Below are 101,057 nucleotides of genomic sequence, written 5' to 3'. Positions count from 1 at the left end.
TCGTAGAAATGGAAGTACGTGAACTACTATCTTCTTACGACTTTCCTGGTGACGACACCCCAATTATCAAAGGCTCAGCTCTAGAAGCCCTAAACGGCGGTGACGGCAAATACGGCGAACCAGCAGTTCTAGAACTACTAGACACGCTAGACAGCTATATCCCAGAACCAGAACGTGCCATTGACAAAGCATTNCTAATGCCAATTGAAGACGTATTCTCAATCTCAGGACGTGGTACTGTCGTAACAGGTCGTGTAGAATCAGGCATCATCAAAGTAGGTGAAGAAATTGAAATCGTTGGTATCAAACCAACCATCAAAACCACCTGTACCGGTGTAGAAATGTTCCGCAAAATGCTAGACGAAGGTCGTGCAGGTGAGAACTGTGGTGTATTACTACGTGGTACAAAACGTGAAGAAGTACAACGTGGACAAGTATTGGCAAAACCAGGCTCAATCAAACCACACACCAAATTTGACGCAGAAGTATACGTACTAAGCAAAGAAGAAGGCGGACGTCACACCCCATTCCTAAATGGCTACCGTCCACAATTCTACTTCCGTACCACTGACGTAACAGGTGCAATCACCCTACCAGAAGGTACCGAAATGGTAATGCCTGGTGATAACGTTGAAATGGCAGTAGAATTAATCCACCCAATCGCAATGGACCAAGGGTTACGCTTTGCAATCCGTGAAGGTGGTCGTACTGTCGGTGCTGGTGTTGTTGCTAAAGTAACCGAATAAAAATAACTGGGTAATCGTAAGGTTATCGGTGATTTGGTAATACCAAACCAAAAAAGAGTCGCTTAGGTGGCTCTTTTTTTATAGGATGAGTTTGAAGTATCTTTAAGTTTTGGGAATACTTTTGAAAAACTCTAAGGATTTAAAGTTTTTTTAATGGTTACCGAATCAAGATATTTTTCTAAGCTACATTTTTCAGGGTGCATCTCTTTACAGGCATAACCTTTTTCTAGTCTTGCTTTAATGATTTCATGGTATTTATTGCACTCTTAACTTGTGCCTAAAGGATGCTCAATTTTTTGACATAATTCTAATAATTTGGCTTTGGCTGGATGCACTTCAAAGGTTAATGCCATTCTATAGGGTTGATAAGCACTACCACCACCACTGGATGTATGCAAATATAGCACAATACCCATATTTTTTCATCATCATGGTAAGTTGGTGCGTGGCTAATCGCGATGATATCGTCTGTTTCATCTCAATCGTGGCGTAACGATTGGGAAACACTTCCATGATACTGGTACTGCTCCAATTCGCATCATGCGGTAATTCAATCTCAGTATAATAAGTCTGACCGTCCACCGCATCTGGCAATCTTATCTCTTCATAAATCACAGGTTTTTCTTTGTCAAGAATAAAATCGTAACCTGTTAAGATTGACAACCAAACGACAATAATCCCCGTTTATCCAATAATTTTTGACACGCTTAAATCCTTTATTTATTCATTACTTATTATCATTTGGGATTAAATCCAGCAACAACCGTTCATAAACTTTACCACGCCAAATAAAATGCACTTTTGCCTGCTCAAATGGTTTATCATCAAACCAAAAAAACACGCCTTCCATCATTTTTGGCCAATCATTCCAATCAATTTCTTTTACCCCCATCATCACCGCCAAAAATGCCGCCAGCAAGGTATCATGACTGACCGCAAGCAACAAATGTCCATGCTCAGGTTGATGATGATAAAATAAATCCAGCAAATCCAAACCGCCTTGTTCGGGGGATTTTGTGCCGACAAGTTCTTTTGCCAAAAAGCGATTGATAAAATTTAACGCACCGATTTCTTTAAAAATTTCGCCCACCGCTTCAGGTTCAACCACCAAACTCCCCGGCTCAACCAATAATGACTGATGCGACACATTTCGGCTAATCCCTGCTCCTTCTTGCATCAAAATCGCCGTATCAATACAGCGTTGAATGGGACTGCTAATGCTATCCACATCCATGGAATAATCCAAATGTGTGGCAAGCCAACGCCCCCAAGCCGTGGCCAATATCCGTCCACTCGGTGTCAGTGGCAAGGCATAACTGGCAAAGCCATTTTTATCGGAACGCTCACGCAACGAATGCCGTGTGAATAAAATCAAACGGGCATTTTTGGGTAATAATTTTACCGACTCAATCATGCTTGGTGGTAAGTGAGCAGGTGCAGGGGCGACTTTGATACGCATGGCTTAATTTCCTAATTTTTTTGGAAATTATCGGTTGAGTGCTTGAGCGTTGCCAAAATCTGTTGCAATTTTGCGGTCGGATTGGGGGCGTTGGTAATAGAACGCCCAATCACCAAATAATCCGAACCGTTGGCAATCGCTTGTGCTGGTGTGCAAATGCGAGTTTGGTCATTGTTATCATCATCGGCTAGACGAATACCTGGGGTTACCAACAAAAAATCTTGACCACAATGCTGTTTTAAGAATTGGGCTTCTTGAGCCGAACACACCACGCCATCTAGCCCTGATGCTTGGGTTAAATTTGCCAAACGTTTCACTTGATTTTCTACACTGTCTGATACGCCAATATCTTGCAAATCTTGCTCTGACATTGATGTTAGCACGGTTACCGCAATCACCAAAGTTTGATAATTCTGCTCAACCAAACGCTTTTTCACCATTTGCATGGCAGTTTTGCCACAGCTTGCATGAACGTTGGTCATCCAAACACCCATATCAGCAGCCGCTAAAACCGCTTGGGCGGTGGTGTTCGGGATATCGTGAAATTTTAAATCCAAAAAAATCTCAAAATCACGGGCGTGCAACTGGGTGATAATTGTTGAACCATATTTGGTAAACAGCTCTTTGCCAATTTTGACACGGCATAACGTGGGGTCAAGACTATCTGCCAACGCCAACGCCCCATGCTCATTCATATTATCGAACGCCACGATAATCGGTGAAGTTACCATATTTTTTCCTTCTATTTATTGCGAAAAAATGTTAATAATTTTTAACAATTAGGGCTGTTTTAAACTATCAATCGGTAGCCCTGTATCTTGATGTTGGTTTAAATGTTGCTCAAGATTACTTTGGGTTTGCAATAATTTTTCCTGAGTTTGGCTAAGTTCTTTGTTAAGTCGTTGATTTTCCAGCCTAATTTGTACCACTTTAAACAAAATAATGGACAGTAATACACCGCCAATTACACCAAGCAAAATACAAATAATTAACAACAAACCCAAATTCATCTGTGGCACTTGGCTAAAAATCAAGTTCACTTCGGTTTGGGCACTATTTACTAGCACCAACATTAACGAGTAAGCAAACACAATAAACAATAAAATCGCAATCAAATAACGCATGGATTGTCCTTTTTAAAAATAACTTAAAATGAGAAATGTTACTGCTATTATACGATTTTTCCAAAAAAAAGGGCGATTTTTTTATCGCCTCTTTTATATTTGCTTACAAAAAAATAACTTAAGTATTATCTTTGTTCACCGCTTCACGCAATGCTTTACCAGGTTTAAAATGCGGAATAGCGGTAGATTCTACAGATACTTTTTCGCCTGTTTTTGGGTTGCGTGCGGTTCTTGGGTTGCGGTGGTGCAAATTAAAACTGCCAAAACCACGTACTTCTACACGTCCATCTTTGGCGAGCGTATCTGTCATTAAATTAAGCAGTTGCTTTGTCGCTTCTTCAATCGTGGTTTCAGATAATTGACGGCATTCAGTTGATAATTTATCAATCAAGTCTGATTTATTAATCACTTTTTCCATAGAACCTCTTTATTCACACACCATTTTTACCAAGTCAATGATGAATGCTGTTATCGTTATTTGGTGTTGCCAAACATGATGATTGGTATTTTCGTAAAATATACGGTAACCAAACTTTACATTTTATTACGTTATATGCACATTATAACAAAAGCCAAACCGATTTACTCTATTTTTTTGATTAAATTACCAAAAAAGCGATAAAAAACAAGCCTTAAGCCAAAAATTTTATCAGGTTTTAGCAGTTTAATCCAACAAAAAAGCGACCAAATCGCTAATTGCTTTTTGGTCGCCTTTTTTAACCGAATAAATCAGTTAACAGAACAAATCACTCATTATTGGTTGTTTTGTTGTTCTTTAATTAAATCACCAATAGTTTTTGGTTGTGCATCTGTGTTGTTTGCACTTAATGCTTTAATCGCATCACGTTGTTCTGCTTCGTCTTTGGCTTTAATTGACAAGTTAATTGAACGTGATTTACGATCAACGCCTGTAATTTTTGCTTCAACTTCATCACCCACACTCAACACGGTAGAAGCATCTTCTACTTTGTCTTGTTGAATTTCTGATGCACGCAAGTAGCCTTCAACTTCTTCAGCTAGTTGTACTTTTGCACCTTTGGCATCAACTTCAATCACTTTACCTTTAACGATTGTACCACGCTCGTTGCTTGACGCGTACTCATTGAATGGGTCGCTGTTAAGTTGTTTGATGCCTAGGCTGATACGGTTGTTTTCAGCATCTACAGACAATACTTGAGCTTCTACGCTGTCGCCTTTATTGTAGTTACGGATTGCTTCTTCACCATTTTCAGTCCATGATAGATCTGATAGGTGAACTAAACCGTCGATACCACCTTCTAAGCCAATAAAGATACCAAAATCAGTGATTGACTTGATAGTACCTGTTACTTTGTCGTTTTTGGCGTATTTTTTGTCAAACTCTTCCCATGGGTTTGGCATGGTTTGTTTGATACCTAGACTAATACGACGGCGTTCTTCGTCAATATCAAGGATTTGAACCATGATTTCATCGCCAACTTGTACCACTTTTGATGGGTGGATGTTTTTGTTGGTGTGGTCCATTTCTGAAACGTGAACAAGACCTTCGATACCGTCAGCAATTTCAGCAAAACAACCGTAATCTGTCAAGTTCGTTACACGAGCTTTTACATTCGTGCCTTTTGGATAGTTGTTTAACACGTCTTGCCATGGGTCAGTACCTAGTTGTTTCAAGCCTAGGCTAACACGGTTACGCTCACGGTCAAATTTCAATACTTTTACTTTTAATTCTTGACCGACTTCCACCACTTCTGATGGGTGTTTGATACGACGCCATGCCATATCCGTGATGTGCAATAGACCATCAATACCGCCTAGGTCGACGAAAGCACCGTAATCAGTTAGGTTTTTCACCACACCAACCACTTCTTGACCTTCTTCTAGGTTAGATAGCAATTCTTCACGTTCTGCTGAATTTTCTGCCATCATCACTTCACGGCGACTTACCACCACGTTGTTACGTTTTTGGTCAAGTTTGATGATTTTGAACTCAAGCTCTTTGCCTTCAAGGTGAGCCGTATCACGCACTGGACGAGTATCTACCAGTGAACCTGGCAAGAATGCACGCACTGAACCGATGTCAACGGTGAAACCACCTTTAACTTTACCAGAGATAAGACCTGTAACAATCTCATTATTCTCATGGATTTTTTCTAGGACGCTCCAAGTTTCTACACGTTTTGCTTTTTCACGAGATAGCAACGTTTGACCCATGCCATTGTCAACTGAATCAACAACCACTTGTACTTCATCACCAATCGCGACTTCAAGCTCACCCGCTTCGTTCAAGAACTCTGCACGGTCAATCACACCTTCAGATTTTAGACCGGTATCTACAATAATACGGTCAGTGTCAATCGCAACCACGGTACCAGTGATTACCGCGCCACGTTCTACTTGAAACGATTTTTGGCTTGCTTCAAACAGTTCAGCAAATGATTCCATCATAAAAATTACCTTTATATAGCCGTAGCCTGTCCAGCACAGTACGGTTCAAATGATGACTTTTTACTAACAAATCGCTGGTTTTACAGTTAATAAAAAATCAAAAAAAACGGATAAATCTTGTAAAATGATTTTGTCAATTCCAAAACCACAAAAAATTAATTTGTTAACCCACGCTCTGCACATAACTGCCAAACTTGGGCAAACACTTGTTCAGCATCTAACACCGAGCTGTCAATCACAATCGCATCATCGGCAGGTTTGGCAGGGGCGACTTCTCGACAACTATCTCGCTCATCACGAGCGATAATTTGTGCCAAAATCTCGGCAAAATCTGCCGATTTTCCTGCCTGTAATAACTGTTTTTGACGACGTTCTGCCCGAGCCTGTGCCGATGCCACCAAATAAATTTTTAACACCGCATCAGGAAACACCACCGTTCCCATATCTCGCCCATCAGCGACCAAGCCTTTGACACCGACTGCCATATTTTTTTGTAAATCTAACAATGCGGTTCTCACTTTGGGGAAAACCGCCACTTTTGACGCATATTCGCCGACTTCTTCGGTACGAATGGCACCGCTAATATCTTGCTGATTCACAATCACGCTGATATGTTCAGAATTGGCTTTGGCTTTGTCAAAATGAATATCAAGGCTTTTGGTTAATTCGGCTAACGTATATTCGCTTAAATTAGCGTCTAACGTAATGTCTAGCAAACCTTGCTGATGTGCCATAAATCCCACAATCCGATACAATGCCCCTGAGTCCAACATCGCATAATTAAGCTCACCTGCCAAACGAGCCGTCAGTGTGCCTTTACCTGAACCGCTAGAGCCGTCAATGGTGATAATTGGGACTGTGTTTGGAGTAGATCGATATTGATTTGGCATTAATGAATAGGTTGAGTGATTAAGTTGGATTAGTTAAATTTTGTTTATGATATTTATTTTTAACAATAAATATTTTCAAAAAATCGTGCAAATTCTTGATAAAATTGCTAAAAATCAGACTATTTTAGCATAATTTTTAGCAACTACCAAGGTTTTTGTATTTTTTAGCGAAAATTTATCAAAACTTTGGCAAAAAAAATTACAGCGTAAAGGTCGGTTTTGCCGAGTCTAATTGCCCTGCCAACAAACGTTCAATTTCGTGTTTAATGCGTAAGCCTGCTTCATCTTTACCCAGTTGTAGGGCATAACCTGCAGGGCGACTGCCTTGTGAACGGTGATGCACCCATACCACTTTACCATTTAACGGCATACGGTCGCTACTACCCGGTAGGGTAATGGTTACGAAGGTTTGAGCCCCCATTTCTTGTTCTTGGTTGCTTGGTACAAAAATCGCACCGTTTTGCATATACGGCATATAGCAAGCGTACAGTTTTTCAACGGTGTCATAATTAATCGTGGTAATACCACCACGGGTAGGCATTGCCATAGGATTTTTCCTTTTACAAAAAAGTCTTCAAAAAAAATTAGGCTATTTTAACACATTTGCAAGGCATTTATCAGCTTATCATAACATAATTTATCTTGGATATGTTGCCGTTTGTCTAGCCAAATTTGGTTAATCACGTTTTGTAAGTGCAAAATCGCCATTAAATCAGGTTTTGGTTGCAGTTTGTCAAATTGAATATCCAACTGTGATATAGGCAAATCGCTGACCGTATTGCCAATGTCAACCAACATAAGTTGGGATAAATATAAAAAATCGCTCAAACTCAAAGTTTTTTGCCAATAATCACTGGCTTGGATAACGCCACGATTTCCCGACCGCACCGCTTGCCAACTATTTAGCCAAATTTGGCGTTGCCGATACCAGTCACTGTGGAGCATATCCATTGCCACAAAGGGGGCAAATCCTGACATTTGATTGACTTGTTTTAAATCAACCAGGCTGGTTTCTGGTAGTTGTTGCTGCATAAAAGCCAATGATTGTTCAGGTTCAATTTCACTGACGTTAAAGGACTGCAAGCGAGAACGAATGGTCGGTAAAAGTTGCGAAGGCGTGTCGCTAATCAAAAACAATAGCACGTTAGGGGCAGGTTCTTCCAAGGTTTTTAACAAGGCATTACTTGCCCCAAGCGTCATGCTATCAGCTTGATGAATAACCACAATTCGCACGCCGTCGCTTGATTGTTGCACAAAGGGTTGCAGTTGGCGAATATCGTCAATTTTGATTAACGTTGGGTGTTGCTGTACAGGACTTTGGTCTTGTAACTGATTGGTTTTTTTCGGTTTTTTTTCGATTTCATCCACACTTGCCAAACTTGGAATTTGATACAGACTGGGATGCGTGTTGGCAATCAGCCATTGACAACTATCACATTTACCACAAGCAGTCTCGCTACTAGCCGATTTTTGTTGACAAAAAGCCCACGCCACGAAACGATACACAAATGCTCGCTTGCCTGACCCTGCATTGCCTGCGATTAATAAAGCGTGCGGTAATTTAACATTGTCATTAAAATGTTCGGTCAAATATTGCCAAGTGGTGCGTTGCCAAGGCAATAATTCGGCAAATAACCAATCTTTTATCACGCTTTGATTAACAGGGTCAGCTGGATGATAAGTGGTCGGATTTTCAGGATAACGGTTATTTTGTGATGTTTGTGGTGGTTTTGCCATAGGTTTAATGAAATAAATTGATGAATAAGCGATGAAAATAGTAATTAACATTTAAAATCAGCATTTAATCATAGTTTGTTGCAAAAAAATAGTAGATTTTTCATAAAAAGTAGATTACATTGCATTTTTTTAGCATAGACACACGGTAAAGCGTTTGATAAAAATTGGGCAGTATTTTACCAAACTGTTTAACATAACGTGATTTAAGGTGATTTATTTTGAGTGAAGTTGTTAAAAATTTAGAAAATAATCAATTAGATAGCGTGAATTTTTCGTTGCATGACGTATTGCGACGTGAGTTATCTCGCATTTTGCAAAGTATTGAAACAGAAAAACAAACACCTGATATTACCTTGTTTAAACGTTTGCTAGACCATCTGCGAGAAAATTCTGATGATGACGTTTCTGCAAATGAGCATATGTCTATTTTTATTCGTCTGTTGCGAGATAATCCAAATTGGGCGGATGGGCTGTGTGTGTTTTTGCTAAATTTAATCGGTAATTACCGACAAACGGTCGTTTTTACTGATATGGGTGTATTGTCAGATGCGAGTTTTTTATCGCAGTTTCATGCATTGCTTGGTCAACGGGTGTTACCACCTGTGCCTGATGATAAAGATTTGGTTTCGTTATTTCATTTGTTATTTGAAAGTGAAACCCGAGCTTGGATTGAGTTGGTGAATGAACGTTGGTGGCTGGAGTTGGTGATTTTGTTGAACCCGCCTACAGGCACAGAAACCGTTGTCAATCAACTAAAAATCAATGTTTTAAAATCTATTACTATTTTGTCACATCGGATTAGTGGCATTGGCTTGCACACAGATATGATTAAGGTATTTCCAAATGCGTTGTCCAATCAAAACACCTTTATTGAGTTAACGCATGAGGTGCGTGAGTTTGTAGAACATTATGAAGCCAATTATTTGTCACAACATCAACAAAATTTGCCGATTAAACCTGCTGATAGCAGTCAAATCTTTGTGTTAACCGACCAATCGCAAGAGATTTTGCAAAATATTCGCCGACGTATTCACAAAACAGGGATTACTATTCGTACTACCAATATTCTGGTCCGCCTTGAGCAAAATATTCAGCGTTTAGAGCTGTTGCTAACCATTTTATCTGCAGACAGAAATAGCCAAAAAAAGGCGTTGGTAGAACTCATTCATACACTGTATGAAGGCTCGTATAGTCGCAGTAGTTTTAAATATTTGTTTGGGATTAACACTGCCCTACTCTCGCGTAAAGTGACCGAAAATGCCAGTAAAGTCGGTGAGCATTATATTAGCACCGATAAAAAAGGCTATCAGAAAATGTATAAAAAAGCCGCGATTGGTGGCTTGCTTATCGGTTTTATGGCAACCTTAAAAATCTTTGCATCACATTTGGACATTGCGTTATTTGGCATTGCGTTTATTTATAGTATGATTTATGGTTTAGGCTTTGTGCTAATCCATATCGTTGGCGGGACAGTGGCGACCAAACAACCTGCGATGACGGCGGCAGCGATTGCATCCACCATTTCGGAAGCCACAGGGAGAAAAGCAGAACAAATGACCAAACTCGCCGAGTTGGTGGTGGATATTTTACGTACCCAGTTTATTGCGATTATGGGTAATGTTTCTATTGCGATGCCTGTGGCGTTAGCGATTTCGTTATTTTGGTTTTATGTGCTTGGCGAACCGTTAGTGTCCATTAAAAAGTCAGATTATTTGTTACATGAATTAAATCCATTTACATCACTTGCGGTATTTCATGCAGCAATTGCGGGTGTATATTTGTATATTTCGGGCTTAATTGCAGGTTATTATGATAATTTGGCAGTACATAGTCGGATTGGTGACCGCCTACGAGCCCACCCAAAACTCAAAACTTGGCTTAATCCTAGCCGTTTAGAAAAAGTAAGCCATTTTGTGGAAAGCAATTTGGGTGCGATTATGAGTAACTTTTTATTTGGCATATTTTTGGGTAGTACTGGTACAATTGGCATTATTTTAGGCTTACCACTTGACATTCGTCATATTGCGTTTTCGTCAGCCAACTTTGTGCATGGCATCTTTAATATGTACGCTAACACAGGCGTATTGCCCGATATTGGCATTATTTTGGTGAGTTTGCTCGGTGTGATGGTGATTGGTATGATTAACTTAATGGTAAGTTTTTCATTGGCATTAATCACTGCCTTGCGTGCCAGAAACGTAAAAATGTTTGAATGGAAATATCTATTTGGCTTAGTCGCATCGCATCTGGTCAGTCAGCCCTCCGACTTTTTTATCCCACGCAAAGAACCGATGAAATACGCACTCATCGACAATGACGGCAACATTATCTATCACGAAGACAAACCTGAAAAAGTGGAAAACAAACCCGAACTCACCCCTGCACAAAAACTGGCAAAAGTTGAAAAACTTAGCCAAGACGAAATTAACGAGAAAAAACAAGCCATTAAAGAAAAAGTGGTGGAAAAAATCCTAGATAATGTCAACCCAAGCGACACCGCCAATAAATTGCCAAAATAAATTTAAAAAAGAGCGAATTATGCCAAAAAAAACCGAAACCCAAATGAAACCCAGCGAACTTGCCAATTATTTGGACGAATTACTATCCGCCAACGAATTTCAAGACTATTGCCCCAATGGCCTACAAGTGGATGCCGACACGCCCATTTGCCACATTATCACAGGCGTTACCGCCAATCAAGCCTTGATTGAACAAGCCATTGAACAACACGCCCAAGCGGTTTTGGTACATCATGGCTATTTTTGGAAAGGCGAGCCTGCCCCACTCGTTGGCATGAAAGGCAAACGCATTCGTACCTTGTTACAACACAACATTTCGCTCATTGCGTATCATCTACCATTGGATGCTCATCCGATTTTTGGCAATAATGCTAGGCTCGCCCACACCCTTGATTTAACGCTTGATGAACCACTTTATCCGAACGAAAAACACCCCATTGGTAATATTTGCAACTTAAAAACCCCGATTAAAACCGCCGATTTTTGCGAAAAAATTGAACAAGTGTTGGGCAGAAAACCCCTACATTTAGCAGGTGGCAACCCAACGATATCACGTATCGGCATCTGCACAGGCGGGGCTCAAGATATGATAGACCAAGCGGTCAAACAAGGCTGTGATGCCTATATTTCAGGTGAAGTATCCGAACGCACCACACATACCGCACGAGAGCTTGGCATTGACTATTTTGCATGTGGACACCATGCAACCGAGCGAGGTGGCGTCAAGGCATTAGGCGACTATATCCAACAAAATTTTGGAATTAAGGTCACTTTTGTGGATATTGATAATCCTGTTTAACTAATTAATTGCATAAATTTAATTAATAGTTATTAAACATAAACTCTTGATTTTTCAAATTTTTTAAAGATTTATAGATTTTTAAACTGATAAAGTTCTGGCAAAATCAGTGATTATGTTACAAAATTTACGCAAATTTACATGACGGCTGAATAATTTTGTAATAAAATATGTCTGATTATGTATTGCCATGCTTTGCCAAGCTATCGCATGACATACGTTGATTGACGTTAAATTTTATTTTTGGGTTGATTGTCGCCATTATAATCAATAAAGGCTAAATACAACAAACAACGCACAAAAAAGTGCCATTTGCGACAACCACTAAATACCCAAAAATTGACCGTAATGCGGTTTTATATTGTATGATACGATAGTTTTTTACTTGACGTAGGAAATTATCACCGTCCTAGGTTTAAAAAGAGATAACCAGTTTTATCTCCTTTTTTAGCGTTTATTGTATGGTAACGACCTATTGATGAGAACCTTTTTGAATCGTTGTAATTATTAAGTAGTTTTTGTTAATTTTTCTATCATAAAAGTTAGCAAAATTGCCCATATTGTTACCTTGAGCAATATTTAATAGTTTCAAAAATGTGTTCATGAACCGTTTTCATTTTGGCATAGTTCAACCGTATTTAATTTAACGCTCACAACGTGTGTGTGCAACTGGAGCTACACATGCAACCAATTTTTAGCAATCAAATTGACCGACTTTCCCCCAAAAGGATACCGTCAATTTCATTAAAAAATTTAAGTTTAAAACAACATCAATTTACCTTAAAAACCAATCTAACCTTAAGCCAGATTGCCAAAACCAACCTAGCCGAGTCAAGTAAATCTAAAAAACCTTTTACAAAAATATTTAAAACCAAACATTGGCTAAAATTATTTGGTGTGTTAAGTTTTATCTTGCCACTTGGTTACTTTATGGCATCCAATGCCAGTAATCTTAGCTCATCTATCTTTACCCCTGTAGAAAGCGTGAGTATTAACAATGACTTAGCACAAGTTATTGCCAATAATACACTCACGGTTGCTACCTTAAATGACAACAGTCTGTACTTTGGCGAAGACGGTTATGAGCATGGGTTTGGCGTAGATGTGGTGCGTGGTTATGCCAATAAACTAGGCGTAACGCTAAATACCGTGGTGGTAGCAAACGAAACTGATGCGTTAAATTTGGTAAAAATGGGACAAGCAGATATCGCATTGACCACCGCTCATTTACCAGCAATATTGAGTAAAACTACTAAAGCCGATGCCCAAACAACTACAGAATTTAATCATATTAGTTTAAGCTGTGGGCAAGATTATTTGTCAGCACATGGTTTAAACCAACAAATAAGCCTACAAGTGCCGAGTACTAGCGTTGAGCTAAGCAAAAGTGCCAATGAATTCTTGTGTGATAGCGACATGATTACCACGCACCAACGTTTGGCAGAATTTTATACGCAAAACTTTTTTGATAATGATTATAGCGAACAAAAGTTTGCCAAAATTATCAAAACCAATTTACCAAGTTATAAAACTGCCTTCCAAAATAATGCGAAAAAACATGATTTGGACTGGGAATTATTGGTTGCCATGGGCTATCAAGAGTCTCAGCTTGACCCAGAAGCGACGTCACCGACAGGCGTGCGTGGCTTGATGATGTTGACCAATGATACCGCCGATGCCATGGGCGTAACCGACCGTGTCAACCCAAATCAAAGTATCCGTGGTGGGGCAAAATATTTTAACCAAATTCAACAAATGTTTAGTGATGTACCGAGTGCCGACCGCGTTTGGTTTGCTCTGGCATCGTATAACATGGGTCCGCAAGCGGTTAAAAATATCCAAGCCAAGCTCAATGCACAAGGTAAAAATGGCAATAGTTGGGCTCAAGTGTATCGCTACATGGCAGAAAACCGTGCCAGTAACCGCCGTTATGTGCAATGTATGCACTATGTCACTAATATTCGTGGCTTTTTGGAAACCTTAAAATTGGCAAATCCAAACAGTGCCAATGACAATTTTAATGATAAATTAATGGTAAAAGCGTCTTAATTTTTCATTATTAGCAAATCTAAAAAGCCAAGTGAATGACTTGGCTTTTTAGATTTGATGATTATTTTTTACAATTTTGGCAAAAGGTTTGTTCATCACCAAGCCGATATGCCATAAGTCCCCCACCCCACACACAGCCTGCATCCAAGGAACGCACCTTATCGGTGGCAACTTTTGCTTTTAACCCCGCCCAATGTCCAAACAAAATTTTACGCTCACGCTCAACTTGCCAATCAAACCACGCCCGATAGTCGTCTGGCATTTTATCATCAAGGTTAGATTTAAAATTAAATTCCAAGGTACCGTCTTGTTGACACAGTCGCATACGGGTAAAGTAATTACAAATCTGACGCATTCGCTCATAGCCTGATAGCATGGGTGACCAACTCGCTTCGTCATTGCGATACAAGTTTGGCAACAATCGGTCTAAATGCCACAGACTGCTTTGCAATTGGTTTTGCAATTCATTGGCGTACATTTTGGCTTGTTCAATCGTCCAGTTTGGTGGAATGCCTGCATGAACCAACACGGTTTTATCATCAGGCAAATGCAATAACGATTGAAAACGTAACCAGTTTAACAGCTCATCACAATCTTTGGCATCAAAAATCGCTTGGGTTTTGTCTTTTTTCTTGAGTTTTGCCACGCCACGCCACACAGCGATTAGGTTAATATCATGATTGCCAAGCACAGTATCAGCACAGCCTTGCTCTTGCAAACGCTTTACTAAGCGTAATGCTGACAGCGAGTCTTCACCACGAGCCACGATATCCCCTGCAAACCAAATTTTATCTTGTTTTTCATCAAAATCAATGCGTTCTAATAACGCCAACAAATCAGCATAACAGCCTTGAATATCACCGATAACATATTGATGACGAAAATACATATTACACCTATTATTTTTTTAAGAATTATTAATCATTATGGTTAGTAAAATTATTATCATAATCATCAGAAATTAACGGTGGCTCTTTGTAATAATCACTGCGAATATACCATTGAAACGCATGACGGGCGAACACATTTAGTACCGCCGCCACAGGCAACGCAATCAGCATCCCTGTAATACCCATTAAACTCGCCCCTGCCAAAACCGCAAAAATCACCCAAAGTGGCGACAAACCAATTTTATCACCCAGCAATAACGGTTGTAAAATATAGCCTTCTACCGCTTGTCCCACCATAAAAGCCCCAACAATCATGCCAAATTTTACCCAATCTAGCCCAAATTGGAAAAACCCTGCGATAATGGCTGCAATAAAACCCACGGTAAAACCCAAATACGGTACAAAGCTCGCAATACCTGCAGTCATTCCGATAATTAAACCGACCTTTAGCCCAATTAGTTGCAACTGCACCGCATACACAACGCCCAGTAGCACCATCACCAAAAACTGGCCCTTGACAAACGACATTAGTGCTTCATCGCTTTCTTTGGCAATTTGGGTGACTTTTTGTAAATATGGACGTGGCAAGGCATTTCGCCAGATGCTAATTCGGGTGTCCCAACCGTACAAAAAGTAAAACGCCAAAATCGGAATTAACACCACCATGCCTGCCACATTAACAAGGTTCATGCCTTGTAAAAAAAGCTTGTCAAACAAGGACTTCGCGTCGGTGGCATTATAATGTTGTTGCACATATTCTAGCAGACCTGCTGACCAATATTTTAACGCAATCGTGGGTAATTTTACCGACAAATGTTTACGCATCCAGTCACGAGCCGTGTTGTTATACCAATCAATCATAGACGGCACGGACGACCAAAATGATTGAGCTTGCTCCCAAATGAGTGGTACAAGCCACCAAAGTGCCAACAATATCCCCAAACCAATACCCAAATACACCATCAAAATCGCCAACCAACGACGAATATGCAAGATGTTTTGTAATATTGTCACCATTGGATTGAGTAAATACGCCAACACGAATGCACAAATAAACGGTACAATCACCATATTTAGCCTATAAATGACATATAATAAAATGCCCAACGCAGTTAAGACAAATAAACGGTAAAAAAATGGGTCGATATGGCGAGATTGTGTCATAATTTTTCCAAACTAAAGTTTATTTTTTTATCCAATATTTTGGTAAAAGTTTTTTTGGCACTTTTGCAAAAAAGTTGTGCTTAGTTTAGAGATTTTTTGAAAAATAGCTAGTGCCAAAATGTAAAACCAACGATTTTTTTGCAAAATTTAACAAAATCAACTGCAAACACATTCTGGCTAATGCGTTTTTGCAAAATTTTGGGTATAATGTTCACAATTTTTATTCATTTATTTTAGGAAATTTATCATGAATTCAAATCAATCTTTAAGCTACAAAGACGCAGGCGTGGACATTGACGCAGGCGAAGCACTCGTACAACGCATCAAATCGGTGGCAAAAGCAACCGCTCGCTCCGAGGTGATTGGTGGACTTGGCGGATTTGGGGCATTGTGCCGTATTCCACAAGGCTATAAATCGCCCCTGTTGGTTTCAGGCACGGACGGCGTTGGCACTAAACTAAAATTGGCATTGGATTTAAACCAACACGACACCATCGGACAAGATTTGGTGGCGATGTGCGTAAACGACCTTTTGGTGTGTGGGGCTGAGCCGTTGTTTTTCTTGGATTATTACGCCACAGGAAAATTAGATGTAGATGTTGCCGAAAGTGTGATTAAAGGCATTGGAGATGGCTGTCAGCTGTCTAATTGTGCCTTAATCGGTGGCGAAACGGCCGAAATGCCCGGTATGTATCACGCAGGCGACTATGATTTGGCAGGCTTTTGTGTGGGCGTGGTAGAAGAAGATGAAGTCATCACAGGTGAGAATGTGGGGCAAGGCGATGTATTGATTGGCATGGCAAGCTCTGGCGTGCATTCAAATGGCTATTCTTTGGTGCGAAAAGTGATTGAAGTGTCTGGCATCGATTTAAAAACAGCCGAGCTTGACCAAAAGCCCTTAAAAGAGGTGCTACTTACCCCCACCAGAATTTATGTCAAGGCAATTAACGCCCTACAAAAGCACTTAGGCAATGCCAATATCCACGCAATGGCACACATCACAGGGGGAGGCCTCACCGAAAATTTACCCCGTGTACTGCCTGATGACTTATCCGCCGAAATCAATCTAAACTCTTGGGAGTTTCCCCCAGTCTTTAAATGGCTACAACAAAAAGGTAACATTGAGCAAATGGAAATGGTGCGTACTTTTAATTGTGGCGTGGGTTTTGTGGTGGTTGTGCCTGCCGAAAAGTGCGATGAAGCCATTGAATTTTTAAATAAACAAGGCGAGACGGCTTGGCAAATTGGGCAAATTACCAAAAGAGCTGACAATGCAGTGGTTTATTTGTAAGGTTTGATTATAAATTTGATACATAAATTGGGTTTAATTTGAATTTAAGCCCAATTTTAAAAGGAGAAAGTAAATGCAATCAACTTCCTATTCTAATAAAGATTATTTAAAAGAATATGCCCCCAATATTCAATCCTTTGTCCCAAGTCCCAATGATTGAAAATTTATCAGAGCAAGAGCGTTTTTCTTTAATTAAAATGATTGCAAATATTCCTTTTTTTCAATCAGATGAACAATCAAATATTGCCCGAAAACGCTTTAATATTTTTCCCAATGCTATCGCAAAAGATAGCACTGAAATAGCCACACCATTAAGCCGTGAAGAAATCGCCAAAAAACGATTGGGATTTTTTCAAGGTCAAATGACAATGAGTGATGATTTTGATGGCTATCTTGGCGATGATTTTTGGTTTCCAGAAGATGATATTTTGTATAAGTGATTAAAATGGCAAAATATTTATTAAACACGCATGTTTTTATTTGGGCAAGTTGTTATCCCGAACGCTTACCAAAAAGCATTTTGGGTATTTTGGAAAACCCAAATAATGACTTTTGTGTCAGTATGGCAACTTTTTGGGAAATGCAAATTAAATATCAGCTTGGTAAATTGCCATAAGCATTACAGAATTGATTGCTCAAATCAAAAAATACCACCTTTATGAAATATTACCCATCAATGAATACCATATTTTAAACTTACAAAATTTAGAATATTTTCATAAAGACCCTTTTGACCGCATTATCATTAGTCAAGCAATGTGCGAAGATTTAACCTTATTAACGGTTGATGAGCATATTGTAAAATATCCGATTAAATTTATCAATAATGAAGGGATTAAAATGGCCAACGATGAAAAATACCAATATTTCTCACAAATTGCGACTGAGTATTTGGGCAAAGAAAACGAATTAACAAGCGATAAACGGGAAATTGCCTTAATCGCCTTGACAGAAATACAAATCAATAGCGGTGGGTTTTTATCATTTTTTGAACATTCTACCACAAAAATTCGCTAAGAAATTTATCAAATTTATAAAAAGATTAGTGCAATTCAATGCTCAGATATATTGCAAAAATTTCAATCCATTTTAGATGGATTTTCTAAAAATACAGAATTTCAAGACATTGATTTTGATAATCCTAGCTTTAATAAAGCAGGCTTTGATGATATCGGTGAACTTGATGAGCATTATTGGGAAGTATCAGAAGAAGTTTTTGTATTGGCTTACGATTATTATATTCAACCAACAGATGAAAAGTTATGAAAAATCTCCCACTAAAACTCGCCGTCCTTGTTTCTGGTAGCGGTAGTAATTTACAAGTGTTAATTGACAAACAATTAAACAATACCTTAAATATACAAATTGTCGGCGTCATTTCCAATAAAGAAACCGCCTACGCCCTAACCCGTGCCAAGAGTGCCAATATCAATACCTTTGTGATTGATAAAGACGACACAGGCAAAACCTATAAACGCATAGAATTTGAAAAAAGAGCGTTGGACATTTTAAAAGAATTGCAACCTAATTTGGTGGTATTGGCGGGCTTTATGAAAATTTTAACACCACTTTTTATAAATGGTGTCAATCATGAATTAAACATTCCAATGATTAATTTGCATCCGTCCATTTTGCCTGCTTATAAAGGGCTTGACACACACGCACGGGTGCTAAGAGCAGGCGAAAAATATCACGGTTGTAGTGTGCATTTGGTCACAGAAGAACTGGATGCAGGAGCGGTCATCGCCCAAGCGGTTACACAGGTCAAAGAGTGTGAAACGGCTGATGAGTTGCAAGCTCGTATTCATACCCTAGAACACAAGCTATTACCCATGATGGTAGGATGGTTTGCAGATGATATTGTGGTGGTGAATAATGGTAAACTCGTAAGTAGGCTTGGCACAAAATTGCCAATGAAGATTTGTTTTGATGAATTTTTTTGATAAAATCGCAAAAATACCGCTTGAATATCTTGCAAGTTTTTGTTAGAACGCCTATAATATGCGTTCAATTTTGAGAGTCCTCGTTTCCCAGACAATACATTCTCAACTTTTAACTTAATTTTAAGGTTTTTAAACATGAAAACTATCAGTGCTAAACCACATGAAGTTACACACGATTGGTATATCGTTGATGCTGAAGGTAAAACACTTGGTCGCTTAGCGAGTGAAATCGCATCTCGCTTACGTGGTAAGCATAAGCCATCTTACACGCCTCACGTTGATACTGGTGATTACATCGTTGTTATCAATGCTGATAAAGTTGCAGTAACTGGCAAAAAAGCCCAAGATAAAAAATACTATCGTCATACAGGCTACCCAGGTGGTATCAAAGAGACTAACTTCACAAAGTTAATCGCTCATAAACCAGAAGACGTGCTACACAAAGCTGTTAAAGGTATGTTGCCAAAAGGTCCATTGGGCTATGCGATGATTAAAAAGTTAAAATTATACGCAGGTACTGAGCATCCACATACCGCTCAACAACCTCAAGTATTAGATATCTAAGGAGTAGCACATGGAACGCAACTACGGTACAGGTCGTCGTAAAACTTCAACAGCTCGTGTGTTTTTATCAGCAGGTTCTGGTAACATCGTTGTAAACGGTAAGCCATTGGACGAATATTTTGGTCGTGAAACGTCTGTAATGGTCGTTCGTCAACCATTAGAATTGCTTGATTCTGCTAATAAATATGATATCTATGTAACTGTAAAAGGTGGCGGTATCAATGGTCAAGCAGGTGCTATCCGTCATGGTATCACCCGTGCATTGATTGAGTCTGACGAAACATTAAAACCAGCATTGAAAGAAGCAGGTTTTGTAACTCGTGATGCTCGTGAAGTTGAACGTAAAAAATTGGGTCTGCGTAAAGCCCGTAAACGTCCACAATACTCAAAACGTTAACTCTCGACTCGTTTTGTGTGGATTTTTTACAAAAATTTACAAAAAAAGCCCTTGTTTTTCACAAGGGCTTTTTTATTTTTCATTTTGTAATTTATTTTATGTAAAAAATAGCTTAAAATAAGCACAATTTGTAAAATTTAGGCAAAGCAACAGTAGCATTTAGTCGTTAAGTGTTTTAAAATAGCCATATAAACATTGTGGTTATTTAATTGATGTTTTTTTATTATTTTTGATTGATTGACATCAGTTTTTATTTAAATGGTTTTGACCTATCTTGCGATTGTTTCCAATTCCACAGCCAATTTAGTAGCCATTAGTGTCGCCATATTTTGCGTAGAATAGTGTGAGCTATGTTGCGTGATGGTGTGAAACATTAATTTGGAGGAAGTATTAATGAGCCATGCTGAAGGCGTTGATTTAAAACGCCGTAGAGTATTAATCGCATCAACTGCCGCGATGGGGGCAGTGGGTGTTGCAGCGATTGCAACGCCGTTTGTTCGTTCTTGGTATCCAAGTGCAAAAGCCGAAGCAGCAGGTGCACCTGTTACGCAGGATATTAGCCGTATTGATAACGGGCAAATGGTGGTTGTGAAGTATCGTGGTAAGCCCATCTATATTGTCAAGCGTACCAAAGAGATGATGGATGATTTAGCAAAAGTTGAGAGTAGCTTGGCTGATCCAAAGTCTGAAGCCTCTTTGCAACCTGAATATTGTAAAAATGCGACACGTTCTAAGGATAATTCTGAAGTGCTTGTCTGTGAAGGTGTGTGTACGCATTTGGGATGTGCTCCTGCATTTCGTCCTGAAGTGGGTGCTGCAGATTTGGGTGGTAGTAGTTGGTTTGGTGGTTTCTTCTGCCCATGTCATGGCTCAAAGTATGATTTAGCGGGTCGTGTATTTAGCGGTATGCCTGCTCCTCGTAATTTACCGATTCCTGAATATAGTTTGAGCGGTACGATTTTAACGGTGGGGGTAGCTTAAATGAGTATGGGAAAAAAATTAATGAATTGGGTAGATGCTCGCTTCCCTGCGACTGAAACCTATGAATACCATATGTCAAAGTACTATGCACCAAAGAATTTTAACTTTTGGTATTTCTTTGGCGTGTTGTCAATGGTGGTGCTAGTCAATCAGTTGGTCACTGGTATTTGGCTAACGATGATGTTTAATCCAAGTGCTGAAGGTGCATTTGCATCGGTTGAATACATCATGCGTGATGTAGAAGGCGGCTGGTTAATCCGTTATATGCACTCAACGGGTGCTTCTGCGTTTTTCGTGGTGGTGTATTTGCATATGTTCCGTGGTTTGCTGTATGGTTCGTATAAAAAACCACGTGAATTGGTGTGGATTATCGGTATGGGGATTTACCTGTGCTTAATGGCTGAAGGCTTCTTTGGGTATTTGCTACCTTGGGGTAATATGTCATTCTGGGGTGCTCAAGTTATTCTAAACTTACCAGCGGCTATTCCATTTATCGGTGATGCGTTGGGCGAATGGGTAAAAGGTGACTACATTATTTCTGGTATCACGTTAAACCGTTTCTTTGCCTTGCACGTTGTGGCAATTCCTTTGATTTTGGTTGGTTTGGTATTTGTGCATTTGGTGGCTTTACACCATGTTGGTTCAAATAACCCTGACGGTATTGATATCAAAAAATTAAAAGATAAAAACGGCGTGCCACTTGACGGCGTTGCATTCCACCCATACTACACTGTGCATGATTTGGTTGGTATCGTGGTATTCTTTATGGTATTCTTTGCAGTTGTGTTCTTCTTCCCAGAGGGTGGTGGATATTTCCTTGAGCCACCAAACTTTGAAGCAGCAAACCCATTGAAAACCCCTGCACACATTGCTCCTGTTTGGTACTATACACCATTCTACGCTATGCTTCGTGCGACACCTTCTATGTTTGGTTCTGCCTTACCAGGTGTTATCGTGATGGGTGCCTCAATTGCAATCTTGTTCGTATTACCTTGGTTAGACAAATCGCCTGTACGTTCAATCCGCTATAAAGGTATTTTGTCAAAAATCGCCTTGGTTGTATTTGTGATTAGCTTCTTAATCTTAGGTTATTTAGGCGTTATTCCATCAAGCGATTTGGCGACTTTGGTTGCTCGTATTTGTACGATTCTTTACTTCTTGTTCTTCTTATTGATGCCGATTTATACATCGATCGAAACTTGTAAACAGCCACCTGAACGTGTTACTGGAGGTCACTAATGAAAGCATTAAATCGCGTTTTCGCTGGATTGGGACTTGCAATCGCAATGGGTTTGACTGCCGTTCCTGCACAAGCAGCAGGTGGTCATGGCTGTGGTACGTACAAAGACGTTCAAGGCAAAGAACAAACCTTACATTGTGAATCTGCTCCTGTAGATTTAACCAACAAAGCCTCTATCCAACGGGGTGCATCCATGTTTATGAGCTACTGCGTGGGCTGTCACTCAGCCCAATACGTACGTTACTCAAAAATGTATAAAGACTTGGATATTCCAAAAGAGTTGGTAGAAAAATATCTAATGTTAACCACTGACCAAGTGGGCGACCATATCACAGCCAAAATTGACCCTGAATTACAAGGCCAATGGTTCGGTGCTGCCCCACCTGATTTGTCATTAGAAACACGTCTGCGTGGTAACGACTGGGTTTACACTTACCTATTGGCATTCTACGAAGACCCAAGCCGTCCTTGGGGTTCAAACAACATCGTCTTGCCAAATGCTGCTATGCCACATGTGTTGCATGATATGCAAATGAATACCTCCAAAGAACAATACCGCCAAAATATTGGGGATATCGTGAACTTTATGGCATGGATGGGAGAACCTGTCGCCCACCAACGTAAAATTTACGGCTTTTGGGTATTATTATTCCTAGCAGCACTGTTAATTCCAGTGTACTTACTGAACAAAGAATTTTGGAAAGATGTTAAATAATGTTTGCCAAAAACTTTGTGATAAAAATAAAAGGGTAGCGAAATGCTACCTTTTTTGTTGCCAAAAACTTATTACCCAAAAAATATCACCAAATAAGCTTAAAACAAAGCCAAACGAATATAGATGCGAGCGAGTGTCTTTTATGTTACAATAGTTTTTATGCACTCACTCAAACAAAGTCTTCCCAACAAAATTTTACTATATGCCGATGACGGTTATCTTAGTCATCAGGTACGCTTGGTGTTGCTTGAAAAACAGCTAGATTTTGATGAAATTAATTTACAACATGATGAGCGTTTTGATGAGATTGGCGAAGATTTGGCAGATTTAAATCCGTATCACACCTTACCTGTCATGGTGTATCGTGAATTGATTTTGTACCAAAACACAGTGATTTTTGAATATTTAGAAGAGCGTTATCATCAGCACCGATTATTACCAGAAAATCCTGCCGAACGTGCTAATTACCGTCAACTCTTGTGGCGGGTTAGTCATGATTGGATACAAAAAGCGGATATTTTGCTCACCCATCCTGACAGTTTAGACCAAAAATTGGCAGAAAAAACCAGACAAGAATTGACAAACTCTTTTATTACCTTATCACCCTTATTCGCCCATAAACCGTTTTTTTTATCGGATAAATTTGGGCTGTGTGATTGCGTTTTGGCGAGCGTGTTGTGTCGGTTAAACCAAATGCAAATTCAACTCCCTGTACAATTATGCCGTCCGTTGTTACAATACCAACAGCGAATTTTTAGCCGTGATGCCTTTAAAAAAAGCCAAGTTTTACCCAAAATTTAACCCATTTAACCAACCATTCACCCAAAAATGTTGAGAGATAATAATGGAAACTTTTGATTTAAACACTTTAACCCCGACTCGTCCCTATATGATTCGTGCCATGTTTGAATGGCTAGAAGATAACCAACTCACACCTTACATCATGGTAGACACCACCCAACCGCACGTGGTCGTACCAACCGAATTTATCCAAGATAATCGAATTGTATTGAGTATTGCCAGCCGTTCTACAGGCAAATTTCAATTTGACGATGAATTTATCAATTTTCACGGACGTTTTGGCGGTCAATCCAAAGAAATTTGGGTGCCGTACTATGCCGTTATCGGGATTTATGCCAAAGAACAAAATAACTTAGGAATGTTTTTTGACCCAAACGAATATGCAGGACGTATTCCAAATGTGGCTGAAGAGACCACCGAAAATTCATCAACAAAAGCTCAAGAAAAAGCCAAACGCCCACGCCGTGAAAATACGATGGGCCTAAAAGTATTAAAATAATATTCAAAAATCGTAACTTTGGGTAAAATTTTACTATCCTTTCGTAAAATAAGCTGTTAAAATGATTTAGATATGTCTGTCAAGATAGGAGAATAACAATGTTCCACCCAAATTTATTGAGCAAAAAAATCCAACAAAGCCTAATGATTGGCGGTGTGTGTTTGGCAAGTTTAATCGGTTGTAGCCAACCTGCCCAAGAAAAATCCGCTACGCAAGGCAATGACAAAGCTCCAGCCACCACAACGGCAACTGATAGCAAGTCCGTTGCGATTACCGCAATCGTGGAACACCCTGCCTTAGACGATGTGCGTGCAGGGGTATTAGAGCAATTAGCAACTGACGGCTACAAAGAAGGTGAGAATTTAAAAGTTACTTTCCAATCTGCTCAAGGCAATACCGCTACTGCAGGGCAAATCGCCAAGCAATTCGTGGCGGATAATCCTGATGTGATTGTTGCGATTGCCACACCGTCCGCTCAATCGGTAGTATCAGCGACCAATAGCATTCCTGTGGTCTTTTCAGCAGTGACTGACCCTGTAGAAGCCAAACTTATTCCAAGTTGGGAAGCCTCTAATACTAACGTGTCAGGGGCATCGGATCTTTTACCGCTTGAGCCACAAATTGAGCTGATGAAAAAAATTGTCCCAAGTGTGAAAAATGTCGGCTATGTCTATAGCCCTGGTGAAGTCAACTCAACGGTTGTATTAAAACAGTTAGAAGAAAAACTAAAACCAATGGGTATCAATGTCATACCTGCACCTGCACAGCGTTCTACTGATATTCCACAAGCGACTCGTAGTTTGCAAGGCAAAGTAGATTTAATTTATACATCACTTGATAACAATGTGGTGTCGGCGTATGAAGCCTTGTATCAAGCCGCCAAAGAAATCAAAGTGCCACTTATGGCATCGGATACAGGCTCTGTAGCACGGGGTGCGGTAGCAGCCTTGGGCGTCAACTACAAGACCTTGGGACAAGAAACAGGTAAAATTGTCACACGGGTGTTAAAAGGTGAAAAAGTTGGCAGTATTAAACCTGCTACCCAACAAAAGTTAGATTTGGTCATCAGCCCAAAACACGCCCAAGAAGTTGGTATTACGCTATCTGATGCGTTGGTAAAAGAAGCCACAACGGTTGAGCCAACACCTACAACTAGCAAATAAGTCTAAAAAAATGAAACAACAAAAACAACCTTTTTATTATTTTTCAAATCAAGCGGTGAATATTCCCGCTTGGTTTACGATAACTCCTGATTGCTTGCTAGATTGATTGGCAAGCCTTAATTTTTTTGATGTGATATTACTATGTCGTTAATTGCTTTTTTTGGTGCATTAGAAAGTGGTTTAATTTATGCACTGGTCGCCTTAGGCGTTTATATTTCTTTTCGTGTGTTGGATTTTCCTGACTTGACCGCTGATGGTAGTTTTCCATTAGGTGGTGCGGTGGCAGGGGTATCTATTATCGCAGGGTCTAATCCTTGGCTTGCTTGTATTTTTGGGATGTTAGCGGGCAGTTTAGCAGGGGTTGTCACTGCGTGGTTACACGTCAAACTCGGGATTTTGCAGTTACTTGCCAGTATTTTGGTGATGGTTGCACTTTACTCGGTCAATTTGCGTATCATGCAAGCCCCTAATTTACCACTACTCGGCGAACCGACCGTCTTTATGGGACTGATTAATGATAGCAACGGTTTTTGGATGCGTTGCGTGGTGATTGGTGGTGTGGTGATTTTGGCAAAATTGTTCTTGGATTGGTTTTTTAACACCGAAACAGGGTTAGCCATGCGAGCTACAGGGTCAAATTTAAAAATGTCGCAAGCCCAAGGGATTCATACATCACGCATGACGATTGTCGGTATGGCGATTTCCAATGCGTTGATTGCCTTAGCAGGGGCGCTATTTGTCCAAACCCAAGGTGGTGCAGATATTTCCATCGGTGTAGGTACGATTGTGATTGGCTTGGCAGCGGTGATTATTGGTGAAACGATTTTACCGTCAAAACGGACGTTATTTATCACGCTATCGGTACTGATTGGGGCGATTTTATACAAATTATTTATCCAAATTGCCCTATCTAGTGACACATTACGCAATATTGGTTTTGGCCCACAAGACTTGAATTTAGTCACCGCGTTACTGGTGATTATTGCGTTAATTCTACCAAAAATCAAAAGTAATTTGCTAAAAAAACGCCACTAACCTGCACACTAAGGAAAACATTATGATGCAAGCTGACAATCTGCGTTTGACCTTTAACGCAGGTACACCGATTGAAAACCTTGCCTTGCGTGGCATCAGCCTACGCATTGAAGAAGGCGAATTTGTAACCGTGATTGGCACAAATGGGGCAGGAAAATCCACGTTTTTGAACACCATTGCAGGCACATTACGAGTTGATAGCGGAAAAATCCTGCTCAACGGCGTGGACGTTACCAAGAAATCTGCCCATCAACGTGCTGCCCGTGTCGCTCGTGTGTTCCAAGACCCCATGGCGGGAACTTGCGAAGGCTTAACCATCGAAGAAAACATGGCATTGGCGTACAAACGTGGTGAAAGTCGCTTTTTAAAAGGAGCGTTAAACCACAAAAATCGGGAAATTTTTAAGGAAAAATTGGCAATTTTAAAACTCGGCTTAGAAAACCGTCTGACAGACCGCATGGGCTTATTATCAGGCGGACAACGCCAAGCAGTAAGCCTACTGATGGCAAGTCTGCAACCATCTAAGATTTTATTGTTGGACGAGCACACCGCCGCCCTTGATCCCAAAACTGCCAACTTTGTATTAGAATTAACCGACAAAATTGTGCAGGAGAATCATCTCACTACCATGATGGTAACCCACTCTATGCAGCAAGCCTTAGCTCACGGCTCTCGTACTGTGATGCTCCATCAAGGACAAGTGGTGCTTGACGTCTCAGGCAATGAACGCAAAGGCATGACGGTGCATGATTTGCTCAATATGTTTGAAAAAACCCGTGGTGAAGTAATTGAAGATGATAGCTTAATTTTAAGTTAAGTTTTACTTGAAAAAAGTATAAGTCGGATTAACCAGTTTTTTACGGCATAATCCGACAGTTTATCACATATTTTTAACGATTTTGCAAAGATTTTAGCAATGACCATGGTTTTAAGCGTTTAACCATTTGATAAATTAAGGTGATTAAAATCATGGCAAAAATCAAGTTAGACAACCATTTTGGCAAGCGTTGATACATACCGACTACTGTGATTTTCGCCTTGTTCATGTTTGCATCTTTATCAATGGGTGATTGCCATGTCAACAATGGTTGATTACTATGGTATTTCGCCAATAAATCCAACATTTGTTGATATTTTTGCTGATAGGCTTTGACATATAGCCATGCTTCATAACTATCTCGCAAGTCAATAACTTTGTGGCATTCATACTTTTTATCTTGGATAACAAGGGCGTAAATACTGCCTTGTTGCAAGCGTTTTTGGGCAATCACCGCATCAATATCCCCTATCAATTCGGGATTTTGCAAAATTAGCTGACAATTATCATTATGATATTCACCGATATCAGTCGTGATTTTTAACAATCGCTTGCGTTTTTCTTGTAGCTGTTTATCAATATACAATGCACTAATGAAAAAGGTCATTCGCGTTGCCACGGCTTGTTGTGGTTGCAACCTCACCAACTCTGAATTATCAAAACGATACTTCAATACTTTTTTTGGCTTGGGCCGCTCGATAAAGCCTGAATGTATGGTTGGTGATGGCTCATTCTCAATTTTAGACTCTTTTGGCAGTTTTGATACTTTTGGTAAAACGGTTTCTTTGTCCAAAAATTCATGCTGATTTTGGTAATTTAAATATAATTGTTTGGCTTGTTCGCATTGTTCTTCGGTAACTGCCCACGCAAGCTGTTTATGATATTCCAAAAGCCAAACCGTGATGATTTTACCAATATTATCGTTACGTAATGCAACAAAACATCGTTCATCTTTAGGGCTATAAAATAGTAAAGATTGGCGATTTAGTCCTGGACTTTTGCCAATATCCAATACACCACCATTGTCTAATAAATGGGTAAGTTCCACAGCAGTCATCTGTGTGCGTTGGCGTAAGCGTTTCACCGCATGTTTGGATAAGTAACTAAAATGACCTGCGGTTTTAACTTTTTTAACAAGTTGACCTTCTCGCCTTTGGTGCATGGCTTGTTGCATTCGTTTTTTATGTTTCTTTTTTGACACGATATTCCCCTTTTAGATTGTTTTAATTCTTAACAATTATCAACTTTTTTTGATAAATGCGATTATTTTTTGCCTTGCTATATTTTTATTATACCTTATATTTTGTAAAAAATTTAACAGAATTTGCCTAATTTTTTACACAGTTTTTACACATTTTTTTGGTAAAATTTGGCATAATAGACAATAACGATTTTAGTTATTTTTCACAATTTTTATTAAATTTTATTAAGGAATTTCTTATGGTTGATTTGAAATCTTTGTTTGTAAAAGCGGTTGAAGACAAGACGCTAGATGTGAATGAATATATTTTTATGCCTGAGCGTGTGGATATGATGGTGCAAGAGGGTCGGTTAAGCTCTGTGCTAAACAGTAATGGCAAGGTGGATTTTATTTATCATAAAAATGGCATCACGGAAGTGCGTTCAGGTCTGCGTAAAAGTCCGTTTACCTCATTTCGCAATGAATTGCATTATGGGGTATATGATGATGTGGTGGATGAAGTGATTGAGGCGGTGGAAAAAATTATTAATAGTCAGTCTAAATATTTTAATTTTGCAACAGAGAATGCTTAATTTTTTATTGACTTTTTATCAAGACAAGTTCACAATTAAACAGGGTCTGACCCTGTTTTTTACCTTTTAAATAAAATAAATAAAAACGCATTATTTCTTAAAAGTAACAGGGATAATCATTGTGTTGATAGCAAGTGGTCGGTTTGTTGCAAATGGTTTTAAAAGTCAACTAAAAAAATTACAAATGACCCATTATCCCAAAACCCAACTCAGCATCTATGATTTAGCAAATCAAAAACTACAAAAACAATGTTTGACACAATAATCATAAGTCAAACGCCTGACTGATCGCATCATCAAGCCGTTCCACCACGATAATGTTTAATCCTGTGAATTGTTCCAACTGGGTTTTTGGAGCATTGGCTTTTGGCACAATGGCATGAGTAAAACCGTGTTTTATCGCTTCTTTTAAACGTTCTTGACCGTTTGGGACTGGACGAATTTCGCCTGACAAACCCACTTCACCAAACACGCATAAACGATTTGGCAAGGCTTTTTCCTTGATACTGGACGCACACGCCAAAAGTACTGCCAAATCCGAACCTGTTTCTAATACCTTAACACCGCCTACGACATTGACATACACGTCTTGCCCACTTGTGTGAATGCCACCATGTCGGTGCATGACCGCAAGAAGCATGGCAAGCCTTTGATAATCAAGCCCCAAAGCCATACGTCTAGGCTGACCTTGTGCATCATCAACCAGTGCTTGCACTTCAACCAACAAAGGGCGAGTTCCTTCACGGCTGACCATTACCACCGAGCCTGCAATCGGTTTATCATAACGGCTTAAAAAAATGGCGGACGGATTGGCAACTTCTTTTAAACCTGTGTCTGTCATGGCAAAAATACCCAATTCATTCACCGCCCCAAAACGGTTTTTGACCGCACGAACCATACGAAAACGGCTATCAGACTGCCCTTCAAAATACAGTACCGTATCCACCATATGTTCCAGTACTCTTGGTCCTGCCAACGCCCCTTCTTTGGTAACGTGTCCGACTAAAAAAAGTGAAGTGCCTGTTTGTTTGGCGTAACGGGTTAGAATACTGGCGGATTCTCGGATTTGGCTTACCCCACCAGGGGCGGATTGAATGGCTTCGGTAAATAAGGTTTGAATAGAATCTATCACCGCAATGGCAGGTTGCTCTGCGGTTAATGCGTGGCAAATGGTTTCTACATTGGTTTCTGCCAAAACTTTCAGGCGGTCGGTCGGTAATCCCAAACGGTTAGCTCGCATGGCGACTTGCGATAGGCTTTCTTCACCTGTAACGTACAAGGCACTACCTGCCAAATTGTCGTTCCCTGCCATATGAATGGCTGTTTGTAGCAAAATCGTGGATTTACCAATACCAGGGTCGCCACCGATTAATACCACCGAACCTGCCACAAGCCCACCGCCCAACACTCGGTCAAACTCGCCAATGCCTGTTGGCAAGCGTGTATCTAGGGATAATTGCACGGCATTTAAGGGAATAACGGCAGATTGCTCTCCTGCGTAATTTTTGTTGCTGGATTTTTTGGGAGCGGATTTTAGGTGTGGTGGTAGGCTAATAGTAGGGGTTTCTACAAGGGTGTTCCACTCGCCACATTCGGCACATTGTCCAGACCATTTGCCAAAATTTGCACTGCATTGTTGGCAGACATAGGAAGATTTTGATTTTGCCATTGTTTTTTACTTCAAAAAATAAATCCACATTATAACAAAGATTTGCTACAATGGCGCATCTTAATCCAATTTCCAATCCTAAAATGCCACTTTTCCAAAATACCCTTGCCATTCTTAATATTGAAGATGATTGTGTTAGAATTGTGGACAATCATTTGGATAATTATTTAAAACCAATCTGTGAGTTTCCCAATCTTAATTTAAAAAATTATCCAAATAATTTGTTTGATGAATATGAGTATTTTTGGGACAAATTACACGAGGGTGATGATGAATGCTCTATCACTTATGCTGATATTTATATGGTATATTTATATCAGTATTTAAAAATAGATGTTGCCAATATTTTATACCAAAATTATTTAAAAACCTTACAAGGCGAATTGGGTCTCATCTGTTATTGGCAAAAAGCGTGGTTAAAATATGTTTTTAAAGTGAATACCGCCAAAGAATTAAGAAAATTTGATAAAAAAAATTGGATTGATACAATTTCAACCCATTTAACAGCATTTAAAACCCAATTTCCTACAAATACTCATTAAACTTAACATTTTGCATTACATCCATATAACTTTGCCAATACTCATCAAATTAATTCAAAGTCCAATTTTCTACTCTAAGCCCATCAACACGTTTAAGTTCTTTTTCATTATTGGTAACCACAATCAAACCCAAACTTCTGGCGTGTCCTGCAATCATTGTATCATACGCCCCGATTGGCGTGCCTTGCTTTTCAAGCGTGGCTTTAATATTAGCGGTATGATAACTGGCATTGTCATCAAATTCCAAAACAGTAAGACTGTCTTTAAAAATATCTAAGGCTTTAAAGGCTTTTTCTTTATACATAGATTTTTCTGCCCCAACTGCCAATTCCATTAATATTACACTACTAATACACAGTTGATTTTGAAAAAAATTAAAGCGTTCACGCACCATCAAGGGTTTATTTTTCATTGCATAAATGCAAATATTGGTATCAAGCATATAAGTCATCATTCAAAAATGCTCTCTCTTTCTTGTGGCATTGGCTGATTGCGTTCATTCATAAAATCATCAGGCACTTCTACATTATCAAAAAAATAATCCCACGCCGACCCCACAGGCGATAAAATCCGTATATTCCCCACCACCTTAACTTCCACTTGTTTCACATTTTCGGGAAAGGCAACGGCTTTTGGTAGGCGAACGGCTTGGGTTTGGTTGGTTTTAAAAATACTGGCAACTGTCATTTAACGCTCCTTTGTATATACTTGTACTAGATACAGTATAATCTAGTTAAAAAAATTGTCAATTTTTAAGATTTTACCCATTTTGCCCGAACATTATCATAAACCCAATAAAAAATAAATCCATAAACCAAAATCAACACGGTGAGAGAAATATCCAGCAAAAACGCTTGCCATAGCCCAATGCTCATCACCCACATAACCAGTGGCAAGGTAAAACAAAGTAAGCCCCCTTCAAATCCCACGATATGCACCACTCGCACCCACACAGGACGAGCGAGTTTTTCCCCTGTAAAAATTTTATCAAAGACAATATTATAAACAAATGTCCATATCATCGCGATAAGTGAAATGCCAATTAACATCAATAAAACATGGCTATTCTCACTGGTTTGCTGTTTGCCAAAGCCAAAAAACGTGAGAATTTTTACCAATCCCCACGACAACATAATGGCAAGCGTTTCAAATAAAATGGCTTGAAAAATCCGCTCTTTGATGTTCATGATTTGGTGCTATTTCACATTTCTTTAAACCACAAAATCATCACCTAAATACACTTTTCTTACCAATTCATTATTTAACACATCTTGTGCTGTGCCTTCAGCGATAATTGCACCTTCACTCACAATGTAGGCTTTTTCACAAATTGCCAATGTTTCTCGCACATTATGGTCGGTAATTAATACGCCAATGCCACGATTTTTTAAGGTGGTAATCACATCCATAATATCACCAACCGAAATCGGGTCTACCCCTGCAAAAGGCTCATCAAGCAAAATAAATTTTGGATTACTTGCCAAACAACGAGCGATTTCACAGCGTCTGCGTTCACCGCCAGACACACTCATGCCAAGCGAATGGCGAACGTGTTCCAAATGAAACTCCGCTATTAATTTTTCAAGTTCTTGTTTTTGTGCATTTTTATTTAAATCATGACGAGTTTGCAAAATCGCCAAAATATTTTGTTCAATGGTTAATTTACGAAAAATAGATGCTTCTTGTGGCAAATAACCAATGCCAACTTTTGCCCGTTCGTGCATCGCAAGCGGTGAGATATCTTGTTCGCCCAGTTGGATTTGCCCTTTATCCATATTCACCAAACCAACTACCATATAAAAACTGGTGGTTTTACCTGCTCCATTAGGCCCCAACAAACCGACAACCTGCCCTTGTTCCACCGAAAATGAGACGTCTTTGACAACCCAACGTTTGCCGTAACGTTTAGCAAGGTGCTTCATCACAAGGTGTTCATGTGGGGCATTAGCAGACATAATTTTCCTTTTTTGATTAATTGATTAGACAGTTTTTTGTTAATATTTAACGAACACCCAATCTGTTGCTGTTTTGTGGTGGGAATACCAATTCTACTCGTTTATTACCCCTTGCCGTTGCTTCCACATCGCCCACTTTTAGGCTATAACGAATGACATTACCTGAAAAACTCGCTCCATTTTGGGTTAAGTAGGCATTGCCAGTTAGGGTAACGATACCTGTTTTGACGTTGTATTCAATGCGGTTGGCTTGACCTTTGGCAAGTCCTTTTTCTTTGGTAACCACTTGTTGAATCGTGGCAGGGCTACCTGTCGCAATCGCACTTTCAATATCTCGCCCTGACGATAAATTTACCGACAAATTTTGGGCATTCATTTTTAATGTGCCTTGTGTAATGCTCACGTTACCCGAATAGGTGGTTTTACCTGTGCTTTCGCTGTAGGTGGCTTTGTCGGCAAGCAGTCGGATTGGCTCGTTGGCATCAGACGGTAAGGCAAAACTTGCCACACTAACCGATGAGATTAACGAGAATATTGCGATTTTTTGTGAAGATTTTTTTAAAAATAACATAAATAACCTTTCAGTTAAATTAGGGTTTTTCAGGCAAAAAGGTCATTGCCACTCTTTCAAATTGGTAGTCGCCTGTGGCAATATTACCAAGCATGGTTTGGGCTTCAAAGGTATTGCCATTTTGATTTACTAACACTTTTTGATGACTCACTACCGTTTTTTGTTGCAAATTTCCTGTTAATTGTTCGGTTTTAAATACCGTTGGCAAGTTATCCATATTGTTACTGGTAACTTTGACTTGTTCGGTTAATTCAGCAATTTGTTTTTTTTCATTAAAAGTCGCTTTACCTGCAGTTAATAATGTTTGTTTATTGCCTTGATACAATGTGATATTGGGATTTTCCAAAATAGCGGTTTGAACCGTTTGGTAATGGGTTACGCCTGTGGCGGTCATTTGGTAATGAATGTTGCCTGTGTTATCGGTTTGTATGGACTTGATGTTGGTCGCTTGGTAATCAATGTCGGACGGCTTTAAATTCAAATTTACAAGCGTGCTATCACCACTGCGATAAAAATAGCCTGCAATCATGATACACACCAAACCCAAAATTAACAGCATTCTTGTAGACATTTATTTACCTTTTGTAAAAAATCAACAATAATTTTTCAACATTTTTTCATAGTTGCCAGTGGCTTTTAAAATAATGTCACAAACTTCCCGTACCGCCCCATTGCCACCGCCATTGACGGTTATCATATCGGCAATTTTTTTGATTTCATCATGAGCATTGGGAACAGTCGCCGAAAATCCGACTGCTTGCAAGGCTCGGTAATCTGGCAAATCATCGCCCATATAAGCACATTCTGCTAAGGTAATATCAAGATTAGCTAACAATTCATTTAAAGCTACTAATTTATCTTCACGCCCTTGAGCAATATGCTTAATCCCCAATTCTTTGGCACGGTTCGCAACAATTTGGCTATTGCGACCTGTGATAATCGCCACGTCAATGCCAAATTGTTGTAAACGCTTAATGCCGAATCCGTCCTGCACATGAAAGGCTTTGGTTTCCACACCATTGGCATCATAAATGATTTGACCGTTGGACAAAATACCGTCCACGTCTAACACCAGCATTTTTATTTTTTCAGCTTTTTTTAACATTCGTTGCATATTTTTTACCCCACAACTGCCAATAAATCATGCAATCCAACAATCCCTGCCAGCGTTCTATCATCATTTAACACAAGCAGTTGATTAACTTTTTGTTCGTTCATGTGGCTTAATGCATCTGACGCTCGAATAGTCGCTTCAATATGTTTGGGGTTTGGGGTCATGATATCGCTAATATTGGTGGCAAGTGTGATATTTTTTGCCAATGCTCGGCGTAAGTCACCATCGGTAAATATGCCAACCACTTGATTTTGTGCATTGACAATCACGGTCATGCCCAGTCGCCCTTGCGTCATGTTTAACAAGGCGTGTTCCAGATTGGCATTTTCGCCGATAATGGGCAAATCTTTGTCGTGCATGACATCACTGACACGGGTGAGTAAACGCTTGCCCAACGCCCCTGCGGGGTGCGACAAGGCAAAATCATCGGAGGTAAAATGTTTACTATGCACCAATGCCACCGCTAACGCATCACCGAGTGCCAAGGTTGCTGTCGTGCTAGAAGTCGGTGCAAGCCCAAGCGGACAGGCTTCGTCTGATTTGCCAAGTGTCAAAGCCACCGTTGCAGATTGTGGTAAAATGCCACGTTTATCACGGCTAATGCTAATCAGCGGAATGTCAAGTTTTTCTACCACAGGTAATAAGGTACGGATTTCATCGGATTGTCCAGAATTAGAAATGGCAAGCAAAACATCACCTTTTACCAACATTCCCAAGTCGCCATGACCTGCTTCTGCTGGGTGCATAAAAAAGGACGGCGTACCCGTTGATGCAAAGGTTGCAGCGATTTTGCGTCCGATATGCCCAGACTTACCCATTCCCGTTACCACCACTCGCCCTTGACAGTTTTTTAATAGTTCACAAGCTTGGTTAAAACGGTCGTCCAATTCACCGATTAACACGCCCAAAGCGTGCTGTTCGGTAACAATGGCGTTAATGGCATAGTGGATATAGTCATTTTTTTGGGGGTTTTCTGTGTTTTGCTGGCTCATCGCAATTTACCTAAGAATTTTGCTGGTTATGATAGCGTATTTTTTAGATAAATTCAGCTATTTATTTGTCAAAAATTGTCAAAATAGCGTATTCATCCAGTCGCAAAACCCGATGATGAAACGCCGTCAAAGTCTGACGATGTCCGATACTGATAATTAGGGTTTGGGGCAAGGTTTTGATTAATAGTTGGTACAAATAGGCTTCGGTCAGCTCGTCTAAGGCTGACGTTACCTCATCAAGCAGTAACACTTGCGGTTTTGCCAACAACATTCGCACAAAAGCAATGCGTTGCAATTCGCCTGATGAAAGCCGTTGTTGCCAGTTATCCTGCTCGTGAAGTTTGTCTGATAAATAATCCAATTTGCAATATTGTAAAATTTTTTTTAATTCATTGTCATAAATTTCTTGATTATTATCTTGCAAAAATTTTGGATAACAAATTGCTTGTTTTAGCGTGCCTTGTGGTAAATAAGGACGTTGTGGCACAAACATCATTTGCTGTTTTGGCGGTAATTTTACCACGCCTGTCGCATCAAATCGCCAAAGCCCTGCCAATAGTCGCAATAAAGACGTTTTGCCACAACCACTTTTTCCCTGAATTAATAATCTATCACCTTGTACTAATTCTACATTTACATTGTCAATTAACTTACGATTATCCGCCAAAAACAACGCCACATTTTGTAAAATAATGCCTTGCTCTAGCGTGTGAAATTCAGGTTTTTTGTCGGTTTTGGATTTTTCCATACTGCTAAAAAATCCGTTTAGACGTTCTAATCTGGCTTGATAAGCGGTAAAGGCTTCATAAAAATTGCGAAAAAACGACAAGGCTCGTTGTAGGCGGTTAAAGGCCTGCACGGTTTGGTGCATATCGCCAATGGTCGCCTGCCCTGCAAAAAAGCGTGGGGCTTGGAGCATCAGCGGTAACAGTTGCACGCCTTGTGTTAAGCCATTATTAAAACTGTTTAAAGCTAAGGAACGATACACGATTTTCCAACGGTTTTGTATAATTTTGGCAAAACGTTGTTTTAGGTTGTCAAATTCGGCTTTTTCACCGTCATAAAAAGCGATACTTTCAGCATTGTCTTTGACACGAATCAGCGAATAACGATAATCACCATTAAAGCGTTCGTTGTCAAAATTAAGTTTTATCAAAGGTTTACCAATCCACATTGCCCCAAAAGTGGCAAGCACGGCAAAAATAAACACAAAAAACACCATGCCACGAGGCACTTGCACACCAAGCAATGAAATCACGCCAGACAAGCCCCAAAGCACAATGGTAAACTCAATCGCCGACACTACCGAGTTTATCATACCACGCACAAATTCAACGGTTGTGCTGATAAAATCCTGTGCATCTTGCTGAATACGCTGGTCAATGTTATCAGGTCGCTCTTGGCTCATTTGCAGGTGATAATAGTGTTTATTGGCAAACCAGCGGTTAAGCAATTCTTGGTTAAACCGTTCTAGCCAGCGGATTTTAAACACTTCTTCAAACCATTGGTCTATCACGCCATTGACAATGCGAACCACGAGTAGCAAGGCGTTAATCCCTGCAAAAAACCAAAATGCCAACAGTTGTTTTTTCTCAAGCGAACTGTATAAACCATTGTAAAAAAACGTGTTTAACACGCTAAAACGCACTTCTAACAACAATAATAACAGCAAAATCGCCAAAACTATGCAGATTTTATCAAGATTGTTTTTATCAATACAAGGCTTTACCACTTGGGAAAATTGTCGCCCAAAGCGAGTATTTTTTAGCAGAAACGCCAACATCGCACAAACGACCAAGACCCCAATAAAGCTCTGAACTAGCCATATTGGGGTTTGGTATAATTCAATTTGCCATTTTTCCATGCGGATTAAAATTTGTAGTTAAATTTTAATCGCCATGTGCGTGGGTCGCCATGTGTTACCATAGATACGTTTGGTGATGTGCCAGAGTAGTATTTTTCGTCAAATAGGTTTTGTACGGATAAATCTACGCCCCATTTTGGCGTATTATAACCCGTTTCTAGGTCAAACAAGGTGTAGCTTGGCAAGACGATTTGATTTTTACCACGTTTTGCGTGATGTTCGTCTTCATAACGGTACATGGCTCCGACATACCAGCCCATTTTTGACGGTTCAAAATAATATTGTGTACCCAGACTGTAGGCATTTTTTGCTACATGATTTAATCTATCGCCGACATTATAATTGGTTGCGATTGGCGATTGGGCGACAACTTTGGCAATCGGAATATGGCTATAACTGGCTGAGATGTTCCATTGGTCATTCAAAAATGCCTTGACTTCCATTTCATAGCCTTTGGTTTGTTGTTTGCCAACCAAATCATAATAATCGTTATCAACTTTTTCACTCACATTTTTGCGTGTGATGTCATAATAACTTAAACTACCTTGTAAGGTTTGTTCAACATTTTGCCATTTTACCCCAACTTCTCGCTGTGAGCCTGTCTCTGGGTCAAGCACTTTACCACCCACGCCTTTATCAGTATTGGGTAAAAATGACGTACTATAGCTGACATAGGGGGCAAATTTATTGTCAAATTGATACATGGCTGAAGCATTGATGCTAAAGGCTTTATCTGATTTTTTGGTTAAGCCTAAATTTTGGCTATTGCTTTTGATTTTTGACCAATCATAACGCCCACCAAGCCCAATTACCCAATTATCCACAGGACGAAAACCTGCTAAACGCATGGTATCTTTGGCATAAAGTCCTACATATTGCAAATGATTAATCGCTGTATTGTTATGCACTTTTGACGCATTGGTACATTGATTATTTGCCACACCTGTGTTCAAATCCATTGTACCATAAGTACACGTTAAGAATTGATAATCACTGCGTTCACGAAAACCATCTAATCCCACCGATACATCATGACTAATATCGCCAAACTGGAAGTTTTTTGTCAAACGGTTATCCAATGAAAAAATCGTATCTTGTTTTAATTGGTCATTCAACTGCCGACCCATTGTATTATTTTTGACAATTGGATTACCATTGGCAATCACCGCCGAGCCGTCTGCTTCTCGTTTAGTAAAGGCAAAGTTTTGGAACAATTTCCAACCATTGTCCAATTTATAATCCAACTGATAACCCAAACGCAAACTTTCATCGTTTAAATAGCGATTTGGGTCGCCAAAAAAGAAACTGCTTGGGTATTTTTTGTAAACATCATCTTGAGCGGGCATACCTTGCTGGCGGATATATTTTCGCCCTTGATAACTGGCTGACAAAGTTACATCGGATTTTTCATTGGGTTTAAACTGATACGAAGGGGCAATATAATAATTTTTAAAATATACATAGTCGGTTGGGTCGTCCGATTCTGCCACTCGCCCATTGACACGAAATGCCCCGTCCGTGCTGTTATTTTTGGCATAGTTGATATCAAATGCTCCTTGCAAAAAGCCATCACTTCCTGCCGAGATACTCACATTTTTAAAGGTAGTATTTTTGGGTTTTTTACTGGTTAAATTCACCACGCCTGACGGTAACAATGCCCCAAAATTCACCGATTCCGCCCCTTTTACCACCTCTACCGACTCAAGTCCTGACACATCAAAACTGTTTAAAAAATTTCTAGAAGTTGCACTTCGCATACCGTCAATCATCACTTGCGAGTTGGCAACCTGCCCACGAATCACAAAATCGTCCCAACCACGTCTGCCATATTGCCCTGTACTCACGCCTGCCACGCCTTTTAACGCCTCGGATACCGTAGTCGCTTGTTTTTGTTGTAATTGGCTTTGGGTGATGACCGATACCGATTTTGCCGTATCAAATAACACATCGTCAGATTTTAACAGAGCATTGGCTTTTTTGCCAACATAGTCCACTTCAGCATCGGTATTGCGAGAAGTAATGTACATCGTGTCCATTTGAACACTGGGTTCGCTGACGTTGTTGTCATCAGCAATCGCAGGTAAGTTCGCCAACATAAGGGCAGAAATACTTAAGGAAAGAAAACGTTTTTGCATGAAGAGAACTCATAAAGACAAATAGAAGAATTACCATCATCGTTTTAATCTAAAATGATAATAGTTCTTATTATAATTATTTTTTAGTGAATTTACTAGCGTTATTTTAGCAGATTTTAATAAAGTGGCAGGCAGAGTAATTATTTTAGCGTAAAGGTGATATGTAATGTTGCAAGAGCAGTATCAACTGTTTTGGTAAATTTTCAAGTCAAATCATGATAGCAAACGCATTTCCTTGTTAAGTTTTCCTTTGTTTAACCTAAAAAAGCTAGGCAAACCCTAGCTTTTCTTTTTAAAATATAATAAAAAATTAATCTTCATCATGAGCATCAAAACCTGCATTGTCATCAAAGGCTTTGTTGTCAAACTTATTATCATAGCCTTTGTCAAAAGATTTGTTATCAAACCCTTCATCAAAACCGCGGTCAGCAAAATTACTGCGGTCAAAACCTGCTCCGCCACTTAGGCTATTGCCAAAAGCACGTTGCTCGCCGTCAAAATTATTGTCAAAACCACGCTCATTGCGATTGTTAGCAAAACTTGGCGTACGGCTGGTAACCGTACCAAAACCGCCACGAGATGCACCGCCATACTGTGGCAAATCAAACCCTGCAGGACGCTCAAACCCCATACCGCCTGTTGGCATTTCGCCTGTGGTTTGTCCAAAGCCTGTGCCTGTCGGCGTGCCTGCAGTGCGTGGATTGCGAGCAGGAACAACGGTTGAAATAGCGTGTTTGTACACCATTTGGCTGACGGTATTTTTTAACAACACAACGTATTGGTCAAAGGATTCAATATGACCTTGTAATTTTATGCCATTTACCAAAAAAATTGAAACAGGAATGCGGTCTTTACGCAAAGAATTTAAAAATGGGTCTTGTAAAGTTTGACCTTTTGACATGATGAGTTCTCCCAAATTTTGTCAAGTTTTTTTAACGTTTGTTATTTTAAAAAGGTTTAGGCTATAACTGTTGGCGAAAATAAAGCAATTTATAACAATTTTTTTTTGATTTCATCTACACTAAAAAATTGTTGTAAATCATGCTGTTCGTGCAATTTTTTTGTATTTAATAATTTTCGCATCCATGTATATTGGCGTTTTGCTAACTGTCTTGTTGCATATAATGCCTCATTTTGCATGGCTTGTCTAGCGTGAATTGTGTCTTCGTCAGGTTTTTTTGCAATTTTTTGTAAAAAATCCCACGCTTGACGGTAGCCCACACACCGCATAGACGGCATATCGGCGTGTAATTGATAGTTTTTTCGCAAATCAATCACTTCTTGTAAAAAGCCCTGTTGCCACATCACTTCCAATCGCAAGGCAATTCGCTCGTGCAACCAAGCACGCTCAGGCGTTACACAATAAATTGACCATTGTTCGGCAGGATTGTCCGCCAAGGCAATGTTCGGTAACTGTTGCCACTCGCTTAATGGTTTACCCGTTTGTAACAAAACTTCTACCGCTCGTCCGATGCGTTGGGTATCGGTGGGGAAAAATTTGTTTGCCAAAATCGGGTCATGCTGTGCCAAAAATGCGTGAACTTGCTCAATTCCTTGCTCGGCAATCATGGTTTGCACGGTTTGTCGAGTTTCTGGCAAGGTCGCAGGAATATCGGCAATCCCGTCCAGAATCGCCATATAATACATCATTGTTCCACCAACTAACAGCGGAATTTTGCCTTTTTCGTGAGCCAAATCAATGCTATTTTTGACATCATTGACAAATTGGGCCACACTATAGGTTTCCTCAGGGTTAATAATATCCACCAAATCATGCGGATATTTGGTAAGTTCAGCTCGGGTCGGTTTTGCCGTACCGATGTTCATATCACGGTAGATTAAGGCACTATCTACCGAAATCAGGTGATATCGCCCTGTGTCGTACAACTCATAGGCTAAGGTGGTTTTGCCAGTGGCGGTAGGGGCGATAAGGCAGATAACTTGCATAAGAAAACCAGTTTTATTAAAAAATATTTATAATAAACGTTGAAAATTTGCCAATTTTGATGCTTTTTTATCAAGCGTAATTACGGGCAAGTGTTGATTATTTTTCAGAAGAATTAATCGGCAAAATTTGAATAAAATCCTTGTCAAGACTAACCTCTACCATTGAATTTTTATCCATATTTAAACTTTTTAACCTCGTTGGTGGAATAGTCACCGCAACCGAGTCGTCAATTTGATGTAATTTTGTCATCATAATATAAATCCCAACCTTAATTTTAGCCAACATTATAACAGATATTTGCCTGTTTTCACCAGTTGACACCCTAATTAAACAAGCATCTTTTAACAAAATAACTTGCCCCTACCCCGATAAAATTTGTTATAATAATAGGTTAGTTAAAATTTATAAGAAATAGGTAGCCTCATGACCGTCGCTGTGTTTGACCCCAAAAGCCTCCAATCCAACCCAACAAAAAACAGCCAAAACACCACCAATAGCTTGGCACAAAGCACGTATCCAAACGCCAAAAAAGTCTTTATTGAGACACAAGGCTGTCAGATGAACGTCTATGATTCTGAAAAAATGGCGGACGTGCTAGGCGACAGTCATGGCATGATTTTGACCGACAATATTGATGAGGCAGACGTACTGATTATGAACACCTGCTCTATTCGTGAAAAAGCCCAAGAAAAGGTGTTTAGTCAGCTTGGTCGCTGGCGAAAATTAAAAGAAAAAAATCCAGACCTTGTCATTGGTGTCGGTGGCTGTGTGGCATCCCAAGAAGGCGATAATATCCAAGCCCGAGCCCCATATGTCGATATGGTATTCGGTCCACAAACCCTACACCGCCTGCCTGAACTGTATGAAAAATCGCAATCTCAAAGCGATATCAAGCCCAAAAATCGCATTGGTGTCGTGGACGTGTCATTCCCAAGCATTGAAAAATTTGACTTTTTACCAGAGCCAAAAGTAGAAGGCTTTAAGGCATTTGTGTCTATCATGGAAGGCTGTTCAAAATACTGCTCGTTTTGCGTGGTACCTTATACCCGTGGCGAAGAGATTTCTCGTCCGTTAGATGACGTGCTTGCCGAAATTGACAGTTTAGCCGAAAAAGGCGTGCGTGAAATTAACTTACTTGGGCAAAACGTCAACGGCTACCGTGGCGAAAAATCAGACGGTACGATTTGCCGATTTAGCGAACTACTGCATTATGTATCACACATTGACGGCATTGACCGCATCCGCTTTACCACCAGTCATCCCTTGGAATTTACCGATGATATCATTGATGCGTATGCCAAAATTCCAAAACTTGTGAATCACTTACACTTACCTGTACAAAGTGGCTCAAATCGTATTTTAGCCGCCATGAAACGCAATCACACCATTGATATTTATATCAATCAAATCAATAAGTTGCGTGAGGTTCGTCCCGATATTCTACTATCTAGCGATTTTATTATTGGTTTTCCAAATGAAACTGATGAAGATTTTAACGATACCTTACAACTTGCCAAAGACTTAGACTTTGACCATTCATACAGCTTTATCTACTCTAAACGCCCTGGCACACCAGCATCAGAGTTGCCTGATAATGTGGATTTAGCGACCAAAAAAGAACGTCTTGCCACCTTTCAGCAGGTAATTTTAGACTCAACCTTTGCTAAAACTCGAGCGATGATTGGTACGACCATCCCTGTTCTTGTAGAAGAAAAATCCAACCGCATAAATGGACTTCACGGCACAGCAGAGAATACTCGTTCGGTTATTTTTGAGGGGAGCGATGAGCTTTTGGGTAAATTTGTCAATGTCAAAATTACCGAGTTTGTCGGTCCGCATATGGTAAAAGGTGAGTTTGTAGATATTATTGGTTAATTGATTTAATAGACTGTTTAATAAGAATTAACTTTTTACCAATAAAACCCAATTTTAAAATTGGGTTCTATTTTAACTTTTTGTTTTTAAATATTTTTAAAAAAAATTAAACACCGCAAACATAGTCAGAACGAGCGTAGCCAATACGTTTGCCATAACGTACTTTGTACCAAATAAAACCGTCTTTGCCGTCCACGCTGTCAATGATTGGCAACGTTGTACCGTATGGGATACCTGCTAATTTTTTGAATTTTTGCCCTGGACCTGCACGCAAAATCAAACTGCCACCAGAATGGGTACACGCATAACCACTTTCTGCACCTGCTGCTGGTCCTAATGCGTTGGCTTGACCTTGGAACAACATCGCACCACAAAAAATACCTGTTAACGCTAATAATTTGCTCACTTTCATTGCTAATTCCTTTCTAAAAAAAGATTAACTGTTATTAAAGTTTTGAGTAATTTTATTTAACAATAATGTATTTACCAACCTTCTATACTATATTCCAAATAATGTTACTTCATAGTTAATTTAACTTTTTTTATGCCGAGTTTCAAGCACTTTTTTAGATTTTTCTACAATTTTAATTTAGTAATTGCTTTTTAACCTGTTTCAATTTATACTATAAATTAGCAAGGTTTTATTGATAATTTGGAGTCGTTATGCCTTTAAATACAAAACAGGCAGTTGGTTTAGGTGCGGTAATTGGTGGCTTGGTGCTGTTGCCATTTGCTTTTGCAGGAAAAGGCGATGACAAACAATTACAAGAAAATGACCCAATGATTGCTCAATTACAAAAAGGACAAGGCTACATCACAAGCGGTGGCAAAACAACGCAAGCTCAACCCCAATATAGCCATGTGCAAACCATTTCTAATACACCAAATTATACTCAAAATCAAACTGTTGGGCCTGCGGGCAATACCAATTATCAAAATGGTTTAACTCAGCGTGACGTACCTGCTCAAGAATGGCAAGCCAACGCCCAACCAACTAAGTACAACAACCAAAATCAGAACTTTGCAAGTCAAGCCAACTGCCAATATTACGCACCTGCAGGGCAAGTGGGCTTTTATCATTTTAAATTCCCCGAAGCATCAAGTAGTGACTTAGTGAATGTCAATGGCTATAAAGTACACCGCATGGCAGCCGATGAATTACGCCGAATGATGACCGACGCACGCAATCAAGGTGCAAATTTGACGATTGGTTCAGCGTTCCGTTCGATAGATTATCAGCGTGGCATTGTCAATCGTAAAACGAAAGCTGGACAAAGCAATAAACAAATTTATTATGTGTCATCACACCCCGGATTTTCCGAACATCACACAGGCTTGGCGATTGATTTTACGCCAATTAATCATGGTTTTGCCAAAACTGAAGGTTATCGTTGGTTAAAAGAAAATGCTTATAAATATGGATTTGAACAAACCTTTACTCCAAGTTATTCGCAAGCCACAGGTATTTCGCAAGAGTCTTGGCATTGGAAATATACAGGCACGCCACGAGCCAAAGCAATGCTGGCTAATGGGGAATGTTATCAACAGCCAAAATCATCTTGGCAAGGTGTAAATGATTGATTTTAATTATTTTTTATTTGCTAATCATTTATTTCGCCAAAAAACGTAACAAATTCCCCACTTTATCAAAACATTCTTGATATTCTGCTTGGCAATCTGATGCAATCGTAACACCGCCACCCGCCCACAATGTCGCCTTGCCATCATAGGCTTGCAAAGTGCGGATTAACACATTCCATTGTCCACTACCGTCAAAATTCAGATAGCCGAGCGTACCACAATACGCCCCACGATTGCCACTTTCTAGCTCATGAATAATCTCAACCGCCCGTTTTTTGGGCGTGCCTGTGATTGAACCTGCAGGTAAACTGCCGAGCAACACCGTGATTGGGTGAACATCTGTTTTAATCGTAGCGGTAATTGTACTTACCATGTGGTGTACATTGCTAAAACTTTCAATCGCAAACAACGTTGGCACAGCAACCGAGCCTGTTTTGGCGTATCTGCCCAAATCATTGCGTAACAAATCCACAATCATCACATTTTCAGCAATATCTTTTTCACTTAATTTTAATTCATTTTTTAATTTTTCATCAATATCAATATCCGCATGACGTGGACGGGTGCCTTTTATCGGTTTCGTAATTAAATTTATTTCATTATTTTGTTTAACAAAAGTAAAAAACAACTCAGGTGAACAGCTTAAAATTTCCATGCCGTTTACATTCAAATAACCCGAAAATGGGGCTTGCATTGCCGATTGTAATGGCATTAAATATTCGGCTAATGTTTGGTTATTTAGCTTGGTTTGCCATTGTTGGGTCAAGTTAATCTGATAGCAGTCCCCTGCATACAAATACGCTTGCGCTTTGTCAAAAGCGTGCTGATAATCGCTATATTGCCAAGTCGTGGATAAAGTCAATGGTTGATAAGTAGTTGTTTTAATAGCAGAATTTTTGGTAAAAACCGTAGCAAGTTGTTGTTTAATAATTGCCAGTTCGCTTAATTCTGTACTATGACTAACTAGTTGCCAAATATTATTAGTCTTTTGTAAAAAATAAGGATAATGGGCAAAAAATGCACACGGTTTATTCACATCAAAGTCATGTTTTGCTAAATCAGCCAATACCGATGCTGAAAAGTCATAGCTAACAAAGCCGATTAAGCCGTTTTGATAATGATGATTATCGCTATTAGCGTAATTAATCGCTTGATTTTGTTGGCAAAAATCAACCAATAATTCATTGATTTGGGTAAAATTTAGCAATTTTTCACCCACTTTTTCATTGATTTTTAGCTGAAATAACATTGGTTGTTTACTAAAATAAATGCCAAACGTGGTTTTTGGCAAAAACGCAAGCAAATTCTGCCCATGATTATTGAGAAAAATAGGATAAAAGTCAGGAATTTTTGCCAAAATTTTAACAATATCAGCATAATGCCAATCTTGTAAAAATTCACACAGCAGTTGATTGGCGGTCTTTAGCACGATTGATTACCATTGTTCTAGCTTGATTTCGTTATCCAAATAATGTTGAATGGCAGGAAAATTAAAGCTATCATCTTCGCTGACAAAGCTGACACTCACGCCTTTGTTACCCGCACGCCCCGTCCGCCCAATACGATGCACATAGTCATCAGGGCTGTCTGGCAAGGTAAAATTTACCACGCATGCCACGTCGTCCACATGAATGCCACGCCCTGCGACATCGGTCGCCACCAAAATATCGGCATTGCCGTCCCGAAATTGTGCCAAATATTTTTCTCGTTTGGCTTGTACCACATCGCCAGATAGCGTGACAACTTTGTATTGTTGGCTTAATTTTTCGTATAAACGGCGAACTTGGTCTTTACGATTGGCAAAAATAATCAACTTTTGTCCGCTATACTGCTGAATTATTTGTTGCAACGCTTGATATTTTTTAGTTTCGGCAATCATATAGAACTTCTGTTTGATATTTTCACTGGTTTTTTGCTCAGGTTCAATCTCAACAAAAGTCGGCTGATATAACCAACGATACGCCAAATTCATCACATCTTGGTTAAATGTCGCTGAAAATAGCAACGTTTGCCGATGCGTATTTTCAGGCATCATACGGATTAAACGCTTAATATCAGGGATAAAACCCATGTCCAGCATACGGTCGGCTTCGTCCAATACCAACACTTCCACACGGTCAAGATACACATAGCCTTGATGACAAAAATCAATCAACCGTCCTGGGGTCGCAATGATAATATCCACAAATTTTTGTTGCAGTGGGCGAGATTGTTGCTCATAATCCGTACCGCCGAGCAAACAAACCGTATTTAACTTGGTAAATTGGGTTAATTGCAGACAATCTTGGTAAATTTGTTGTGCCAATTCACGGGTCGGTGCTAGGATTAACGCACGGGCTTCGCCTAGATAACGCTCACCGTCTTTGTCTTTTTTTAAAGTATTGGTTAATAGTTCATTAATTATTGTTAGTAAAAAAGTCACCGTTTTCCCTGTGCCTGTTTGGGCTTGTCCAATCGCATCTTGCCCTGCTAGAGTGTGCGGTAAAATTTGGGATTGAATGGGGGTTAACTGGGTATAGCCCAACTGAGCAATAGCTTTTAATAACGCAGGATGTAGCGGTAATTGAGAAAATGAGTGAAACACGGCAACGCCTTTTTATAGATGATGAATGTTAATCAGAATGGGTAATAAAATTTAAAATTAATACAAACACAAAAAACTAAGCCAACTCTTTAGTTAATTAGCTTAGTTTTTTTAAAGAAACTCTTGATAAAAATTATCAAATACCAAGTAGTTGTAAGCGATTAGCCAAGCTTAGTTACTTCTTCAGCTTGCAAGCCTTTAGGACCTTCGGTAACGACAAATTCTACATTTTGTCCTTCACGCAATGAGCGGTAGCCCTCGCCCTGAATAGAACGAAAATGCACAAAAATATCTTCACCTGTGCTACGCTGGATAAATCCAAAACCTTTTGAATCGTTAAACCATTTAACAATACCTTGTTCACGAACTGACATATTAAATCCTCAATTAAGAAAATAAGCCGAAACTTGGCTCGCCGAGACGATTATCTGTGAGTTTTTGTAAAAAATTTTACGCTATTTTTACAATTATTACAGATATCTGCTAAGGAATAATATAACACGGTAGATAGCCAAAAAAAAGCCTTTTTACAATTTTTCACGTTATTTTTTATACTCATTTGGCATATATTTAATCAAATTTTCAAATTAAAAATCACTACAACGACTGCCCTACCCACCAACTACATTGTGATTCTGGCAAAAAACCAAGTACCGCATTTGATAAATTCAATTCATGATAAGGTTTCTTGATTGCCAATAACAACGTCAATTCGCTCGGGTTTAGCCATTGCAACATGTCTACCCCAAGCCCTTGGCTCAACGTCAGATTTTGCGTATTTTGTTGATTGGTCATTGCTTTGATATGGCTTTCTTTTAACGTCCACAATAAGGTTTTTGCCAATTCAACTTGTTTCACGTCATTGATTTGGCTTAGCCATTGGTTTTCCCCTTGGCTAAAAAACCGCTTAGCAACACGTGATTTTATCGGTTTATTTTCAATATCTACGCCAATATTTGCCACGTCTGCCAACAGTACCGCCACTTGGCGTTGGCTATGGCTAAAACTGACAAACCATTTTTGCGAGTTTGAGATAAAATAATACGGTAATTCACGCTCATCTAATTCGTGAGCTTGTTGATCAAGCTGCTCAATGTGCCTTTGTAATTGACGTAATAATAACCGACAAGCGATTGAACCTTGTTGATTTGGTTTTGAGATAGAAACTGAAGAATTTGTCAATAACTCGTCAATCTCGCCAATCGCAAGCCACGCATTCGCAAGGGTTAATGGATAAATTTGCATTAGTTTTAGAAAATCAATTTAAAAAAACCCAATTTACCAAGCCATTAATGTTTTGGTAAATTAGGTTTTTAAAGATTATTTTTAAAATAAATTAAAAAAACTAAAAGATTAGTAGCTCAATTCCGCACGGCGATTTTGTGCGTACGCATCTTCAGTTGTACCTTGTACCGCAGGTTGGTCTTCACCAAAACTCACCGCTTCGGTACGAGATGCGTCAACACCTTGCGAAACTAAGTAGGCCTGTGTAGATTTTGCACGACGCTCGCCCAACGCCATGTTGTACTCACGGCTACCACGCTCATCGGTGTGACCTGAGATTTGTACACGGGCTGAAGGGTCAGATTTTAAGAATTGGGCTTGTTGGTTCAACACTGCTTGACCTTGTGCGTCTAGGTCACTGCTGTCAAACGCAAAATATACTGCGTTGGCGTTGCCCATGGCAGCCGCAGCGTTTATGGTGCTTGCACTGTTGTTAACGGTTGAACCGCCATTATAGTAGCCATTTGCTCCCATGACGCCCATTGGGGCAACCACGACTTCTGAGCTTTTGCGTTTGGCAGAACAGCCAGTTAAGGCTAACACACCTGCAACCATTGAAACAGTCAATACATTTTTGATATTTAACATAAAGTTTTCCTTAAAAAAACCGTGATATCATAAAATTAACTAATTATTCTATTAAAAAATATTTAACAAACTATTAAAAAATTCTATGACGTAAAAAAACCGTAAAAATAATTGCTATAGATTAAGCAATTAACGTTTTTTTGTAAATAGTTTTCACCAAATTTTTTAACAATTTTAGATAAATTTTAACAAAAATCCGATAATCGCCAATTTTTTACCCTTTATCTTGCTTCTTTTACCAATTTTTATCCCAGCTTACCAACGAAATTTATTCCAGTGTTCAGGATTTGCCCAAAATTTACTATTCAACCAATCAGGCAAGCGTTTATAATCAAATAAGTTAAACTGGTAAATATTAAAATTTTGTTTGCTTATTTGACTGATTTGACAGGGTGTTTGGCAAAAATACTGAAAGCCAAATTCGCTCGGTTGAGCAGGGTTATTTTCGGCATGAAAAACCAAACTATGTTTGGCAAATAAATCCCGACAACGTTGTAAATTTTGTTCAGAAATCCTGCTATCTTGTTGATTTAACACTAAAATCGCAATATCATATTGCCGATAAAATTTTAACTGATTAAAGGTATCACTTGGGTAAAATTGATAATTAAATTCGTCACAGTTTTGTTCAAGTATTTGAAAATATTCATGATTTTCAGCAATTAATAAAATATGCTTGGGTTTATCTCGTTCGTTAGCGTGCAACAGTTGTAAGGTTTGTTGCAAGGCTTGGCAAACTGGGTCGGGGTTAGAGGTTGGGTCTGGCATAGAAGTATCCATATTTTTCCATTTGGTAAGCTAAAAGATATTTTAGCAAACTTTTTATTATAAATCAGTAAGCAAATTTAACGCATTTTTTTGCTATACTGATTGGTTTTTTAGCGGTAAAATAGTGAGAATTTTATTTTTAGCCAATAGCCAAAAAGGAAAAATATTATGCCACAATACCGCTCAAAAACATCTACACAAGGTCGCAATATGGCAGGGGCAAGAGCCTTATGGCGTGCCACAGGCATGACGGACGATGATTTTAATAAGCCTATCATTGCCATTGCCAACTCATTTACCCAGTTTGTGCCAGGGCATGTGCATTTAAAAGACTTAGGGCAACTGGTCGCACGAGAGATTGAAAAAGCAGGCGGGGTTGCCAAAGAATTTAACACCATTGCCGTGGACGATGGCATTGCCATGGGGCATGGTGGTATGCTGTATAGCTTGCCAAGCCGTGATTTGATTGCTGATAGCGTGGAATATATGGTAAACGCCCATTGTGCGGACGCGTTGGTCTGTATTTCTAATTGCGATAAAATCACCCCCGGTATGCTCATGGCAAGTTTACGCCTTAACATCCCCACCATTTTTGTCTCAGGTGGCCCTATGGAAGCTGGTAAAGTGCTGGCAAGCGAAGTGCATGACGGACACATGACCCATGAGACAGTTACGGACGATAGTGGCAAAAATGTGCGTAAGCTTGACCTTGTGGATGCGATGATTGACGCAGCGGACGATTTGATTTCGGACGAAGATGTGGCAAGTGTAGAACGCTCGGCCTGCCCAACTTGTGGGTCGTGTTCTGGTATGTTTACCGCCAACTCGATGAACTGCTTGACCGAAGCGTTGGGGCTGTCTTTGGCAGGCAATGGCTCGCTTTTGGCAACGCACGCCAAAAGAAAAGACTTGTTTTTGACTGCTGGCAGAATGATTGTTGAGCTTGCCAAACGCCATTATGAACAGGACGACTATAGCGTTTTGCCAAGAAGTATCGCCACAAAATCGGCTTTTTGCAATGCGATGAGCCTTGACATTGCCATGGGCGGTAGCACCAATACAATTTTGCACCTTTTGGCGGCGGCACACGAGGCGGGCGTGGACTTTAAAATGGCAGACATTGACCGCTTGTCTCGTCAAGTGCCTTGCCTATCCAAAGTCGCCCCTGCCACCCAAAAATACCATATGGAAGATGTGCACCGTGCAGGCGGGGTAATGGGTATTTTGGCGGAGCTTGACCGAGCAGGGCTGCTTGACACCAGCGTGCCAACCGTACATTCGCCAACCTTAAAGGACGCACTTGCTAAGTGGGACATTATGAACCCTGAGAATGTGGACGCTCGCTCCCTGTATATCGCCGCCCCTGCTGGCGTGCGGACGACACAAGCATTTAGCCAAAACCGTGAATGGAGCAATCTTGATGTCAATCGTGAGTCTGGCTGTATTCGCAGTAAACAATTTGCGTACAGTCAAGACGGTGGGCTTGCTGTATTGTTTGGTAATATTGCCGAACGAGGCTGTGTCGTCAAAACCGCAGGCGTGGATGAGAGCATTTTGACATTTACAGGGCGAGCAAGGGTTTTTGAAAGTCAAGATAGTGCGGTGGAGGCGATTTTGGCGGACAAAATTGTCGCAGGCGACATTGTCATTATCCGCTATGAAGGTCCAAAAGGCGGACCGGGTATGCAAGAGATGCTTTACCCAACTTCTTATTTAAAATCAAAAGGCTTGGGTAAGGCGTGTGCTTTGCTCACAGACGGACGATTTAGCGGTGGTACTTCGGGGCTGTCTATCGGACACGCAAGCCCAGAAGCTGCCAAAGGCGGGGCGATTGGACTTGTGGAAGAATTTGACATCATCAAAATTGACATTCCAAACCGCTCCATTCATCTGAACGTATCGGACGATGAGCTTGCCAAACGCCGTACCGCCATGAATGAACGTGGCAAACAAGCGTGGAAACCTGTCAATCGTGAACGCTATGTCTCCCAAGCCCTACGAGCCTATGCCGCCATGGCGACAAGTGCCGATACAGGGGCGGTGAGAGATGTGAGTCAGGTGGAGAAGTGATTTTGAAAGGAATTAATAATTAAAATTGATTTCAAGTTATTGGAGATAGTATGCAACAATTTTTTAATATGGGTGAATCTATGAATGTAAATTCTAGTTCCAATACGAATCGGACAACTCTTCAGCCATCAAAAAGAGTAGATGAGTATTTAACAAAATTCTATAGTCAATTAACTAGAATTGTTGGGAGTGAAATAGGGTTTAAGCAAACAGTTTACCGAAAGATTGAAAATGCTCATATAAAAGGTGAAAAGACTGTTAAAATAAATCATATAACTCTTAGTTTTGTAGTTGAAGGTTCAATTATTAAATCAATAACTCAAGATTAGCATAAACACTTTGCAATTGACTTTAATAAAATACCATCTAATAAATTTATTTTAGATGGTATTTTTTAATTAAGTTATTTATTCTTAGATTCAAGTAAAAACCACAATTTTTAACCAACTTTTACTGATTGACTTCCTCCCCTCCCTATTGTTCCGGGATTCCTGCTCCCAGACAGTCAAGCCCGACCGCAAGAATGTTCTTACTGGCGTTGATATCTCTATCATGCCGTGTGCCACACTTTGCACAAGTCCATTCTCTTATTCCAAGTCCTGCTCTACCTTTCGGACTACTGGACATATCGCCACAGCACGAGCAAGTTTGGGTAGTGTATCGTTCATTCACGATTTCAAAACGGCAACCTGCGTTCTCGCATTTGTAGGTCAATTGTCGTTTCAGTTCAAACCAACCTGCATCGTAAACCGATTTGGCTANTTTGCCTTTTTTGCTGTTAAATGGAAGTTTGTTCAAAGTTTGAGGCACAATTAGTTGAATTTGACGGTGAATGCGACCATGTGCATTTATTAGTGGTTTATCCGCCTAAAGTGGCTATTTCTAGTCTAGTTAATAGTCTGAAAGGCGTGTCTAGTCGGCTATTGCGTAAGAAAGAATATCCGTCCATCAAAGGGCGGTTATGGGGTGATGCGTTGTGGTCGCCTAGCTATTTTGCAGGGTCTTGTGGTGGTGCTCCAATCGAGATTATCCGCCAGTATATTGAACAGCAGAATACACCACACTAAACAACGTCCATGCGTAAGCATGGTTACGGAGTTGCCTTATATCCACCGCCTGAAGTCGGTGGTTTTACAGCAACAGAGGATAAAAATATTTTTGCAGTATCATAAGATATTTTTATTTTGCACAAGATTAGGTTAAAAACTATGAATACGTCAGATGAAAATTTTGAATTATAAAAATTTTACTCATAATATGATTTAAAATGCCATAATATTAATTTTAAAAGGAAAAACCCATGAAAAAACTTGCCATTCTCCCGATGCTTGTCGCCCTGACTGCGTGTTCAACCACAGGCACGATTGACCCAACTGTCGCCACCAACACCGTCGTGAATACTATCGGCACAGCGACCAATATCGGCACCGCCGTATTCCAAACCGCTGTTAACCAAAAATGCCAAAGCGAAATCAAAAACAACCAATACTATAAAGTCGCCAGCAGCATCATGACCAACAAACAACAAAACAAAATCACCAACAGCGTGTGTGGTTGTGTGTCTGAAAAAGCCCCACAGTCTGTGACTATGACTGATCTTACCACCACAGCGATTGACAGCTCAGCCCGCACCCGAATCGTCGCCAAAACCGTAAGCAACACCCTACAAGCCTGCGTGAGCGAATTTGTAAAATAAATTAAGAATGTTAAACCAAAAAAATGGCAAAATAAAACTTGCTAAATCAATCAAGTTAGCGTAAAATACCGCACTTTATTGTATGTGATTGGTAATTTGATTATTCATTAACTACCAAATACAATCTCCTTGCTGTTGACATGGGGTCAATGGCTGTTTAATCCGTAAGGAGTCTTTATGAGACATTATGAACTGGTGTTGTTAGTACACCCAGACCAAAGCGACCAAGTGGTTAGCATGGTTGAGCGTTACATGAACCTTATCAAAGAGCAAAATGGTGCTATCCATCGCTTAGAAGATTGGGGTCGTCGTCAATTGGCTTACCCAATTAACAAAGTACACAAAGCTCACTATGTACTACTTAACATTGAAGTAGGTCAATCTACCCTTGATGAGTTAGAAGAGCTATTCCGTTATAATGATGCGATTATTCGTAGCCTTGTTATCCGCCGTGATGAAGCAATTACTGAAGAATCACCATTGGCAAAATCTGCTGAAGAAAAGCGTGCTCGCAAAGCATCACGCCGTAACGACAGCCAAGAAGACTACCAACCAGCCGATGATGAGTCATCTGAAGACGCTGACAATAACGACGAATAATTAAGGAGACTAACCATGGCACGTTTTTACCGCCGTCGTAAATTTTGCCGTTTTACCGCTGAAGGCATCACCCACATTGATTATAAAGATGTAGAGTTGCTCAAACAATATATCAGTGAAAGTGGCAAAATCGTACCAAGCCGCATTACTGGTACATCAACCAAATATCAACGCCAACTAGCGACTGCTATCAAACAAGCTCGTTACCTTGCGTTAATCCACTATACCGATAGCCAAAAATAATCTAAGGAGTGATATATGCAAGTTATCTTATTACAACGTATCGCTAACTTAGGTAAACTAGGCGATACTGTGAATGTAAAAGCAGGTTACGGTCGTAACTTCCTTGTTCCACAAGGCAAAGCCCTACCAGCAACCGAAGCAAACATTCAAAAATTTGAAGCACGCCGTGCTGAACTAGAAAAACAAGAAGCCCAAGAATTAGCAGAAGCCAACAAACGTGCAGAAGCGTTACAAGACGTGAACGTTATCATCCGTGCAAAAGCTGGTGATGAAGGTAAATTGTTCGGTTCTATCGGTACACGTGATATCGCTGATGCGTTAACCAAATCTGGGTTACCAGTTGACCGTTCAGAAGTTAAACTACCTGAAGGGGCATTGCGTAACGTTGGCGAGTACAATGTAAGTATCCAACTACACCACGATATTAAAGCCGATATTTTGGTCACGATTTTAGCAGAAGACAGTAATCCTTAATTGTTTATAGTTGATACAAAATCCTAAAAAAGAGATGACTTTGGTTGTCTCTTTTTTTTGTAGTTTTTCTATGATTTTTTATTGATGTTGGTTTATTTTCTTTGGCTTTTTTACAATGGTTGATTAAAAATATTCATTGGTTTTTTAGCAAAAAATTGGGTATAGTGGCTTGCCAAAAATGATTTAAATTTATAAAAATTTTGAGAAAAAAATGTCAGACAATAATATAACCAATTCGCCGACTGTCGTCAATCACCAACCATCAACCACCGAAAGTACTGAAAAATTACCACAAAATATTTTATCTGAGACCGCTTTACACCAACCACATAGCATTGATTTGGAAAAATCGGTTTTGGCAAGTTTGATGTCATTAGAAGAAAGTTTTGAGCGGATTTCTGATAGCATTAATGAAAAAGATTTTTATGCCCAACGGCACCAGTTGATTTTTAGTGCGATTAGACATCTTGCTGATAGCAATGAGCCATACGATGTAGTCATGGTCTCGGATTGGCTTGAGTCGCAAAAACTGCTAAAAACTGCAGGAGATACAGATTATTTGGCAGAAATTTTATCGCAAAGTCCTGCTACTTTGTTTAATTTATCCGCTTATGCTCAGCGAGTGCGGGAGTTCTCGGTATTACGCCAAGTTATTAAGGCGGGCAATCATATGTTAAACCTTGCCTATGACCCCAAAGGGCAAAGTGTTAGCGATATCTTGGATGTTGCCGAGAGTGAGATTTTTGCGATTAACGAGCAGTATACTCGCACCGCACAATCCAAAGGTCCGACTCGTATTAATGCGGTGATTACCAACGTCATGGATACGATTCAAACCCTAAAAGCTCGCCCTGATGGCTTGATTGGTTTGCAAACGCCATTTTTGGAATTAAACAACAAAACCCAAGGCTTACAGCGGGGTGACTTGATTATTGTGGCGGCCCGTCCGTCTATGGGTAAGACCACGTTTGCCATGAATTTGGCGGAAGGGATTTTGAACCATACCGATTTGCCTGTGGTGGTATTTTCGATGGAAATGCCTGCTGAGTCCATTATTATGCGTTTGTTATCATCGTGGGGTGGCATCAATCAAGGTCATCTGCGTTCTGGGCAAATGAGCGAACACGAGTGGTCGATGCTCACCACCGCGATTACCCATTTGCATAACAAAAAATTGTATGTAGATGACAGCACCGCCCTACCACCCTCTGAAGTACGTTCTCGTTGTCGGCGGATTGCCAAAGACCATGATGGCAAACTTGGCATGGTATTGGTGGATTATTTACAATTAATGAAAGTACCTAGTTTGGACGGCAACCGTGTGGGTGAAATTTCAGAAATTTCTCGCAGTCTAAAGGCATTGGCTCGTGAAATGAATTGCCCTGTGGTCGCCTTATCTCAGCTCAACCGTAGTTTGGAAAACCGTCCAAACAAACGCCCAATTATGTCGGATTTGCGTGAATCGGGTGCGATTGAACAAGATGCAGATTTAATCATGTTTATTTACCGTGATGAGGTGTATAATGAGAAGAGTGAACAAAAGGGGGTTGCCGAAATCATCATTGGTAAACAGCGTAATGGACCGATTGGTACGGTACGGCTTGGCTTTCAAGGGCAGTTTACCCGTTTTGTCAATCTGACCCCAGAAATGTACCAAGGCGAAACCTATAGCGATGCTGATGAATAATTTTAACCAAATCATTTAATCAAGTTAAACAACAAAAAACTACAATCATGCGAAATACTCACGTTACCATTGATTTATCCGCCCTAGCCCACAATTTACACATTGCCAAACAGCACGCACCCAATGCCAAACTCATGGCGATGGTAAAAGCTAACGCTTACGGGCATGGGGCGAGTGAGTGTCTACCAGCCCTACAATCGGCTGATGCGTTGGGCGTGGCGTGTTTGGCAGAAGCCAAAACCCTGCAACAAGCAGGCTGGAAAAAGCCCATTATTTTACTTGAGGGGGCATTTTCGTTGGACGAGTGGCAATATTGCCTTACCAACGGCTTACAATGTGTGGTGCATCACGCCGAGCAACTGGACTGGGCATTACAACACCCTGCCAAACAGCCGAGCAACACGCCAATTTGGTTAAAACTAAACACAGGCATGAACCGTTTGGGCTTTGGTGAAGCTGAAATTTTACCGATTGCCAAACAATTATCGGCGATTGGCTATCCGCTAATTTTGACGAGTCATTTTGCCAATGCCGATATCAAAAATCATCCGCAAAACCAACAACAAATTCATTGCTTTGAACGGATTTTATCCGAGTTAAAACAACAAGTTAGCCCAAAGGTAGAAGGTTCGTTATGTAATTCTGCAGGAATTGTCAATTTTACCGAACACCAACACGACTGGGTGCGTGCAGGTATTATGTTATATGGGGCAACGCCGATTGGCAACAAATCTGCTGAGCAGTTGAATTTACGAGCAGTTATGCGATTTGGGGCGAGTATCATGGCGGTACATGAACTTGACAAGGGTGACTGTGTGGGCTATGGCAGTCGTTGGCAAGCGACAGAGCCTTGTCAAATCGGTATCGTCAGCGTGGGCTATGCGGACGGCTATCCACGGGTGATTAACGATAATGCCTATGTGGTAGCAACGTTAAACGAAAAAACCGTACGTTTGCCAATTATTGGGCGAGTGGCAATGGATATGCTCATGGTAGCAATCCCTGCAAATACAGACGTAACCTTGCACACGTCTATACAGTTATGGGGTGATAAATTGCCAATTGATCACGTTGCTGATTGGAACGCAACCATTAGCTACGAGTTACTGTGTTTGGTGACGAAACGTCCAACGTGGCGTTATACGTTTGACTAATTGATTTAATGAACTATGAAAACTAATCCATAATTTTACAAGGTGTTATTATGTATTTTTTATTATCTCCCGCAAAAAATTTAAATGAAACCGACACGCCACCGCTTGAATTTAGTGACTATAGTCAACCTGCGTTAATGCCATTGGCATGCGAATTGATGTCAGTGCTAAAACCACTTGAGCCGACTGATTTAATGCAGTTAATGGGCATTTCTCATCATTTAGCCGAACTAAACAAACAGCGTAATGATAATTGGCAATGGGACGAAACTAGGCCATTTCAACAAAGTCAAGGAGCGAAACCTGCAATTTATTTATTTGACGGAGATGTTTATACAAGCTTGAATGCTTATCAATTAAGCCAAGCACAAATTTTATATTTAAATCAACAGCTTGGTATTTTATCAGGATTATACGGTTTACTAAAACCGTTAGATTTAATGTTACCCTACCGTCTAGAAATGGGAACAAAACTCACCAATCCACAGGGCAAAGATTTATATCAGTTTTGGGGCGACACGATTAGCGAACTGATTAATCAACGAATGGCGGAAAATGGCGATAAGGTATTGGTAAATTTGGCATCTAACGAATATTTTAAAGCGGTCAATAACACCGCTATTCACGCTGATATTGTGACACCACGCTTTGAAGATGGTAAAAATGGGGCGTACAAAGTGGTGAGTTTTTATGCCAAAAAAGCCCGTGGGTTGATGGTACGCTATGCCTGTGAAAATCAGTTGACAACCGTTGATGAATTGAAAAATTTTGATTTGGACGGTTATTATTTTGTGGAAAATCTTTCTGATGATAAGCAATTATTGTTTAGAAGAGATAACGATTAAACTTTGTCCATATTATTGATAATTTGGCTATCGGTTGGGTTACACACGCCAGCCCAACCGATAATCTTGTAGAATTTAGAGTTACACAGCTAATAGTTAACTCATGGTGTTAGCTTGCACAATCTCAATCCAATAGCCGTCTGGATCTTTAATAAAGGCGATGTTTTTCATTGAACCATCTTCTGGACGTTTTTGGAACACGACATTATTTTCATCAAACCACGCCACTGCCTTTGCCAAGTCAGGTACAGCAAAACAAATATGTCCAAATCCCCGTGGCTCGCTGTTGCCATCATGGTAAGAAAAATCTGCATTGTTTTCGGTACCATAGTTGTGGGTTAATTCCAAAATGCCACGCTGGCTAAAGGTAAATTCTGCACGTTCTGCAGTGTTTTCTGCAGGTAGATCGGCGATTTCGCTATCGGTAAGTTTTGCCAAAAAGTATAAATCAAACTCGGCATCAGGATAGGATTTTTTGTGCAATAAGGTCATACCAAGCACGTTTTGATAAAAATTTAATGATTGTTTTGGGTCTTTAACACGAAGCATGGTGTGATTAAAGGTGTAGCATTGTGTTTGGCTAGGGCTTGGTGTTGCAGTTGAATTTGTCATGTCGTTATACTACCTTATTTAAAAATTTATTAAAAAACTTATCGATTTATTTCTCAAAGGCAACAGTTACATAAAAACCTTGCCTTATTATCATTTAGTTAAAATTAATAATTACGTTGATATTCTAACCAGTTTAGCATTACAATAACACTAGCAAACTGTAAATTTTTGTTATCTTTAATGCTTATTTTAAAAACTCTACTTTCCCTGTTTGTAAATCATACACAGCACCAATAATCATCAGTTGACCTGCTTCCACCAAATCTTCTAACGCACGAGAACCGTGTTTGAGCTGACTAACCGACATTCGCACGTTGGCTTTGATGCCCCGAGCGACCAATTCATCAGCATCCACCGATTGCCCACCTGCGGTGTAGAGTTCATGCAGGTTATAGACGCTTGGGCGAATTCTATCCACGATAGATTGTAAGTTTGGCGAAAAATATTGTTCAGGATTAATTAACGTTTCCACGCAAGCGGTTACCGCTCCACAATGTGAATGCCCAAGCACCACGACGAGTTTTGTACCAAATTTTTCGGTGGCAAACTCTACTGAGCCGATTTGCGATGGTGCGACAACGTTGCCCGCCACACGGATAACAAATAGGTCACCAAGACTTTGGTCAAAGACGATTTCGGCAGGGACACGGGCGTCTGAACAGCCCAAAATAATGGCATACGGGTCATGCACATCAGTCAAGGCGTTGCTCGCTAAAAGCGTGGCATCGGGGTTTTTTAGGCTTTTTACAAAGCGGGCATTGCCATCTTTGAGCATTTGTAGGGCTTGTTCTGCGGTGTGGACGGTGGCCTGCATGGTAATTTTCCTTAAAAATAGTTACAAATCAATCGGTAGTTGTCCTTGTAAAAACATCGCCAAAATTGACGATGTTTTGTTAAATTACAATTAATTATCCTTAATCAACGCATGGTTACAAACTCTTCTGATCCTGTTGGGTGAATGGCAACGGTGTCGTCAAAATCACGCTTGGTTGCCCCCATTTTAATCGCCACCGCAAAGCCTTGAATCATCTCATCAACGCCAAAGCCCACGCCGTGTAGCCCCACCACTTTTTGCTCATCGCCCACGCAAATCAGTTTCATCAAGCACGGCTCACGGTGGCTTGTAACGGCAGAATACATTGGCGTAAAGCTAGACTGATACACTTTGACATCATCGCCATATTGGGCTTTGGCATCTTCTTCGGACAGACCCACCGTGCCAATGGGCGGATGGCTAAAAATCACAGTGGGGATTAGGTTGTAATCCAAATGCTCGTTTGGTTTGTTGTTAAACAATCGTTCGGAGAGTCTGCGACCGCTTGCCACCGCCACAGGGGTGAGTGGTACGCCATTTTCTATGATATCGCCCACCGCATAAATGCCGTCCACACTGGTGTTGGAAAATTTGTCCACCTTGATGTAGCCTTTGTCATTTACCGCCACGCCTGCCTTGTCAAGCCCAATGTTGTCGGTGGCAGGCACACGCCCAGTTGCCCAAATCAAGCAATCGGTTTGCAAGGTGTTGCCGTCTTTTAGGGCAATGTGCAATTTGCCATCTTTTTTGACGCTTGTCGGTTCGCCTGTGATGATGTCAATGCCGTCTTTTTGCATAATTTGGCTAAGTTTTTCGGTGATGTCGTTATCAAAACCTTTGAGTAGCCCCTTGCCACGCCCCACCAAAGTAACCTGACTGCCAAGGGCGTTTAGCACCCCTGCCAACTCCACGCCAATATAACCTGTTCCGACAATAACCACCGATTGGGGCAGGCTTGTCAATTCAAAAAAACCGTCCGAATCAATGCCAAGCTCATTGCCGTCAATGTTTGGGCGGCTCGGGCGACCACCTGTGGCGATGACGATGTGGTCGGCGGTGTAGGTGGTGCTTTGTCCGTCTTTGCTGACTTCTACGGTGTTTTTGTCAATGAATTTGGCAAAGCCGTCAATGACCGTTACGCCATTTTTGTCAAAATTTTTGTGATAAAAACCGTGAATATGGCTGATGTAATTTTCACGGCTTTTTACCAAAGTGGCAAAGTCAAACTGCTTGTCTTTAAATTCAAAGCCATAATCAGGGGCGTATTTGTCAATGGCGGTTGCTATGTTTGCCCCATACCACATTATTTTTTTGGGTACACAGCCGACATTGACACAAGTGCCACCGATATGGCGTGCTTCAATAATGGCGACTTTTTTGCCGTGCTGGGCGGCACGATTGGCGGACGCAATACCTCCAGAACCACCGCCAATGGCGATATAGTCAAAATGTTGGGTTGAATTTGTCATAAGATTTCCTTGTTGCAAATAAACAGGTTGGTGATAAATTGGTTGTATTATAACAAAATTTGGCAAGGCTGAGTGTTACAATTTTTTAAAAACTTCATTTTTAGATTTTTTGGCAAAGTATGTTTTTTTGATTGTAATCTTTTGTTAATCACCCTATAATAACCGCCACTTTTTTAGACCAACCCAAACGGTGAAATCACAGAAAAAATCGGTTATTTTGTTTATCAAAATAGTATCTTTCCACTCCGTTTTCTCAAAAGGAGTTTTTATGTCAGAGATTGCTCCAGAGCCACCGTTTACTGGCTTGTCCGCTACGCTTTCTAGTAGCAAATCCCCACTTGTTCGCATTCGTCATCTCAAAAAATCTTATGGAGATAATCCCATTTTACACGATATTAATTTGGATATCGCTGATGGTGAGTTTTTGACGTTGCTTGGACCATCTGGCTGTGGTAAAACCACGTTGTTACGCTTGCTCGGTGGTTTTGAAATGCCTGATAGTGGCATGATTGAGCTTGAAGGCGTGGATATTGCCAATTTGCCTGCGGAAAAACGTCCAATTAATACGGTTTTTCAACAATATGCGTTATTTCCACACATGAATGTGTACGATAATATCGCTTATGGGTTAAAACTCAAAAAAGTAGCAAAAGCCGAAATTGACGTGCGAGTGCGTGAAGCATTGGCAATGGTGCAATTGGAACATACCATTAACCGCCGTCCACAAGACCTATCAGGCGGTCAACAACAACGCATTGCGATTGCTCGTGCAGTGGTTAACCGTCCAAAAATGTTACTATTAGATGAGCCGTTATCCGCCCTTGATGCCAAAATGCGAGTACAAATGCAGTCGGAGCTGAAACGCTTGCAACGTGAGCTTGGGATTACCTTTGTGTTCGTTACCCACGACCAAGAAGAAGCCTTGTCGATGTCCGACCGCATTGCGGTGATGAAAGATGGTTATTTTCAACAAATCGACACGCCAATCGACATTTATGAAAGCCCTGCTAACCTGTTTACCGCCAGTTTTATCGGCGAAACCAATCTGTTTAAAGCCCGTGTATTAGACGTGTTTGACAACCAAATTAAAGTAGAAGTTACCGAACAACAAGACGGCTATCACCCTATTCGTACTTTGCCAAAGCCAAAATTTGACGTAAAAATTGGCGATACGGTGAATTTATTACTGCGTCCTGAAGATATCCGTGTGTACTATACTAATGAAAATCATGACGGCTTGGTCGGTCATGTCATTGACAGTGCCTACAAAGGTAGTACCTTAGATTCGGTAATTGAACTCAAAAATGGTAACCGTATCAAGGCGTCGGAATATTTTAACGAAGACGACCCCAATTTTAACTATAAAGTTGGACAAGAAGTACGGGTAACGTGGGTTGACGGTTGGGAGTGGATTTTGCCTGATGAACACTAAACTCACGCCGACCGCTCATAAAGAACGCCCTATTTTTCGCCGTGCTACCTTGTTTATCATTTGGGCATGGCTGATAATTTTTGCGTTAATTCCCAATTTGATTGTGATTGTGGCAAGTTTTTTGAGCCGTGATGAAGACAAATTTGTTGCTTTGCCACTCACACTTGGCAATTATTTACGCTTAATTGACCCACTTTATTTAAAAGTGTTTTTAAGCTCGCTAAGCATGGCAGGTATTACGACCTTGATTTGTTTATTGCTCGGTTATCCGTTTGCATGGCTCGTCAGTCGTGCCAATCAAAAATGGCAATCGCTATTAATGTTATTACTGGTTATTCCGTTTTGGACAAATTCGTTGGTAAGGTTATATGCGGTGAAACTGATTATTTCTGCCAATGGATTGTTAAGTTCTGCTTTAATTAGTATTGGTTTGATTAATGAACCATTACAGATCCTTTACACTCAAAAAGCGGTGATTTTTGGTTTGGTGTATTTGTTATTTCCGTTTATGGTGTTGCCGTTGTATGCGGTGTTTGTGGATTTACGCCATGATTATGTGTTGGCTGCTAAAGATTTGGGGGCGAACAAATATCAGCGGTTTTGGCATATTATTTTGCCATTGACCACACCAGGGATTATTTCTGGGGTATTGCTCGTTTTGTTGCCTGCCATGGGGATGTTTTATGTGGCGGATATTATGGGTGGTTCTCGCAATCTGCTCGTGGGAAATATTATCAAATCGCAGTTTTTGGATGCCAGAGATTGGTCGTTTGGGGCGGGGGCAAGCGTGCTGTTAACCCTAGCCATGGCGGTGCTTATCGTCGCATATCGTGCTAGCAGTCAACGCATCGGCAAAACCGATTATAACGAAGTGGCATAAGGAAGCAACACGATGACAAAGACTTTTAAATGGTTTTCACGGCTGTATTTGACGCTGATTTATTTGGTTTTGTTTGCACCGATTTTGGTGATGGTGGTTTTTTCGTTTAATGCGTCCAAAATCGGCTATTATTGGGGTGGTTTTAGCTTAACATGGTATCAAGAGTTATTAAATAATCCTGCCTTGGTGAAGTCCGCTTGGCATTCGTTATTATTGGCATTTGTGTCAGCGACCATTACCACCGCAATTGGCGGTTTGACGGCTTTATCCTTTCAACGTTATGATTTTAAAGGAAAATCTGTTTTACAAAGTTTATTGTTTGTGCTGATGATGTCGCCTGAAATTGTGTTAGCAATTTCGTTATTGGCGTTATTTTTGTTGCTTGGTTTTCAGCTTGGCTTTATAACTTTGTTGATTGCTCATATTACCTTTTGTTTGCCTTTTGTGGTGATTACTGTATCATCTCGCTTGTCAAGCCTTGATAAATCCATCTTGGAAGCGTCTCGGGATTTGGGGGCGAGCGAATTTACCATGATACGCACGGTGTTAGTTCCGATAATTTTGCCTGCGGTGTTGGCAGGTTGGGTGTTAGCATTCACCTTGTCGCTAGATGATGTAGTGGTGTCAACCTTTGTTACTGGACCTGAATTTGAAATTTTACCATTACAAATCTACTCCATGGTCAGGGTCGGTGTTAAGCCTGAAGTCAATGCCATTGGTACAATTTTGTTGGTTATTTCATTGCTTGGCTTGTTAATTTCTCAATTACTATTGTTAAAAAAACGTTAATCATTTTTAATCATCAATCGCAATAACCACAGGGTAATAAAAACATGATGATACAACATCGGATTTCTCGGCGAAAATTTTTGGCATGGACAGGGTTAAGCATTATAGGATTGACAGGTTTAACCGCTTGTCAACAAAATGCCAACCTTGACAATAGTCATGACAATAGCGAAACCACTGCACAATCCAAAACTTCTGGTAAAAATGTTGTCAATGTGTATAACTGGACGGAATATATCTCAGATGATGTGCTAAAAAAATTTACCGCCGAAACAGGCATTGACGTCATTTACAGCACCTTTGACTCTAACGAAGCGATGTATGCCAAACTCAAACTCATGAACGGCAGTGGTGACTATGACGTGATTTTCCCTGGTACAGACTTTGTGGACAAAATGCGACAGGAAAATATGCTTGAAGCATTGGACCACACATTGTTAAGTAATTTTAAACATCTTGGCAAAACTTTTATCAATGCGTCCTTTGACCCAAATAACCAATTTAGCATGCCTTATCTGTGGGGTTCGTCAGGTATTGCGGTAAATACCAAACGTATTGAAAAACAAAATTTGACATCTTGGAATGACTTGTGGCGTCCTGAATACCAAGGGCGAGTGATGTTAATGAATGATTTACGAGATGTGTTTACCCTTAGTTTGTTAACGCTTGGCTTTAAAGGTAGCACTCGCAACCCTGATGAAATCCGCCAAGCCTACCAAAAACTTACCACGCTGATGCCAAATGTACGAACGTTTAACTCAGATGCCCCGCGAATGCCATTTATTGAAGGTGAAACTTACTTGGGCTTGGCGTGGAATGGCGAAGTGATTATGGCTCAAGACCAAGGTATGCCTGAGTTGGACTTTTTCTATCCGAGCGAAGGGGCGATTATGTGGATGGATAACATGGCAATCCCAAAAAATGCGAAAAACCGTGCCAATGCCCATGTGTTTATTGATTTTTTGTTGCGTCCTGAAAACTCGGCAATCATCAGTCAAGAAATCGGCTACGGCTCGCCAAATACTACTGCAAAAGCCCTGATGCCAAAGGAAATCGCCAATAATCCGATTATTTATCCGTCTGATGAGCTATTAAAAAATGCGTTATTCCGTGAAGATGTTGGTGATACAACCATGGCATTATATCAACAATATTGGGACAAATTAAAAGTGAATATGTAATGAATGACTTTATGCAAAACAAACGCATCAGCACCGCACCGATGATTGATTGGACGACAAAGCATTATCTAACCTTTGCAAGATGGTTTAATCCATACATTTTTTTATATACCGAAATGATTAGCACATCGGCGATTTTACAAGGCGATACTGAACATTTATTGAGTTTTTATAACAATCAGCACCCTGTTGTGTTGCAATTAGGCGGTTCAAATCCGCCTGATTTGGCAAAATGTGCCAAAATTGGCGAACAATATGGTTATGATGAGATTAATCTCAACGTGGGCTGTCCGTCTGACCGTGTGCAACATTATAAAATTGGGGCGTGCCTGATGGCAGAGCCAAATCTTGTTGCCGACTGTGTAAAAGCCATGCAAGATACTACCAATATTCCGATTACGGTAAAGCACCGCATTGGCATTGATAATTTTGACAGTTATGCGTTTATGCGGGATTTTGTTGCTGAAGTGGCAAACGTAGGCTGTCGTCATTTTATCGTTCATGCTCGCATTGCGTGGTTAAATGGCTTGTCCCCGAAAGAAAACCGTGAAATTCCACCACTGCGTTATGACGATGTGTATCGTTTAAAACAGGAATTTCCGCACCTTTTTATTGAAATTAACGGTGGTATCAAAACGCTTGATGACGTTCAAAGTCATTTAAACCACGTTGATGGCGTGATGATTGGGCGTGAAATTTACCACAATCCGATGTTGTTGGGGCAATTAAATGAACTTTGGGGTGAAAAAACTCCAACCCATCGTGAAATTTTTGAAAAATTAATCCAATTTTTACAAACCTGTGAAAAAAACGGCACACCTTTAACTGCGATTGTCCGTCATTATTTAGGCTTATTTCAAGGATTAAACGGCAGTCGGAAATGGCGACAAGAGTTAAGTGGTAAAAAGTCGCTTACGGTTAGTCAAATTGCTCAAGCAGGTGAAAATGTTTTAACAATCAATGGGTTATAATTTTATAACAAATATATCGCCATTGCCAATCCATTATTGACAATATGTAATGCGATTGGCAACAACAACGATTTTGACACAAAACGTGCATAGCTAAACAGCAACGCCAACATAAAAATTGCCAGCAGTTCCACCCAGCCATACTGAAAGTGTATCAATGCAAACACAATACCCGTCAGCACGCTCGCCCCAATCACCCCAAGCCGACTGTGTGCCAATCCCGTCCACATAAAGCCACGAAACATCACTTCTTCATAAATCGGTGCAATCACCACCATGCCAAGCATCAATAACCACAAAGGTTTAGCACTAAACGCCAATTCGTCCATAAATGCCATTGGCTCACGTCCAAGCCATGTGGTCAGCAGATGAATGACAACATTGAACAGTAACAAAGCAACCAAACCTTGACAAAAATGGCGAAATTTAAACGCTTTTAATGCCAAATAATCCACGATGTTGGCTTTTTTTTGCCAAATCACTAACGCAATAAAACCGCACACCACCACCAAAGTAAACAACACCGACAGGCTGATTAACGTGCCATTTTGACTGCCTTGTAAAATCGTCTCAGCAATGTCCATTTTTTGTCCGCCAAACACGACAGGGGCAAATAATAGCACGCCGACAAGCTGACTTGCCAAAAACAACAACAGCAGGACCACCGACAAGGTAATCGTGCTAAATAATCCAAAAATCGGAAAAGATTCGGACAAACGTGGATTGTTTAACATAAAATTAACATATTTTTATAGCAACCTTATTGTAGCTGTTTACTGTCGTTTTGCAGTTTTACCCCCACTTGATTGGCAAAACTTTCGCCCATGCCGTTACCCAGTTGCATGGCAAATTTACCAAAGATTTCTTGCATTGGATCTTTTGGATTATACAGTACCGCTTTATCTAATTTTAACTCTTTTTCAAGTTTACTTAAACTGCCTGTTTTATCAGCCAGTCCAAGTTGTACCGCCTGTTCGCCACTCCAAAACAATCCGCTAAATAATTTGTTGCCTTCAGGGTCTTTTAGGCGATTGCCCCTTCCTTGTTTGACCGCATCAATAAAGTGTTTGTGGGTATTGTCAAGCACACTTTGAACGTGGGCTTGTTCAAATTCGGTGGTGGCTCGAGTCATGCTCATGATATCTTTGTATTCGCCTGAGTGCATGGTGCGGTCGGATACGCCGACTTTTTCCATAAGTTTTTGCAAATCATAATTTGGCATAATCACGCCGATTGAACCAACAAGGCTTGACGGATTGACCCAAATTTCATCGGCACCGACTGCGATATAATACGCCCCTGATGCCCCAATATCTTCAATCACCGCATACAGTTTTTTGTCAGGATTTTCTTTGCGAAGTTCGTTCATGGTTTGAAAAATTTCATCAGATTGCACAGGCGAACCACCGGGGGAATTAATCCGCACCGCAACTGCTTTGGCATTTTCATTTTCAAAGGCATCACTCAACGCTTCATTAATATCACGGCTATTGGCTTCGTTACCTGACGCAATCGCCCCTTTCACATCTACCACCGCTAAGTGTGGTTCAGCTTGTGCCAAACTCGCACCCGCTTTGCCCACCCCTGCAGTTGGGCTACAACCACGAGCCATCATCGCACCGACCAAAATAATATAGCCAAACGTTAACAGCTTAAAAAACACGCTCCAACGTCTGGCACGGCGTTGCTCTTCAATACTCGCCATCAAGGTTTTTTCTAGCAACTGCCATTCTTTGCCAGCATATTGCGGTGGGATTTGGCTTGAATTTTGGCTTTGCGGTTGGTTAAAATCAGGGTTTTGTGGTGGTTGTTGGGATGAACTAGTCGGTTTGTTTGGGTCAGGTGGCCAATTATCAGACATACAATTTTCCTAAATTTTAAAATAGTTTGCTCACCATAATAAGGGTTTTTTAATAAAATTACAATGTTAATCATGTAAGAATTTTAACATTTTCCTTGCTAAAAACGATTTAGAAAAACACTCACAACCTGTATTAGTCTAACCGATATTCCACTTGTCCCATTTGGTCAGATTGTACGATTTGTAGATTTTGCTTAATTTTATTAGCTTGATTTTGTTCTAATAAAGCTAAAGCAAAGTGATTATTTTCATTGATTTTCTGATAACTCGCCTGCCCTGTTATCACATGAATTAGGCTTGGTGTTGCCTGTTGTAGCCACGTTTTATCCCACAATAGCCCATACGGCACGACCCAACGATTTGGTTTTGCAGGACAATTTGGGTAAAGTTGTTGTAACATTTGCCACGGTAACGGACTATTACCAGATGCAATGAGCCAGCTTTTATCGGCTAAATTTTTCGCCTCAATGTGTAAAAAACAACTGTGCAAGATGTTACGTTCTTTCTCGCTAATTTGTTGATTGTTAAGTTTTAATTTCCAACCTGTTAATACGCTAAAGCGAAACTTATCATTATCCGCTAACAATGTTCCTGCTTGGCAAGCCTTTGGCGAAATGTTAACAAATTGATTGTCGCTCGGTTTTATCGCATCAAACCCTGCTAAATAATACTGACGTATCGGCATGGTTTTTGCCAAAGCCTGTACCACATCATTGCTAAAGCTACTCGGCGTTTGACTAATCACCCCTGTCAATCGGCTTAATTGATACTTTGCCAACAACGGATAAATGTCATTGTTCAGCAAAGAAGCCACTTGTTGCTCATTTTTTGACAACGATTTTTGTTGTTCAGCTTGTTGTTGTTCAAAAGGCTTTTTGGGCTTGTCAAAAACATAACTACGGTTATCCGATAGCAACAACCAATTTTCACCATTTAGCAATAATAACTGCACATTCACCGTTGGATTATCAAGAATGATTAACTTGGCATTGGTTAAATTGTCTTGGTTTTTTTGTAAATTTAACAACATAATCGCCAATACTAACGGCAACGCCCACAATCTTGGCACAATCCGCCCCAACACCACGCATAAAACCGCCAATAAACCCAAAATCAGTTGCGATTTATCCAAATATACAAACCATAATTGCCCAAACTGTAAATTGGTAACTGCCTTTAAAAATTGATGAAAAATGTTTAACAACATCACCAATAGCGACCAAAGCCATTCTGCAAGCGTTGCACCAAACGGTAATAACGACAAAACCCCTGCCAACATATCCAACGGTACAATGATAAGACCCAGTAAAGGTACGGCTATCACATTGAGCAAAATGCCAATCAACGACACTTTGCCAAAAAACCACACCACAATCGGCATCATCAACACAAATAACCATAACTGTAACTTGAACAATACCCAACTGTCTTGACACAGCCGTGTTAAAATGCGTTGTGGTAACGGCATCTCAAGTTGCCAACGTGCAGATGAATTGACAATCGCTTGTATGTTTGGCTTGCCAATCTGTTCACTAAACTTCATCAACAGCCCAACCGCCACAAAAGATAACCAAAACCCCGCCTGCAACACCGCCGTACTATCCGCCCACATCATCAACAAAGCCACCACTGCCAACAGCTGATAAGGACGCTTTACCCAAAGCCATTGTTGCGATAAGGTCAACAGCAATAGCAACCAAAACGTGCGTTGTGCAGGCAACTCAAAACCCACGATTAACGCATACACGCCTGCTACCACAACACTCACCCACAACACGAGCAGATGACTGGGCAGTCGCACTAACAATTTTGGCACAAAAATTTGCACAAAAATCAACGTCCACAGCGACACCACGCTCGCCAACATCAACACGTGCGGACCCGAAATTGCCAACAAATGACTAATCCCTGCAAGCTGATACAAATTCTTGATGTCACTCGTTAACATCGCCCTATCGCCTGTTAACAAACCCAGTAAAACTGCATGACTATCGCCAGATTTTGTTAAAATTTTCTCATCAATCCGATTAGCATTGTTAAAATTAGCATGGTGAAAATGATTAAGCATATTTTGGCGTAATTGCCAACGTAATTTTTCGATGCCAAATCTGAGTTTTTCACCAATATTTTTCGGTACATTAGCATCTGTGATTTCTGACACAATCGCCACTAATTCGGCTTTGGCTTGGATATCACGCTGACGTAACCATAATTTTTCATCAAACCCCATGTCAAAGGACTGGGCGAAACTTGGTAAAGTTGGCTGATTTTTGGTCACATTCACAGAAAAATGTTGGTTAATCGGCGTTAATTGTAATTGAACTTGCAGAGTTTGGCTTGGTTGTAGAGCGGTTAATATCGGTTGCCAATCAGGATTTTCTTGCAAATTGGCAGTTACCAACACGTTCATGCCATTTACAGTGACTGGACTGTTTAATTTGTCAAGGTGGGATTTATCAAGCTGTAAAATCTTCCAAACTTGACGGCTGGTTGTTTGGTTAAAACTATCGCTAATTTGGTGAGATTGAATGGTAGCAGTAATGTTAAGTGGTTGCTTTAATAAGGATTGTTGATAAATTTGGTAATCTTTTAGACCTTGGCTAAGGGTGGTTAATAAGGTTAACAAAAATAGGAAAACAGTAAATATAAATTTAAAACATAACTCAAAAATGCTAATAGATTGAATTTGCCGATTGTTATGAGTATTTTTCCAAACAAATTGATAAACATAAAATCCTAACAACACCGCCAAAATTAGCCACAAAATTAAATTGACATTGGGATAATAACTAAGCTGATTGATATCAATTTGCTGTGCAATCGGCTCAACCGCTAACAATCCGATAATGCTCGCAATCAGCACAATCCATAACATCGCTGTAACCTTTGGTTATTTTCATGAATTTGGCATTGTATTATAATGGTTTTTAAATTGCAATCTTGGCGAGTTAAATCCATGTTTTTTCCAAAACCTTTTTCCCCAAATTCAAATCCAATTTCAAGCGCTATTTTAAAAAAGCCATCGCTCTTTAACAAGCCGATTGTTCGTGTTCTGTTAAATGTAATTGGTGGATTTTTGTTGATTAATACTTCGGTTTTGGTGATTGTTTATCGGGTGTTGCATTTTGGCACTTTGTTGCTGGCAGGGATTGGGATTTGGCTGTTGCTACATGGGTTATTTTGGCAAAAATTCGCAAGTTTTTTGGCAAAATCGTTAAAAATTCAGCAATTTTGGCGACTGGCGTGGGGGATATTTTGGGTTTGGTTATTGAGTTTTTTACTATTTGTTGGTTTTTTAAAATGGCAATTGGTACAATCAGCGACTACTTTTCAACAAAAACAAGATTTGTGTGCGATTGTGATTTTAGGCACAGGGGTAAAAAATGGCAAGCCTACCCCTGTGTTAGCCAGTCGTTTGGACAAATCGGCAATATTAGCAAAAAACAATCCTTCAGCGTTGCTGGTATTAACAGGGGGCGTGGGCTTTAACAATCAAGTCAGCGAAGCCAGCGTGATGGCAGGATATTTGTCGGCTAAATATGGCTTGCCACGTTCACGCATGGCGTTGGAAAATCAAAGCACGAGTACGGCAGAAAATTTGTCCAATACCAAAGCGATTTTGGCAAGTCGTGGGTTGACAGCGGATTGTGCGGTGGCGGTGGTAACGAGTGATTTTCATACGTTGCGAGCAGTGGCGATTGCCAAAAAACAAGGTTTCGCCAGTGTAACAAGCGTTGGGGCTGATACACCGTTGTATATTCGTTATCATAATTGGTTGCGAGAATATTTTGCCTTTGTGAGTGGTTGGTTGCTTGGGGAGTATTAGCGGTGTTTTGTTAAATATTGTATTTTTTATTCATGTTTTACATTGATGAACAGATTTTTTGGGAAAAATGACTGTTTTGTCAAAAATTCCTTACGTTTTTTATGGTTTTCGTATTATAATGTGATTGTCTGTAATTTTTTTTTGCGATATTTCGCTACATTAGGTGATATTTAGCAAAGATTAGGTTACAATATGATTATAAAAATCGGGAGTTTAGGCAACATTAATTTTGATGTTCGATTTTTAACATTTGCCAGCGTTTGCCAGCGATATTTTAGGTTTGTTTCTATTTAATGGTTCATTATTGTAGGGCAGTAAAATGAAGCGGTGGTTGGCGATTGGGCGTGATTGGCTTAAACTTGTTGATAACATAGCCTGTAAAGGAAATCATCAAATGAATTTACAAAGCACAGCAATACCTGCTACTGATGATTATGAAGTAACGTTAATTAAGTTATTTTCTATCATGGCGGTAGTCTACGGTATTATCGGTATGGGGGTTGGGGTTTTTATTGCTTCTCAGTTAGCATGGCCACAGCTTAATTTTGGGATTGAATGGTTAACGTTTAGCCGTTTGCGTCCTTTGCACACCAATGCGGTGATTTTTGCCTTTGGTGGGTGTGCATTATTTGCTACGTCTTATTATATTGTGCAACGTACTTGTAAGACTCGGTTGTTTGCACCGTATTTGGCTTGGTTCACCTTTTGGGGTTGGAACTTGGTGATTGTGGCGGCGGTGATCACGTTACCGCTTGGTTTGACTTCGTCAAAAGAGTATGCAGAACTTGAGTGGCCAATTGATATTTTGATTGCACTTGTTTGGGTTGCGTATGCGATTGTGTTCTTTGGTACGTTGTTTATTCGTAAAACTTCGCATATTTATGTGGCAAACTGGTTTTTTGCGGCGTTTATTTTGGCGATTGCCTTGTTACACATTGTGAATAGTTTTGCGATACCGCTTAGTTTCTGGAAGTCTTATTCGCTATTTGGCGGTGCAACCGATGCGATGGTGCAGTGGTGGTATGGTCATAATGCGGTTGGTTTTTATTTGACAGCGGCATTCTTGGGTATGATGTATTATTTTGTGCCTGTACAGATTGGTCGTCCTGTTTATTCATATCGTTTGTCTATTATTCACTTTTGGGCGTTGATTGCGTCTTATATGTGGGCGGGTGGTCACCATTTGCATTATTCAGCGTTGCCTGATTGGGCTCAGTCTTTGGGTATGGTGTTTTCGCTTATCTTATTCGCTCCTTCTTGGGGTGGTATGATTAATGGTGTGTTGACGCTATCTGGTAGCTGGGATAAGCTTCGTACTGACCCGATTATCCGTTTCTTGATTGTTGCCTTGTCGTTTTATGCAATGTCAACGTTTGAAGGCCCGATGATGTCTATCAAAACGGTGAATGCGTTATCACATAATACAGACTGGACGGTAGGTCACGTTCACTCAGGTGCATTAGGCTGGGTGGGTATGGTGACGATGGGTTCGCTATATGTGTTAATTCCCCGTCTTTGGAATAAAGATAAAATGTATTCTATCAATTTGATTACGGTACATTTTTGGTTAGCAACGGCAGGTACGATTTTTTATATTGTGTCATTGTGGATTTCAGGTATCGGTCAAGGCATGATGTGGCGTGCGACAAATCCTGATGGAACGTTGGTTTATAGTTTCGTTGATACGGTGTTATTCTCACATTATCCATATATTGGTCGTGCTTTTGGTGGTTTATTGTATGTTAGCGGTATGTTTGTTATGGCGTATAATGTGTATAAAACCATTACTGCACCTGCACCGAAAAAAGTTGCGGTGGTTGAGCCAGTAGTTACAGAAACTGTAACAGCAAGCCAACAGGTATAAGGGGACGCTTCATGAAATTAAACCATGAAATTATTGAAAAAAATACAGGTCTTCTACTTATTCTTATCGTTGTGTCATTAAGTTTTGCAACGTTGGTTGAGATTGTGCCATTGATTTTTAGTAAAGAAGTGAACCAGCCTTTGCCAAATATGAAGCCTTGGACAGCGTTAGAGCTTGAAGGGCGTGATATTTATATCCGTGAAGGTTGTCACGTTTGCCATACACAGATGATTCGTCCATTACGTGCGGAGGTAGAGCGTTACGGACCATACAGCCGTGCTGCAGAGTCAGCTTGGGACCATCCATTTTTGTGGGGTTCTAAGCGTACTGGTCCTGACTTGGCTCGTGTGGGTGGACGTTATTCAGATGACTGGCAACGTGAGCATTTGATTAACCCACAATCACTTGTGCCAGAATCGGTGATGCCACCGTTCCCTTGGCTTGAGAAACGTGCGGTCAATGGTCAACAAGTGCAAGAAAAAATGCGTCTATTCCGTGACCGTTTTGGTCTGCCTTATAGCGATGCACAAATCGAGGCAGCACCTGACGAAGTACAGGGTAAAACTGAGCTAGATGCCGTGGTTGCTTATTTACAGCAACTTGGTACCGCAATGGAAGGTCAACGCTAATGTTAGGTACACTACATAGTATCGCAACAGTTGCCGCATTTATTGCATTCATTGGCATTATTTGGTGGGCTTACTCGCCAAACAATCGCAAACGATTTGAAGAAGATGCAAAACTTGCGTTAGATGACGAGATGATTGAAAACCTTGCATCAGAACGCAATAAGGATAAGAAATGAGCTTATTTTGGAGTTTATGGATTACCATTTTATCGCTCGGCTGTTGGTTGTGGATTTTATATTGGTTGGTCGGCGTATTAGGCTACAAACCACATATGGAAGAAGACGGCACAACAGGTCATGAATATGATGGTGTCCGAGAGTATGACCGCCCATTACCAAAATGGTGGTTAATCGTGTTCTTTGGCACAATGGCATGGGGTCTTTTGTACTTTGTACTCTACCCATCTATCGTACCACACGCTTGGAAAGGTATTACCACCGTTGAAATTAACGGCAAACAAGAACCTTGGACAAGTGAAAATGAGTTGTTAAGCGACTTAGAAAAAAACAACAAAGTCTTTATCAACACTTTTAACGACAAAATCTTGCAAGACCCAGCAGTTACCAAGCAACTTGCCAATTTAGAAAAATTACAAGCCGAACAACGTAAGAATGCTGAACCAAATGCAGATTTAAAAGCCCAAATTGACAAAGAACTGGCCGCCCTAGCCCCTGCGGTGCAGAAACTTTCACAGGACCCACAAGCGGTAAAAATCGGACAACGTCTATTTTTACAAAACTGTTCAGTTTGTCATGGCTCTCAAGCCCATGGTGCGGCCGGTTATCCAAACTTAACCGACAATGACTGGCTATATGGCGGAACACCTGACAAGTTAGTGTTAACTTTGCACAATGGTCGTATTGGTGCGATGCCTGAATGGAAAACTCAAATTGGAGAAGAGGGTGTGCGTGCAGCTGCTGAATATGTGCTATCACTATCACCTGGACATGGTTCAAAAGCCAATGGCGAACTAAACCAAACCTTAGTAACACAGGGCAAAGCAATCTTTGAAACCAATTGTACCGTTTGCCATGGTGCAAATGCAAAAGGTAATATTGAAGTTGGTGCTCCTAATCTAACCGATGATATTTGGCTATATGGTGGTGACCGTGAAGCTGTACGCACAACACTACGTAACGGTCGTGCAGGTGTGATGCCACATTGGGATATCAAGTTAGGTAATGAGCGTATCATGTTGTTAGCAAGTTATGTGTATTCATTGGGTGGCGGTCAAACTGCCCAACCAGTTCCTAGTACCGCAACAGCAACTGCTAGTACCGCAAAATAATTATCTGTTTTAACTAAAAAAGCGAGTTTGATACTCGCTTTTTTTTATTTTTTGGTGAAAAGATATCGCAATTTTTATCATTTTACGGTATTCTATAGCGTTCAAAAAATTTTTTCATTTTTTATTTCTCTTTAATCAATCTTTTATTGTTACCAAGTCAAGCAGAAAATTATGAGCCAAATCAACAACCAATACAACCCAAACTCCATTGAAACCGCCCAGCAACAAAAATGGGCAAACGACAAACGTTACGAAGTCAGCAACGAAAAAAGCGACAAACCAAGCCGTTATATGCTATCCATGTTCCCCTACCCTAGCGGAAAGTTACACATGGGACACGTGCGTAACTACACGATTAGCGATGTGTTAAGCCGTTATTACCGCCTAAAGGGTTTTGAGGTCATGCAACCGATGGGTTGGGACGCTTTTGGTCTGCCTGCGGAAAATGCAGCGATTGCCAATGGTGTCGCCCCTGCCGGTTGGACATTTAGCAACATTGACCATATGCGTAACCAATTGAAATCACTGGGTTTATCCATTGATTGGAGTCGTGAATTTGCCACTTGTACCCCAGAATATTACCGTTGGGAACAGTGGTTATTTGTGCAATTATTCAAAAAAGGCTTGGTTTACAAAAAATTAGCCACGGTAAACTGGGACCCAGTGGATAACACGGTTTTGGCAAATGAACAAGTGGTGGACGGTCGTGGCTGGCGTTCGGGTGCGTTGGTGGAAAAACGTGAAATTCCGATGTATTACTATAAAATTACCGCTTATGCCGATGAATTGTTAAACGATTTGGATAAGTTAGAAGGGCATTGGCCACAGCAAGTCATTACCATGCAACGCAACTGGATTGGGCGTTCTAAAGGCATGGAATTACACTTTCCCTATGAGCTGGATGGTGAACCGCTTAGCCTAGACGTGTTTACCACTCGCCCAGATACCTTGATGGGCGTAACTTATGTGTCGGTCGCTCCTGAACATCGGTTGGCACAGCACATGGCAAAAGATAATCCACACTTACAAGCCTTTATTGAAGCATGTAAAAAAGGTTCGGTTGCCGAAGCGGACGTTGCCAAAGCGGAAAAATTAGGCATGGATACAGGCTTTAGCGTCAAACACCCAATTACTGGTAACGCTATTCCTGTTTGGGTTGCCAATTATGTGCTAATGAGTTACGGCTCAGGAGCAGTGATGGGCGTGCCTGCTCACGATGAGCGTGATTTTGAATTTGCCAATAAATACAATTTGCCAATTATTCAAGTGATTAACAACGAACAAATTAACGGCGACTATGACAACAAAAATTGGCAAGATGCTTATAGCGTAAAAGGTACTTGTGTCAATTCTGGGGAATTTGACGGTTTAGATTACCAACAAATGTTTGATAAACTATTGGAAAAACTTGAACCGCAAGGACTTGCCAAAAAGACCATCAATTTTCGCTTGCGGGATTGGGGCGTGAGCCGTCAACGTTACTGGGGCTGTCCAATTCCGACCATCAACTGCGAACATTGTGGTACTGTGCCTGTGTCAGAGAGCGATTTACCTGTGGTGTTACCCACCGATGTCGTGCCTGACGGACGTGGTAATCCACTCAACAAAATACCTGAATTTACCGAAACCACTTGCCCAGAGTGCGGTAGACCTGCAAAACGTGAGACCGATACTTTTGACACCTTTATGGAGTCTAGCTGGTACTACGCCCGTTTTGCGTCGCCAAATTATAGCGAAGGTATGTTAGACAAAGAGAACGCCGATAAATGGTTGCCTGTGGACCAGTATATTGGCGGTGTAGAACACGCTGTTATGCACTTATTGTACGCTCGCTTTTTTCACAAATTGATGCGTGATGAAGGCTTGGTGAATGGTGATGAACCGTTTGCTAACCTGTTAACGCAAGGCATGGTGTTAGCAGGGACGTTTTACCGTGAAAATACGGATGGTAGTAAAACCTACTATTTTGCCGATGAAGTGAATACAGATGGCAAAACCGCCACGCTCAAAGCAGATGGACAGCCTGTTACCATTGGCAAGATTGAAAAAATGTCAAAATCCAAGAACAACGGCATTGACCCACAAGCCACCATTGAGCAATACGGTGCGGATACCGTACGTTTGTACACCATGTTTACCGCCCCTGCTGACCAAACCTTGGAATGGGTCGATGACGGCTTAAAAGGACCGTATAATTTCTTGAAAAAAGTTTGGCGTTATGCGATAGAACACCAAGAAACCTTGCAAAACAAAGGTTTATTGGCAACTAATTTAACCGTTAAAACCGATAATTTAAGCAAAGAAGCCAAAAATCTTCGCCGTAAAACCCACGAAGTCATTGCTAAATTAGATGATGATTTAGGCAAACGTTTGGCACTTAACACCCCTGTGTCTAGTTTAATGGAACTTGCCAATGAATTGACCGCTTTTGATGTCAAAACAGATGAAGATTTGGCAGTTGCTAATGAAGCCTTAACAACTTTATTAGTATTACTACAAATGTTTGCCCCACACATGGCGGAAGCGTTACTTGAAAATATGGGCTTTAATCCGCTTGAATTAAACTATCCAAGCCTAGATACATCGGCGTTGGTGCAAGATACCATTACCATGGTGGTACAAGTCAATGGCAAAATCCGTGGCGAGCTTGAAGTTGCACCAAACAGTGATACCGACTGGTTAAAGACGCAAGCCAAAGCGTTGGAAAGCGTCCAAAAATATTTGACAGGCGAGATTGTTAAAGAAATTGTCGTACCAAATAAACTGGTTAATATTGTAGTGAAAGGTTAAACCTCAAACCTTTAAAGTCGCAACGGCAGTGGGATTAACATAAGTCATCATGTTGATTTCATTGCCATTTTGTTGTGGTGAGCTTTGTTGCAAAAAGAACCGCCCACGACTGGTAAAAAAATGCTGTTGACGTTGTTGCAAAATTAGCTGCTTATCCAATTCTTTTAATAAATTTTTAAAGCCTTCTTCATCAATTATCACTAACTTCGAATGTTGCTGTAAATAATCATGATTAAGTTTGGCTAAATTTTCAGTATCATTAATTTGGATAAATTCATCGGTAAATACGCTTAACGCTTGGGCAATCGGATGCCTATTATCAAAGGATTGTTCGGTAGATGCCACAAAATTATCCACGCCAATTTGATGCAAAATTTTATCGGCAATCTTATCAAGCAACGCCAAATGCTCGCTCGCCCCTATCTCATGCAGACCATGCTCCACAAAGTGCAAAATTTCACTTTGCCAACGGGTCTGATGAGCAAACTGAGCCACGCTACCTGTTACTACTTGCGAGCGGTAATATTCCACATAGTAGCTATACAGTACCGCAGGCAAAATCTCATCACCGTGCAAGTGTCACTCAAAATACGCATTGACATTATCAACATTGCTAAAAACACTCTTAAAAAATCGTTAAGCGAGTTGTTATCATCACTCGGCGTAATGTAAATTTTATCAATCAACATCATTATTCCTTTTTTTAGCAATACTTACCAATAATTTTCTACAGCGATATTACCTTCGCCACGGCGGTTCATGGTCAACCCCTTTTGTTTTAGGGCTTCTTTGGTATCATCCACCATTTGTGGATTGCCACACAACATCACATGACTGGTTTCTGGATTTAAATTTTGTTGAACAAAGTTTTCCAATTTACCTGATAAAATCAAGGTCGGTAACCGCTCTTTTAATCCGTCAAAATTTGCTTCACGTGTTACAATCGGTACAAACTGAAACTCTGCTCCGTCTTCACCATAAGTGGCTTTTAGTTGGGGAATTTCTTCTACATAAGCCAATTCTTGTTGGGTTCTTGCACTATAAATTAGATAAATTTGTTGATAAGTTTGCCAAACGTCCAACGTTTTTAAAATGGATAAAAATGGGGCTAATCCTGTGCCTGTCGCCAATAGCCACAAGTCTTTGGGTACGGGGGCTTGATAGCGGGGCAAGGTCAAAAATCCGTACGGCGTAGTGTCTAATTCTAGACTATCGCCGACTTGTAAATATTGCAATTTTGAAGTAAATGCCCCATCAGGAATGACCACAGAAAAAAATTCAATAAATTCATCATACGGCGATGATACTACCGAATAAGCCCGAAAAATCGTTTCATTATCATCTTTCGTATTTAGGTTTTTGATTGTATTAGGATTTAAACCTAATCTTACAAACTGCCCTGCGGTAAATTTAAAACCGTCTGGACGGGTTACTTTAAAACTAAATAAGGTTTTTGCCCATTGTCTAATGTTGGTAACGGTTACCGTTTTGATATTTTCTGGCATTTTTTTTCCTATTTTTTGTCAAATTTTTGCATATTATAAACAAAAAACGCACCCAAAATTGTATTGAATGCGTTTTTGTATTTTACTAAATTTAAGGTTACTGCATCGGTGCAATATAGGCAAATTCTACAATTTTGTATAAGCTACTTGGGAAAATACCCAAGAATAATATCAATGCCGTTACCAATAACACCATGATACCGCCTGCTTGGATACCCCAATGGTTCACTGCATCAAACGATTTTTGCTGTTGTGGGCGTTTGAACATAATCAGCATAAAATGCAAATAATAGTACAAACTAATCGCACTACCAACAATAATCGCCCCTGCTAACCACCATTGTTGTACTTGGACGGTGGCAAATACCGCAAAGAATTTGCTGATAAAACCTGCGGTTAACGGTACACCTGCCAACGATAGCAACATAACTGTCATTACGGCGGTTAAAATCGGACGTTGCCAAAACATGCCACGGTAGTTTTCGATGTGTTCTGCTTCGCCATGGTTTTGGTATGGACTTGACATAATGGTAATCACGCCAAACGCCCCAACCGTTGTCAACGCATAGACCGCCATGTATAGGCTTGCCAATCCACCTGATTGCTCCTTCATACTGGCGATAATTGCCAACACATAACCCAAGTGGGCAATAGACGAATACGACAACATCCGTTTGACATTGGTCTGACGTAATGCCAACAAGTTACCGATAATCATCGATAAAATCGCAATCACAAACAATACGCTAACAATCGCAGGGGTCAAGGCCGATGCGGTGGTTGCCAAGAAACGTACTGCCAAAGCCAACATCGCCACTTTTGCCACACTTCCCAAAAAGGTCGCCACAGGGGCAGGGGCCCCCTGATAGACGTCAGGCGTCCAAGTGTGAAATGGCACAGCAGACAGTTTAAAGGCAATGCCAAACAGCACCATACTCGCCCCAACTACCAACAAGGCAGGACTTTCGCCTGATTGTAATAAGCCAAACAAGCCGATACCAATTTGACGAAACGACAACGTACCTGTATAAGCATAAATCAACGCCATACCCATCAGCATGGTTGCTGATGCAGTCGCTGATAATACCAAATATTTTAGTCCTGCTTCTAACGATTTACTACGGTTAAAAGTGTAAGCCAACATCCCGTACATCGGAATAGATAATAACTCAAGACTGATAAAAAAAGATGCCAAATGGTCGCTTGCCACCATGAACATACCACCAAGCGTAGCAATTAACATCAACAAATACAGCTCTTCTTTGTTGTCTGTATAACCTTCAATATAGCCATACGCCAAGGTAAAACACGCCAATGCACTTAACAACACCATTAGCATATTAAATTTGGCAAAACCGTCCAACATAAATAAGGTTGACACCGCTTCACTACTTGGCAAATAGCCAAGTAATTGGGCAATTAAGGTTAACATTGCCACATTTAAGCCAATCACGCTCAGCGTACCTGCGACCATATTCGAGCGTTTTACCGCAATGGCAATCATCACCACCACCACGGTTAAACCCAAAATTAACATGGGGGCTAATGCCATCAGTGTTTGACTATCAAAAATGACTGAATTCATTATTTTGCCTCCAAGTGAGCAAAGGGCTCATCTGATACAGGTGCTTGTGAAACCGCAGGCATATCTACTACCGTTGGCACAACTTGTTGATACGCATCCGCAATCCAACGCATACTGTGGTCTGACGTATCCAAAAATGACTGTGGATACAAACCTAACCACAACAAACCAAACGCCAAGGTTAGCAAAATCATGGCTTCTCGAGCGGTCATATTTTTCATCGGTGCGATTTTGTGAATGGTTTCGGTGGTCTCACCAAATAAGGTACGATAAATCATGATTAACGCATACAACCCTGCCCACACAAGGCTAAAGGTTGCCAACACGACCGCCATAGGATTTGTTTTAAACGAACCCATTAAAATCAAAAATTCACCAATAAAATTACCCGTTCCGGGGATACCCATTAACGCTGCACTAAAGAACATGAGTAGCGGTGGATAATACCGCATCTGCCCCCACATACCGCCCATCACGCTCATATCACGGGTATGCAGACGTTCGTACAACTGACCACTCATGATAAATAACGCCGCTGAGCTTAAACCATGAGCCAACATTTGTATCATCAAGCCTTGCAAACTCATCAACGTACCTGCGTACAACGCCAACACCACAAAACCCATGTGCGAAATACTGGTATAAGCCAGCAAACGTTTGATATCAGTTTGCACAAAGGCAAGCCACGCACCATAGAAAATCCCAATACCACCTAACGCAATCGCAATCGGAGCAAACTCATGACTGGCTTCAGGGAACATCGGTAACACAAAACGCAACAACCCATACGCCGCCGTTTTAATCAAAATCCCTGCCAAATCCACCGAACCTGCGGTTGGGGCTTGGGCGTGAGCATCAGGCAACCAACCGTGCAAAGGGAAAATCGGCAGTTTTACCGCAAAACCAATAAAGAACATTAACATCACAGGATATTGCCATTTGCCCAAATCCGTACCAAGCAAGTCCATATAATTAAAGCTCACCTGCCCAGTTTGTAATTGGTGCATAATCACAAGGATTAAAATACCGATTAACATCACCAAACCAGATGCTTGGGTATAGATAAAAAACTTAGTCGCTGCGTATTCTTTGGTTTTACCGCCACTGTTATGCCCCCAAATCGCAATGAGAAAATAAATCGGAATTAACATCATTTCCCAAAAGAAAAAGAACAAAAACATATCAATGGCAAGGAATACACCAATAACGCCACCCAAACTCCAAAGCAGGTTTAAATGGAAAAAGCCGACCCGATGTCCAATTTCATTCCATGAACACGCTACCGCCATCATACCCAAAAAGGCGGTCAAGCTGACCATTAATAGCGACAAACCGTCCAATGCCAAATGAAAACTGATGCCCAAGGCTTCTATCCAAGGCAAACGAAACTCCGCCAGCCACGTCGGCGTTTGCCCAAAGGCAATTGCCTTATCCGCCGAGCCAATAAAATCGCCCGTATGCCACAAACCAACAGTTACCAAAAATGTGGCTAACATACCAAAAAACGCCACCCAACGGGGAAAACGTTCATCCACCTTTTCAATCAACCAACACAAAAAACCTGTGATTATTGGTAAAAAAATCAAAGCAGGTAACAAAAGATTATTCATAACAATTAATTCCCTATCTTCGCCATTACCAACACCAACAACAACGCCATACCCAAGCCAAAACTAACCGCATAGCCACGCAGTGAACCTGACTGGAACAAACTTGCCACACGATGACCCATAATCGCCAACGCAGGCAACACATTCCACGCCTTATCCACAGGGTCGGCTTTTAACAAACGTCCAATGAGTAAGAAAGGTTTTACAAATACCAAATCATACAAGGCATCAAAACCCAAACCGTTATAGCACCAATAATACATTGCACCGCCAAGGCTAGATTGTTTAAATTGTGCCAACATCCGACCTTTATTTGCCACATACAAGAACCAAGCGACCAACAAACCAAACGCCATCGCACCCATCGCAATAAATTCTGCTGTATGCTTGCCATGGGCATGACCTGCTTGCTCTTGTAGCATACCTTGGCTTAACGGCAATACACCATCGAGTGGTGGTGTAATCCAAGCACCAACAAAAGTTGATAAAATTAACAAAATCACCAACGGAATTTGATAAGACAAGCCTGATAACGCATGAGCGTGGGTTTTTTCTTCGCCAAAAAAGGCAAACCAAATCATACGGAACGTATAAATTGACGTTAAAAACGCTCCAAGTACCGCCATATAAAACAAGTGCATATTACCTGTGGCAAACGTTTCCCAAATAATCGCATCTTTGGAATAAAAGCCCACGGTTACAAAAGGTATCGCCGCCAACGCACCACCACCCACGACAAAACTCCAAAATACCAACGGAATTTTTTTGCGTAATCCGCCCATTTTAAAGATGTTTTGTTCATGGTGTACACTTAAAATCACTGCACCTGATGCCAAGAATAACAAGGCTTTAAAAAATGCGTGCGTCATTAAATGAAACACAGCGACTTGCCACGCACCCACGCCTAACGCCAAAAACATATAACCAATTTGACTCATGGTTGAATACGCTAAAATACGCTTGATATCGGTCTGTGCCAACGCACAAAACCCTGCAACTAATAAAGTTACCGCACCGACAAAACCCACCCAATTTAACAACACATCAGGCGTTAACATAAAAATTGGATGCAAACGAGCAATCAAATACACGCCCGCGGTTACCATGGTTGCTGCGTGAATTAACGCAGACACAGGCGTTGGACCTGCCATCGCATCGGCAAGCCAAGAATGGAGCGGAATTTGTGCCGATTTACCCATCGCACCTAGCACTAGCATAATAGCGGTTAATTGCAAAGTTGGATTGTTTAAGGTGAAAATTTCTGGAACACGAGCGATAATTTCATGAATGTTTAGCGTCCCCACTTCACGGAACAACAAAAACAAACCAAACGCCAAAAATACATCGCCCACACGAGTTACGGTAAAGGCTTTCATCGCCGCACGCCCATTGGCACGATTGGCATAATAAAATCCGATTAAAAGATACGAACAAACGCCAACACCTTCCCAACCCAAATACAACAGTACCAAATTATCGCCCAAAACCAAGAGCAACATACTGGCAACGAACAAATTCATATAGCTAAAAAAGCGAGCAAACCCATCTTCGCCACGCATATACCATGATGCAAACAGGTGAATTAAAAAGCCCACCCCAGTGATAATCCCAAGCATGGTAACGCTTAAACCGTCAAGCGACAATCCAAAATTTGGGGCAAAATCGCCAACACGCATCCACGTCCACAATGGCATATTTAACACCGCCCCTGTTGGCTGAGACGACAAAAATTGAGCAATCGTGATAAACGCACAAATTGCCGACAAGCCCATACTACCAACGCCCACAATCGTGGCTTTCTGTTCAGACAAACGCTCTCGCATGATTGCCAAAATCAAAAAGCCAATCGCAGGCAGGATAAATGTTAATGGTAACAAACTCATGATTTACCCCTTCATCTCATTGGCAGTATCCACATTTAAATGCCCACGCTTATGGTAAAACTGCAACAAAATCGCCAATCCAATCGCCACTTCCGCAGCCGCCAATGTCAAAATTAAAATAAACATAATTTGACCGTCTGGATTTACCCAACGACTACCTGCCACCACAAACGCCAACGCTGCCGAATTCATCATGATTTCCAGACTCATGAGCATAAACAAAAAATTGCGTCTGACCATGACACCACAAAAACCAATGGCAAACAAAATCGCTGACAACATCAGACCATGTTCTAATGGAATTTGACCCATTTTACGCCTTCTCCTTTTGTCCGTCAGCGAAACGCTCATCAGCCTGTGATAACAAACTGGTATGACTGACATTTTCATCATCTAAAGCACGTTTTGCCAAATGATACGCCGACACAAGCCCTGCTAACAACAAAAACCCTGCAATCTCAACCAACAACAAATATTCGGTAAATAATTTTTTACCAATCATTTTTGCTGAAACGGTTTGTGTACCAATCAGCGCCGAGCCTGTGGCAGATTCATTCATGCCAATCATACTCACAACAACCAAGCCAATCACCAAAGCCAATCCAGTTGGTACAGCCCATGCACTTGATGTTAGCCAACTGTCTTCTAACTCATTTTGCGTACCTAAATTTAACATCATCACCACAAAGACAAACAACACCATGATTGCCCCTGCATATACAATAATTTCTAACGCCCCTGCAAAGGGTGCTCCTAAGGCAAAAAACACCCCTGAGATTGCCAACAATGACACAATCATATTTAACAAGGCATGAACAGGATTACTCTGCATAATCACTCGCAAACTTGCGATAATAGCAATCAAACCCAACAAATAAAAACCAATGGTCGCTCCAATCATGGCAATAAACTCCGTAAATCAATCGGCTCGGCTTCATTTTGAGCCGAACCTTTGGGCTTATCTTTAATCGCCATACCTGTTACCCGATAATAATTATAATCATGGTATTTGCCAGGCCCTGAAATGAGCAAATGTTCTTTTTCATACACCAAGTTTTGGCGATTGTACTCACCCAACTCAAAATCAGGTGTTAATTGAATTGCCGTTGTCGGACACGCTTCCTCGCACATACCACAAAAAATACAGCGTGAAAAATTAATACGGAAAAACTCAGGATACCAACGACCGTCCTCACGTTCTGCCTTTTGCAAACTAATACAACCTACAGGACACGCCACCGCACAAAGATTACACGCCACACAACGCTCATCACCGTCTGGGTCTCGTGTCAAAACAATACGACCACGAAAACGTGGCGGAACTGGCACAGGTTGCTCTGGGTACAAAATCGTATCACGCTTACGAGTAGCATGACTTGCCACCATAACAAGCGTCCGCATGACCGAGCCAAAACCTGTAATCGTATTTTTAACCATATCTAAATACATCATATTCCCCTACATCACCCCACCATTGGAACGCCACAAAATATAGCCTGCCGTCCCCACCAAGTTTAACAAGGTAATTGGCAAACAAATTTTCCAACCAAAATTCATCACTTGGTCATAACGTGGACGCATCAACGCCCCACGAGCCAAAATAAACATGGTCATAAAAAACAACGTTTTTACCATAAACCAAATGAGTGGCGGAATCCATGTAAAAATCGCAATATCAGCAATCGGGTGCCAACCACCAAAAAACAAAATCGTAATCAGTGATGAAACAAGCACAATATTAACATACTCACCCACAAAGAACATACCAAACTTCATACCAGAATATTCAACGTGATAACCTTCGGCAAGCTCTTGTTCTGCTTCTGGTTGGTCAAATGGAAAACGGTGCGTTACCGCTACCCCTGCTACCATAAAGGTTAAAAAGCCAAAAATCTGCCCAAAAACGTTCCATTCCCAAAAACCACCCGCTTGCGATGCCACAATATCACGCAAATTAAACGACCCTGCTAAAGCAACCACACCCATAAGCGACAAGCCTAAAAACACTTCATAACTAATGGTCTGAGCTGCTGAACGCAAACCACCCAATAATGAATATTTGTTCGCAGAAGCCCAACCGCCAAACATCACCGCATATACCGCCAAGCCTGCCATTGCAAGGAAAAACAAAATACCAATGCTCCAATCTGCCCCACCCAAAGACGGCGAAACAGGTACAATGATATAACCTGCCAAAGCGGTAAACAACGCAATCGCAGGGGCAAGGATAAACATGAACTTATCCGCAAATTTGGGTGTCCAATCTTCTTTAAAAAAGATTTTAAGCATATCAGCTGCCACTTGTAGCGAGCCTTGCCAACCCACACGGTTCGGGCCGTAACGGTCTTGCCACAACGCCAACATTCTACGTTCATATGGAATCATCAAGGCAGCAAAAATCACCACCGACAAAAAGATAACCAGCGATTGCCCCACTAAAAAAATAACATTCCACCACTCAGGCGTGATGACATTGGCTAACCAACTGGGTAAATTTGGCAATTCTCTTAACGTATGCTCCATTTACACGTTCTCCACTTTTACTTGATTGGTTAAGCCCGCTTTAATAAAGCTCACCGAAACATGATTTTTAGTTAATTCTGCGGTTAAACTTGGCACTTGTCCCACAGGATAGCCGATACAGCCGTCTGCCAAATAATCCACCAATTTTACAGGTAGGGTAACCGCTGTATTATTGACCTTAACCGTGAGTTTATCACCGCTTTGTAATTGCCAAAGTTTTGCATCATCATTGGCAACCGTAAACATCGGTTCAATTAACTGTGATGCGACAACGTAGCTACGAGAGGTTAAATTATCACTGGCAAAAATATTATAAATCGGTACTAACTGGCTAATGGGTTCAACCTCATCAAAATCTGGAGCGACATATTCACGTTTTGGCAAACGGTTGATTCTATCAAACAAACGCACGCCACTATCGCCATTTTTCAGATGTCCACCAACTTTATCTTGGTATTTGTTCCACGCTTGGGGCGAGTTCCACCCTGCCGACCACGCAAACGGTATCATTGATGACGGCGTTTCTACACCGACATAGCCTTCCTGTGAAAAGGTTAAACTGGTATCAACATCTTTGGGTTGCTCTGGCTCATGCACCGAGATATTAGCACGCATGGCAGTACGACCTGAATAACGGCGTGGTTCACGAGCGATTTTTAAGCCTGTAATACGATAATCCGCCGTTGGTGATGCGTCTTTAATCCCTTGCAATACTGGATTAATGTTGGCAACCGCATTTACCACATCATCAAGCTGTGTCCAATCAATCGCACGTCCGTTTATTTCACATTCTACAGCGTGTAACCAACGCCAACTTTCTTTGACCATATTTTCAGGATTATAATAAACGGGGTCATACACTTGGAAAAAGCGTTGGGCTCTGCCTTCAGCCGACACAAGCGTACCATCAGACTCGGCAAAAGTTGCCACAGGCAACACCACACTCGCTTCGTCATGCCATGAATAATATTCGTGGTCTAGCACAATCACAGTTTTATCTTGGGTTAATTGTCTAAATTGCTCTGCGGTTAAACGGTTATGAACATCGTTTTCCATGACAATTACCGCTTCGGCATTTTCAATGTCAAACACATCATCAAGCGACAAACCACCCAGCAAATTCACCCCAATACTGTTTGATTTTGGCACGGTCAAATAAATATCGGCTTTACCTTGATAACCAACGGTCATATTCATATGTTTTGGTAATTGAACTTCTGACTTCTGCTCAGTATCACTTTCTTGTTTTAACAAGGCTTTTTCTTCGTTAATTTTGGCAATTTCAATATCCACAGCCGTATTATGTGCGTCCACAATGGATTTTTCAAAACTGACCACTTCACCACGTTTTTGTTCTGCTAAATAAGCAATTTGGGCGGCTGCTTCAAGAATGGCGGTACTGCCAAGCGAAGTCCCTGAAATAATCAGCGGACGTTTGGCTTTTAATAAAGTTTGAGCAATATGTTTAGCAAAACTTACCGTATCGCTATTATCGCCAAATTCAATTTGTAAATCTTTTGGCAAATGTTGGCTATCTAGGTTTTGCATTTGGTTAGCAATTTCAAAGCCCAATTTAGCAATTTCATTGGGTGTCGCCACGCAACTGACTTCGGCAATATCGTCCAATTTGGTATCTTTGACATCAATCACAAAAATCGGACTAAATTCTTTTTGACCGATACGATGAACAGGCTCGGCAAGCCACTCTTGCGTACGCAGGGCATGAGCCATTTCACGGGCTTTATTTTTGCTTGCTTGACGAACAGCTAATGCCACTCGTGGACTGGTCTGGGTTAAATCTTCGCCCAAAATCAAAATCGCATCATAACTTTCAATTTCACGCAAGGTCGGATTGTAAACATCTTCGGTGGTTAAAATATCAATACATTTTTGTACCAAATCTTGCTCTTTTTTGCTAACACCAATGCTAAAATTATCGCTCCCAACCAGTTTTTTTAAGGCAAAATTTGCTTCTAAACTGGCAACTGGCGAACCAATGCCAATCACTTTTTTACCTTTTAATTGACTGGCAATACTGTCAATGGCATTATCAATACTTAATGGATTTTTTTTAGCAGTTGGCTGAATGTGGCGGTCGTTCCGATTGACATAGCCATAACCAAAACGCCCACGGTCGCACAAAAAGTAACCATTCACATCACCGTTAAAGCGGTTTTCAATCCGTCTTAATTCACCATAACGCTCGCCTGCCGAAATGTTACAACCTGTAGAACAGCCATGGCAAATGCTTGGGGCATATTGCATATCCCATTTGCGGTTATAGCGGTCGGAGTGGGTTTTGTCGGTAAACACGCCTGTTGGGCAAACTTCGGTCAAGTTGCCTGAAAACTCGCTTTCAAATTGACCGTCTTTGTCTCGCCCAAAATACACACGGTTATTGGACGCATACACCCCCATGTCTTCGCCACCTGCATAATCTTTGTAATAACGCACACAACGATAACAGGCGATACAACGGTTCATCTCATGATTGATAAACGCCCCTAAATCTTGGTTATGGTGGGTACGTTTGGTAAAGCGGTAACGGCGATTTTTATGACCAGACATATAAGTCATATCTTGCAAATGGCAATGCCCGCCTTCTTCACAGGTTGGACAATCGTGTGGGTGATTGGTCATGATATATTCAATCAAACTTTTGCGAAATGCTTTGACTTCGTTATCTGTTACCGAAATATACATATCTTCGGTTGGATTGACCATACACGACATCACAAGTCGCCCACGCCCTGCTTCATAGTCTTCTTTATTATTGTACTGTTTTACCGCACATTGACGGCAAGACCCCACCGAACCTAAGGCAGGGTGATAACAAAAGTAAGGTACATCAATGCCAAGCGACAAACACGCCTGCAATAGGTTGTCTGCACCATCAACTTCAACACTTTTGCCGTCTATATGAATCACTGCCATGCTTTATTCCTTATACTGATGTTTTGCCTGCATCAACAACGTTTAATTCGTCATTGCTGTGGGGAATTTTTGCTTCAAATTCATGTTTAAAATATTTTAACGCACTCATTAGCGGTTCCATAGCACCGGGTGCATGGGCACAAAAGGTTTTGCCAAGCCATAAATTTCTGGTTAATTCTTGCAAAACGCCAATATCTTCAGGTTTTCCCTGCCCTTGCTCAATGGCGTTTAAGGTTTTCACACCCCATGGCAAACCGTCTCGGCAAGGCGTACACCAACCACAGCTTTCACGTTGGAAAAAGTTTTGTAAATTATGCGACAGGCTAACCATATCTTGCGTTTCATCAACGACCATCATCAAACACGTTCCCAAACGGCTACCTGCTTTCATAATCGGGTCAAAATCCATCACCAAATCCAAATGCTCATCACTTGCGGTCAAAAAGTCGGTAGATGCTCCCCCCGGTAACCATGCTTTAAGTGTTAAACCGTCCTGCATACCCCCTGCCAATGCGATTAACTCTCGTGCAGTATAACCAAATGGCAATTCCCAAAGCCCTGCATCTTTGACACGACCAGAACAACCCATAATTTTTGTACCAGGGGTTTCTGATTTGCCTTTTGCCTTTGGTAAATTCAGATACCAATCCACCCCATTTAACATAATGGCAGGCATATTATTCAGCGTTTCTACATTATTCACAACCGTTGGACGCCCCCAAGCCCCTGACACTTGTGGGAATGGTGGTTTTGTGCGTGGGTTGGCTCGTCTGCCTTCTAAACAGTTAATCAAGGCTGTCTCTTCACCACAAATATAACGCCCTGCCCCTGTATGCACGTGAAGTTCAAATTTAAAATCTGTGCCAAGAATATTCTCGCCAAGCAAATGATTGGCAATACATTCATCAATGGCATTTTGCAAACGCTCGGCGGCGATTAAATATTCTCCACGAATAAAAATATAACCTGCACTCGCCCCAATCGCATAAGCGGTAATCAGCATACCTTCAATGAGCTGAAATGGTAAACGCTCCATTAACAGGCGGTCTTTAAAAGTACCTGGTTCCATTTCGTCCGCATTACAAATCAAATAACGAACCCCACCATCAGGCGGTGTCATAAATGTCCATTTTAATCCTGCGTTAAATCCTGCACCGCCACGTCCACGCACATTGGCGGTTTTAATCATTTCGCCCACTTCTTTTGGGGTTTTGCCTAAAGCGATTTTTAACCCTTCAAAACCTTTTAAACTTTCATAGCTTGCCAAATCTAGCACCGCATCATGATGATACAGTCGCCATGTTAAAGGGTGGGTCTCACTTGTTGGCTCTTGACCGTCTGCCAAACCGACTCCCCAAATGGGGGTTTTTTGGCGGTTTAATTGACTAGGAGCAAGTCCGTTTTGGCGTGCTTGAATTTGACTTGCCAAATCTGCTTTATTATTGACATTGTTATAAATCATTGATATTGCTCCAAAAGTTTGGCGACTTCATGGACTTCAACAGGGCCATAAGTATCTTCATCAATCAAAATAGCTGGGGCTTTGTCACAATTTCCCAAACAACAAATTGGCAATAGGGTAAAGCGTCCGTCTGGGGTCGTTTGACCGTATTCTATGCCAAGTTGGGCTTTTAACTCTTTTGCCACCGCTTCAAACCCTGTCAAATAACAAGCAATAGAGTCGCACAGCAAAATCACATGGCGACCCACTGGCGAGCGGTAAATACGGTTAAAAAATGTTGCCACGCCGTCCACGTCCGAGACTGGGATTTGCAACATATTGGCAATGGCTTGTACTTGGGCATCGTCCACCCAGCCGTTACGTTTTTGTACCAGTTTTAACGCATCAAGGACAGCCGCACGAGCTTGTGGATAGTGATGAATATATTCATCAATGCCTGCAATCTCGTCAGCGGTTAAAATCGTCTCAACGGCGACTTTTGGAGTTTTGTCGGTTACTATTTTCATGTTTGTACCATGTTAATTTTGGTAAATTTAATTAACTTAAAAAATAACTGTATTCAGATTTCATCGCTATATTATAGCAAGCCTAATTGCATGTCTTAACATTTATTACGTATATTTTTTTATAACCATCACTCGGTTCAAAAAATGAAAACATATGTTTATAAAAATCAATATTAAGCTTTACATCAATCGGCTCTAAGCTCGTAGGTGTGCCTGATATCGTAAGTTCATTAGCATCATAAGCAGGAAGTTTTCCATATTTTTTTTCAAATTCTGCTGGATTAACTTGAGGTCTACCTAGTCGTCGAGTTAAGTTAAAATTTTTATCTGAGATTGTACCATATGAATAGTCATCATCCGAGACTACCAATCCACCACTAATATAGACTTTAGCACTGTAAAATTGATTTAAGCAAGCATTAGGTAAGGTATCTGGATAAAAAGTAGCTTTAGTGCAACTCGTCAATACAAACATTAAACCGAGCAAAAGAGGAATTTTAACATTCATAGTTATACCTATTTGATAAAAATACAGCTCAACTAATTGCATTGCCTAACATTTATTACGTATATTTTTTTATAACCATCACTCGGCTCAAAAAATGAAAACATATGTTTATATATATCATAATTAATATCCACTTTAATAGGGCTTGTGTTACTTGGAGTTCCCATTAAACTAAGTATATTGTAATCTTCATGAAATAACGGATTATTATAAATATCCACATCCTGCTTTCCATTATTATATATCCTAGGAGACAATTTGAAATTTGCATCCGATATATTGGAGCTAAATGTAGAATCTATAACATGACCATTCAAAATTTCTATTTTTTGGGAATAATACTGACCCAAACAAGCCTCAGGAAGTTTATCGGGTATCACTTTGTCGTCAAAGCAGGCTGTTAAAAATAAACTCAACATCAAAAAGATAAACCGGCACACCATAAGTTATTTCCTAAATACAAAAGATTTATGATGACGCACCTTAAACATCGTATATGTCATTGGCTTGATTGCCATATAATGCTCTCCCCAAGAAAACACTGTCAGACCAATATTTTCATTAGCTTTGGTTTTGTTATGAATTGGTTTACCATTTGTACCATTCAAAGTACTAGACCATACCACCCAATGATTTGGCAAATTCGGACCTTTACCTTGTGGCAGAATATTACTACTAACCAAAGATACAATATAATGGTTGGAGTTAAAATATTCATTCATTTTAATATATTTCAAAATCATCTGGTTTGTCTGAATAAAATGTTTGTGTCCAACCATTTTTATCAGTTATTCCACAATATCTTTTACCAGTAGTAACATTGTTTGCTACATAATCAATGTTAGCATAAGGAATACTATCTTCTGATATAAATTGAACTTGTGCACTGTATTTAGAAACATTTGCAATATTTTGTTGTGTTTGCTCATATTTAGCTAACGTATCATCATCAATCGTTTCTTTAAAAGTCGTTTGTGAATGAACCAATTTTGGTGATGGCCTGCATTTGCACATACACAAATCATCATTTAAAGCAGGCACATAACCATTCACACTGACATTTAATCTCGCTCCGTTAGCAACAATTTCCCCCATCGTATTACAAACTGGACACCATACATGATCGCCAATATAGCTTTTATTTTTGCCATACACTTTAAAACTAAGCGTATTATTTGTTTTCTGGACAACACCACCTACAGTAGTGGTATCATTTTCCAAAATATAATAACGAGTTAAAAGCATACAAATTCCAATAAAAAAATAAGTAAAAATAAACAACTACAAAAACCCAAGTAACAAAACCCTACCTATCCACGTCCGCCATGACCACGTCAATACTTGCCAAATAAATAATCAAATCCGACACCAAAGAGCCATTAATCACGCTTGGCATTTGTTGCAGATGAGCAAAAGTCGGCGTACGGATACGAGTCCGATAACTCATGGTTGAGCGGTCAGACGTGATATAATAATTGGTAATACCTTTCACCGCTTCTACCATAAACGAGCTTTCACCAGCAGGCATGACAGGTCCCCACGATACCGAAATAAAGTGGTTAATCAGCGTTTCAATATCATTTAAGGTGCGATTTTTTGGCGGTGGTACAGCCAATGGGTGGTCAGCTTTGTACGCACCAGAAGGCATATTATTTAAACATTGTTCAATAATTTTTAAAGACTGGCGAATTTCACCAATTTTTACCAAACAACGGTCATAGGCATCGCCGTTATATTCCACAGGTATTTCAAAATCAAAATTTTCATAGCCCAAATATGGACGAGCTTTTCGCAAATCGTATTCCACACCAGTCGCACGCAAGCCAGCCCCAGTGACACCCCATGCCAACGCTTGTTTGGCATCATATTGGGCGACTTGTTGGGTACGCAGTTGTAACACTTTATTTTTCATAGTGGCTTTATAATATTCATCAATTCGTTTTGGCATCCAATCCAAAAACTCACGCACAAGGCGTTGCCAACCATTCGGTAAATCGTGAGCAGTACCACCAATTCTAAACCACGCAGGGTGCATACGATAGCCCGTTACCGCTTCAATCACATCATAGGCTTTTTGACGGTCGGCAAACATATAGAAAACAGGCGTCATGCCGCCAGCATCTTGGATAAACGTACCCCAATACAACAAATTATTGGTAATGCGGAAAAACTCACTCATCATAATGCGAATGGTATTGGCACGGTCAGGCACGGTAATGCCTGCCAATTTTTCCACTGCCATGATATACGGCAACTCATTCATTACCCCACCTAAATAGTCAATGCGGTCGGTATAAGGAATAAAGGAATGCCATGTTTGACGTTCAGCGATTTTTTCTGCACCACGATGATGATAGCCAATATCAGGAATACAATCAACAACTTCTTCACCGTCAAGCTGTAGCACCACACGAAACGCACCATGAGCAGACGGGTGGTTAGGCCCTAGATTTAAGAACATAAAATCTTCATCACGTCCAGAGCGTTTCATGCCCCATTCTTCAGGCACAAAACGCAGATTTTCCTGTTCAAACATTTGTTTGCCTTTATCCAAATAATAAGGCGGAACTTCGGTCGCACGGCTGGCGTATTCCTTACGCAAAGGGTGTCCTTCCCAGTATTTTGGCAACAAAATCCGTGTTAAATGTGGATGTCCGTCAAATTTAATGCCAAACATATCCCACACTTCACGCTCATACCAATTGGCATTTGGGTAAATGCGTGTGGCGGTTGGTACGTTCAAATTTGGCTCTTTTAACGCCACTTTGATACGGATATCGCTGTTACGCTCCAGCGACATCAAATGATAAAACACGGTAAAATCGCTATCAGGCAAACCGTCTCGATGTTGGCGTAGGCGTTCGTCTATTGCTGATAAATCAAGCAACATAACATAAGGCTTTGGCAATTTGCGTAAAAATAGCAAAATTTCCACAAGGTTATTTTTTGCCACCCAAATGGTCGGCACGCCGTCAATGGTTGTTTGAACGGTGTATTGATTAGCAAATTGTTGATTTAGTTCATCAAAAACTTGCGTATCGTGTATGTGATATGTACTCATAATACCAACTTTTTGTTTATGTATACCTATTAATCTACTAGATTTAATTATTCAAATTTAATAGATTAAGTTTGAAGTTTACTGCCAATCTTTTTAAATATAAAACATATATAATTACACATATTGCAATTATTTGGTGGATTGAATTATTTTATCTTCTATCCAATTTCCAGATTCATCCAAAGAAAAATCTATTACATAAGATTGCCCATAAATCAATCTTTTGTTTCTGACATCTAAATTATAATTAACTTCATACCAATTTGTATTCATTGCTGAACCAGGAATTTCTGTTATCTTAACCATACCATTATTTAGTTTAGTATCAATATAAAATGTTGCCGTAGGCTCGTAATAAAAATAATAACAAACATCACCCTTATCGTTTAATAAGTTCACTCTTATAATTGGATTATCAATCATAAGAACCCCCATTATTTAACAATTCTACACCATTATTACTTAATTTTGTCAGGTTTTTTACCAAGCAGGACTTTTTGTTAAAATATTTAGTTTTATGTAACTTAATATTTTCCCCAGCAACAACAAGACTACTCACCAATAAAATTGGGATTGCAAACCAATATTTAATCATAGCTTCTCGCATTCCACAAATTTTTTATTCTTAGGGTTATTATGATACAATTTCCATATTTTACTTCCAATGCTACTTCCACTTAGAGCACTGTTACCAAAATCATATACACCAATTGTAAAGTGCGTATAACGCACCGTTTTAAATACAATTTTTACATTAATAAATTTTAAATTAAAAATAAAATACCCAATCTATTTTTAATTTTGGGTTTTGGAGGTGCGTACTCTTTATTTAAAGGCACGCACCTTATCTTTTTAAATATCTCATTGCAGTCCATAAAAGAAAAAGCCTCTAACGGTAATTTATCAAGAATACAGTTCTTTGCTCCATTGCATTTATTCTGCACTGAATAACATCAAAAGCCCCTTCTCTACCATAAAGACTTTGATTATTAAATTCTGCACATTCATTTTCCATTTTAATAAGCCACGCTCTTTGAGATTTTTTTAAGGCTACTTTTTTGACAATGGGCAATCTTTTAAGAGTTTCTTGATATGCTTGATTAAATTTTCTTTCTTGCTCTTTTTCATCATTCATATAGCATTCCAAAATATCATTCCAAACAACGCTATCTGAATTGCAAGCAAAAGCATTAACACTCAAACCAAGTAATATCACAAAAGCAATTTTATTGATAGCAATCACACTTTAATCCTCTTTCAAAAATACAAAATGAAAAACAACCTAATTGATAAACTATAAATTTTTTGTTAATTTATAATACTGATAATATTTATGTATTTTTGTAAAAAATAAATGATATAAAACCTAAACAGAAATAGAATACATAAATATTAAAAATATCTCTATCAAAATAATTTTCTAATACAAAAATCATACAGTTAATATTTAACACAAATAATAAGATTTTTAATCTTACTCATTTTAAATTTTTGTATAATACAAAATCTATTATTAGGTTTGCCCATATAAGAAAAAAAATAGAAAACACATAAGGATTAAAAAAACAGTCCAAAGCATATAACTCTATTGATTTCTTTTTTTCATCTAAATAGTATACAATGTGGGTCATAAACCATAAAAAAAACAGAAATAAGAAAACTACATTAAAAATACCATATTTGATATTTTTTTAGAAATCTCCCTTAATTTATCTTCCGCATTCATAACCTACAAACCTCACCAATACAATATTGATTTACAAAACTTTGGATATTGTATGAAATTTTGTATAATTCACAATACTATTAAAGTAAAGAAATTATTTAAAAAAATTCTTTATAATAACCATAATATTTATAAATTTTATAGAAAAATAACATCAATATTGGAATAAATAAGAAAACAAATGCGTAATAACCATTTAAATTGTTGTAAATTGAATTTTTAAAAATAGTAAACAAGACAAATGAGATATAAGACAAATTTAAAATTATTACTATCTTTTTTAAGTAAAAAAAATTATTTTTTTTATAATTTATAAAATCTGCAAAAAAGTTTAAAATTAACAATATAAAAAAAGTTAAAACTATAGGAAAAGTCAATAATTCAATAAAATATTCATTTACTGATTTTTGTCTTGCATCAATACGATAAACAATTGCTGACACATAAAGAAACATTGGTGCTAAAAAAAATAAAAATAATAGCTCGCAATACATGTTTTTTTTTGACAATATGCGCAATTTATTCATAATTTACACACCTCTCCAACACACCATTGATTTACAAAATTCTGAATTTTGGGGAAATCTCTAGCTATTGCAACACCAAGAACAAAGCCATATTTATTTGGTGGATGTCCAAAATTATTTCCTCCATGCCGAAAAACCGATTGCATAAAAAGTTTAAAGCTATTAAAACCAAAATAAAAACCGAAAGCCATGCCACGATACCTTTTATAAAGTACATAGCCGATTTCAATATATTCTATATCAACATATAATGGAAATTTTGGCGGTGTAACTTCTATGCCCAATTCAATACCAAACCAACCATACTCAATTTTGGGAAAACTTAAAGTTAAAAACTCTGTATTTTCACCGTCATTTAAGTAATCATTTTCAACTGAATGATGCATTATTGTTGTTGGTGGTTGATATACATAATCACAAAACTCCTCCGTTCCTTTTTTATTTTCATATTTTGCCAACTCATTTAATGCCCAACATAAAGTTTTGTGAGTTGGGCAAGCGATGGTTTGCTCCACTAACTTTTGCCTTTGAGCATTCCGTCTTTCAATTTGAGATATAATGCTTTCGTTGGGTGATATTTGTGCGGTACAGATATTGTTTTGCATTGGTTTAAATATTGGGCTGTTTTGTTCTTGACTTGAATTACTCATCTGAAAGTCCTTGATTTATTTGATAGCGAATGTTGGAAATGGTTTTATTTGCCAAAAATTCTTGTGTTCTACCATCATCATCTGTATGTCCAAATAATATCTCCCCATCATCAAATTTTATGGAATAAAAACAATTTTTTAAGGGGTTGCTAAAATCATCAACCAAAACCAACAGAGTATAAGTAGGTATCTCTTCAATACCAAACCCAGCAAAAGATTGTCGGTATTGCTCTCTTGCTTGTTGGTACTGGGCAAGTCTATTATCATCAATGATTTCTTTAAAGTTGGTTTGGGAATTGATAAGTTTTGGTGGTGGATTACATTTGCATAGACACAAATCATCATTTAAGGCAGGCATTGCCTCACCCAAAGAAAAAGATAATCTTGGACCTGTCGGAATGATTTGACCCATTGATTGGCAAGCAGGACACCAGACATCATCACCGATACAGCTTTGTTTTTTGCCACTGACATTAGAGATAATCGGATTGGTTGTTGTTTGGACGACGCCACCTGCTGTGGTTGTATCATTTTCCAATATATAATAGCGAGTTAAGGGCATAGATTATCTCCCAAATTACACAACACAAATATTCACAAAGCCAATTTTAAACAAATATAAGATCCAATCACTCCACATTATCAGGACTTCTTAAATTTTTTACCGCAATGCGTTCTGCTTGTTTTCTATCACGTTCAGGTTGCATAATTGGCTGATAAATACCGTCATCTTTGACATGAATACCCAGCGGTCGGCGTTCCTTATCAATCTGATTTTGCAACAGCATAATCGCCTGAATCAACGCTTCTGGACGTGGTGGACAACCAGGGATATACACATCAACAGGGATAATCTTATCCACGCCCTGCACCACCGAATACACATCATACATACCACCAGAATTGGCA

General features: G+C 40.1%; 104 protein-coding genes and 2 pseudogenes (1 of these 106 only partly in view). 45 read left to right on the top strand and 61 right to left on the bottom strand.

All coding sequences use genetic code 11. From position 1 onward, the window contains the following. The coding region (locus A3G3_RS0108690; protein WP_026212945.1) for an EF-Tu C-terminal domain-related protein at positions 1-746 on the top strand (746 nt) is incomplete at its 5' end. A gap of 372 nt (positions 747-1,118) precedes the next feature. Here the strand turns inward: A3G3_RS0108690 and A3G3_RS14535 are convergent. From A3G3_RS14535 to A3G3_RS0108640, 9 genes are all read right to left on the bottom strand, one after another. Continuing rightward, on the bottom strand, positions 1,119-1,409 hold the full coding sequence (locus A3G3_RS14535) for a hypothetical protein (RefSeq protein WP_156802140.1): 291 nt from the start codon (positions 1,407-1,409) through the stop codon (positions 1,119-1,121). Between the two features lie 64 nt (positions 1,410-1,473). Beyond that, entirely contained in the window at positions 1,474-2,205 is a 732-nt protein-coding gene (locus A3G3_RS13515) for a histidine phosphatase family protein (protein ID WP_019520149.1), read from the bottom strand. 11 nt (positions 2,206-2,216) lie between these two features. Then, positions 2,217-2,936, bottom strand: a complete 720-nt coding sequence (pyrF, locus tag A3G3_RS0108675; RefSeq protein ID WP_019520148.1) for an orotidine-5'-phosphate decarboxylase — start codon at positions 2,934-2,936, stop codon at positions 2,217-2,219. A gap of 48 nt (positions 2,937-2,984) precedes the next feature. Further along, entirely contained in the window at positions 2,985-3,329 is a 345-nt protein-coding gene (locus tag A3G3_RS0108670; RefSeq protein ID WP_019520147.1) for a lipopolysaccharide assembly protein LapA domain-containing protein, read from the bottom strand. Positions 3,330-3,447: 118 nt separating this feature from the next. Continuing rightward, complete coding sequence (locus tag A3G3_RS0108665) at positions 3,448-3,747, bottom strand: integration host factor subunit beta (protein WP_019520146.1); 300 nt, start codon at positions 3,745-3,747, stop codon at positions 3,448-3,450. A 335-nt stretch (positions 3,748-4,082) separates the two neighbouring features. After that, positions 4,083-5,756: a 30S ribosomal protein S1 gene (gene rpsA, locus A3G3_RS0108655; protein WP_019520144.1), complete on the bottom strand. Its 1,674-nt coding sequence runs from the start codon at positions 5,754-5,756 to the stop codon at positions 4,083-4,085. A 155-nt stretch (positions 5,757-5,911) separates the two neighbouring features. Next, positions 5,912-6,646, bottom strand: coding sequence for a (d)CMP kinase (gene cmk / locus A3G3_RS0108650; RefSeq protein ID WP_019520143.1), 735 nt, complete (start codon positions 6,644-6,646; stop codon positions 5,912-5,914). Between the two features lie 199 nt (positions 6,647-6,845). Continuing rightward, positions 6,846-7,193, bottom strand: a complete 348-nt coding sequence (locus A3G3_RS0108645; RefSeq protein ID WP_019520142.1) for a PilZ domain-containing protein — start codon at positions 7,191-7,193, stop codon at positions 6,846-6,848. Between the two features lie 47 nt (positions 7,194-7,240). Continuing rightward, a complete protein-coding gene (locus tag A3G3_RS0108640; RefSeq protein WP_156802139.1) occupies positions 7,241-8,383 on the bottom strand; it encodes a DNA polymerase III subunit in 1,143 nt (380 codons plus the stop codon). Positions 8,384-8,601: 218 nt separating this feature from the next. On the opposite strand from A3G3_RS0108640, the gene A3G3_RS0108635 reads away from it, so the two are divergent. From A3G3_RS0108635 to A3G3_RS13510, 3 genes are all read left to right on the top strand, one after another. After that, on the top strand, positions 8,602-10,902 hold the full coding sequence (locus A3G3_RS0108635) for a site-specific recombinase (RefSeq protein ID WP_019520140.1): 2,301 nt from the start codon (positions 8,602-8,604) through the stop codon (positions 10,900-10,902). 19 nt (positions 10,903-10,921) lie between these two features. Beyond that, the gene (locus A3G3_RS0108630; protein ID WP_407635257.1) at positions 10,922-11,701 is read left to right on the top strand and encodes a Nif3-like dinuclear metal center hexameric protein; all 780 of its coding nucleotides are present in this window, start codon (positions 10,922-10,924) and stop codon (positions 11,699-11,701) included. Between the two features lie 681 nt (positions 11,702-12,382). Further along, complete coding sequence (locus A3G3_RS13510) at positions 12,383-13,750, top strand: transglycosylase SLT domain-containing protein (RefSeq protein WP_019520137.1); 1,368 nt, start codon at positions 12,383-12,385, stop codon at positions 13,748-13,750. Positions 13,751-13,811: 61 nt separating this feature from the next. Here A3G3_RS13510 and A3G3_RS0108615 read toward each other — a convergent pair whose 3' ends face one another. Both A3G3_RS0108615 and A3G3_RS0108610 read right to left on the bottom strand, forming a co-directional pair. Beyond that, positions 13,812-14,639 carry a symmetrical bis(5'-nucleosyl)-tetraphosphatase gene (locus A3G3_RS0108615; RefSeq protein WP_019520136.1) on the bottom strand — a complete coding sequence of 276 codons (828 nt, stop codon included), beginning with the start codon at positions 14,637-14,639 and terminating at the stop codon, positions 13,812-13,814. Between the two features lie 28 nt (positions 14,640-14,667). Beyond that, on the bottom strand, positions 14,668-15,804 hold the full coding sequence (locus A3G3_RS0108610) for an AI-2E family transporter (RefSeq protein WP_019520135.1): 1,137 nt from the start codon (positions 15,802-15,804) through the stop codon (positions 14,668-14,670). Between the two features lie 247 nt (positions 15,805-16,051). Here A3G3_RS0108610 and purM point away from each other — a divergent pair, with 247 nt between their 5' ends. From purM to A3G3_RS0108525, 16 genes are all read left to right on the top strand, one after another. Beyond that, entirely contained in the window at positions 16,052-17,095 is a 1,044-nt protein-coding gene (purM, locus tag A3G3_RS0108600; protein ID WP_019520133.1) for a phosphoribosylformylglycinamidine cyclo-ligase, read from the top strand. 152 nt (positions 17,096-17,247) lie between these two features. After that, on the top strand, positions 17,248-17,535 hold the full coding sequence (locus A3G3_RS0108590) for a hypothetical protein (RefSeq protein ID WP_019520132.1): 288 nt from the start codon (positions 17,248-17,250) through the stop codon (positions 17,533-17,535). Positions 17,536-17,540: 5 nt separating this feature from the next. Continuing rightward, a complete protein-coding gene (locus A3G3_RS14530) occupies positions 17,541-17,711 on the top strand; it encodes a type II toxin-antitoxin system VapC family toxin (protein ID WP_019520131.1) in 171 nt (56 codons plus the stop codon). An 11-nt stretch (positions 17,712-17,722) separates the two neighbouring features. Beyond that, the gene (locus tag A3G3_RS14685) at positions 17,723-18,112 is read left to right on the top strand and encodes a type II toxin-antitoxin system VapC family toxin (protein ID WP_019520130.1); all 390 of its coding nucleotides are present in this window, start codon (positions 17,723-17,725) and stop codon (positions 18,110-18,112) included. Between the two features lie 51 nt (positions 18,113-18,163). Continuing rightward, on the top strand, positions 18,164-18,361 hold the full coding sequence (locus A3G3_RS0108580) for a hypothetical protein (RefSeq protein WP_019520129.1): 198 nt from the start codon (positions 18,164-18,166) through the stop codon (positions 18,359-18,361). Continuing rightward, the gene (gene purN, locus A3G3_RS0108575; protein WP_019520128.1) at positions 18,358-19,038 is read left to right on the top strand and encodes a phosphoribosylglycinamide formyltransferase; all 681 of its coding nucleotides are present in this window, start codon (positions 18,358-18,360) and stop codon (positions 19,036-19,038) included. The genes A3G3_RS0108580 and purN overlap by 4 nt, the downstream gene beginning before the upstream one ends. Before the next feature lie 135 nt (positions 19,039-19,173). Then, entirely contained in the window at positions 19,174-19,602 is a 429-nt protein-coding gene (rplM, locus tag A3G3_RS0108570) for a 50S ribosomal protein L13 (RefSeq protein ID WP_019520127.1), read from the top strand. Positions 19,603-19,612: 10 nt separating this feature from the next. Then, positions 19,613-19,999 carry a 30S ribosomal protein S9 gene (gene rpsI / locus A3G3_RS0108565; RefSeq protein ID WP_019520126.1) on the top strand — a complete coding sequence of 129 codons (387 nt, stop codon included), beginning with the start codon at positions 19,613-19,615 and terminating at the stop codon, positions 19,997-19,999. A 393-nt stretch (positions 20,000-20,392) separates the two neighbouring features. After that, positions 20,393-20,980 (top strand): ubiquinol-cytochrome c reductase iron-sulfur subunit, encoded by a 588-nt coding sequence (petA, locus tag A3G3_RS0108560; protein ID WP_019520125.1) that lies wholly within the window; start codon positions 20,393-20,395, stop codon positions 20,978-20,980. Between the two features lie 21 nt (positions 20,981-21,001). Next, positions 21,002-22,219, top strand: a complete 1,218-nt coding sequence (locus A3G3_RS0108555; RefSeq protein WP_019520124.1) for a cytochrome b N-terminal domain-containing protein — start codon at positions 21,002-21,004, stop codon at positions 22,217-22,219. Next, entirely contained in the window at positions 22,219-22,935 is a 717-nt protein-coding gene (locus A3G3_RS0108550) for a cytochrome c1 (protein WP_019520123.1), read from the top strand. The genes A3G3_RS0108555 and A3G3_RS0108550 overlap by 1 nt, the downstream gene beginning before the upstream one ends. Positions 22,936-23,094: 159 nt before the next feature. Further along, positions 23,095-23,736, top strand: a complete 642-nt coding sequence (locus tag A3G3_RS0108545; protein ID WP_019520122.1) for a glutathione S-transferase N-terminal domain-containing protein — start codon at positions 23,095-23,097, stop codon at positions 23,734-23,736. Positions 23,737-23,779: 43 nt separating this feature from the next. Further along, on the top strand, positions 23,780-24,235 hold the full coding sequence (locus A3G3_RS0108540; RefSeq protein ID WP_019520121.1) for a ClpXP protease specificity-enhancing factor: 456 nt from the start codon (positions 23,780-23,782) through the stop codon (positions 24,233-24,235). 98 nt (positions 24,236-24,333) lie between these two features. Further along, positions 24,334-25,398 carry an ABC transporter substrate-binding protein gene (locus tag A3G3_RS0108535; RefSeq protein ID WP_019520120.1) on the top strand — a complete coding sequence of 355 codons (1,065 nt, stop codon included), beginning with the start codon at positions 24,334-24,336 and terminating at the stop codon, positions 25,396-25,398. Between the two features lie 141 nt (positions 25,399-25,539). After that, positions 25,540-26,433 carry an ABC transporter permease gene (locus A3G3_RS0108530; protein ID WP_019520119.1) on the top strand — a complete coding sequence of 298 codons (894 nt, stop codon included), beginning with the start codon at positions 25,540-25,542 and terminating at the stop codon, positions 26,431-26,433. 22 nt (positions 26,434-26,455) lie between these two features. Next, positions 26,456-27,250 (top strand): ABC transporter ATP-binding protein, encoded by a 795-nt coding sequence (locus tag A3G3_RS0108525; RefSeq protein WP_019520118.1) that lies wholly within the window; start codon positions 26,456-26,458, stop codon positions 27,248-27,250. Positions 27,251-27,323: 73 nt separating this feature from the next. Here A3G3_RS0108525 and A3G3_RS0108520 read toward each other — a convergent pair whose 3' ends face one another. Next, entirely contained in the window at positions 27,324-28,451 is a 1,128-nt protein-coding gene (locus A3G3_RS0108520; RefSeq protein ID WP_228702720.1) for a DUF4258 domain-containing protein, read from the bottom strand. Positions 28,452-28,690: 239 nt separating this feature from the next. On the opposite strand from A3G3_RS0108520, the gene A3G3_RS0108515 reads away from it, so the two are divergent. Then, a complete protein-coding gene (locus A3G3_RS0108515; protein ID WP_019520116.1) occupies positions 28,691-29,023 on the top strand; it encodes a hypothetical protein in 333 nt (110 codons plus the stop codon). Positions 29,024-29,288: 265 nt separating this feature from the next. Here A3G3_RS0108515 and radA read toward each other — a convergent pair whose 3' ends face one another. After that, positions 29,289-30,692 carry a DNA repair protein RadA gene (radA, locus tag A3G3_RS0108505; protein WP_019520114.1) on the bottom strand — a complete coding sequence of 468 codons (1,404 nt, stop codon included), beginning with the start codon at positions 30,690-30,692 and terminating at the stop codon, positions 29,289-29,291. A 50-nt stretch (positions 30,693-30,742) separates the two neighbouring features. On the opposite strand from radA, the gene A3G3_RS0108500 reads away from it, so the two are divergent. Continuing rightward, positions 30,743-31,234 carry a hypothetical protein gene (locus tag A3G3_RS0108500; RefSeq protein ID WP_019520113.1) on the top strand — a complete coding sequence of 164 codons (492 nt, stop codon included), beginning with the start codon at positions 30,743-30,745 and terminating at the stop codon, positions 31,232-31,234. A gap of 49 nt (positions 31,235-31,283) precedes the next feature. Here A3G3_RS0108500 and vapC read toward each other — a convergent pair whose 3' ends face one another. The 13 genes from vapC to A3G3_RS0108435 all read right to left on the bottom strand — a co-directional run bounded on the left by vapC (position 31,284) and on the right by A3G3_RS0108435 (position 42,065). After that, positions 31,284-31,688 carry a type II toxin-antitoxin system tRNA(fMet)-specific endonuclease VapC gene (gene vapC / locus A3G3_RS0108495; RefSeq protein ID WP_019520112.1) on the bottom strand — a complete coding sequence of 135 codons (405 nt, stop codon included), beginning with the start codon at positions 31,686-31,688 and terminating at the stop codon, positions 31,284-31,286. Continuing rightward, positions 31,685-31,921 (bottom strand): type II toxin-antitoxin system VapB family antitoxin, encoded by a 237-nt coding sequence (gene vapB / locus A3G3_RS0108490; RefSeq protein ID WP_019520111.1) that lies wholly within the window; start codon positions 31,919-31,921, stop codon positions 31,685-31,687. The genes vapC and vapB overlap by 4 nt, the downstream gene beginning before the upstream one ends. A gap of 65 nt (positions 31,922-31,986) precedes the next feature. Then, the gene (locus A3G3_RS0108485; protein WP_019520110.1) at positions 31,987-32,421 is read right to left on the bottom strand and encodes a PACE efflux transporter; all 435 of its coding nucleotides are present in this window, start codon (positions 32,419-32,421) and stop codon (positions 31,987-31,989) included. A 24-nt stretch (positions 32,422-32,445) separates the two neighbouring features. Beyond that, positions 32,446-33,189: an LPS export ABC transporter ATP-binding protein gene (lptB, locus tag A3G3_RS0108480; protein ID WP_019520109.1), complete on the bottom strand. Its 744-nt coding sequence runs from the start codon at positions 33,187-33,189 to the stop codon at positions 32,446-32,448. A gap of 46 nt (positions 33,190-33,235) precedes the next feature. Next, positions 33,236-33,760: a lipopolysaccharide transport periplasmic protein LptA gene (lptA, locus tag A3G3_RS0108475; protein WP_019520108.1), complete on the bottom strand. Its 525-nt coding sequence runs from the start codon at positions 33,758-33,760 to the stop codon at positions 33,236-33,238. 19 nt (positions 33,761-33,779) lie between these two features. Then, entirely contained in the window at positions 33,780-34,331 is a 552-nt protein-coding gene (lptC, locus tag A3G3_RS0108470) for an LPS export ABC transporter periplasmic protein LptC (protein ID WP_019520107.1), read from the bottom strand. 21 nt (positions 34,332-34,352) lie between these two features. Next, the gene (locus A3G3_RS0108465; protein ID WP_019520106.1) at positions 34,353-34,874 is read right to left on the bottom strand and encodes a KdsC family phosphatase; all 522 of its coding nucleotides are present in this window, start codon (positions 34,872-34,874) and stop codon (positions 34,353-34,355) included. Between the two features lie 5 nt (positions 34,875-34,879). Continuing rightward, on the bottom strand, positions 34,880-35,866 hold the full coding sequence (locus A3G3_RS0108460) for a KpsF/GutQ family sugar-phosphate isomerase (RefSeq protein WP_019520105.1): 987 nt from the start codon (positions 35,864-35,866) through the stop codon (positions 34,880-34,882). A gap of 61 nt (positions 35,867-35,927) precedes the next feature. Continuing rightward, the gene (locus A3G3_RS0108455; protein WP_019520104.1) at positions 35,928-37,730 is read right to left on the bottom strand and encodes an ABC transporter ATP-binding protein/permease; all 1,803 of its coding nucleotides are present in this window, start codon (positions 37,728-37,730) and stop codon (positions 35,928-35,930) included. 5 nt (positions 37,731-37,735) lie between these two features. Continuing rightward, positions 37,736-39,865 (bottom strand): TonB-dependent siderophore receptor, encoded by a 2,130-nt coding sequence (locus tag A3G3_RS0108450; protein ID WP_019520103.1) that lies wholly within the window; start codon positions 39,863-39,865, stop codon positions 37,736-37,738. Positions 39,866-40,175: 310 nt separating this feature from the next. Further along, positions 40,176-40,766 (bottom strand): RNA chaperone Hfq, encoded by a 591-nt coding sequence (gene hfq / locus A3G3_RS0108445; RefSeq protein ID WP_019520102.1) that lies wholly within the window; start codon positions 40,764-40,766, stop codon positions 40,176-40,178. 89 nt (positions 40,767-40,855) lie between these two features. Next, complete coding sequence (gene miaA / locus A3G3_RS0108440) at positions 40,856-41,812, bottom strand: tRNA (adenosine(37)-N6)-dimethylallyltransferase MiaA (RefSeq protein ID WP_019520101.1); 957 nt, start codon at positions 41,810-41,812, stop codon at positions 40,856-40,858. Positions 41,813-41,909: 97 nt separating this feature from the next. After that, positions 41,910-42,065 (bottom strand): AbrB/MazE/SpoVT family DNA-binding domain-containing protein, encoded by a 156-nt coding sequence (locus A3G3_RS0108435; protein ID WP_169333203.1) that lies wholly within the window; start codon positions 42,063-42,065, stop codon positions 41,910-41,912. 171 nt (positions 42,066-42,236) lie between these two features. On the opposite strand from A3G3_RS0108435, the gene miaB reads away from it, so the two are divergent. After that, positions 42,237-43,688 carry a tRNA (N6-isopentenyl adenosine(37)-C2)-methylthiotransferase MiaB gene (miaB, locus tag A3G3_RS0108430; protein ID WP_019520099.1) on the top strand — a complete coding sequence of 484 codons (1,452 nt, stop codon included), beginning with the start codon at positions 42,237-42,239 and terminating at the stop codon, positions 43,686-43,688. 106 nt (positions 43,689-43,794) lie between these two features. On the opposite strand, the gene A3G3_RS13500 is transcribed toward miaB, so the two are convergent. Then, entirely contained in the window at positions 43,795-44,100 is a 306-nt protein-coding gene (locus tag A3G3_RS13500) for an SH3 domain-containing protein (protein ID WP_019520098.1), read from the bottom strand. Positions 44,101-44,351: 251 nt separating this feature from the next. Between A3G3_RS13500 and A3G3_RS14050 the strand changes: the two genes are divergently transcribed. Next, complete coding sequence (locus tag A3G3_RS14050) at positions 44,352-45,269, top strand: M15 family metallopeptidase (protein WP_019520097.1); 918 nt, start codon at positions 44,352-44,354, stop codon at positions 45,267-45,269. A gap of 28 nt (positions 45,270-45,297) precedes the next feature. Here A3G3_RS14050 and A3G3_RS0108415 read toward each other — a convergent pair whose 3' ends face one another. The 6 genes from A3G3_RS0108415 to A3G3_RS0108390 all read right to left on the bottom strand — a co-directional run bounded on the left by A3G3_RS0108415 (position 45,298) and on the right by A3G3_RS0108390 (position 50,505). After that, a complete protein-coding gene (locus A3G3_RS0108415) occupies positions 45,298-46,698 on the bottom strand; it encodes an anthranilate synthase component I family protein (RefSeq protein ID WP_019520096.1) in 1,401 nt (466 codons plus the stop codon). A gap of 6 nt (positions 46,699-46,704) precedes the next feature. Next, positions 46,705-47,853 carry a DEAD/DEAH box helicase gene (locus A3G3_RS0108410; protein ID WP_019520095.1) on the bottom strand — a complete coding sequence of 383 codons (1,149 nt, stop codon included), beginning with the start codon at positions 47,851-47,853 and terminating at the stop codon, positions 46,705-46,707. A 161-nt stretch (positions 47,854-48,014) separates the two neighbouring features. Beyond that, positions 48,015-48,227, bottom strand: a complete 213-nt coding sequence (locus tag A3G3_RS0108405; RefSeq protein WP_019520094.1) for a cold-shock protein — start codon at positions 48,225-48,227, stop codon at positions 48,015-48,017. Between the two features lie 223 nt (positions 48,228-48,450). After that, the gene (locus A3G3_RS0108400; RefSeq protein ID WP_019520093.1) at positions 48,451-49,098 is read right to left on the bottom strand and encodes a 4'-phosphopantetheinyl transferase family protein; all 648 of its coding nucleotides are present in this window, start codon (positions 49,096-49,098) and stop codon (positions 48,451-48,453) included. Positions 49,099-49,206: 108 nt separating this feature from the next. Then, positions 49,207-49,725: a peptidoglycan-associated lipoprotein Pal gene (gene pal, locus A3G3_RS0108395; RefSeq protein ID WP_019520092.1), complete on the bottom strand. Its 519-nt coding sequence runs from the start codon at positions 49,723-49,725 to the stop codon at positions 49,207-49,209. A 255-nt stretch (positions 49,726-49,980) separates the two neighbouring features. Continuing rightward, on the bottom strand, positions 49,981-50,505 hold the full coding sequence (locus A3G3_RS0108390; RefSeq protein ID WP_228702719.1) for a DUF6231 family protein: 525 nt from the start codon (positions 50,503-50,505) through the stop codon (positions 49,981-49,983). A gap of 156 nt (positions 50,506-50,661) precedes the next feature. Here A3G3_RS0108390 and ilvD point away from each other — a divergent pair, with 156 nt between their 5' ends. Together ilvD and A3G3_RS0108380 are read left to right on the top strand one after the other, a co-directional pair. Then, positions 50,662-52,563, top strand: coding sequence for a dihydroxy-acid dehydratase (ilvD, locus tag A3G3_RS0108385; RefSeq protein ID WP_019520090.1), 1,902 nt, complete (start codon positions 50,662-50,664; stop codon positions 52,561-52,563). Between the two features lie 50 nt (positions 52,564-52,613). Beyond that, positions 52,614-52,892 (top strand): hypothetical protein, encoded by a 279-nt coding sequence (locus tag A3G3_RS0108380; RefSeq protein WP_019520089.1) that lies wholly within the window; start codon positions 52,614-52,616, stop codon positions 52,890-52,892. A gap of 145 nt (positions 52,893-53,037) precedes the next feature. Here the strand turns inward: A3G3_RS0108380 and A3G3_RS14315 are convergent. Then, positions 53,038-53,346, bottom strand: a pseudogene (locus A3G3_RS14315) (RNA-guided endonuclease InsQ/TnpB family protein); the annotation flags it as partial. A gap of 2 nt (positions 53,347-53,348) precedes the next feature. On the opposite strand from A3G3_RS14315, the pseudogene tnpA reads away from it, so the two are divergent. The 8 genes and pseudogenes from tnpA to yaaA form a co-directional block, all read left to right on the top strand. Continuing rightward, positions 53,349-53,630: pseudogene (gene tnpA, locus A3G3_RS13490) on the top strand (IS200/IS605 family transposase); the annotation flags it as partial. Positions 53,631-53,863: 233 nt separating this feature from the next. Continuing rightward, positions 53,864-54,259: a hypothetical protein gene (locus A3G3_RS0108370; RefSeq protein WP_019520087.1), complete on the top strand. Its 396-nt coding sequence runs from the start codon at positions 53,864-53,866 to the stop codon at positions 54,257-54,259. Positions 54,260-54,436: 177 nt separating this feature from the next. Continuing rightward, positions 54,437-54,859 (top strand): 30S ribosomal protein S6, encoded by a 423-nt coding sequence (rpsF, locus tag A3G3_RS0108365; protein ID WP_019520086.1) that lies wholly within the window; start codon positions 54,437-54,439, stop codon positions 54,857-54,859. Positions 54,860-54,874: 15 nt separating this feature from the next. Beyond that, entirely contained in the window at positions 54,875-55,102 is a 228-nt protein-coding gene (gene rpsR / locus A3G3_RS0108360) for a 30S ribosomal protein S18 (protein ID WP_009502268.1), read from the top strand. Between the two features lie 15 nt (positions 55,103-55,117). Then, positions 55,118-55,576, top strand: coding sequence for a 50S ribosomal protein L9 (gene rplI / locus A3G3_RS0108355; RefSeq protein ID WP_019520085.1), 459 nt, complete (start codon positions 55,118-55,120; stop codon positions 55,574-55,576). 211 nt (positions 55,577-55,787) lie between these two features. Next, entirely contained in the window at positions 55,788-57,263 is a 1,476-nt protein-coding gene (gene dnaB, locus A3G3_RS0108350; protein WP_019520084.1) for a replicative DNA helicase, read from the top strand. Between the two features lie 47 nt (positions 57,264-57,310). Continuing rightward, positions 57,311-58,417, top strand: a complete 1,107-nt coding sequence (gene alr, locus A3G3_RS0108345) for an alanine racemase (protein ID WP_019520083.1) — start codon at positions 57,311-57,313, stop codon at positions 58,415-58,417. A 50-nt stretch (positions 58,418-58,467) separates the two neighbouring features. Further along, complete coding sequence (gene yaaA / locus A3G3_RS0108340) at positions 58,468-59,262, top strand: peroxide stress protein YaaA (protein ID WP_019520082.1); 795 nt, start codon at positions 58,468-58,470, stop codon at positions 59,260-59,262. Positions 59,263-59,358: 96 nt separating this feature from the next. Here the strand turns inward: yaaA and gloA are convergent, their stop codons facing one another. From gloA to gorA, 3 genes are all read right to left on the bottom strand, one after another. Beyond that, positions 59,359-59,874: a lactoylglutathione lyase gene (gene gloA, locus A3G3_RS0108335; protein ID WP_019520081.1), complete on the bottom strand. Its 516-nt coding sequence runs from the start codon at positions 59,872-59,874 to the stop codon at positions 59,359-59,361. Positions 59,875-60,058: 184 nt separating this feature from the next. After that, positions 60,059-60,688: a carbonic anhydrase gene (locus A3G3_RS0108330; protein WP_019520080.1), complete on the bottom strand. Its 630-nt coding sequence runs from the start codon at positions 60,686-60,688 to the stop codon at positions 60,059-60,061. A gap of 104 nt (positions 60,689-60,792) precedes the next feature. Then, on the bottom strand, positions 60,793-62,157 hold the full coding sequence (gene gorA, locus A3G3_RS0108325) for a glutathione-disulfide reductase (RefSeq protein ID WP_019520079.1): 1,365 nt from the start codon (positions 62,155-62,157) through the stop codon (positions 60,793-60,795). 268 nt (positions 62,158-62,425) lie between these two features. Between gorA and potA the strand changes: the two genes are divergently transcribed. The 5 genes from potA to dusA are packed head-to-tail and all read left to right on the top strand — an operon-like array spanning position 62,426 to position 67,410. Next, positions 62,426-63,589, top strand: a complete 1,164-nt coding sequence (gene potA, locus A3G3_RS0108320; protein WP_019520078.1) for a spermidine/putrescine ABC transporter ATP-binding protein PotA — start codon at positions 62,426-62,428, stop codon at positions 63,587-63,589. Continuing rightward, entirely contained in the window at positions 63,579-64,469 is an 891-nt protein-coding gene (potB, locus tag A3G3_RS0108315; RefSeq protein ID WP_019520077.1) for a spermidine/putrescine ABC transporter permease PotB, read from the top strand. The genes potA and potB overlap by 11 nt, the downstream gene beginning before the upstream one ends. 12 nt (positions 64,470-64,481) lie before the next feature. Continuing rightward, positions 64,482-65,258: a spermidine/putrescine ABC transporter permease PotC gene (gene potC / locus A3G3_RS0108310; RefSeq protein WP_019520076.1), complete on the top strand. Its 777-nt coding sequence runs from the start codon at positions 64,482-64,484 to the stop codon at positions 65,256-65,258. Between the two features lie 44 nt (positions 65,259-65,302). Then, positions 65,303-66,439 carry an ABC transporter substrate-binding protein gene (locus A3G3_RS0108305; protein WP_019520075.1) on the top strand — a complete coding sequence of 379 codons (1,137 nt, stop codon included), beginning with the start codon at positions 65,303-65,305 and terminating at the stop codon, positions 66,437-66,439. A gap of 11 nt (positions 66,440-66,450) precedes the next feature. Continuing rightward, entirely contained in the window at positions 66,451-67,410 is a 960-nt protein-coding gene (gene dusA / locus A3G3_RS0108300) for a tRNA dihydrouridine(20/20a) synthase DusA (RefSeq protein WP_267283248.1), read from the top strand. 2 nt (positions 67,411-67,412) lie between these two features. Here the strand turns inward: dusA and A3G3_RS0108295 are convergent, their stop codons facing one another. The 3 genes from A3G3_RS0108295 to A3G3_RS0108285 form a co-directional block, all read right to left on the bottom strand. Then, a complete protein-coding gene (locus tag A3G3_RS0108295; RefSeq protein ID WP_019520073.1) occupies positions 67,413-68,144 on the bottom strand; it encodes a CPBP family intramembrane glutamic endopeptidase in 732 nt (243 codons plus the stop codon). A gap of 26 nt (positions 68,145-68,170) precedes the next feature. After that, positions 68,171-69,271, bottom strand: coding sequence for a signal peptide peptidase SppA (gene sppA, locus A3G3_RS0108290; protein ID WP_019520072.1), 1,101 nt, complete (start codon positions 69,269-69,271; stop codon positions 68,171-68,173). A gap of 133 nt (positions 69,272-69,404) precedes the next feature. Next, positions 69,405-72,146, bottom strand: coding sequence for a ComEC/Rec2 family competence protein (locus tag A3G3_RS0108285; RefSeq protein ID WP_019520071.1), 2,742 nt, complete (start codon positions 72,144-72,146; stop codon positions 69,405-69,407). 201 nt (positions 72,147-72,347) lie between these two features. On the opposite strand from A3G3_RS0108285, the gene A3G3_RS0108280 reads away from it, so the two are divergent. The 6 genes from A3G3_RS0108280 to leuS all read left to right on the top strand — a co-directional run bounded on the left by A3G3_RS0108280 (position 72,348) and on the right by leuS (position 79,668). Further along, on the top strand, positions 72,348-73,097 hold the full coding sequence (locus tag A3G3_RS0108280; RefSeq protein ID WP_169333202.1) for a YdcF family protein: 750 nt from the start codon (positions 72,348-72,350) through the stop codon (positions 73,095-73,097). A gap of 394 nt (positions 73,098-73,491) precedes the next feature. Further along, on the top strand, positions 73,492-74,961 hold the full coding sequence (gene ccoN, locus A3G3_RS0108275) for a cytochrome-c oxidase, cbb3-type subunit I (protein ID WP_026212935.1): 1,470 nt from the start codon (positions 73,492-73,494) through the stop codon (positions 74,959-74,961). Positions 74,962-74,972: 11 nt separating this feature from the next. Then, a complete protein-coding gene (gene ccoO, locus A3G3_RS0108270; protein WP_019520068.1) occupies positions 74,973-75,590 on the top strand; it encodes a cytochrome-c oxidase, cbb3-type subunit II in 618 nt (205 codons plus the stop codon). Next, entirely contained in the window at positions 75,590-75,766 is a 177-nt protein-coding gene (locus A3G3_RS0108265) for a cbb3-type cytochrome oxidase subunit 3 (protein WP_019520067.1), read from the top strand. The genes ccoO and A3G3_RS0108265 overlap by 1 nt, the downstream gene beginning before the upstream one ends. Next, positions 75,763-76,878, top strand: coding sequence for a cytochrome-c oxidase, cbb3-type subunit III (gene ccoP / locus A3G3_RS0108260; RefSeq protein ID WP_019520066.1), 1,116 nt, complete (start codon positions 75,763-75,765; stop codon positions 76,876-76,878). Before A3G3_RS0108265 ends, ccoP begins: the two co-directional genes overlap by 4 nt. A 171-nt stretch (positions 76,879-77,049) precedes the next feature. Then, on the top strand, positions 77,050-79,668 hold the full coding sequence (leuS, locus tag A3G3_RS0108255) for a leucine--tRNA ligase (RefSeq protein WP_019520065.1): 2,619 nt from the start codon (positions 77,050-77,052) through the stop codon (positions 79,666-79,668). 3 nt (positions 79,669-79,671) lie between these two features. On the opposite strand, the gene A3G3_RS14045 is transcribed toward leuS, so the two are convergent. The 21 genes from A3G3_RS14045 to A3G3_RS0108135 form a co-directional block, all read right to left on the bottom strand. After that, on the bottom strand, positions 79,672-80,244 hold the full coding sequence (locus A3G3_RS14045) for a DMP19 family protein (protein WP_019520064.1): 573 nt from the start codon (positions 80,242-80,244) through the stop codon (positions 79,672-79,674). A 137-nt stretch (positions 80,245-80,381) separates the two neighbouring features. Then, positions 80,382-81,173, bottom strand: a complete 792-nt coding sequence (locus A3G3_RS0108245; protein ID WP_019520063.1) for a ferredoxin--NADP reductase — start codon at positions 81,171-81,173, stop codon at positions 80,382-80,384. Between the two features lie 97 nt (positions 81,174-81,270). Further along, positions 81,271-82,758: an NADH-quinone oxidoreductase subunit NuoN gene (nuoN, locus tag A3G3_RS0108240; protein ID WP_019520062.1), complete on the bottom strand. Its 1,488-nt coding sequence runs from the start codon at positions 82,756-82,758 to the stop codon at positions 81,271-81,273. Continuing rightward, positions 82,758-84,368, bottom strand: coding sequence for an NADH-quinone oxidoreductase subunit M (nuoM, locus tag A3G3_RS0108235; RefSeq protein WP_019520061.1), 1,611 nt, complete (start codon positions 84,366-84,368; stop codon positions 82,758-82,760). Before nuoM ends, nuoN begins: the two co-directional genes overlap by 1 nt. A gap of 5 nt (positions 84,369-84,373) precedes the next feature. Beyond that, entirely contained in the window at positions 84,374-86,251 is a 1,878-nt protein-coding gene (gene nuoL, locus A3G3_RS0108230; protein WP_019520060.1) for an NADH-quinone oxidoreductase subunit L, read from the bottom strand. 3 nt (positions 86,252-86,254) lie between these two features. Further along, the gene (gene nuoK / locus A3G3_RS0108225) at positions 86,255-86,563 is read right to left on the bottom strand and encodes an NADH-quinone oxidoreductase subunit NuoK (RefSeq protein ID WP_019520059.1); all 309 of its coding nucleotides are present in this window, start codon (positions 86,561-86,563) and stop codon (positions 86,255-86,257) included. A gap of 1 nt (position 86,564) precedes the next feature. After that, positions 86,565-87,152 (bottom strand): NADH-quinone oxidoreductase subunit J, encoded by a 588-nt coding sequence (gene nuoJ / locus A3G3_RS13480; protein WP_019520058.1) that lies wholly within the window; start codon positions 87,150-87,152, stop codon positions 86,565-86,567. Continuing rightward, a complete protein-coding gene (gene nuoI, locus A3G3_RS0108215) occupies positions 87,149-87,688 on the bottom strand; it encodes an NADH-quinone oxidoreductase subunit NuoI (RefSeq protein ID WP_211207561.1) in 540 nt (179 codons plus the stop codon). The genes nuoJ and nuoI overlap by 4 nt, the downstream gene beginning before the upstream one ends. A 21-nt stretch (positions 87,689-87,709) precedes the next feature. Then, positions 87,710-88,774: an NADH-quinone oxidoreductase subunit NuoH gene (gene nuoH / locus A3G3_RS0108210; protein ID WP_019520056.1), complete on the bottom strand. Its 1,065-nt coding sequence runs from the start codon at positions 88,772-88,774 to the stop codon at positions 87,710-87,712. After that, positions 88,775-91,708, bottom strand: a complete 2,934-nt coding sequence (gene nuoG / locus A3G3_RS0108205; RefSeq protein WP_019520055.1) for an NADH-quinone oxidoreductase subunit NuoG — start codon at positions 91,706-91,708, stop codon at positions 88,775-88,777. A gap of 10 nt (positions 91,709-91,718) precedes the next feature. After that, on the bottom strand, positions 91,719-93,170 hold the full coding sequence (locus A3G3_RS0108200) for a complex I 51 kDa subunit family protein (RefSeq protein ID WP_019520054.1): 1,452 nt from the start codon (positions 93,168-93,170) through the stop codon (positions 91,719-91,721). Then, the gene (gene nuoE / locus A3G3_RS0108195) at positions 93,167-93,676 is read right to left on the bottom strand and encodes an NADH-quinone oxidoreductase subunit NuoE (protein ID WP_019520053.1); all 510 of its coding nucleotides are present in this window, start codon (positions 93,674-93,676) and stop codon (positions 93,167-93,169) included. The genes A3G3_RS0108200 and nuoE overlap by 4 nt, the downstream gene beginning before the upstream one ends. Before the next feature lie 82 nt (positions 93,677-93,758). Next, complete coding sequence (locus A3G3_RS0108190) at positions 93,759-94,226, bottom strand: hypothetical protein (protein WP_156802135.1); 468 nt, start codon at positions 94,224-94,226, stop codon at positions 93,759-93,761. A gap of 681 nt (positions 94,227-94,907) precedes the next feature. Beyond that, positions 94,908-95,429, bottom strand: a complete 522-nt coding sequence (locus A3G3_RS14525; protein WP_019520049.1) for a PAAR domain-containing protein — start codon at positions 95,427-95,429, stop codon at positions 94,908-94,910. 61 nt (positions 95,430-95,490) lie between these two features. Next, on the bottom strand, positions 95,491-97,245 hold the full coding sequence (gene nuoC, locus A3G3_RS0108170) for an NADH-quinone oxidoreductase subunit C/D (RefSeq protein WP_019520048.1): 1,755 nt from the start codon (positions 97,243-97,245) through the stop codon (positions 95,491-95,493). Between the two features lie 129 nt (positions 97,246-97,374). Continuing rightward, positions 97,375-97,668, bottom strand: a complete 294-nt coding sequence (locus tag A3G3_RS0108165) for a hypothetical protein (RefSeq protein WP_019520047.1) — start codon at positions 97,666-97,668, stop codon at positions 97,375-97,377. 466 nt (positions 97,669-98,134) lie between these two features. Further along, positions 98,135-98,488: a lysozyme inhibitor LprI family protein gene (locus tag A3G3_RS13470; RefSeq protein ID WP_019520045.1), complete on the bottom strand. Its 354-nt coding sequence runs from the start codon at positions 98,486-98,488 to the stop codon at positions 98,135-98,137. Between the two features lie 581 nt (positions 98,489-99,069). Next, the gene (locus A3G3_RS0108150; protein WP_019520044.1) at positions 99,070-99,498 is read right to left on the bottom strand and encodes a hypothetical protein; all 429 of its coding nucleotides are present in this window, start codon (positions 99,496-99,498) and stop codon (positions 99,070-99,072) included. Continuing rightward, positions 99,495-100,148, bottom strand: a complete 654-nt coding sequence (locus A3G3_RS0108145; RefSeq protein ID WP_019520043.1) for a hypothetical protein — start codon at positions 100,146-100,148, stop codon at positions 99,495-99,497. Before A3G3_RS0108145 ends, A3G3_RS0108150 begins: the two co-directional genes overlap by 4 nt. Further along, positions 100,141-100,710, bottom strand: a complete 570-nt coding sequence (locus A3G3_RS14035) for a PAAR domain-containing protein (protein ID WP_019520042.1) — start codon at positions 100,708-100,710, stop codon at positions 100,141-100,143. Before A3G3_RS14035 ends, A3G3_RS0108145 begins: the two co-directional genes overlap by 8 nt. 67 nt (positions 100,711-100,777) lie before the next feature. Further along, on the bottom strand, positions 100,778-101,057 hold the end of the coding sequence (locus A3G3_RS0108135; RefSeq protein ID WP_019520041.1) for a NuoB/complex I 20 kDa subunit family protein. Its footprint extends 383 nt past the window's final position; only the last 280 of its 663 coding nucleotides appear in the window; its start codon lies off the right edge, out of view; the stop codon is at positions 100,778-100,780.

Origin of the sequence: Moraxella boevrei DSM 14165, from assembly GCF_000379845.1 — a bacterium.
GTDB classification, from domain to species: domain Bacteria; phylum Pseudomonadota; class Gammaproteobacteria; order Pseudomonadales; family Moraxellaceae; genus Faucicola; species Faucicola boevrei.
This window is presented reverse-complemented; position numbering and strand designations above follow the sequence as displayed.

What these genes read in the sequence shown, in the direction of transcription:
- A3G3_RS14050 (WP_019520097.1), top strand. Translation starts at nt 44,352, where the DNA reads ATGCCTTTAAATACAAAACAGGCAGTTGGTTTAGGTGCGGTAATTGGT.
- miaA (WP_019520101.1), bottom strand. Translation starts at nt 41,812, where the DNA reads ATGCAAGTTATCTGCCTTATCGCCCCTACCGCCACTGGCAAAACCACC.
- nuoK (WP_019520059.1), bottom strand. Translation starts at nt 86,563, where the DNA reads ATGGGTCAAATTCCATTAGAACATGGTCTGATGTTGTCAGCGATTTTG.
- A3G3_RS0108295 (WP_019520073.1), bottom strand. Translation starts at nt 68,144, where the DNA reads ATGTTAAACAATCCACGTTTGTCCGAATCTTTTCCGATTTTTGGATTA.
- A3G3_RS0108245 (WP_019520063.1), bottom strand. Translation starts at nt 81,173, where the DNA reads ATGCCAGAAAATATCAAAACGGTAACCGTTACCAACATTAGACAATGG.
- potB (WP_019520077.1), top strand. Translation starts at nt 63,579, where the DNA reads ATGAACACTAAACTCACGCCGACCGCTCATAAAGAACGCCCTATTTTT.
- lptB (WP_019520109.1), bottom strand. Translation starts at nt 33,189, where the DNA reads ATGTCTGCTAATGCCCCACATGAACACCTTGTGATGAAGCACCTTGCT.
- A3G3_RS0108305 (WP_019520075.1), top strand. Translation starts at nt 65,303, where the DNA reads ATGATGATACAACATCGGATTTCTCGGCGAAAATTTTTGGCATGGACA.
- A3G3_RS0108150 (WP_019520044.1), bottom strand. Translation starts at nt 99,498, where the DNA reads ATGAATAAATTGCGCATATTGTCAAAAAAAAACATGTATTGCGAGCTA.
- rplM (WP_019520127.1), top strand. Translation starts at nt 19,174, where the DNA reads ATGAAAACTATCAGTGCTAAACCACATGAAGTTACACACGATTGGTAT.
- A3G3_RS0108540 (WP_019520121.1), top strand. Translation starts at nt 23,780, where the DNA reads ATGGAAACTTTTGATTTAAACACTTTAACCCCGACTCGTCCCTATATG.
- A3G3_RS0108630 (WP_407635257.1), top strand. Translation starts at nt 10,922, where the DNA reads ATGCCAAAAAAAACCGAAACCCAAATGAAACCCAGCGAACTTGCCAAT.
- rpsA (WP_019520144.1), bottom strand. Translation starts at nt 5,756, where the DNA reads ATGATGGAATCATTTGCTGAACTGTTTGAAGCAAGCCAAAAATCGTTT.
- dusA (WP_267283248.1), top strand. Translation starts at nt 66,451, where the DNA reads ATGCAAAACAAACGCATCAGCACCGCACCGATGATTGATTGGACGACA.
- A3G3_RS0108590 (WP_019520132.1), top strand. Translation starts at nt 17,248, where the DNA reads ATGATTGAAAATTTATCAGAGCAAGAGCGTTTTTCTTTAATTAAAATG.
- A3G3_RS0108515 (WP_019520116.1), top strand. Translation starts at nt 28,691, where the DNA reads ATGGTTGATTTGAAATCTTTGTTTGTAAAAGCGGTTGAAGACAAGACG.
- nuoM (WP_019520061.1), bottom strand. Translation starts at nt 84,368, where the DNA reads ATGAATAATCTTTTGTTACCTGCTTTGATTTTTTTACCAATAATCACA.
- A3G3_RS0108380 (WP_019520089.1), top strand. Translation starts at nt 52,614, where the DNA reads ATGCAACAATTTTTTAATATGGGTGAATCTATGAATGTAAATTCTAGT.
- A3G3_RS0108610 (WP_019520135.1), bottom strand. Translation starts at nt 15,804, where the DNA reads ATGACACAATCTCGCCATATCGACCCATTTTTTTACCGTTTATTTGTC.
- A3G3_RS0108670 (WP_019520147.1), bottom strand. Translation starts at nt 3,329, where the DNA reads ATGCGTTATTTGATTGCGATTTTATTGTTTATTGTGTTTGCTTACTCG.
- A3G3_RS14530 (WP_019520131.1), top strand. Translation starts at nt 17,541, where the DNA reads ATGGCAAAATATTTATTAAACACGCATGTTTTTATTTGGGCAAGTTGT.
- rplI (WP_019520085.1), top strand. Translation starts at nt 55,118, where the DNA reads ATGCAAGTTATCTTATTACAACGTATCGCTAACTTAGGTAAACTAGGC.
- A3G3_RS13500 (WP_019520098.1), bottom strand. Translation starts at nt 44,100, where the DNA reads ATGAAAGTGAGCAAATTATTAGCGTTAACAGGTATTTTTTGTGGTGCG.
- A3G3_RS0108165 (WP_019520047.1), bottom strand. Translation starts at nt 97,668, where the DNA reads ATGATTGATAATCCAATTATAAGAGTGAACTTATTAAACGATAAGGGT.
- A3G3_RS0108550 (WP_019520123.1), top strand. Translation starts at nt 22,219, where the DNA reads ATGAAAGCATTAAATCGCGTTTTCGCTGGATTGGGACTTGCAATCGCA.
- vapB (WP_019520111.1), bottom strand. Translation starts at nt 31,921, where the DNA reads ATGACAGTTGCCAGTATTTTTAAAACCAACCAAACCCAAGCCGTTCGC.
- A3G3_RS0108390 (WP_228702719.1), bottom strand. Translation starts at nt 50,505, where the DNA reads ATGGATACTTCTATGCCAGACCCAACCTCTAACCCCGACCCAGTTTGC.
- A3G3_RS0108615 (WP_019520136.1), bottom strand. Translation starts at nt 14,639, where the DNA reads ATGTATTTTCGTCATCAATATGTTATCGGTGATATTCAAGGCTGTTAT.
- nuoH (WP_019520056.1), bottom strand. Translation starts at nt 88,774, where the DNA reads ATGGAGCATACGTTAAGAGAATTGCCAAATTTACCCAGTTGGTTAGCC.
- leuS (WP_019520065.1), top strand. Translation starts at nt 77,050, where the DNA reads ATGAGCCAAATCAACAACCAATACAACCCAAACTCCATTGAAACCGCC.
- potA (WP_019520078.1), top strand. Translation starts at nt 62,426, where the DNA reads ATGTCAGAGATTGCTCCAGAGCCACCGTTTACTGGCTTGTCCGCTACG.
- cmk (WP_019520143.1), bottom strand. Translation starts at nt 6,646, where the DNA reads ATGCCAAATCAATATCGATCTACTCCAAACACAGTCCCAATTATCACC.
- A3G3_RS0108455 (WP_019520104.1), bottom strand. Translation starts at nt 37,730, where the DNA reads ATGGAAAAATGGCAAATTGAATTATACCAAACCCCAATATGGCTAGTT.
- A3G3_RS14525 (WP_019520049.1), bottom strand. Translation starts at nt 95,429, where the DNA reads ATGCTTTTAACTCGTTATTATATTTTGGAAAATGATACCACTACTGTA.
- A3G3_RS0108190 (WP_156802135.1), bottom strand. Translation starts at nt 94,226, where the DNA reads ATGCAATTAGTTGAGCTGTATTTTTATCAAATAGGTATAACTATGAAT.
- A3G3_RS0108465 (WP_019520106.1), bottom strand. Translation starts at nt 34,874, where the DNA reads ATGCAACGAATGTTAAAAAAAGCTGAAAAAATAAAAATGCTGGTGTTA.
- purN (WP_019520128.1), top strand. Translation starts at nt 18,358, where the DNA reads ATGAAAAATCTCCCACTAAAACTCGCCGTCCTTGTTTCTGGTAGCGGT.
- A3G3_RS0108530 (WP_019520119.1), top strand. Translation starts at nt 25,540, where the DNA reads ATGTCGTTAATTGCTTTTTTTGGTGCATTAGAAAGTGGTTTAATTTAT.
- nuoC (WP_019520048.1), bottom strand. Translation starts at nt 97,245, where the DNA reads ATGAGTACATATCACATACACGATACGCAAGTTTTTGATGAACTAAAT.
- A3G3_RS0108500 (WP_019520113.1), top strand. Translation starts at nt 30,743, where the DNA reads ATGGCGCATCTTAATCCAATTTCCAATCCTAAAATGCCACTTTTCCAA.
- A3G3_RS0108485 (WP_019520110.1), bottom strand. Translation starts at nt 32,421, where the DNA reads ATGAACATCAAAGAGCGGATTTTTCAAGCCATTTTATTTGAAACGCTT.
- A3G3_RS13510 (WP_019520137.1), top strand. Translation starts at nt 12,383, where the DNA reads ATGCAACCAATTTTTAGCAATCAAATTGACCGACTTTCCCCCAAAAGG.
- vapC (WP_019520112.1), bottom strand. Translation starts at nt 31,688, where the DNA reads ATGATGACTTATATGCTTGATACCAATATTTGCATTTATGCAATGAAA.
- A3G3_RS0108400 (WP_019520093.1), bottom strand. Translation starts at nt 49,098, where the DNA reads ATGCAAATTTATCCATTAACCCTTGCGAATGCGTGGCTTGCGATTGGC.
- A3G3_RS0108460 (WP_019520105.1), bottom strand. Translation starts at nt 35,866, where the DNA reads ATGAGCCAGCAAAACACAGAAAACCCCCAAAAAAATGACTATATCCAC.
- gloA (WP_019520081.1), bottom strand. Translation starts at nt 59,874, where the DNA reads ATGACAAATTCAACTGCAACACCAAGCCCTAGCCAAACACAATGCTAC.
- alr (WP_019520083.1), top strand. Translation starts at nt 57,311, where the DNA reads ATGCGAAATACTCACGTTACCATTGATTTATCCGCCCTAGCCCACAAT.
- yaaA (WP_019520082.1), top strand. Translation starts at nt 58,468, where the DNA reads ATGTATTTTTTATTATCTCCCGCAAAAAATTTAAATGAAACCGACACG.
- A3G3_RS0108330 (WP_019520080.1), bottom strand. Translation starts at nt 60,688, where the DNA reads ATGCAGGCCACCGTCCACACCGCAGAACAAGCCCTACAAATGCTCAAA.
- A3G3_RS0108640 (WP_156802139.1), bottom strand. Translation starts at nt 8,383, where the DNA reads ATGGCAAAACCACCACAAACATCACAAAATAACCGTTATCCTGAAAAT.
- nuoI (WP_211207561.1), bottom strand. Translation starts at nt 87,688, where the DNA reads ATGGTTAAAAATACGATTACAGGTTTTGGCTCGGTCATGCGGACGCTT.
- lptC (WP_019520107.1), bottom strand. Translation starts at nt 34,331, where the DNA reads ATGTCTACAAGAATGCTGTTAATTTTGGGTTTGGTGTGTATCATGATT.
- A3G3_RS14035 (WP_019520042.1), bottom strand. Translation starts at nt 100,710, where the DNA reads ATGCCCTTAACTCGCTATTATATATTGGAAAATGATACAACCACAGCA.
- A3G3_RS0108285 (WP_019520071.1), bottom strand. Translation starts at nt 72,146, where the DNA reads ATGTTATGGATTGTGCTGATTGCGAGCATTATCGGATTGTTAGCGGTT.
- sppA (WP_019520072.1), bottom strand. Translation starts at nt 69,271, where the DNA reads ATGTCTGATAATTGGCCACCTGACCCAAACAAACCGACTAGTTCATCC.
- lptA (WP_019520108.1), bottom strand. Translation starts at nt 33,760, where the DNA reads ATGTTATTTTTAAAAAAATCTTCACAAAAAATCGCAATATTCTCGTTA.
- pal (WP_019520092.1), bottom strand. Translation starts at nt 49,725, where the DNA reads ATGTTAAATATCAAAAATGTATTGACTGTTTCAATGGTTGCAGGTGTG.
- A3G3_RS0108665 (WP_019520146.1), bottom strand. Translation starts at nt 3,747, where the DNA reads ATGGAAAAAGTGATTAATAAATCAGACTTGATTGATAAATTATCAACT.
- A3G3_RS0108145 (WP_019520043.1), bottom strand. Translation starts at nt 100,148, where the DNA reads ATGAGTAATTCAAGTCAAGAACAAAACAGCCCAATATTTAAACCAATG.
- ccoO (WP_019520068.1), top strand. Translation starts at nt 74,973, where the DNA reads ATGAAATTAAACCATGAAATTATTGAAAAAAATACAGGTCTTCTACTT.
- petA (WP_019520125.1), top strand. Translation starts at nt 20,393, where the DNA reads ATGAGCCATGCTGAAGGCGTTGATTTAAAACGCCGTAGAGTATTAATC.
- A3G3_RS0108545 (WP_019520122.1), top strand. Translation starts at nt 23,095, where the DNA reads ATGCACTCACTCAAACAAAGTCTTCCCAACAAAATTTTACTATATGCC.
- A3G3_RS0108265 (WP_019520067.1), top strand. Translation starts at nt 75,590, where the DNA reads ATGTTAGGTACACTACATAGTATCGCAACAGTTGCCGCATTTATTGCA.
- A3G3_RS0108370 (WP_019520087.1), top strand. Translation starts at nt 53,864, where the DNA reads ATGAAAAAACTTGCCATTCTCCCGATGCTTGTCGCCCTGACTGCGTGT.
- radA (WP_019520114.1), bottom strand. Translation starts at nt 30,692, where the DNA reads ATGGCAAAATCAAAATCTTCCTATGTCTGCCAACAATGCAGTGCAAAT.
- A3G3_RS0108405 (WP_019520094.1), bottom strand. Translation starts at nt 48,227, where the DNA reads ATGTCAGTTCGTGAACAAGGTATTGTTAAATGGTTTAACGATTCAAAA.
- A3G3_RS13515 (WP_019520149.1), bottom strand. Translation starts at nt 2,205, where the DNA reads ATGCGTATCAAAGTCGCCCCTGCACCTGCTCACTTACCACCAAGCATG.
- nuoJ (WP_019520058.1), bottom strand. Translation starts at nt 87,152, where the DNA reads ATGATTGGAGCGACCATTGGTTTTTATTTGTTGGGTTTGATTGCTATT.
- A3G3_RS0108645 (WP_019520142.1), bottom strand. Translation starts at nt 7,193, where the DNA reads ATGGCAATGCCTACCCGTGGTGGTATTACCACGATTAATTATGACACC.
- nuoN (WP_019520062.1), bottom strand. Translation starts at nt 82,758, where the DNA reads ATGAATTCAGTCATTTTTGATAGTCAAACACTGATGGCATTAGCCCCC.
- purM (WP_019520133.1), top strand. Translation starts at nt 16,052, where the DNA reads ATGAATTCAAATCAATCTTTAAGCTACAAAGACGCAGGCGTGGACATT.
- ccoN (WP_026212935.1), top strand. Translation starts at nt 73,492, where the DNA reads ATGAATTTACAAAGCACAGCAATACCTGCTACTGATGATTATGAAGTA.
- pyrF (WP_019520148.1), bottom strand. Translation starts at nt 2,936, where the DNA reads ATGGTAACTTCACCGATTATCGTGGCGTTCGATAATATGAATGAGCAT.
- A3G3_RS0108435 (WP_169333203.1), bottom strand. Translation starts at nt 42,065, where the DNA reads ATGATGACAAAATTACATCAAATTGACGACTCGGTTGCGGTGACTATT.
- nuoL (WP_019520060.1), bottom strand. Translation starts at nt 86,251, where the DNA reads ATGAGTTTGTTACCATTAACATTTATCCTGCCTGCGATTGGCTTTTTG.
- nuoE (WP_019520053.1), bottom strand. Translation starts at nt 93,676, where the DNA reads ATGAAAATAGTAACCGACAAAACTCCAAAAGTCGCCGTTGAGACGATT.
- gorA (WP_019520079.1), bottom strand. Translation starts at nt 62,157, where the DNA reads ATGACAAATTCAACCCAACATTTTGACTATATCGCCATTGGCGGTGGT.
- A3G3_RS0108450 (WP_019520103.1), bottom strand. Translation starts at nt 39,865, where the DNA reads ATGCAAAAACGTTTTCTTTCCTTAAGTATTTCTGCCCTTATGTTGGCG.
- rpsI (WP_019520126.1), top strand. Translation starts at nt 19,613, where the DNA reads ATGGAACGCAACTACGGTACAGGTCGTCGTAAAACTTCAACAGCTCGT.
- miaB (WP_019520099.1), top strand. Translation starts at nt 42,237, where the DNA reads ATGACCGTCGCTGTGTTTGACCCCAAAAGCCTCCAATCCAACCCAACA.
- A3G3_RS0108555 (WP_019520124.1), top strand. Translation starts at nt 21,002, where the DNA reads ATGAATTGGGTAGATGCTCGCTTCCCTGCGACTGAAACCTATGAATAC.
- rpsR (WP_009502268.1), top strand. Translation starts at nt 54,875, where the DNA reads ATGGCACGTTTTTACCGCCGTCGTAAATTTTGCCGTTTTACCGCTGAA.
- ccoP (WP_019520066.1), top strand. Translation starts at nt 75,763, where the DNA reads ATGAGCTTATTTTGGAGTTTATGGATTACCATTTTATCGCTCGGCTGT.
- dnaB (WP_019520084.1), top strand. Translation starts at nt 55,788, where the DNA reads ATGTCAGACAATAATATAACCAATTCGCCGACTGTCGTCAATCACCAA.
- ilvD (WP_019520090.1), top strand. Translation starts at nt 50,662, where the DNA reads ATGCCACAATACCGCTCAAAAACATCTACACAAGGTCGCAATATGGCA.
- potC (WP_019520076.1), top strand. Translation starts at nt 64,482, where the DNA reads ATGACAAAGACTTTTAAATGGTTTTCACGGCTGTATTTGACGCTGATT.
- nuoG (WP_019520055.1), bottom strand. Translation starts at nt 91,708, where the DNA reads ATGGCAGTGATTCATATAGACGGCAAAAGTGTTGAAGTTGATGGTGCA.
- A3G3_RS0108535 (WP_019520120.1), top strand. Translation starts at nt 24,334, where the DNA reads ATGTTCCACCCAAATTTATTGAGCAAAAAAATCCAACAAAGCCTAATG.
- rpsF (WP_019520086.1), top strand. Translation starts at nt 54,437, where the DNA reads ATGAGACATTATGAACTGGTGTTGTTAGTACACCCAGACCAAAGCGAC.
- hfq (WP_019520102.1), bottom strand. Translation starts at nt 40,766, where the DNA reads ATGTCAAAAGGTCAAACTTTACAAGACCCATTTTTAAATTCTTTGCGT.
- A3G3_RS0108200 (WP_019520054.1), bottom strand. Translation starts at nt 93,170, where the DNA reads ATGATTTATAACAATGTCAATAATAAAGCAGATTTGGCAAGTCAAATT.
- A3G3_RS0108525 (WP_019520118.1), top strand. Translation starts at nt 26,456, where the DNA reads ATGATGCAAGCTGACAATCTGCGTTTGACCTTTAACGCAGGTACACCG.